We start from the raw sequence: 115,343 nt of genomic DNA, 5'->3' as shown, positions 1-115,343 counted from the left end.
CGCTCGATCTCGCAAGTCTCCGACAGCCACTTCGTCTCGCGCACGCTCGACACCACGTTCGATGCGAGCCTGGGCGCGGCCGGCTTCGAGCAGGTGCTCGACGATCTCTGCGGCCGCGCCGAGGCCGCGGTGCGCGAGGGCGTCAACATCATCATCCTGTCCGACCGCATGGTGTCGGCCGACCGGATTCCGATCCCGTCACTGCTGGCCTGCGCCGCCGTGCATCATCATCTGATCCGCACCGGCCTGCGCACCTCGGTCGGCCTCGTCGTGGAGAGCGGCGAGCCGCGCGAAGTACATCACTTCGCGTGCCTGGCCGGCTACGGCGCCGAGGCGATCAATCCGTATCTGGCATTCGAGACCATCATCGCGCTGAAGGACAAGCTGCCGGGCGCGCTGAGCGACTACGAGGTCGTCAAGCGCTACATCAAGTCGATCGGCAAGGGCCTGCTCAAGGTCATGTCGAAGATGGGCATCTCGACCTATCAGTCCTATTGCGGCGCGCAAATCTTCGACGCGGTCGGCCTGAAGGCCGAGTTCGTGCAGAAGTTCTTCTACGGCACGCACACCCCGATCGAAGGCGTCGGCCTGCCCGAGATCGCCGAGGAAACCGCGCGCCGCCACCGCGACGCGTTCGGTGACGCGCTGGTCTACAAGAGCGCGCTCGACGTCGGCGGCGAATATGCCTTCCGCAGCCGCGGCGAGGACCACGCCTGGACCGCGGAATCGGTCTCGACCCTGCAGCATGCGGTGCGCGGCAATTCGAAGGATCGCTACCAGGCCTTCGCCAAGCTGCTCAACGAGCAGTCCGAGCGGCTGCTGACCTTGCGCGGCCTGTTCCGGCTGAAGTCGGCCGAGGACGACAAGCGCAAGCCTGTCCCGCTCGACGAGGTCGAGCCGGCCAAGGACATCGTCAAGCGTTTCGCTACGGGTGCGATGTCGTTCGGCTCGATCTCGCGCGAGGCGCACACGACGCTCGCGATCGCGATGAACCGGATCGGCGGCAAGTCGAACACCGGCGAAGGCGGCGAGGAAGCCGACCGCTTCAAGCCGCTGCCGAACGGCGATTCCATGCGCTCGGCGATCAAGCAGGTCGCCTCGGGACGGTTCGGCGTGACGACGGAGTACCTCGTCAACTCCGACATGATGCAGATCAAGATGGCGCAGGGTGCCAAGCCCGGCGAAGGCGGCCAATTGCCCGGCCACAAGGTCGACGCCACCATCGCCAAGGTCCGCCACTCGACCCCGGGCGTCGGCCTGATCTCGCCGCCGCCGCATCACGACATCTACTCGATCGAAGACCTCGCGCAGCTGATCTACGACCTGAAGAACGTCAATCCCGACGGTCACGTCTCGGTCAAGCTGGTCTCCGAAGTCGGCGTCGGGACCGTCGCGGCCGGCGTCGCCAAGGCACGCGCCGACCATGTGACGATCGCAGGCTTCGAGGGCGGCACCGGTGCCTCCCCGCTCACCTCGATCAAGCATGCCGGCTCGCCGTGGGAGATCGGCCTTGCCGAAACCCACCAGACGCTGGTGCGCGAGCGGCTGCGCAGCCGCATCGTGGTCCAGGTCGACGGCGGCTTCCGTACCGGCCGTGACGTCGTGATCGGCGCGCTGCTCGGGGCCGACGAGTTCGGCTTCGCCACCGCGCCCTTGATCGCGGCCGGCTGCATCATGATGCGCAAGTGCCATCTCAACACCTGCCCGGTCGGCGTCGCGACCCAGGACCCAGTCCTGCGCAAGCGCTTCACCGGCCAGCCCGAGCACGTGATCAACTACTTCTTCTTCGTCGCCGAGGAAGTCCGTGAGATCATGGCCGCCCTCGGCTATCGCAGCTTCAACGAGATGGTCGGCCAGACCCAGATGCTCGACCAGTCCAGGCTGGTGGCGCATTGGAAGGCCAAGGGCCTCGACTTCTCCAAGCTGTTCGTGAAGCAGAAGGAGGCGCCGGGCCAGAAGATCTACCGCGCGGAAGCGCAGGATCATCATCTGGAGGCCGTGCTCGACCGCAAGCTGATCGAGCAGGCGCGACCCGCGCTCGACCGCGGCGCGCCTGTCAAGATCGAGGCCGAGATCAACAACACCAACCGTTCGGCGGGCGCGATGCTCTCCGGCGCGGTGGCCAAGATCTACGGCCATGCCGGGCTGCCGCACGACACCATCCATGTCAGCCTCAAGGGCACCGCCGGCCAGGCCTTCGGCGCCTGGCTGGCGAATGGCGTCACCTTCGAGCTCGAAGGGGAAGGCAACGACTATGTCGGCAAGGGCCTGTCCGGCGGCCGCATCATCGTCAAGCCGCCGCGCATCTCCGGCATCGTGCCGGAGGAATCGATCATCGTCGGCAACACCGTGATGTACGGCGCGATCGCGGGCGAGTGCTACTTCCGCGGCATCGCCGGCGAGCGCTTCGCGGTGCGCAACTCCGGCGCCATCGCGGTGGTCGAGGGCGCCGGCGATCATTGCTGCGAATACATGACCGGCGGCATCGTCGTCGTGCTCGGCAAGACCGGGCGCAACTTCGCCGCCGGCATGTCGGGCGGCGTGGCTTATGTGCTCGACGAGGCCGGCGACTTCGACAAGCTCTGCAACATGGCGATGGTCGAGCTGGAGCCGGTGCTGTCGGAGGAGATGATCGCCGAGGACACCTATCACCAGATGGGCGATCTCGAGGCGCATGGCCGGGTCGACGTGTTCAAGAACCTGCTGGCCTCCGACGTCGAGCGGCTGCACGTCCTGATCTCGCGCCATGCCAAGGCGACGGACTCCAAGCGCGCCGCCGACATCCTGGCGAACTGGAAGGACTACGCGCCGAAGTTCCGCAAGGTGATGCCGGTGGAGTACCGCCGCGCGCTGAGGGAGCTCGCGGTCAAGGCCGACGCCGAGCCGAAGATCGCGATCGGGGCTTGAGGCACGGCAGTAGACAAGGACGTCATTGCGAGCGCAGCGACTTGTCCGCCGAAGCCCCTAGGGGCGTAGGCGGAAGCAATCCAGGGTCAAGAAGAAAGTCTGGATTGCTTCGTCGCCTTCGGCTCCTCGCAATGACGAAGTGAGTCGGGCCTCATCCTTCGAGGCGGCGGAGACGCCGCCCACGGGATGAGGAACAAGAGGCACAATGTTGATCCCTCATGGTGAGGAGGTGCGAAAGCAACCGTCCCGAGCCATGAGGCCCGAGCAATCAGGGACGTCGTAGGTCATGGGCAAGGTCACAGGTTTTCTCGAAATCGAGCGGCACGATCGCAAGTACGCGCCCGTTGCCGAGCGGCTGAAGAACTTCCAGGAATTCGTGGTGCCGCTCTCCGAGAAGGAGCTGCGCGACCAGGCGGCGCGCTGCATGAATTGCGGCATCCCGTTCTGCCACGGCACCGGCTCGGCTGCGCCGGGCACGCCCGGCTGTCCGGTCAACAACCAGATCCCCGACTGGAACGACCTGATCTACAACGGCAACTGGGAAGAGGCAGCGCGCAACCTGCACTCGACCAACAACTTCCCGGAGTTCACGGGCCGCATCTGCCCTGCCCCGTGCGAGGCCTCCTGCACGCTCAACATCGACGACAATCCGGTGACCATCAAGACGATCGAATGCGCCATCGTCGACAAGGCGTTTGAGCAGGGCTGGATCAAGCCCGAGCCAGCTGCGGTGAAGACCGGCAAGAAGATCGCGGTCGTCGGCGCCGGCCCGGCTGGCCTCGCCTGCGCCCAGCAGCTCGCGCGCGCCGGGCACGATGTCCATGTCTATGAGAAGCACGCCAAGGCCGGCGGCCTGCTGCGCTATGGCATTCCCGACTTCAAGATGGAGAAGGACATCATCGACCGCCGCATCGGGCAGATGGAAGGCGAAGGCATCACCTTCCACTATGGCGTCCATGTCGGCGGTGCCGATGGCCTCGATGCCAAGACGCTGCTGAAGGATCACGACGCGGTGGCGCTGACCGGCGGCGCGGAAGCGCCGCGCGACCTGCCGATCCCCGGCCGCGATCTCACCGGCATCCATTACGCGATGGACTTCCTGCCACAGCAGAACCGCCGCGTCGGCAATGAGCCGGTCAATGCCACCGAGATCCTCGCCACGGGCAAGCATGTCGTCGTGATCGGCGGCGGAGATACCGGCTCGGACTGCATCGGCACCTCGCTGCGCCAGGGCGCTGCCTCGGTGACCCAGCTCGAGATCATGGCTGCCCCGCCCGAGCGCGAGAACAAGGCGCTGACCTGGCCGAACTGGCCGCTGAAGATGCGGACATCGTCGAGCCAGGCCGAAGGCGCGGTGCGCGAGTTCGCCGTGCTGACGCAGAAGTTCGAAGGCGAGAACGGCGCGGTCAAGACGCTGCATTGCGTGCGCGTCGATGGCCAGTTCAAGCCGATCCCGGGCACGGAGTTCGCGCTGTCAGCCGATCTGGTGCTGCTCGCAATGGGCTTCGTGCATCCAGTGCATGAAGGTCTGCTCAAGAGCCTCGGCGTCGACCTCGACCCGCGCGGCAACGTCAAGGCCAATCTGACCGACTACCAGACCTCGCTGCCGAAGGTGTTCGCAGCCGGCGACATGCGCCGCGGTCAGTCGCTGGTGGTGTGGGCGATCCGCGAGGGCCGGCTGTGCGCGCAGGCGGTCGACAAGTTCCTGATGGGCAAGACCGAGCTGCCGCGCTGAGTGCGTCGTCGATTTATTAGACACCTCCCTCACGCCACGACGGTGGTCGCCTCCCCTCTCCCTTGCGGGCAGGGGTCGGGGGGGTGGGGGTCTCCCGGCGCTGAATGTCGTTGAGTTCGCCGGCGCGTCAAACGCGCTTGGTGCGGTTGCAGCTCTCGCCGACGCTCTTCGTCCAAACGCCCCCGTCACTGCGAGGAGCGAAGCGACGAAGCAATCCAGGACCGAGGAAAAGACTCTGGATTGCTTCGCTTCTGTTCAGCCCGGGGACATGGCTGACAGGTGTTCGGAGACATGGTTGACACGTCAAAATCGGCTCGATTCGTCAAGCAAAGGGGCGAGCGATGCCGTGGCGAGAGGTGTCTGTCATGGACCAACGACGAGAGTTTGTGATGCTTGCCAAGCAGGAGGGAGTGAACCGGCGGAAGCTGTGCCGGCAGTTCGGCATCAGCGCTCAGACCGGCTACAAGTGGATCCAGCGGCATGATGCCGGCGATACAACGCTGGCGGATCGGTCGCGGCGGCCTCATCGCAGTCCGGAGCGCACCGCAGCTGCGACTGAGCAGCAGATTGTCGCATTGCGCGATGCTCACCCAGCCTGGGGAGCGCGCAAGCTCGCGCGTCGTCTCGATCGCGACGGGCAAGCCGTTCCCGCGATATCGACGGTGCACAATATCCTGTGCCGTTACGATCGGGTGACGGAGCCTGCGGGCACGCCTGGGCAGCCCTACAAACGGTTCGAGAAGGATGCGCCCAATCAGCTTTGGCAAATGGACTTCAAGGGGCACAGCGCGCTGGAGAACGGCGTGTCCTGTCATCCGCTGACGGCGTTGGACGACCACTCGCGCTTTTCCTTGTGCCTGGCAGCTTGTGACAACGAACGAGGCTCGACGGTACGAGGACATCTGGAGACGACGTTCCACCGCTACGGACTGCCGGATGCGATGTTCGTCGACAACGGCGGCCCCTGGGGCTTCACCCTTGAAGATCCCTGGACCACGCTGACAGTATGGCTTCTGAAGCTCGGTATCCGAACGATCCACAGCCGCCCCTACCATCCCCAGAGCCGGGGCAAGAACGAACGCTTCCATCGCACCCTGAAGGCCGAGGTCTTTGCCTTCAGGCGCTACCGCGACCTTGACGATGTCCAGCGGGCACTCGACGAATGGCGAGCCGTCTACAATCTCGACCGGCCGCACGAGGCGTTGGACTTCGATGTGCCGGCAAGCCGCTATCGACCCAGCCAGCGCACGATGCCGGATCGCCTTCCAACGGTGGAGTACGACGAGGGCGAGGTCGTCCGTTCCGTTTCTACGACGAAGGCCTACGTCAGCTTCAAGGGACGTCTCTGGAAAGTGCCGCAAGCCTTTCGTGGCGAGCGGCTCGCCATTCGCCCGCTCAGTAGCGACGGGAAGTTCGGAATATTCTTTGCCGCAAATCAGATCGCAGCCATCGATTTGCGCGACCCGAAAAGTGTCAACTATGTCTCCGAACAGGTGTAAGCTATGTGCCCGGTCTGAACACTTCGCTCGCAATGACGCGGTGAGGCCGTCGACTCAAGCAGGTAACCCGCACGCGGACCGATCGCTCAGCTTTCATGCAGAGCGCGACTCGTGGACCCTCAACCCTTCCCGCAAGGGCAGGGCTATCGCATATGAAGATCTGAGACGTTTCGCTACGCTGCCTCCACGTCGTCATGCCCGGGCTCCGTCCCGGGCATCCACGTCCTTCCCAGGATGCCGAACGACGTGGATGGCCGGGACGGAGCCCGGCCATGACGGTGTGGAGGGAGCCGAACTCAAAGTTGGACCGTCATATGCGATAGCCCTGCCGGTAAGGGGGAAGGGGAGCGCACCGTCTTCGGGGTTGGAGATCGAATCCATCTGGCAAAAAAGGGGTGGGGGCTTCCTCGACATGGGATGCGCACGGCCTGAAGTGGCAGGTCAGGCCGCCGTTCCATGATCGATCGGATGAGCGTCGAAGCGTCAGAGACGACGATCTACCGTGAAGCCCCCACCCGTCCTGGCGATCAGGCCAGCTCGGATGAGCCGCGCACACGCGCGGCTCTGATGTCAGGAGGGGTGCGGCCGCGTGCGGCGACGGCTGCCCGGCTCCGCGGCTGACGTCCCAGGCCGGATTGCAGGCGCCGCGAGCTTCACGATGTCAGTCATGTTGGGCGGTCCCCACGGTTCGACGGCAGGACGCCGCGAACCCCCTTATTTACCGCAACTTAGGCGTGCGATTCTTAAGATAAACACAATGGCCGCGCCGGCATTCCATTCAAATGCGATTCGAGCTTGATGAGTCCGCACTCATCACGCGAAGAGAAGCGTCAACTCGCGTCATCGATGAATGATCAGGCCTTGGTCCGCGCCCAGATGTCTTCGACCGGCACCGGTGGCGTCACCTGGAAGATCTCATCGATGAGGCGGCCGAGCTCGGCGGCGCTCTCGATCATGCGCTCCTCGACGACTTCGCCATCGCGCGCTTCCACGACAGAGCGGCGGTTGACCAGCTTGTAGCGCGCGCTGCGCGACACACGTTCCATCGTCAGCGTGGTCGTGGCCGGCACGTTCGGGCTGGTCGAGGTGTACCAGCTGCCGAGCACGTAGTCGGCATGGATCTGCGGCACGAGGTCGAACGCATACATCATGCGCCAGCCGGTCGGCTGCTTCGCGCTCACCGTGTAGAGCCCGTTCCACGTGCCGATGCGGAAGGTGCCCATCGCGGTTTGCTGTTCGGGCCCGACCTCGAGACGGATGGGCGCATCCATCATGCAGATGCCGAAGCCGACATCGACGAGATAGGGAGAGCTGTCGACCTCGACCAGCAGCATCATGTGCTGGCGCGGCCCGAGTGGATCGTCCGGCGCGGAGCGCCAGCGTACGCGCCCCGTGAGGCCAGCAACCTTGAAGCCGACCGCTTCAAGCGCCGCCTGGAACAGCACGTTCTGCTCGAAACAGTAGCCGCCGCGCCGACCGAGCACGAGCTTCTGCTGGACCGAGGGCAGATCCACGTGGACCGGACGTCCCATGAGCGGATCGAGCGCCTCGAACGGAATCACGTCCACATGCGCGGCCTGCAACGCCGTGAGCGTCGACATATCGGGCGCCAGCGACCCGCGATGACCGATGCGGGCGAGATATCTGTCCAGTTGAAACGCATCCCGCATGTTAATCAGCTCTCGGTCCGCGCCCAGACGTCATCGACGGGCACCGGAAGCGTGACGCCGAACAATTCGTCGATCACGCTGCGCAACGCCTCGGGCGACTCGATGACGCGCTCGCTCGTCAGCTCGCCATCGCGCGACTCGATGACGAGGCGGCGGTTGACCAGCCGGTAGCGGGCGTCGCGCGTCAGCCGCTCCAGGATCAGCACCGAGGTGAATGGCGTCAACGGGCTGGTCGAGGTGAACCAGTTGCCGAGCACATAGTCGGCATGAATCTGCGGCACGAGGTCGAACACATACATCATGCGCCAGCCGGCCGGCTGCTTCGCCGCGAGCCAATAAAGTCCATCCGACTGCGTCAGACGGAACGTGCCCATCGCCGTCGGCTGCTCGATGTCGGGCACCATCTGCAGCGGCGAATCGAGCAGGCAGGAGCCGAAGCCGACATCGGCGAGATGAGGCCCCTCAGGCAGGTCGACCTTGAGCATCATGTGCGTGCGCGGCGTCAACGGCGCGTCCGCGTCGAGCCGCCAGCGCACCCGCGCCGAGAGCGGCGTCACCGCGAAGCCGATCGCCTTCAGCGCCGCCTTCAACAGCGCATTCTGCTCGAAGCAGTAGCCGCCGCGGCGGCCGTCGACGATCTTGGCCTGCACCGACGCAAGATCGATGTTCACGGGACGGCCGAGCAGCGGATCCAGCCCTTCGAACGCGATCGCATCGACATGCGCCGCTTGCAATCCGGCGAGCGTCTCCAAGGTCGGCGTCAGCGGCCCGCGATAGCCGATGCGCGCGAGATATTTGTCTAGATCGAATGCGCCCGGCATCGGCTCGGCTCCCTGTCTCGGGCGAGCCCATAGCACGCCGCCGCCGTGCCCGGCCAGACCGGGACCGCGCGCGTGCCTCGGCCCGGCTCATCCCATCTGTCGGCTCCAGCGTTCGGCAAAACGATGCAGCGGCAGGAAAGTCTCCAACAACTCGCGCCCCAAGGGCGTCAGCTGGTAGCCACTGTCGCCCAGCGCGATGAAGCCCGCCTCGCGCAGCTCATCCAGCCGCGCCTGCAACACGGTCGGCGAGGCCTCATCGCACGCCGCGCGGAGCGCGCGGGAGGTCAGGGCGCCGTCGCGCAGCTCCCAGACGATGCGCAGGCACCAGCGCCGGCCCAACAGATCGAGCAGCGCCATGACCGGGCGGCCCGAGCGCGAGCCGCGCACCCGGCGCGGTTGAACGTCTTTCGACACGAAAAGCCTCCGACAGCTTGCCATTCGCTACGGAAAGCGTAGCATCTCGCTACAGTAAGTGTAGCGCCCGACAGGAGGAACCACCATGCCCCGGATCGCCCCGCTGCAGCCGCCCTACCCGGCCGACATCCAGGCGCAATTCGACCAGATCATGCGCGGGGCGCCGCCCTTGATGCTGTTCCGGGTGATGGCCGGCCATGCGCGCGCCTGGGCCAAATTTCGCGGCGGCAGCCTGCTCGACCGCGGCCCGCTGTCCCTGCGTCAGCGCGAAATCGTCATCGATCGGACCTGCGCGCTCAATGCGTGCGAGTACGAATGGGGGGTGCATGTCCGCATCTTTGGCACAGACGCCGGCCTGACTCCGCAGCAGATCGACGCCACCGTGAATGCGCCGGCCGACGCGGCGTGCTGGTCGGCCGCTGAACAGGCCCTGATCGCCGCGGTCGATGCCCTGCACGACCGATCGACCTTGAGCGATGACGAATTCGCCCGCCTCCGCCTGCATCACGATGAGGATCAGGTGCTGGAGATCATCCTGCTGTGCGGCTTCTATCGCACCGTGTCGTATGTGGCCAACGCACTACAGCTACCGCTGGAGGACAATGCGGCACGATTCGGTGCGGGCTGACCGGTCTTCCGAAGCGCGCGAGAGCCGAGCGCGCGGGAACGACGCTTCGAGCTAGGCCACCCCTGCCCGCAACAGATCATGCATGTGCAGGATGCCGACCGGCTTGGCGCCGTCGGTCACGATCAGCGTCGTGATCTTGGCAGAGTTGAGAATCTCCAGCGCCTCGGAGGCGAGCGCCTCGCGGCGGACGGTGCGCGGGTTCGCGGTCATGATCTCGTCGACCGAAGCCGACAGCAGATCGGCGCGCATTTTCCGCCGGAGATCGCCGTCGGTGACGATGCCGGCGACATGGCCGCGGGCGTCGACGATGACGACGCAGCCGAGCCCCTTCGCCGACATCTCGACCAGCGCATCCGACATGCCGGTGCCGAGCGGCTTCAACGGCACCGCGTCGCCCGAGCGCATCAGATCAGAGATGTGCTTGAGCATCGCGCCGAGCTTGCCGCCCGGATGGAAATTGGCGAACTCGAGCGCGGTGAAGCCGCGGCCTTCGAGCAGTGCGATCGCGAGCGCGTCGCCGATCGCCGCCTGCATCAGGGTCGAGGTGGTCGGCGCCAGATTGTGCGGACAGGCCTCGCGTGCTTTCGGCAGCTCGAGCACGGTCCGCGCCGCCTGCCCGAGCGAGGATTGCGCGTTGGAGGTGATTGCGATCAGCGGAATCGCGAAACGCTTGGCGTAATTGACCAGCGTCTTCATCTCCGGCTGCTCGCCGGACCACGACAGCGCGATGATGACGTCGTCCGAGGTGATCATGCCGAGATCGCCGTGACCGGCCTCGGCGGAATGGACGAAGAAGGCAGGCGTCCCGGTCGAGGCCAGGGTCGCGGCCATCTTGCGCGCGACATGGCCGGACTTGCCGAGACCCGTCAGGATGGCGCGGCCCTTGGCCTGCCGGATCAGCTCGACCGCGGCCGCAAACGCCGCGCCCAGCGGGCCGCGCAGCGCCGCCGCGATCGCAGCAATGCCGTTGCTGCCGGCATCCAGGGTACGCAGCGCCGACTGGATATCCGCGTTGGCGGGAGGGGCTTCGGTCAACGGCTTCGATCTCGGCATGCGTCCGTCCAAGGCAGTCACAGTGAGGCGCAGCTCTTTAGCATGGGTAAGGCGGCAAGGCGTCATCAACAGCCCATTAACCATATTTGTTTTTACTCCCTTAACGACACGGTTTGCCGGCGGCGCGGGGCTGCCCGACGACGCAATTGATTTTGTTGGAGTATTTTCATCGTGGGGTGGAGGCCTGACAGCGGCCGCGCAGGACGCGCGATAAGGCGCGCGATGTGGCGCGGCGCCTCCGCCGCATGCCTGCTGCTCGGCGCTATCGGCACTGAGGCGGCCCGCTCCCAGACCATCGACGCATTCCGGCCGGTCCGCGACGGCTTCCTGGCGCCGCAGGAGTCCCCCTTGCGACGGACCGCGGTCAGCGGACTGTCCGATGCCGCTCCGACGCCCGGGCTGCCCGCTGCGCCTGCTCCGATCAGCTCAGCGGCGCGTCGCACGCAGGTGCCGCTGCCCGGCGTGCCCGCGGCCAGCGGCGCGGCCGACGTCGGCTATGATTCGCTGAACCGCAACCGCAGGAAGCCGAAATACTATCCTGCTCAGGCGCGGCCCAAGCCGCCGGCAGGACCGGGCACGCCGCCGGCGGGCGAACTCACAGGCCAGCTCCGCCCGACCTTGCCGCCCTCGGCGAGCGCCAGCAGGCCGCCGGTCGCGGCTGCGATCGCGGGGACCGTCCCCGGCCAGCCGCCGAGGAAGCGACTCAGGATCGACGACGACCCGTTCGGCGCCGTCGGTGACTATGCCGGCCCGTTCCTGGTCAAGGCCGCGGTCGAACTCTCGGCCGGCTATGACAGCAATCCGGCGCGCCTCGCCAACGCGCGCGGCATGCCGGTTTGGATGGTCGCGCCGGAATTCCTGGCGGTGTCGAACTGGGAGCGCCATGCCATGGTCGCCGACCTGCGCGGATCGTTCACCGGCTACGGCAGCACGCTGCCGGCCATCATGGACGGCGGCATCAATTCGGCGCCGACGACGCTCGACCGTCCCGATTTCACCGGCCATGTCGACGGCCGCCTCGACGTCAGCCGCGACACCTCGGTCGGCGCCCAGCTGCGGCTGCGCGCTGCGACCGACAATCCCGGCAGCCCCAGCGTGCAGGCCGGCCTCGCGCGCTATCCGGTCTACACAACGCTCGGCACCACCGTCGGCGTCGACCAGCGCTTCAACCGGCTGCAGCTGTCGGCCGGCGCCACCGCCGACCGCACCAGCTATCAGCAGAGCAAGCTGACCGACGGGACGATGACCTCGAACGACGACCGCAACTTCAACCAGTATGGCGGCATCGGTCGCGCGTCCTACGAGATCATGCCCGGCCTGAAGCCGTTCGCGGAGATCCAGGGCGACACCCGCGTGCACGATGAGCAGTTCGACCGCTCCCGTTATCAGCGCGATTCATCCGGCGGCTACGCCAAGGCCGGCACGTCGTTCGAGTTCACCCGGCTTTTGACCGGCGAAGTCTCGATCGGCTATGCCGCGCGCAATTATGTCGACCCGCGGCTGAACCGGCTGCAGGGCTTTCTGACCACGGCCTCCCTGGTGTGGTCGGCGACGCCGCTGACCACGGCCCGTTTCCTGTCCGACACGCAGCTTGCGGAGACCACCGTCGCCGGCGCCTCCGGCGTGCTGGTGCGCACCTACACGGTGCAGGTCGACCATGATTTCCGCCGCTGGCTGACCGGCATCGGCAAATTCACCTTCGGCACGCTCGACTATCAGGGCTATGGCCGCAGCGACCGCACCTATTCGGCGGAAGGCAACCTCGTCTACAAGATGACACGCAATCTCTGGGTCAAGGGCTCGCTGCGCTACGACAAGCTCGACTCGAACATCACCGGCGCCGGGTCGTCGGGCACGGTGGTGATGCTCGGGGTGAGGCTGCAAAATTAGCCCGACTCCATCAGCCGTCATTGCGAGCGTAGCGAAGCAATCCAGACTGTCTCCGCAGGAACGATTCTGGATTGCTTCGCTGCGCTCGCAATGACGGGGTGAGGCCGCGGGCTCAAACATACAGCATCACCCGCAGGACTACGCCGCCGCCACCGTGAGATGCGCGCCGTCGGCCTGCACGATGCGGACGCGGCTACCGGCGGGCGCATCGGGGCCGGCGACGCGCCACACCGTGTCGTCGATGCGCACGGTGCCGTTGCCGTCGATGATCGGCTTCTCGAGCGTGAACTCGCGGCCGACGAGCCCTGCCGCACGCCGGTTGAGGAAGGGATTGTCGCGGCTCGGCGCAGCGCTCGCGCGGGCGAGCCGGCGCCAGATCGGCACGGCGGCAATCGCAAACAGCGCGAACAGCAGGATCTGCAGCTGCCATCCCGGCGCAAACGCGAACGAAATCAATCCGACCAGCAGCGCGGCGAGCCCGAGCCAGAACAGGAAGATGCCCGGCGCGAGCAGCTCCAGCGCCATCAGCAGGACGCCGAAGATCAGCCAGTTCCAGGTGCCGAGCGTGACGAACATGTCGCTCATGACAAGGGTCTCCTTCGCTCACGTCCGCGGCGGTACGGGCGGCACCGGCGGTGTCCCCGCTGACGGCACCGAGCCGGCGCGGCGTGCCGCCGCCACAGCAGACGCCGAGCTCTCGCCAAAGGTCGCCTTGGCGATCTCGCCGATGCCGGCGAGCGAGCCGAGCATGCCCATCGCCTCGATAGGGAGCATGATGACCTTCTGGTTCGGCGACTCGGCGAGCTGGCCGAACGCCTTGATGTATTTGTCGGCGATGAAGTAGTTCAGCGCAGCGACATCGCCTTGCGAGATCGCCTCCGACACCATCTGCGTCGCCTTGGCCTCGGCCTGCGCGGCGCGCTCGCGCGCCTCGGCGTCGAGGAACGCGGACGTCCTGCGGCCTTCCGCCTGCAGGATCTGGCTCTGCTTGGCGCCTTCCGCACGCAGGATCTCCGACTGCCGCTGGCCTTCGGCCTGCAGGATGTCGGCGCGCTTGACGCGCTCGGCCTTCATCTGCCGGCCCATCGCCTCGACCAGATCGGCCGGCGGCACGATGTCCTTGATCTCGATGCGGTTGACCTTGAGACCCCACGGCGACACCGCGGCGTCGACGACGCGCAGCAGCCGCTCGTTGATCTCGTCGCGATGCGACAACACCTGGTCGAGGTCCATCGCACCCATCACCGAGCGGATGTTGGTCATGGTCAAGGTGATGATCGCCTGGTTGAGGTTCGATACCTCGTAGCTCGCCTTGGCGGCGTCGAACACCTGGTAGAAGGCGACGCCGTCGACCGTGACGGTGGCGTTGTCCTTGGTGATCACCTCCTGCTCGGGGATGTCGATCACCTGCTCCATCATGTTGATCTTGCGCCCGATGCGATCGAAATAGGGGACGATGATGTTCAGGCCCGGCGACAAGGTGCTGGTGTATTTGCCGAACCGCTCGACGGTCCAGTCGAAGCCCTGCGGCACCGTCTTCACGCCGGAATAGAGTGTGAAGATGACCAGCAGCACCAGCGCAATGGCGAAAATGTCGAAACCGCTCATGGACCCTCCAAGGGAGAAGATGGACGTCTTCTCACCAACCTCTGCAGCAAACACAATTTAGGGATTGCCGCGTGAATATGTCGGGGGTCCGATCGGCGCGGTTCAGGAAAGTATTTTCGTCGGGCGGACGGGCCTCAACCTTGCGCAACGGCGCAGCTGACCTAGCGGGCGGCAAAACGCCGCCGTCAACGTTCCCGCCTCAGATCCAGCCCTGCAGCTCGCGCAGCACCAGCTGGCGCAGCACGGTCATCCCCGGCGCGCTGTCGTTGAGGCAGGGCACGGCGGAGAATTCCTCGCCGCCATTGTGCTTGAATATCTCGGCGTTCTCCCCGGAGATCTCTTCCAGGGTTTCCAGGCAGTCGGCCGAAAAGCCCGGCATCACCACGGCGATGCGCTTGACGCCGTCCTTGGCGAGCTTCTCGATGGTCTTGTCGGTATAGGGCTGCAGCCACTCGGAGAAGCCGAAGCGCGACTGGAACGTGAGCAGCAGCTTGCTGTCGTCCATGCCGAGCCGCTTGCGCAGCAGCTCGGTGGTGGCAACGCACTGCTCGCGGTAGGGGTCGCCCTTGTCGACATATTCCTTTGGCATGCCGTGGAACGAGGCCACGATCAGCTCGGGCTTGTACGGCAGCGTCTTAAGGTGATCCTCGATCGAGACCGCCAGCGCATCGATGTAGAAATCGTCGTTGTAATAGGGCGGCGTCACCCGCAGCGTGGGCTGCGCGCGCAGCTCGGTCAGCACGCGGAAGGCCTCGTCGCACACCGTCGCCGAGGTCGCCGCGGAATATTGCGGATAGAGCGGCACGACCAGGATGCGGTCACAGCCTTTGGCCATCAGGGCGTCGACACCCGACTTGATCGAGGGATTGCCGTAGCGCATCGCCCAGTCGACGATGACGTGGCTGCGATCGGCGATATCAGCGGCGAGCTTCTCGCTCTGCGCGCGCGTGATGGTCTTGAGCGGCGATTCATTCTTCTCGGTATTCCAGATCGACTGGTAATCCCTAGCCTTCTTGCGCGGCCGCACGTTGAGGATGATCCCGTTGAGGATGATCTTCCACAACAGGCCCTGGTCCTCGATGACGCGCGGGTCGGAGAGGAATTCCTTCAGATAGACCCGCACGCCGGCCGCATCAGCGGTATCGGGCGTGCCGAGATTGACCAGCAGCACGCCGACACGCGTCGTGCTCGCGACCGGCAACGGCTTGATATCAAGAGGCCTGGCATTGTCGAGGGAGATGGCGGCGGTCATGATGCCCGGGACTGGTGAAGGACGTGGCTTGGCGGCTTGTTTCAACATTGTCAAGATAAGGGCCATTTCACCGATGTCATCGGGCCGGAGGAGCCATGACGATTGCCGAATTATGCATTTTCGCCAGCGTGATGCTGTACCTGCTAACGATCGTGCCGGTGAAATGGATCAGCGTCGGCCGGGCCGGGCGCTACGACAATGCCAGACCGCGTGATCCCGCCTTCTACGATGAAGGCATCCGCGAGCGGGCGTTGGGCGCCCATCAGAACGGCATCGAGGCCTTCCCGTTCTTTGCCGCGGCCGTGTTGCTGGCCGAGTTCCGCACGGCCCCGCAGAACCTGATCAACGAGCTGTCGGTGCTGTTCCTGATCGTGCGCACGGCCTACGTGCTCACCTATGTCGGCGACCGGCCGTCGCTGCGCTCGATCCTGTGGGTGATCGGCTTTCTGATCACGGTCGCGATCTTCTTCCTCCCAGTGCTCCGCAATTACCTGTCGCTTTGACCCCTCTGGCCCTCCCAGCCGCGTGAGCCGCGTCACACCGCCGCCGCGGCGGCTGCGCTATACGGACAGCGCCGAATAGACGCCCTGCGTACCCGTTTTATTCTCTGTCTGATCTCGTCCGTTACGGCCAGTTGATTGGATTTGGCGGCGAAATTCCCTATAGGGCGGGGTGAATTGGACTGCTGCAGCGGCGCTCCGACGGCCGCCAGAGGGATTGTGATGACGTTGAACGGCCCCGCCTCCGCGCGCGCCACGACCGACCCGGGCAATTACGACACGGCCCTGCAATCGACGGTGCGGGCGGCTGCGGACTGGCTGATCGCAAACCAGAAGCCGGACGGCCATTGGGTCGGACGGGCGGAGTCGAACGCCTGCATGGAGGCGCAGTGGTGCCTCGCGCTGTGGTTCATGGGGCTCGAGGACCATCCCTTGCGCAAGCGCCTCGGCCAGTCCCTGCTCGACAGCCAGCGGCCCGACGGCGCCTGGCAGGTCTATTTCGGCGCCCCCAATGGCGACATCAACGCGACCGTCGAGGCCTACGCCGCGCTGCGCTCGCTCGGCCATCGCGACGACGAGCCGCCCGTGCGCCGCGCCCGCGAATGGATCGAGGCCAAGGGTGGCCTGCGCAACATCCGCGTCTTCACCCGCTATTGGCTGGCCCTGCTCGGCGAATGGCCGTGGGAGAAGACGCCGAACATCCCGCCCGAGGTGATCTGGTTTCCGGTCTGGTTTCCGTTCTCGATCTACAATTTTGCGCAATGGGCCCGCGCCACGCTGATGCCGATCGCGGTGCTGTCGGCGCGGCGGCCGAGCCGGCCGCTGCCGCCCGAGAACCGGCTCGATGCGCTGTTCCCGCGCGGACGCGCCGCGTTCGACTACGAGCTGCCGGTGAAGGCCAGCGCCGGCGCCTGGGACAAGTTCTTCCGCGGCGCCGACAAGGTGCTGCACGCCCTGCAGAACCTTGGCAACCGGCTCAATCTCGGCCTGTTCCGTCCCGCCGCCACCAGCCGCGTGCTGGAATGGATGATCCGCCATCAGGATTTCGACGGCGCCTGGGGCGGCATCCAGCCGCCCTGGATCTACGGCCTGATGGCGCTCACCGCCGAGGGCTATCCGCTCAATCACCCCGTCGTCGCCAAGGGCCTCGACGCGCTGAACGATCCCGGCTGGCGGGTCGATGTCGGTGAGGCCACCTACATCCAGGCCACCAACAGCCCGGTGTGGGACACGATCCTGACCCTGCTCGCCTTCGAGGATGCCGGCGTGCTCGGTGATCATCCGGAAGCCGTCGACAAGGCCGTCAACTGGGTGCTGGAGCGCCAGGTGCGCGTGCCCGGCGACTGGTCGGTGAAGCTGCCGCACGTCGAGCCGGGCGGCTGGGCGTTCGAATACGCCAACGCCTTCTATCCCGACACCGACGACACCGCGGTGGCGCTGATCGCACTGGCGCCGCTGCGCCATGATCCCAAGTGGCAGGCGAAGGGGATCGACGAGGCCATTCGGCTGGGCGTCGACTGGCTGATCGGCATGCAGAGCGAAGGCGGCGGCTGGGGCGCCTTCGACAAGGACAATAACCAGAAGATCCTGACCAAGATTCCGTTCTGCGACTACGGCGAGGCGCTCGATCCGCCCTCGGTCGACGTCACCGCCCACGTCGTCGAAGCGTTCGGCAAGCTCGGCATCTCGCGCAACCATCCATCCATCGTGCGCGCACTCGACTACATCCGTCGCGAGCAGGAGACGAGCGGTCCGTGGTTCGGCCGCTGGGGCGTCAACTACGTCTACGGCACCGGCGCGGTGCTGCCGGCGCTGGCCGCGATCGGTGAGGACATGACCCAGCCCTATGTCGGCCGCGCCTGCGACTGGCTGGTTCAGCAGCAGCAGGCCGATGGCGGCTGGGGCGAGAGCTGCGCCTCCTACATGGACATCAGCGCGGTCGGCCGCGGCACCACCACGGCGTCGCAGACGGCGTGGGCGCTGATGGCGCTGCTCGCCGCCAACCGTCCTGATGACAAGGAGGCGATCGAGCGCGGCTGCACGTGGCTCGTCGAGCGCCAGTCGGCCGGCACCTGGGACGAGCCGGAGTTCACCGGCACCGGCTTTCCTGGTTACGGCGTCGGCCAGACCATCAAGCTCAACGATCCCGCGCTGTCGGAGCGGCTGATGCAGGGGCCGGAGCTGTCCCGCGCCTTCATGCTCCGCTACGGCATGTACCGCCATTACTTCCCGCTGATGGCGCTCGGCCGCGCGCTGCGGCCGCAGGGCCATGGCTAGGGTCAGGTGATGGCACGGCAGAGTCGCAACTAACAACTAACCGCCTCCGCGCGGTGCCCATGAATGCGCCCTCTCCCCCTGTGGGAGAGGGCATGCAGGACGGTTCGGCAAGCTCGGTTGGGTGAGGGGTCTCTCTCCGCAAGTTGCGCCCGTTGAGAGAGACCCCTCACCCAACCACGTTCGCGGATGGGCCGTACATGCCCTCTCCCACAAGGGCAGAGGGCGCTGTATCGCGCAGCATATAATGATGCGGGAGCGACGGAGCGCGGCTCGATATGAAATTGAGGCGCCGAGACAGGAAAAGCTATCGTTCCGGGCTTGACCCGGGACGACATTGGGGAGAGACCGGCTTCACATCTCGAGCAGCGTTGGATCAAACAGCACCGCCTCAATCGAATGGACATAACGACGCGTTCTCGCGGCGGATGACGCCCGAGGTTTGCGATCACGATGCCCCTCGACAATGCAAAGGGCGCAGGGAAGGCCAGGCGTCGGCTGACGCCTGCGGCCCGCCTGCGAAAAAAATGCAGGCGGCAGGTACCACAGGTGCAGCCGGAAACGCCCGGCCTTCCCTGCGCGATGGTCTTCACGCTTATACGCAGTCTCCCTGGTGCGCCGGGCTTGTTGGCCACCATCACCACGCGGCGCTTCGAGCGCCATCGCGGCTTGATACCAGCATCGGGGTATCAGGACGCTGCGACTTCACGTCCGCGCCAAGCCGTTCGTCCGCGCATCCGAAGACACGCTGCGACCTCTCGCGGCCATCGCCTCCCCGCCTCGCGTGTCGTGACGATCGCGCGCAACGCCCCTTGCAGTGAGGCGGGATGCCGCAAGACAACCACAATTTCCGAAAAAACGCAAGTGGTTTATTTTTTTCAGAAGTCAGCATCGAGCGGAACAGACGACCCTCGCCCGCCCGGTGCGGTCCGTATTTCCCTATCGGCGTCCTATAGGCCGTAGACGATGCGGCGGACGTGTGTCAGCCCAGGAAACGAACGGCCCGATCCGATGGCTTGGCGATTGTCCGCGCCGTGACAACATCGCAAGATCGGTCGAGCGCATCATGTCGGCATGCCCTTAGCTGCAGCTGCCACGGAGCACAGAATGATGAAGGCAGCGGCGCTGCAAGACTACCATGCCCGGATGCAGCGGGTGCTGGATCACATCGACCGGCATCTGGACGACGATCTGGATCTGGACGCGCTGAGCAGCATCGCAGCCTACTCGAAGTATCATTTCCACCGGCAGTTCACGGCGACCTTCGGGCTGTCGGTGCATCGCTATGTCCAGCTCGCCCGCATGAAGCGCGCGTCATACCGGCTCGCCTACGAGGATGCCAAGAGCGTCACGGACATCGCGATGGACGCCGGCTACGACGCACCGGACGCCTTTGCTCGCGCCTTTCGGCAAAGGTTCAGGCAATCGCCGTCATCGTTCCGGAAATCTCCCGACTGGGAGCCGTGGCTTGCGGCCTTCGGGCCTCTCGACGACGCAAGGAGCAAGCTGATGCAGAAGACCTTTACGATTGACGCCGTGACGATTCGCGATGTGCCCGCCACGCCCGTGGCGATCATGGAGCATCGCGGCGACCCGACGACGCTCGGCGCCACCATCCAGCGCTTCATCGCATGGCGCAAGGCCGCCGGCCTGCACCCGAAGACAAATCCCACCTTTACTGTCTGGCGTTCCGAGCGGCGCCCTGCCTCGCCTGCCGACTACAGCGTGGACCTTTGCGTCGGGACCGATCGGCCGATCGAGGCGGACAGCGAGCAGATCAAGGCCGGCGTGATCCCAGGCGGACGATGCGCGGTGCTCCGCGTCGTCGGCCATACCGACAATCTGGAGCCCGCCGCGCTCTACCTCTATCGCGACTGGCTTCCGGCCAGCGGCGAGGAAACCCGCGACTTTCCGATCTATTGCCAGCGGCTGAGCTTCTTCCCGGAGGTGCCGGAGCACGAGACGGTCGCGGACGTGTTCCTGCCGCTGAAGTAGCGCGCGCTGGCGGCAAAGCGCGATGAGATGAGCGAGGCAATTCAAAGTTAGATGCACGACTCTGGATTGCTTCGCCGCGCTCGCAATGACGATGTGGCAATGGTTCGCACACTCACAGCCACCTGGTGTTGCGGGAGCACCATCAACGAGCACCGCTGTCGTCCCGGCCTCAAGCCGGGACCCATACCCCCAGGGAGCCGTTTGAGGCAGGCTAGCCGTGAGCGCCGCGCACATCACCACTGCTGCAGCGTATGGGTCCCGGGTCGGCGCCACGATCGCGCTGACGCGCGCTCGTGGCTTGCCCGGGACGACACTGTTGTTGTTGCGCGATCGGGGGCAACCTCCACCGCTGTCATGCCCCGCGTAGGCGGGGCAGGGACGGTCGTGGGGGCCGACAGGCGCCCGCTCAGCTCGCGCCGGTCAGAAGCAGGTCGTCCGCTCCGCCGCCATGTAGCCGAGCAGCAGGCCGGCGCCGAACAGCAGCACGAGGCCGGCGGCGGCGAATTCGAGGCCGCGCATGATCAGCACGCCGCCGCCCTCGCGGCCGGCGCTCAAGCGTCGCGCGACGTCCTTGGCGGCGACGGCGAGCACCGCGATGGTCGCGACCGTGACCGCGGTGCCCAATCCCATGACGAAGGTCGCGGCGACGCCGGCCCAGAACAGGCCCTGCGCCAGGGCGAACACCAGCACCAGGATCGCGCCCGAGCAGGGTCGGATGCCGGCGGCGAAGATCGCCTGGAAGCCACGCTGCCAGCCGCCGGGGCCGGCGAGCTCGCTCGGCGCCGGGCCGTGGGAATGGCCGCAGCCGCAATCGTCGCCATGAACGTGATCAAGGTGGACGTGGTCGTGATGGACGTGATCATGCGTCACCGCATGCGCATGAGCATGGTGATGATGATCATGGCCGTGATGGTCGTGGCCACGATGGTCGTGACCGTGGTGATCATGACCATCATGATGCGCGCGATGCTCGTGGTCATGGCCATGACCATGGGCTGACTGCGGCACCGCGGTCGCGGGCGCGCCGGCCAGCGCCAGCGCCGGCGCGGCCGGCTGGAGGGTGCGCAGGAACGCCGCGCCCTTGACCCAGACCAGGCGGGCGCCGAGCAGCGCGATCAGGCCGTAGCTTGCGATCTCCACCACCTTCTCGGCGCTGCACATCGTCGCCGCCGTGGCGTTGAGCACCACGGCGCCAATGCCGACGATGACGACCGCGACCAGCGCCTGCATCAGGCCCGACGCGAACGACAGCACGATGCCGCGCTTCGCCGTCTCCTGGTTGGCGACCAGATAGGACGCGATCACAGCCTTGCCGTGGCCGGGCCCGGCGGCATGGAAGATGCCGTAGGCGAACGAGATCGCGAGCAGCCACCACACCGCCGAGCCGTCGTCCTTGGCCGCGCGGATCGCTGACGACATCTGGCGATAGAACTCCGACTGCTTGGCGAGCAGCCAGCCGACGATGCCGCCAACCTGCGGCTCGGCCGGCGCACCGAACGGCGATTTGGCGAGCAGCACGTGTGAGGCGGCGTCCGCGGCCAGCAGCGCTGCGAGGATGGCTGCGCAGGTCAGGAGTGGGCGAGCGACGTTGGGGCGAAGTTGCATCATGGGCATTCCACCGAGATCTTGTTGGCAAAATTCATCCCGAAATTGGCGTTCGCCCCGCCGCTCAGGAATGTCTGTTCGTTCATCGTCTGCGCGACGGAACCGCCGTCGTTCGGTCTGACCAGGCCGAATTTGCAGCCCGAGGGTGCGCTGACCAGCTTGACGGGATCCTTCTCCGCCATCTGGAAGTCGATGAAATAGCTGGGATCGTAGACCTCGACCTGGAGCTGCTTCGGCTTCACCGGCGCCTTCAATGGCAGGGTGAAATGCAAGGTCAGCTTGGTGTCCTTGTATTCGAGGTAATAGTCGACGGGATCCTCGAGCTTCTGCTTCCGCCCATCGGACTTGATGAAGGTGAAATAGGCATATTCCTTCAGCGACTCGGCGTTGGTCTGCGCCAGCGGCGCCAGCTCCTCGCGCGTGTAGACGCCCTTCTGCTTGGTCTCCAGGCCCTGTAGCGCATAGGTCGCGAACATGTCGTCGAAGGTCCAGGCGTGCCGCACACCGGTCACCGAGCCGTCGGCCGCATAGAGCAGCTCGCTGGTCGCGGTGACCCAGACATGCGGATGGGCGTGGGCCGCGCTCGCGCCCAGCACGAGCGCCAGCGTGGCGAGGAGAGTGCGCAGCATCGTGATCACCTCAGGCCGCCTTCTCATGCCGCGGTCTCACGCCGCCTTGGGGACGTCGAGCAGGCCGCGCCGGCGCAGCAGCGCATCGGGTTCGGGCTCGCGGCCGCGGAAGGCGACATAGGCCGCTTCCGGATCGACCGAGCCGCCCGAGGAGTAGACATTGTCGTGAAGCCGCTTGGCCACAGCCGGATCGAAGATGTTGCCGGCCTCCTCGAAGGCGCCGAAGGCATCCGCATCCATCACCTCCGACCACATGTAGCTGTAATAGCCCGCCGCATAATGGTCTCCCGAGAAGATGTGGCCGAATTGGGTCGGCCGGTGGCGCAGCGCGATCTCCCTGGGCATGCCGATCTTCTCCATCTCCGCCCGCTCGAACGCGCGGATGTCCTTGGACGCTGCTGCCGGCTGGGTGTGGAACTCGAGATCGATCAGCGCCGACGAGACGAACTCGACGGTGGCAAAGCCCTGGTTGAAGCGGCGCGCCGCCAGGAAGCGCTCGAGCAGGTCCTGCGGCAGCGGCTCGCCGGTCTGGGCGTGGCGCGCGAATTTCTGCAGCACCTCGGGGCGCTCCTGCCAGTGCTCGTAGAGCTGCGACGGCAGCTCGACGAAATCGGTGAACACCGAGGTGCCCGACAGCGACGGATAGGTCACGTTGGACAGGATGCCGTGCAGGCCGTGGCCGAACTCGTGGAACAGGGTGCGGGCATCGTCCGGCGACAGCAGCGAGGGCTGGCCGTCGGCGCCCTTGGCGAAGTTGCAGACATTGATGATCAGCGGCGCGGTGTCGCCGTCGAGCTTCTGCTGGTCGCGCAGCGAGGTCATCCAGGCGCCGGAGCGCTTCGAGGAGCGGGCGAAGTAGTCGCCATAGAACAGCGCCTTGTGGCGCCCCTCGGCGTCCTTGATCTCCCAGACCCGGACGTCCGGGTGCCAGACCGGGATGTCCTTGCGCTCGGCAAAGGTGATGCCGAACAGACGCGTGGCGCAGTCGAAGGCGGCTGCGATCATGTTGTCGAGCGCCAGATACGGCTTGATCGCGGCATCGTCGAAGTTCGCCTTCGCCTGGCGCAGCTTCTCGGCGTAATAGCGCCAGTCCCAGGCCTCGAGCTTGAAGTTGCCGCCCTCTTCCGTGATCAGCGCCTGCAGCTGATCGCGATCGGCCAGCGCCTTGGCGCGGGCAGGCTTCCACACCCGCTCCAGCAGCCCGCGCACCGCCTCGGGCGTCTTCGCCATGGAGTCCTCCAGGCGATAGGCGGCGAAATTCGCAAAGCCCATGATGACGGCCGCCTGCTCGCGCAGACTGAGGATCTCGCCGATGACGGCGTTGTTGTCGTTGGCGTTGCCATTGTCGCCGCGCGCGGTGAAGGCCTTGAACACCTTCTCGCGCAGGTCGCGGCGCGCCGAGCTCTTCAGGAACGGCTCGACCGAGGAGCGCGACAGCGTCACGATCGCCTTGCCGGGCATGCCGCGCTCGTCCGCCGCGGCCTTGGCGGCGGCAACGAAGCTGTCGGAGAGGCCGGCGCGGTCGTCCTCGCCGAGCTCCAGGAACCAGTCCTGCTCCTCGCCGAGCAGATGATGGCTGAAGGTGGTGCCGAGCTGGGCGAGCTGCTCGTTGATCACCGCCATCCGCGCCTTGTCGTCGTCGGACAGGCCGGCGCCGGCGCGGCGGAAGCGCGTATAGGTGCGCTCCAGCAGCCGCTGCTCCTCGCTCGTGAGCGCCAGGCTCTTGCGCTTGTCGTAGAGCAGCGCGATGCGGCCAAACAGCACGGCGTTCATCATGATCGGGTTCCAGTGCCGCGCCATGCGCAGCGAGACGTCCTTGTCGATCTCCAGAATGGCCGGGTTGGAATGCGCCGAGACCAGGTCGTAGAACACCGCGGCGACCTTGGAGAGCAGCTTGCCCGAGCGCTCCAGCGCCGTGATCGTGTTGGCGAAGTCCGGCTCCGCCGGATCGTGGCTGATCGCGGTGATTTCCGCGGTGTGATCGGCAAAGGCGCGCTCGAAGGCCGGCAGGAAGTGCTCGGGCCTGATCGCGTCGAAGGGCGGTGTCTGGTGCGGGGTCTCCCAGGCCATGAGCAGCGGATTGCGCTGGGCGTCGATCGTGGCGGTCGTGTCGGACATCGGCTCATGCTCCCCGGATAGCGAGGCGCCCCTCATATCACGGAGCCGGTCCTTTTTGGGTCATTTCCCCTTGAAGGGCGGGGCCATTTCGGAGAGATTGCGGCCACTTGAGAGGACCAGGACCATGAGCGCAGACACCACGTCCAAAGCCGCCCGCCAGATCGCCTGGCAGAGCGTGATCACCGTCCTCTCGGCGGCGATCCTGATCGGCGCCGAAGTGTTCGGCGCGGCGTTCGCCGGCGGCTGGGCGCTCGCGATTCTGTTCGGGCTCGGCGACACCGGCGCGCACATCCTGCAGGCGGTGCTGTTCGCGATCGGCGTGTTCGTGATGATCGGCTTCATCCGCGGCGCACAGCGCATCGAGCCGTTCACCAGGCGCGCGTGACGCGTCGCGCAAACGCTGTCCTGCAAGCGCGAACGCGTTACGAAAGTTTAAGCCGGCTTAACGTTCGTTCAGACAAGTGACGCGCCGCTGTGCCTCGTAAGCACAGATGAGGGAAATCTTTCGCGGCGCTCAAAAATTCCTTGCGAACGAAATTCAAAACGCTTATTTCCGCTTCTGCCCAATTTCGCACGTGCCTGTGGTCGTGTGTCAGTCGGTAGGTATCCGGACAAGAGGCCGGACAGCCGCCAAGGGATGAGGAACCGAGGGGCGCTCGGACCGTTGCGATCAAGATCAGTTCGATCGAGATCGTCATGCTCCAGAGCCCAGCATCTCTCTCAAGAGATGCCGCTGAAGGTCACCTCATCTTTTGCAACCGTGACTGGCAGCCGGAGGCGAACCGGCGCACCCCGCTCTCAACGGGGGACGCGACTTAAAGCAACGACGGATCGGGCTTTTTTGGTCTCTACCGGCAGTCCAAAGCCGGCGCGGGCTACTGAAAAGGCTTGTCCTTCATTGCCAGGTGTGCGGGCGGGAAATTCCCAACCAATCCACGGCAGCACAATTCGGCTACGGGTTCGAGGTTTTGGCGCCTTTCCATCGGGCGGCAACGCCAAGGCATCCGTGTCGAGATCATTTTGAACGGGTCTCCGTCGCTGGGGCCGTTTGGAGGGTGCTATGACCGAACGTATCCGGGAATTCCTGCGCAACCGCCGCGAGGAAGGTCTGGACCACGAGCCCTGTCTCGTCGTCGACCTCGACATCGTGCGCGACAACTTCATGAGCTTCGCCAAGGCGCTGCCGGACAGCCGCGTGTTCTACGCGGTGAAGGCCAATCCGGCGCCTGAAGTGCTGTCGCTGCTGGCCTCGCTGGGCTCGTCCTTCGACACCGCAACGGTGGCGGAGATCGAGATGGCGCTGGCGGCCGGCGCGACGCCGGACCGCATCTCCTACGGCAACACCATCAAGAAGGAGCGGGACATCGCGCGCGCCTACACGCTGGGCATCCGGCTGTTCGCGGTCGACTGCGCCGCCGAGGTGGAGAAGATCGCGCGCGCCGCGCCCGGCGCGAAGGTATTCTGCCGCATCCTGTACGATTGCGCCGGCGCCGAGTGGCCGCTGTCGCGCAAGTTCGGCTGTGATCCGGAGATGGCGGTCGACGTGCTGGACCTGGCCAAGCGGCTCGGCCTGGAGCCGTGCGGCATCTCGTTCCATGTCGGCTCGCAGCAGCGCAAGGTGAAGGCGTGGGACCGCGCGCTGGCGATGGCCTCGACGGTGTTCCGCGACTGTGCCGAGCGCGGCATCAACCTGACCATGGTGAACATGGGCGGGGGCTTCCCGACCAAGTACCTGAAGGACGTGCCGCCGGTCGTGCAGTACGGCCGCTCGATCTTCCGGGCGCTGCGCAAGCATTTCGGCAACCAGATCCCGGAGACGATCATCGAGCCGGGCCGCGGCATGGTCGGGAACGCCGGGATCATCGAGTCGGAAGTGGTGCTGATCTCGAAGAAGAGCGACGAGGACGAGCTGCGCTGGGTCTATCTCGACATCGGCAAGTTCGGCGGTCTCGCCGAGACGATGGACGAGTCGATCCGCTACGCCATCCGCACGCCGCATGAAGGCGCGGACATGACCCCGTGCGTGCTCGCCGGCCCGACCTGCGATTCGGCCGACGTGATGTACGAGAAGCTGCCGTATCCGCTGCCGGTGACGCTCTCGATCGGCGACAAGGTGCTGATCGAGGGGACCGGGGCCTATACGTCGACCTACTCGTCGGTGGCCTTCAACGGCATCCCCCCGCTGAAGACCTATCACATCTGATCCGGCTTGCTTCACCTCTCCCGCTTGCGGGAGAGGTTGACGCGAAGCGTCGGGTGAGGGCAGCCCCACCCCACCTCTCTCCCGGTCGCGGGAGCGAGAACGACAGAGCTTCCTCATCAACTGACATGACGTGCTTGCGCGCGGGCTGAAGGCCTGTCGGCGCGAGCCGGGGACTGACGTGCCATGACCGCTTTCCGCTCGCGTACCACTGCGCCTCTCCGGACCGCCGCTCCGTTCGTGATCCGAGCTGAGCGTGCTTCTGACGTGCCGGCGCGCGAGGCGCTGCTCGATGCCTGCTTCGGCGACAACCGCCATGAGCGCACCTGCCAGCGCCTGCGCGACGGACGCGCGCCCGCCGCAGGCCTGGCCCTGTCGGCGGTGCGCAGCGGTACCCTCGTGGGAACGCTGCGGTTGTGGCACGTCAGCGCCGGCGGACGCGACGCGCTGATGCTGGGGCCGCTGGCGGTCGCCGCTGACGCCCGCAGCCTCGGCGTTGGAGCTGCGCTGATGAACGCCGCGCTGATGATCGCGGCGTCGCGCGGCCATGGCGCCGTGATCCTGCTCGGTGATGCGCCGTATTACGCGCGTTTCGGCTTCTCGGTGGAGACGACAAGCGAGCTGGAGCTGCCGGGCGCGTTCGAACACGCGCGGCTGCTCGGCCTCGAGCTGGTCGCGGGCGCACTCGACGGCGCCTGCGGCATGATCCTCGCCACCGGTGCCCGGGAGCGCAAAGCCCGCCGCAGCCGCAAGGAGCGGATGGTATCATGCGCGGCGTGACGGGGCGCGATGCGCCGGCGCCGCGGCGGCGGACGTTGCTACCGACGCTCGTCCTGATCCTGCTCGGGATCATGATCGTCCGCGACATCGTGGTCCGCCGCTGGAGCAGCGCTCCGCCCGCCGGACCCGACGTCACGCGGCTGCGTTAGGCATTCTGGCAACGGGCGCCCGGCCCGCCCCGCCAGGGGTTGCGCAGGTGCAGCAAAAGCTCTTTAACCCCGGCAAATCCCCCGACGACGAGGTGCGCCATGTCCCGCCGTTTGATCTCTACCGGATCACCGTTCGAAAAGACCGCCGGCTACAGCCGGGCGGTGGTTGACGGCGATTTCGCCTTCGTCGCCGGCACCACCGGCTATGACTACAGCACCATGACGATGCCGGCCGATGTCACGAGCCAGTCACGCAACTGCTTCAAGACCATCGCGGCGGCCCTGCAGGAGGGCGGCTTCGAGATGGCCGACATCGTTCGCGCGACCTACTACCTCACCGACGTCAACGACGCCGACGCGCATTTTGCCGTCTGTGGCGAAGTCCTCGGCGACATCCGCCCGGCGGCCACGCTGCTCGTCGTCGCGGGCCTCTACAAGCCCGAGATGAAGGTCGAGATCGAAGTCACCGCCAAGCGCCGCAGCCCCAGCACCTGAAAGCGGCGCAGCGCCTGATCAATCCCCGCACGCGACAGCGGAATCGTATTTCGGAGAACGTTACCTCATGAGCTCGCAGATCCACGCCAAGATTTCCGGCCCCATCGTGATGATCGGCTTCGGCTCGATCGGCAAGGGCACCCTGCCCCTGATCGAGCGGCATTTCGCCTATGACAAGGACCGCTTCGTCATCATCGATCCGCATGACGACGGTGCGCTGGCCAAGAAACACGGCGTGCGCTTCATCCAGCAGGGCGTGACCCGCGACAATTACCGCGAGTTGCTGGTGCCGCTGCTCACCGAAGGCGGCGGCCAGGGCTTCTGCGTGAACCTGTCGGTCGACACCTCCTCGGTCGACCTCATGACGATGTGCCGGGAGATCGGCGCGCTCTACATCGACACGGTGGTAGAGCCCTGGGCCGGCTTCTATTTCGACAAGAACATGGGCGTCGAGCAGCGCTCCAACTACGCGCTGCGCGAGACCCTGCTGGCGGCACGCCGCAACAGCCCGGGCGGCACCACCGCCGTCTCCACCTGCGGCGCCAATCCCGGCATGGTGTCGTGGTTCGTCAAGCAGGCGCTGCTCGACATCGCCAGGGACACCAAGACCGAGATCGTCGAGCCGAAAAGCCGCGAGGGCTGGGCGCAGCTGATGCAGAAGCTCGGCGTCAAGGGCGTCCACATCGCCGAGCGCGACACCCAGCGCTCCAAGAACCCGAAGCCGATGGATGTGTTCGTCAACACCTGGTCGGTCGAGGGCTTCGTCTCCGAGGGCATGCAGCCGGCCGAGCTCGGCTGGGGCACGCATGAGACGTGGATGCCGGACAACGGCCGCTGCCACACCGAAGGCTGCGGCGCTGCGATCTATCTGCTGCAGCCCGGCGCCAACACCCGCGTCCGCTCGTGGTGCCCGACCCCCGGCGCGCAATACGGCTTCCTGGTGACCCACAACGAGTCGATCTCGATCGCCGACTACTTCACGGTGCGCGACGGCGACAAGGTGGTGTACCGGCCGACCTGCCATTACGCCTATCACCCGGCCAATGACGCGGTGCTGTCGCTGCACGAGATCTTCGGCGCCACCGGCAAGATGCAGGAGAAGTGGCACATCCTCGACGAGAACGAGATCGTCGACGGCATCGACGAGCTCGGCGTGCTGCTCTACGGCCACGGCAAGAACGCCTATTGGTACGGCTCGCAGCTGTCGATCGAGGAGACCCGCCGCATCGCGCCGTATCAGAACGCCACCGGCATGCAGGTGTCGTCGGCGGTGCTCGCCGGCATGGTGTGGGCGCTGGAGAATCCGACCGCCGGCATCGTCGAGGCCGACGAACTGGACTTCCGCCGCTGCCTCGAGATCCAGACGCCCTATCTCGGGCCGGTGAAGGGCTACTACACCGACTGGACCCCGCTCACCGATCGCCCCGGCCTGTTCCCGGAGGATATCGACACCAACGATCCGTGGCAGTTCCGGAACATCCTGGTGCGGTGATTAGCTAGACGACCGTTTTCTTGAAATCGGCCCTCGTGGATGGGTTGAGCTCTCGCCATTCCCAATGCTGTCATGCTCCGCCCCCGGGTCTCGCCTTCGGCGAGCCCGAGGGCAGGCTCCGGGCGAGCATGCAGTACGCCGCGGCAGAAGAGGTCGAACACAGACGTCACGGCGTACTGGATCGTCCGCCTTCGCGGACGATGACAGTGAGGGCTTAGATATAGCGCCGTGACTTTAGCATCGGTCGTCTAGTCCGCGCTCTCTCCTGCGTCATGGCCGGGCTTGACCCGGCCATCCACGAAGCCGCACAGTTGAAAGACGTGGATGCCCGGGACGAGCCCGGGCATGACGATGTGGAGGCAGCGTGCGAACTCTCTCGCTCTGATGCCGTCGCAGAGAGCTACTTCTTCTCCATCGGAGGCGCGACCTTCTCGGCCGGGGCCGGCGGCAGCGCTGGCTTGACGCCTTCCTTCTGAGCTTCGACGTCGGGCCGTGCGGGCTCAGGCGCCGGCGTGGTCGGGCGAGTGCCGCCGGGCTTGGATTCGGCCGGCGTAGCCGAGGGCTCAGGCGTCGCCTGCGCCACATGATCGACATGATTGGCCCTGATCTCGGCCAGCGAGATGATCGCCACCAGGGCGCCGATGCCGAGCAGGCCACCTGCCAGCAGCAGGTCCCTGCGCAACGTCTGTTTGCTGTTGATCGAGGCCATGGACGGTCATCCGCAACAATTGATGTGCGGAACAACGGTTTGGGCAGCGCGCGGTTCCCTGCCAGGCGCTGCGCCGCTATGCCACCATCAAAGCGGAAGCAGCCCCGCCTCGCCGCTTTCATCCGAGAAGGCGAGCCAGGTTCCGGCGGCATTCCAGCCGATCGCCGCGATCGGCGGTGTCTCGTTCCGCCGCACCAGGATCTCGGCGCCATCCTGCATGCGCACCATCAGCACGGTGCCGTCCTCATAGCCGCAGGCCAGGATGTCCTGCTTGGGGTGGCAGGCGACCGCCGTGACCTTGGCCTTCATCGGTGCCAGCATCGCCGGCTCCTTGCCCATCGGACCATCCTTGCCGACGAACGGCCAGAGGATGACCATGTCGGCCCCTGACGTCGCCAGGAAGCGGCCGCCGCTGCCCCACGACATCGACTTCACCCGCGACGGATAGCCGGTCATGCGCATGTGGCGGCTGTCGGCGAGGCGCCAGCCGTGCAGCGCCGGCTCGTGCATCGCGGTGACCAGGAACTTGTTGTCGGGGCTGAAGGTGACGGCGTGATGCGAGCCGGCCCAGCCGAGGAATTCGGGCTCGCCCGCCATGTTCGGAAACCACAGCGTGGCGCCGTTGTAGTGCGCGATCGCCAACCGCAGGCCCTTCGGCGCGAACGCTAATCCGCCGGCGGTCGACGGCACCTCGAGCGACTTCTCCTCGCCCTTGGGCTGACGCACAAAGGCGGTCTTGCCGACCGACCAGGCGATCGCGCCGTCGGGATGGAGAGCGACGTTGTCGATCCAGCGCCGCTTCGGATCGGTCACGAGCACCGACACCGCGCCCGCCTTGTCGAGCGCGGTGACCTTGCCGTCATCGCCTCCGAACACGAGCCGCGCCCCGTCCGACACTGCCGCCAGGATGCCGCCGCCGGTGACGTCGACTTTGCTGATCTCGCCCTCGCCGTCGACGACCGCGACGCTCTCCTCGGTGCCGACGAAGGCCGCGCGGTCGCCGAGATAGTGCACGGCCGTGACGGCCATGCCGAGCGAGACCGGCTTCACCTTGTCGGTGACGGAGACGATGGACGCGGCCTCGCCGCCCTGATCAAACGACGTCATCAGGTCACGATGCAGCGTTCGAAGCCTTCACGGATAGCGTCTTCCGGCAGCTCGCGGCCGATGAAGACGACGCGGCTCTGGCGCGCCTCGTCGGGCTTCCACTTCCGCTGGTGATCGCCTTCCAACATCATGTGCACGCCCTGGAAGACGTAGCGGTCGTCATCGTCCTGGAACGAAAGGATGCCCTTGGAGCGCAGGATCTTGCCGCCCTCGGTCTGCACCAGGTTCTGCAGCCACGGCATGAACCGCGATGGATCGAGCGGCTTGTCGGAGCGCAGCGACAGCGACTGCATGTCCTCGTCGTGATAGTGCTTCAGGCCGTGGGCGTGATCATGGTGGTGATCATGGCCATGGTCGTGATCATGATGATGATCGTGGTCATCGCCGGCGTTCAGGAATTCCGGCTCGATCTCGAGGATGCGATCGAGATCGAACGCGCCGCGCTCCAGCACGTCTGATATCGCGATCTGGCAGCGCTCGGTGCGATGCAGCCTCGCATAGGGGTTGATGGCGCGGATGCGCGCCTCGACCTCGGCGAGCTCCGGGGGGCTGACGAGATCGGTCTTGTTGAGCACGATGACGTCGGCGAAGGCGATCTGGTTCTTGGCCTCGGGCGCATCCTTGAGCCGGTCCGACAGCCATTTGGCGTCGGCCACCGTGACGACGGCGTCGAGCCGCGCATTCTTCTGCACGTCCTCGTCGACGAAGAAGGTCTGCGCCACCGGCGCCGGATCGGCGAGCCCGGTGGTCTCGACGATGATGGCGTCGAACTTGCCCTTGCGCCGCATCAGGCCAGAGATGATGCGCACGAGGTCGCCGCGCACGGTGCAGCAGATGCAGCCGTTGTTCATCTCGAACACTTCTTCATCGGCGCCGACGATGAGGTCGTTGTCGATGCCGATCTCGCCGAATTCATTGACGATGACGGCGTACTTCTTGCCGTGGTCTTCGGAGAGGATGCGGTTCAGAAGCGTGGTCTTGCCGGCCCCGAGATAGCCGGTCAGGACCGTCACTGGAATCTTGCTCGCGTCGGACATGCTCACTCCGAAAAAACTCGATCGCATCGAACTCGATCGCGTCGAAAACGGCTCATGGCGCGCCGACCGCCTGGGCTTTAGAAGCCCTGGCGGACAAGCGCGCTCGTCAGGGCCCTTATATTGTGCCTGACCATGGCAATGTAAGTGGGAACAGGACCCTTTTCCTCGCTCAAAGCGTCCGAATACAGCGTGCCGCCGATCTTCGCGCCGGTCTCGGCCGCGATCCGGCCGACCAGCCGGTCGTCGTTGAAATTTTCCAGGAAAACCGCCGGAATCTTGGCTTTCCTGACCTGGCCGATGATCTCGGCGACGTCGCGGGCCGACGGCTCGGTCTCGGTGGAGACGCCCAGCGGGGCGATGAAGGCGATGCCGTAGGCATCGGCGAAATAGCCGAAGGCATCATGGGTCGAGATCACCTTGCGCCGCTCCGGTGGTATCTTCTCGATCTCGGCGCGGACCTCGCGGTCGAGTGCGGTGAGCTCGGCGAGATAGCGCTCGGCATTGGCCTTGAAGATGTCGGCATCGGCGGGATCGGCGGCGATCAGCGCATCGCGGATATTGCGCACATAGACCATGGCATTGCCGACCGACTGCCAGGCGTGCGGATCGGCATCCGACCCGCGCTTGCGCGCGGTGATGCCCTGCGTGGCCACGACGATCGGCGCCTTGCTGCCGGAGGCCTGCTGCAGGCGCGGCAGCCAGCCCTCGAGGCCGAGGCCGTTGACGATCAGGAGCCGCGCCGCGCCGACATCCTTCGCATCATGCGGCGTCGGCGTATAGACGTGCACGTCGCTGTCCGGCCCGACCAGCGAGGCGACACTGACCTTGTCGCCGCCGACCTGGCGGGCGAAATCGGCCAGGATCGAGAAGCTGGTCACGACGTTCAGCCGCGTCTCGGCTGAAGCGGGGACAACCATAAGAAAGCTGAAGAGCAGGCTCAGGACGGACGACAGGCGTTGCATGGACATGGACTTCAAGCTTCGAGATGGCGCCCGGGAAACAGCTGTGGAAGCACGCCGCCCACGCGTCCGAACAAGACCGAGCCGAGATAGAGCAGCGAAGCGACCAGGATGATCGCAGGCCCCGAGGGAATGCGGGTCTGGAACGACAGCACCAATCCGGCATAGCCGGAGACGATGGCGGATGCGACCGCGATGCAGATCATCGGCGTGACGTCGCGCGACCAGAACCGCGCGATTCCGGCCGGCAGGATCATCAGCCCGACCGCGAGCAAGGTGCCGAGCGCCTGAAAACCGTTGACGAGATTGACCACGATCAGGCCGAGGAAGATCAGATGCGCCGGCGCGCCGGCTCGGCTCACGGTGCGCAGGAATAGCGGATCGACGCTCTCGACCACCAGCGGGCGGTAGATCACGGCGAGCACGACGAGCGTGATGGTGGCGTTGGTCGCGACCATCAAGAGCGTCGGATCATCCATGGCCAGGATGTTGCCGAACAGCACGTGCAGCAGGTCGACATTGGTGCCCTTGACGGAGACGATGGTGACGCCGATCGCGAGCGAGGCAAGATAGAAGGTCGCCAGCGAGGCGTCCTCCTTGAGCCCGGTCGAGCGCGACACAAGGCCCGACAACAGCGCCACCGCAAAGCCCGCGATCAGGCCACCGGTCGTCATCGCAAACAGATTGAGCCCCGACAGCAGGAAGCCGATCGCTGCACCGGGCAGGATCGCATGCGCCATCGCGTCGCCGACCAGGCTCATCCGCCGCAGCATCAGGAAAACGCCGATCGGGCCCGAGCCGAGCGACAGTGCGATCACTGCGGCGAGCGCGCGGCGCATGAACTCGAAATCCGAGAACGGAGCGATCAGAACCTCACGCAGCATCACGCCGCCTTCGAGGCTTGCGCGGGCACGCAGGGCGCCGCCGCGTCGTCGAAGGCCTCGCACATGCGACGCGCGGCCAGGAGATTGTCCGCCGTCAGCACCTCCGCGGTCGGCCCCCAGGCCACCGCCTCGCGCGCCAGCAGCAGGGTCTGCGGGAAATGCGCGCGCACCATATCCATGTCGTGCAGCGCCGCCAGCACGGTGCGCTGCTCGCCGTGCCAGTGCTCGATCAGTTGCAGCAGGTCGGCCGAGGTCTTGGAATCCATCGCATTGAACGGCTCGTCGAGCACGATCACGCGGGCATCCTGCAGCAGCACGCGGGCGAACAGCATGCGCTGCATCTGGCCGCCCGACAGCGTGCCGATGCCGCGGCCCTCGAAGCCGGTGAGGCCGACGGCGGCGATCGCCCGCGCGATCTTGTCGCGCGCCGCAACGCCGATGCCGCCGAAGATGCCGACGCTGCGCCACAACCCGGTGCTGACGAAGTCGAACACCGAGATCGGGAAGCTGCGGTCGATGTCGGCGATCTGCGGCAGATAGGCGATCTCGCGCGGCTTCAGATCGGCGGCCGCAATGGTGCCGGCGAGCGGCTTCAGAAGGCCGACGATGCCGCGGAACAGGGTCGATTTGCCGGCGCCGTTAGGGCCGACGACCGCGAGCAGCGCGCCCGGTGCGACCTCGCCGGAGAGATGATGCACCGCCGGATGACGGTCATAGCCGAGCGTGACGTCGCGGAATTGCAGCTGAACCATCGCCGTCATCACCGCATGGCTAGCCAGACGATCAGCCACAGGCCGGCGCTCGCCGCCAGCGCGGCGCCGAGCCGGGTGGTCACCGGCATGCGCAGGATCGACCATGGCGCAGGCTGGGCCGGATGCGGCGCGGCGGGTCCGTGGCTGTGGGCATGGCCGTGGCTATGCCCGTGCGCATGGGAATGGGTGTGACTATGGGCGACGGACTGGGTCATTTCGTCATGATGTTACATTATAACATCACCTCTGTCCACCGGAGGCGTGACCTGCCAAGCCGTCCCCTTGCCCGCCGAACGCAGGCCTCGCCCTTCGAGACGCCCGCCTGCGGCGGGCTCCTCAGGGTGAGGAGCGAAAGTCGTACCCTGAACACGAACCGTGCAGATCGAAGCCGGCACTCTCGGCCCCTCTCCGGGAAAACGCTGCTCACGGTCAATGTGCAGCGCCGACTTCAGAACTCACCCTCATGGTGAGGAGCGCCGAAAGGCGCGTCTCGAACCATGAGGCCCGGAATGTCTCCGTGCCATATGCGCGAGCGGGAGCCGTGGAGCCTCAGCTCAAGACCCGCACCAGCGCGAGGCCGGCGAATAGGCCGGCGATCGAGATCCCCACCGATCCCAGCACATACAGCGCAGCAAGCCCCAGCGCGCCCCGCTCATAGAGCAGCGCGGTGTCGAGCGAGAAGGCCGAGAAGGTCGTATAGCCGCCGAGGATGCCGGTCATCAGGAACAGCCGCCAGTGCTGGGTCGCGCCGCCTTTGAAGGCGAGATAGCCGGCGATCAGGCCCATCACCGTCGAGCCGGTGATGTTGATGATGAAGGTGCCGTACGGGAAGTCCGTTCCGAGCGCCCTGGCGCTCGCCATGTTGATCGCGTGCCGCAGCGAGGCGCCGCAGCCGCCGCCGAAAAAGACGAGAAAATATCCGACCAGCTGATTCACGGGATCTTACCTGCAGACCGCATCGAGAGAAGGAACGCCCTGCACTCGTCGCAAATGGAGCAAAACTCTTGCCGCAAGGGGACCGCTCTTGCAAGGATCGCCCTCATCAAAAGTCCTTACCACGAAAAAGGGCGGCGAGCCGAAGCTCACCGCCCTCGCATCTCGCTCGGCAGCGATCAGATCGCCTTGCCGTAGAGCTCGTCCACGTAGTCCCAGTTGATGAGGCTGTCGACGAACGCCTTCAGATAGTCGGGACGGCGGTTGCGATAGTCGATGTAGTAGGAGTGCTCCCAGACGTCGCAGCCGAGGATCGGGGTCGCACCGTGCACCAGCGGGTTCTCGCCGTTCGGGGTCTTGGAGATTTCAAGCTTGCCGTTCTTGACCGAGAGCCAGCACCAGCCCGAGCCGAACTGGCCGACACCGGCCGCAGCGAAGTCGGCCTTGAACTTCTCGAAGCCACCGAGGTCCTCGTCGATCTTCTTCTCGAGGCGGCCGGGCAGCTTCGAGCCGCCGCCGTTCGGCTTCATCCACGACCAGAAATGGATATGGTTGAAGTGCTGGCCGGCGTTGTTGAACACCGCGGGGTTCTTGCCGAACGAGCCCTTGACGATCTCCTCGAGGGACTTGCCTTCGAATTCAGTCCCCTTGATCGCGTTGTTGCCGTTGGTCACATAGGCCTGATGATGCTTGTCGTGATGGTACTCGAGCGTCTCCTTGGACATGTAGGGTCCGAGGGCTTCATAGGCGTAAGGCAGGGGGGGAAGGGTAAAGGTCATGGGGGCGGTTCCGCAACTTGTGGGAAGACGGGATTTAACGGGACCTCCTTATAGAAGGTTCCGAACTCCTAAACACTGTGATTTTGGAAAAAGCGAGCCGTTTTGATGAGCATCGAGATCGACGTACTGAACGGGGACGCCTCCTGGACGCTGGTCAAGCCGCTCTATGATGCGGTCTGGCCGCCCGAGGTGGTGGCCGGATTACCCTGGGCCGGTATCACCTTTGCGCATGCCGACCTGCGGGTGCTGGTGCAGGACGAGACCGGCGATGTGCTCTGCCATGTCGGGATCTATCGCCGCATCGTGACGTGGAACGGGCAGAAGATCAATGTCGGCGGCATCGGCGGCGTATTGACGCGCGCAGAGAGCCGCAATCGGGGTCTCGCCACCGTCGCGCTGAACGCCGCGATCCAGACGCTGAAACACGAGGACTCCGTCAATTTCGCGATGCTGTTCTGCGCGCGCGATCGCATTCCCTTCTACACGGCGCGCGGCTTCGAAGCGTTCGACGGCGATGTCTATGCCGAGCAGCCGGACAAAGGGCGGATCCGCTTCGATGAACTTGCTGCGCTCGTACACGACGTCAAGCGTACCGCACCGACGCGCGGGACCATCGACCTGTGTGGCCTGCCCTGGTGACCGGATGTTGGCGCGTCCGGCGAGACAATCGAACAAGAGATTGAGACAGGACGTCGGCGATGCACCTGATCGTGATGAGGACGTTTTGGACAAACCCACCTCCCCTGATTGCATCGGCGCCATTTGCTGTTATGGAAGCGCGGTTTCAACGGGGGGTAAGATGATTTGGAAATTGCGCCTGGCTGGTCTTGCACTCGCAGCTTTCGTGATCACGCAGCCGGCTCTGGCCGCCGATGATCCAACCGGCACTTGGCTGACGCAGGCGGCCGACGCCAGGATCAAGGTAACGAAATGCGGCGCCAATCTGTGCGGCACGGTCGTATGGCTGAAGCAGCCGATGGATACCGACACCGGAAAGCCCGCCGTCGACAACAAGAATCCCAATCGCGCCCTTGCCAACCGCCCGATCATTGGCCTGCAGCTATTTGAAGGCATCCGCGCCGATGGGCCCAATAAATGGTCCGGCAAGATCTACAACGCCGACGATGGCCAGAGCTATGTCAGCCATATCTCGGTGTCCGGCCCGGACACGCTGAAGGTCGACGGCTGTGTCGGATCGCTGTGCGGCGGCGAGACCTGGACCCGCTCGCAGTGAGCGCTCTCAGGCGACCGCGGACTTGAGCGCGGTCGCAGCCGACGCGTATCCGCCCCGTGCACCATCGATGAAGTGAACGTGGTCGGGGCGGATCGCAGACGGCGTAAAGCAGGTCATCATCGCCGCATCCTGCCGATGTAGCCCATAGCGAACGATGCCGCGTGAGGCCGCCGCGCTCAGGCGCCGCTCCAGCTCCCGCGCGAGCTCCTCGGTACAGTCGAGGATCATGCGCAACGCATCGTCATATTTTCGAAAGTCGGAATTCTCGACCAGCTGCTGCTTGTAGAGCTCCGGCACGAAGCCGCCGATGCTGATGCCGAAACGCAGTATGGCGTAGACGAACAGCGTGCGTCCGAGCACGCGGGCCCAGCGCGCAACCCGCGGGCCGCCACGCGCTGCGCGAACCTCATAGCTGAAGCCCTGCGGCGGCCACCGCAACGCGGGGCCGCCGGCCGGCACCGGCCGTCCGGCATCGGGGCTGCGCTCCGTCAGCGTAATGATCTCCTCGATCACTTTTCGATAGGCCGAAGCATCCGCCTCCGAGGCAGGCAGCACCAGCACCGACAGGATGAGACCGCGCGCCGACGGCATCTCCTCGAAGCGGCAGGACAATCCCGACAGATCCGGCTGTGCGCCGGACGGAGCCGGGGCCACCGCGAACTCGCCACGCTTCATCGCAGATTCAGCCCAGCCCAAGCCGCCGCCGGCGAACATCGCGTAGGAGAGGTTGGCCGACGGACCATAACGCGCCACGCGCACGTCGAGCCCCTGCCCGCGAATGGCATGCAGCGGCACCAGGGCGACCCGCATCGAGAGTCCGAGATCCTCCCTGACCCAGGTCGCGGTGGCCGCCAAAGCCTCGCGCGCCGCCGTCTCGTCGTCCGGTCCGACCGCGAAGCTCGCGCCGTCGCCGCCGAACACGAACGGGAATTCGCGCCCTTCCAGCGCATTCGTGACCGCCGCGATGACTGCCGCCCCCGCCATGTTGACCGCCTTGTAGCGCTTGTCGGCGATCGCCTTCGTGGACTCGACGATATCGGCAGTGCCGATCATCCAATCGTCGGGCACGGGCTTGTACAGCTGTGGCTCCATCAGCCGCGAAAAGCCGCGAAACACGGGGATCGAGGCGTAGTAGTCCGCAGCGCCGGTCTTCGACATGACAGCTGATCCGTTCGGTGTGCTCCTTCAATTGGCGAGCTACGATCATCCGTGTCAAGCGGGTTCAAACCGGGCATTGCGGCGATGATCCACTGCTTGCCGGGTGTTATCGAATTGTCCGCATCGGCATGGTAGGCTCGTTGAATGAATACGGAAGCCCCGCATATCCCACAACTCGCCGCCCATGCGCTGCAGATCGCCGACCGCATCAATACCGCAGGCTTCGGCGGCCAGGTGCTGTCGGCAACGCCGCTCGCCGTTCGCATCGGCGAGACCGGGATCGCCGTGGTGTTTCGCTACGGCGTGGTGGTGTTCATCGGGATGTCGCCGGCCGAGGAGACCGCCTTTCTCGACCTGCTGAGCGCACGGCTGTTCGGCCCGATTGCGCCCCACGAGGAGGAAACCGCCAAGGTCCAGGTCGCGCGCGAGTCCGAGGAGCCGATCCCGGTCGGCGGTCCGATCCTGGTCCGGGAATTGTCGCTGGAGCGTTTGCTGATCGTCGCCGACGCACTCGCCAAGAGCGTCATCCTCGGCCGCAGCGAGCGCGAGATCGCCAATGTCTTCGATACGATCGAGCCGTTTGCGCGCGAACTGGCCTCGCTTGGGCGGACGTCGAAGAGCCGGGTCGCCATGCTCAAACTCCTTGGCGCAGCGCTCCTGGTGCAGCACCGCGTCTCCGGCCGTGTCGCCGTCGGCGAGAAGCCGGACGTGTTGTGGGACCGGCCGGATCTCGAACGGCTCTATGCGAGGCTCGAAGACGAGTATGAGCTGAAGGAGCGCGAGGAAATGCTCAACCGAAAGCTCGCCGTGATCGCTGAGACGGCGACGACGCTCGCCGATATCATCGACACCAAGCGCTCGCTGCGGCTGGAAGTCATCGTCGTGATCCTGATCGCCTGCGAGATCGTGCTCGGCTTCTACGAGATCTTCGCCCGCGGCCGGCATTGATCCAGCTTTACCGCCACCGGAACCAAATATATCCCTGGTTGTATTTTCCACCCAGCTCAATATCATCCGTCGGGCCCGCCGGCCATAGGGGGAAGGAGGTCGTATGAGGAAGGCTGGACGTTCATGCGATCGCTCTTGGGCGCCTTTGGCAGCCGCGATCGCAGCCGCAGCCCTGTTTGCGACCACCCCTGGCCCGCCGGCACGCGCCGCGTCAGATCCGGTCACCGCCTGTACCGCGCTCGACATCTGCTACTGCGTCCATCCGGAATTCCAGACCACGATCGCGGCCAACGTGGCGCGGGTGCGCAAGCTCATTGCCGACCAGCGCGCGCAAGGACAGGCGATCGGCTATCTCAGTATCCCGCTGTCGCCGGCCGGCGGCGGCTCGTTCGCGGTCAACACCGACATCGCGGCAAAGATCACGGAGCGCGTGACCGAGCGCTTCGGCCCACGCGCGGTGTTCGTGCTGAATCCGGGGGCCGAGGGTGGCGACGGAATGCAGGGTGCCAGCGGCGCCGACTACATGTACATGTGGACCCAGATCCTGGAAGGCGAGAAGGGCCTCGGCGACGCCTTCGACTTCATCTACTTTTCCGGACCGAACGACTTCGGTCGGTATTTCGAGCTCTCCGGAAAAGGTGACCTCGAGAAGCTCGAGTCCTGGTTCGACGAGAAGATCGTCCCGGACCCGAAGTTCAAGGATGCGATCGCCAATGGCAGCCTGACCCGGGCCGGCTTTCGCAACTACTACGGCCTGCGGGCCTCCGTCGCATTCAGCTATGGTTCACACGACGAATGGAACATTGCGCGCATGATCAACGATCGGCGCCGGGGGGCGACGGACTATGGCATCGCCAATCAGCTTGCGGTGTTCTTCGACGGCCAACCGATGTCCCCGGGGACCTATGAGACACCGACGGCGGCAGGCGATGTTGGCCGTTGCATCAAGTAGCGACGATCACGGCAACCTGTCAGGCGTCTCACTGCAGCGCGCTGACGTTCCAGGTCGCATGACGGACGCCGGTCCGCTTCGCCAACTCCGCGGTCACACGTTCGAGATCTGCCGCATCCACCACAAGCGGCACGAGGGTCGCGATGATTTCGACGATGTCTTCGGACCGATAGACAACCTCGGTTTCCCGCACCGGATATTTGGCGGCCTCCAGCCGCTCGTCGAGCGCCTCGCGCAGTTCGGCCGCATGCAGCGCGTCCGTGGTCACGACGATTTCATAATGGGCCTCGGAGGCCGCGGCATTGAGCGGGATGCGATCGATGGCATTGACCAATGGTCGCAGCAGCGTGTTGCCGGCCAGCACGAACAGGGTGAGGGCCACCGACTGGGCGATCAGGTCGGCGCCGGCGCAGGCCCCGACTGCGGCGGACGCCCACAAGGTCGCGGCGGTGTTGAGCCCGCGGACGTTCATGCCCTCCTTCATGATCGTGCCGGCGCCGAGAAAGCCGATGCCCGACACCACATAGGCGATGATCCGTACCGCGCCGTCCGCGCCGGTCAGGCGATTGCCGATATCGACGAAGGCGGCGGCTCCGACCGCGACCAGAACGTTGGTGCGCAGGCCGGCGCTGCGCTGCCGATACTGCCGTTCGGCGCCGATCAGCGTGCCGAGCACGAAGGCCGCGAACAGGCTGACGAGCGTGTCGAGAAAATCAAAGAGCTGGAAGGTGTGGAGGAATCGCATGGGCGACTGGCTGTGTCCGGTATCGCGCTCCGAGGCCTGCCTGGCGGCAGACACGCGCTTCGCTTCCGGCGGCCGGATCGCCGCGAGAAGGTCGCTTTCTTAGGACGTCTTTGATCCGAATCAAACCCCATCCCCCCGAGCATATTTTAGGTTGATATGATCAACAGGCAGATGACGCCATTGTCCGATACGCGAAGGGATCATAGTCCCGCAGTCCGGCTGGGACATGACGCCGTGAGTGCGGTGAAGCTGTCACAGGAGCTCACCGCAGAGATCGACGCGTGGGCCGAGGCGCAGGAAACCACGCGCTCCGATGCCATCGGCCGGCTGCTCGCGCTCGGCCTGCACGCGTCCCGGCCGGCGGTAACTCCACAGCCCAAGCCGACGGAGCGGATCGTGATCGAGCAGAATGCGATCCGGCTGATCGACCAGATGCTGGACCCGAACCTGCCTGCGGACGAGCGCGAACGGCGGATCCGCCGCCTGATCGACGGTCCGCCCGAATTCGCGGACGAGCGGATCGACCTGCCGAAACATCCTGAATAATTTACGCGGCCGACCGCGCCGCCACCGCCTCATAGATGTCGTCCTCCTGCGCGGTGTGCATGCGCACCAGCGTCTCGATCGCCTCGATCACCCGCTGGGCGTCGCGGATCATGTAGCGATCCACGTGCTCCGACGGGAGTTCCTCCGCGAGCCGGCCGAGCAGCCGCGCCAGATGCAGGATCTCCCGATGCGCCCGGCTCATGGCCGAGAGGCCGTGGCTGTCCTGCAGCAGCCGCGCGAGCCGCGGATAGACCGAGCCCTCGTCGTCGCGCTCGTGCGCGACGACCTGATCCTGGACCACCGCGTTGGCTTGCCCGATCAGGCTGATGGCCTGTTCAGGCGAGGCCTCGTCGAGGGCATCGACGATGGAACGCAGGCGATCGAGGCCGCGCAGCAGCGCCTGATGATCATGCCGGAGCCCGCGACCGTCTTCGGCCGTGATGCGGCCAGCCTTGCCGCGGCCGGCCGGCAGCAGCGCGCGCAGCGCATTGAGGATGACGGCGACGTCGATGGCCTCCTGCACCAGCGCCGCCGGCACCGGCTGCAGCAGGCCGAACGCGGCCGCGCCCATGGCGAGAAACGACAGCGCCATGCCGGCGATGATGCTCTCCAAAGCGATGCGGCGGGCGCGCTGCGCGATCACGATCGCCTCGCCGACGCGGTCGAGCCGATCCGCGAGGATCACGACGTCGGCCGCTTCCGACGAGGCACTGGCGCCGCGGGCACCGAGCGCAATGCCGACATCGGCGGACGCCAGCGCCGGCGCGTCGTTGATGCCGTCGCCCACCATGATCGTCGGATGCAGCCGCTGCTCGCTCCTGACCGCGTCGACCTTGTCGGACGGCACGCGGTCGGCCAGCACCGCATCGAGATCGAGGGCGGCACCGATCGCCTGGGCGGCTGCGGCGCGGTCGCCGGTCACCATCACCATGCGCGCGATGCCGGCCTCGCGCAGCCAGCGGATGGCACGCGGGGTGTCCGCGCGCAACTCGTCTGCCAACAACAATGCGCCGATGGGCTGCCCCTCGACGGCGACGAACACGATGAGCGCCGAGCGCCAGGAGGCGCGGCGGATCGCCCGGGCCGCCCACGGCGCCGGCGTACGGTTACCCAGCACGAGGTCGCGCGAGCCGGCGACGATGCGGCGGCCATCGATGACGCCTTCGAGGCCGGAGCCCATGGTCTCTCTCACCGCTTCGGGCACTTTCAGCTTCAGCCCGCGGCCAAGGCCGGCCTGGACGATCGCATGCGCCACCACGTGATGCGAGGCCTGTTCCAGCGATGCGCCGAGCAGCAGCACCGTGTCCGCGTCCTCCCCTGCTGCGACCTCGACCGACAGCAGGCGCGCCCCACCCACGGTGAGCGTACCGGTCTTGTCGAACAGCACGGTGTGAGCGCGGGCGAGCGCTTCCAGCTTGCCGCCGCCTTTGACCAGGATGCCGTTGCGCGCCGCCTGTGCCACGCCGGCGATGAACGCGACAGGGGCGGCCAGGATCAACGGACACGGCGTCGCCGCGACCATCACCGCCAGGCTCCGGATGACGTCGCCCGAAGCGAGATAGGCCGCAGCCGCAATGGCGAGGCTCACCGGCAGGAAGATCAGCGCATAGCGGTCGGCGAGCCGCACGAACGGCGCCTTCGCCGTCTGGGCCGCCGTCACCAGCTTGACGATCCCCGCATAGGTGCTCTCGCCGGCGGTGGCCGTGACCGAGAGTTCGAAAGTCTCGCCGGCATTCAATGATCCGGACAGGATCGCCATGCCACGTGTTTTCGAGACCGGGATCGGCTCGCCCGTGAGCGCCGACTCGTCGACGACGGCGATGGCCGATTCGACCACACCATCGACCGGGACGATCTCGCCGGCGCGGACCATGAGGCGGTCGCCGACGGCCACGCCGGCGATGGGAACGTCTTCGATCTCGTCGCCGCGGCGGCGGTGCGCCTCGCGTGGCGCGCGATCGACCAGCGCGCGCAGATCATGCTCGGCGCGCGCGACGGCGATGTCCTCGAGCACGTTGCCGCCGGAATACATCAGCGCGACGACGGCGCCGGCCAGCGGCTCGCCAAGGATGATCGCCGCGCTCATCGACACCAGCGCGATCGCATCGACGCCGATGCGCCCGGCCAGGACATCCCTGACGATCGAGGCGACCAGCCCGACGATGACCGGCACCGTCGAGGCCGTAAAGGCGACGCCGGCGAGGTCGGCGCGACCTGCCGCATGCGCGAGACCGCCGGCGGCGAGGCCGGCGACCGCGATTGCAACGAGGGTCCACCGCAGAATGCGTTCGAACATGGCAGGAAGGTTCCGGATTACGCCCGCAGTATCGCCGCAGCGGCCCCGCCGGCGCTTGAGCGAAATCAACCGCAAGCAGGGTCGCGGGGACTGCGATCCGGACGCAATGGCTTCACGCCGTGTTGCCGGCGTCCACCGTCAGCACCGTGCCGGTGACGTTGCGCCCGCCGTCACCGAGCAGGTATTCGACCATGGCCGCCACGTCGTCCGTCTCGGGCAGCCGGCGCAAGGCGCTGCGGCCGGCGATGCGCTTCTGCTGCTCGTCGTCCATGCTCTGTGTCAGCTCGGTCGCGATGAAGCCGGGCGCGATCGCATTCACGGTGATGCCGACCTTGCCGACCTCGCGCGCCAGCGAGCGGCTGAAGCCGTTCGCGGCAGCCTTGGTGGCGCCGTAGACGGACAGTCCATTATAGCCGGTGCTGGCGATGATCGAGGAGATGTTGACGATGCGGCCCTCGCCCGCCGCCATCATGTGGCGGACGACGTATTTGGTCAGGACCATCGGCGCCAGCACGTTGAGCCGCACCAATGCCTCGATCTCGGAATTGTGCATCGTGGCCAACAGGCCCTCGGTCCCGACGCCCGCATTGTTGACGAGCCCGTAGAGTGGACCGAACTCATCGCGCACCGATTTCACGAAGCTCGGGAGTGCATCGATCACGCTGAGGTCGCAGGCGCGGAAATGGATGCCGCCGCTGCTGGCGCCGAACTCGGCGATCGCTGCGCGCAACTCCGCGCTCTCGCGACGGGCGACAGCAATCACGTCGTAGCCTGCGCCCGCGAGCCTGCGCGCGATGGACAGCCCGATGCCGCGGCTGCCGCCGGTGACGAGGACGTTACGCATCGGTGCGCGCCAGCTTGCCGGCCGGGGTGACGTCGAGCGCCGCCACGAACCGGATCATCGCCGGCACCTTGTGGGCGGCCAGCCGCGTGCGGCACTCGGCGAGGATCTGGTTACGCACCATATCCGCCCGCATCGGATCAGCATCCGCCGTCAGCACCACCTCGGCCACGACGATACCGCCCGTGATCGGGCTGCGGCGCGACTTGGCGCGCGACATCCGCACCTCGGGATGACCATTGATGACGGCCTCGATCTCCTCGGGATGGACCTTGAGCCCGCCGACATTGATGATGCCGTTGCGACGTCCAACGAAGTAGTAGCGGCCGCCGCGCAGCTCCACCATGTCGCCGGTGTCGACATAGCCGTCGCCATCGGTGAGCTCGGCCGCGGCGCGCCCGACATAGGCATGGGCGGCGCGCTTGGAGCGGATGCGCAGGGAGCCGTCGACGACCTTCATGTCGACGGCGCCACGGCCTTCGCCGAGCAGGGTCGCCGGGAAACCTTCCAGCCCGTCATTGACGGCGAAACCGACGCCTGCCTCGGTCGAGGCGTAGGCATGACCGATCGAAGCGTCGGGAAACGCCCGCTTCAATCCGTCGAGCACGGCCTGGTCCGCGATCTCGCCGGAGAGCCGGACATAGCGCGGCCTAAAGCCCTCGATCGAGCCGCTCATCAGCAGCTTGCGCCAATGCGACGGCGTTCCGGAGATGTGGGTCACGCCGCGCGCCGCGAGGCGCGCGATGTGGTCGGCCAGCGCCTCGCCCGGATCGGACAGCACCATGGAGCCGCCGCCGACGATCGCCCGGAGGAAAATCTGCAGTCCGCCATAGCGGCGGATATCATAGAAGGTGGCCCACACCGGGATCGCCTCGCCGGGAGCCGGACTGTCGCCGACGATGGCGCCGCACAGGCCGTCCAGCGTATGGCCGACGATCTTCGGCACGCCCGACGTCCCCGAGGTCAGCATCAGCCATTCGGTGGCGCGCACGGTCTGCCCGGTCGCCGTCGAGGGCTGCGGCAGGCCGACCGTGATGACGAGATCCACGCCGCACTCTGCGAAGCGCTGGGGCTCGTCGGTGACGACGGCATCGATCCCGGCATCGGCGATGATGCTGGCGAGATGCTCAGGCTTCAGATCAGGCGGGCACAGCAGCATGCGCCGGGCGACGCCGTCGATCTCGATCAGCGCAAGGCCGGCCAGCAATTGCCCGGAGGTTGCGAGCAGCACCGAACGTCCGTCGAGCTCACCGCTTCGTCCGCCCAGGCAGCTGTCAGTCGCGAGCTGCGCGAGCGACACCACGTGACGCGGATCGGAGATCGACCGCTCGGTCAGAGCGGTCCCGAGATGATCGCGCAGCGCGAAGACCTCACGCGGGGACATTCTCATAGGCCCCGATGAAATCACCTATCGTGTTGGGGAAGGTCACTTCCTCGGACAGCGTGAACGGATCCACGCCGAGATCATCCTCCAGGCGGGCGACCAGGATGGCGAAAGCGAGCGAGTCGAAGCCGGTCTCGTGCAGCGTCAATTCGTCCGTGAGCGGCGGCAGCTTGACCTTCTGCTCCTCCGCGATCTGCTTGATCGCCGCAATGATTCTTAACCGTACCGACATGGCCCAATCCGTCACTGTTCAAACGATGCGACCGACCATAGAGCGGGAAGGTGAAGGAACCCGGACCTGCGCGGGATCTTTCGGGGCCGTTGGTAAATGCCCGTCATGGCCTATGATTAAAATCATCTACAAACGGACCTCGCCAGCCGCGATCCGCGCATAGAGATCACGATCGAGCGCGCGGTAGGCGCCGGTCGCATCTCGCATGTAGAGCGGCTCGCACACGACCGACGGATCGAAGCCGTCACGCATCAATTCCTGCTTCTTCTGCTTGAAGGTCTCCGTGGCCTGCAGCGACGACGTAATGCGCAGCGCCACCGGCTGTGCATAGACCGGCAGGCGGCGGGCAAGCTCGGCCGACAGCACATCACGATCGAACTCCTCATCGACCACCAGCGCGGCCATGCCGGCGCGCCCGTCTGCACCGGGCACGGCCACGCCGTAAGTCGAGGCTTCCACAACGCCCGGACATTGCAGGATCGCTTCATTCACTTCGCTGGTCGCAACGTTCTCGCCCTTCCAGCGGAAGGTGTCGCCGACGCGATCGACGAAGTAGAAGAAGCCCTGCTCGTCCCTGCGCATCAGGTCGCCGGTGCGGAACCAGGCATCGCCCTTGGCGAAGACGTCGCGCAGGATCTTCTTCTCGGTCTCGGCCCCGTCAGTATAGCCCTCGAAGCGGCCGCCGCCTTCGTCCGCCTTTCCGATCCGTCCCACCGCCTCGCCGATCTCGCCACGCGCGCATGGCAGGCAGAGGCCGTCGGGCCCACGCAGCGGCGCACACCGGTCGGCATCGAGCCTGATGATATCAGCCGGAAACCGGTGCGCGAGCAGCGACGGCACGCGGCCGATCGAGCCGACGCGTCCCTCGACGTTGTAGAGCGAGAAATTGCCTTCCGTCGCGGCGTAGAATTCCAGCACCTGCGGGATGGCAAAACGCGACTGGAATGCGTCCCATATGTCGCCGCGCAGGCCGTTGCCGCAGGCGAGCCGCAGCCGATGCGCGCGGTCGAAGTCGGACGGCGGAGCCGCCAGCAGATAGCGGCAGAGCTCGCCGATATACTGGACCAGCGTGCAGTCGTGACGGGTGATGTCGCGCCAGAAATTCCGGGCCGAGAACTTTTCCGCCAGCACCGCCGCGCCACCGGCGCGCAGCATGCTGCAGGGCGCGACGATACCGCCGACGGAATGATAGACCGGCAGGCAGTCGTAAAGGCGATCATCGGGACCGGCGGCGGTGAGCCCGGCGAACCAGCCGCCCCAGTTCAGGATGCGGCGATGGCTGATGCTGGCGGCCTTCGGCAGGCCCGTGGTGCCGGACGTGTAGATCAGCAAGGCGCGGTCGTTGATGGTGATCGCGGGACGCTCGGCCGGCGTGAGTGCATGCGTGTCCGTCGCAGCGAGCGCCGCCTCCAGTTCGCCACCGTCGTGGGTCCATACGCGCGGAGCGCCTGAGATCGGCGGATCTGCACTCGCATAGGCTTCGCGGAATTCTCCCGAGACGATGAGGTGGGACGGCCGTGCGACATTGATGCAATGGGCGAGCGATGAACCTACCAGGTTGGTGTTGATGAGCGCCACGACGCCGCCGACGCGGCTGATCCCGAGCCACGCCGCGAGATAGTCGGGCCGGCTCGGCACCATCAGGGCCACCGTATCGCCGCGACCGATGCCGCCCGCCAGCGCCCAGCGGGCATATTGGTTGATGCGGGCCGCAAGCTCGCGATAGGTGAAGGTCTCGCGATCGGAGATCAGCGCCGGCCGTTCGGGCTGCCGCACGGCCCACTCGTCCACGATGTCGGCAAACAACCTTGCGGGCTCCGCCTCGATGCCCGAGGTCAGCTCGATCGCCTTCAGCCAGATCTTCGCCGTCGACGGCCTGGGACCGGGCGTGATGGGTTCCGCAGATCGGTCCGCGCGCTCGGAGTTCATGGCTGCCACCGCTTCAAAGTCCGGCGCTCTTATAGGTGCGGCCGCCTGCCCAGGCGTTAACCGGCACGGTTAACCGGCCAGAAGTCCGTCGCTGTTGATACGAATGCCATCCTTTACGAAGTACTCGCAAATACCCGTTAGGGTGGCGATCCCAGAACATGCCAACGCGAAGGCCGGCATGACCAAGGACACGACGATCACACGACGTGCGCTGCTGCAATGCGCCGCCTTGAGCAGCGTTGCGGCGATATCTCCAGCCGCGGCGTTCGCCGCGGCCGATGCGCCCTACCCGTCCAGGCCCGTGACCTGGGTCATTCCGTTTGCCCCGGGCGGCGCCACCGGCCGCCTGTCGCTCCTGATCTGCGAGCGGCTCTCGCTGCGGCTGGGCCAGCCTTTCGTGCTCGAACACCGGCCCGGCGCCGGCGGCAATGTCGCCACAAGGAGCGTCGCGAGCGCCGCACCGGACGGCTACACGATCCTCGCCACCTCGACCGCCAACGTCATCAACGCCTCGCGCGATCCGGCGCCGACCACCGCAGAGGGCAACGACGATCTGGTCCCGGTCGCCGGGCTTGCGCGCATGCCGTTGCTGCTCCTGGTCAGCAGGCAATTGCCGGTCAAGACGCTGCCCGAGTTCCTGGCCCATGCCAGGGCCAATCCGGGCAAGCTCACCGTCGGCTCGGCCGGACCGGGCACGGTCCAGCTGCTGTCGGCCGACCTGTTCCGGACCCTCGGCGGGATCACCTGGTCCGTGGTGCACTATCGCGGCTCGGGTCCGGCCCTCACCGACCTCGCGTCGGGCCACATCCACGCCATGTTCGACAACACGGCCGCCGCGGTCGACCTCATTCGCAGCGGCAAGGTTCGGGCGCTCGCCGTCTCGACCCGCGAGCGCGCTGCGGCCTTCCCCGAGCTGCCGCCGGTCGCCGACGTCCTGCCGAGCTTCGAGACGTCCGGCTTCTACGGCGTCGCCGCGCCGCACGGCACGCCACAGGCGATCGTCGATCTGCTCAACCGCGAGATCAACGCGGCACTGGCCGATGCCGAGATCAACAGGCACTTCGCCGAACTCGGCGCCACGCCGATCACCGGAGACAGCGGCGTCTACGCGGCGACCTACCGGGCCGAGGTCATGCACTGGCGCAAGCTCGTCGCCGCGCAGGCGAGCCCGACCAGATAGGCCTTAGCGCCCGCACCGGTCCCGCCTCACGCCCCCGCCACGCCCTGCAGCACGAGCCGGTTGAGCCGCGCCGCGAACGCCGCGGGATCCTCCGGCAATTCACCATCCAGGATCTGCGCCTGCTCGAGCAGCAGGAACGACAGATCGTCGACCTTGGCCTTGTCGGCCGCGGCCTTGGCGACCGCCACGACCAGCGGATGGCGCAGGTTGATCTCCAGGATTGGCTTGGTGCGGGCGCCGCGCGCCTGCTGCGACAGGATGCGCTCCAGCTCACGGTCGGGACCGTGGCTGCCGGCCACCAGACACGAGGCACTGGTGGTGAGCCGGGTCGAGACCTTCACGTCGGTGACGTGCTCGCCGAGGCTCGCCTTGATCAGCGCGATCGTGCTGGCCTCGTCGGCCGCGGGCTGCGCCTCGTCCTCGGCCTTCTCGGTCACCGGGATCGGATCGAAATTGATGTCGCCCTGGCTCAGCGACTTCAGCGGCTTGCCGTCATATTCGAGCCTTGCCGAGGTCCAGAACGCATCGACCGCATCGGTCAGCAGCAGCACCTCGACGCCACGCGCCTTGGCCGCCTCGAGCCGCGGATTGGACTTCAGCCGCTCGATGCTGTCGCCGACCAGGAAGTAGATCTCGGTCTGGTTCTCCTTGAGGCCTTCGACATATTGCTTCAGCGAACGCTTCTCGCCGGTCGTGGTGGTGAAGCGCGCCAGCGCCAGCAGCTTGTCGCGACGCTCGAAATCCTCGTACAGGCCTTCCTTGATGACGGCGCCAAAGGAATCCCAGATTTTGTCGAAGTTCTCGGCGTCCTTGTCGGCGAGCTGCTCCAGCTCGCTGATCACCCGCGTCGTCACCGCCTTGCGGATCTGCACCAGCTGCGGATTGTTCTGCAGCATCTCGCGCGACAGATTGAGCGGCAGATCCTCGCTGTCGATCACGCCACGGATGAAGCGCAAGTATGCCGGCATCAGGTCGGCGTCGTCGGTGATGAAGACGCGGCGGACATAGAGCTTGACCTTGCCCTTGCGCGCCGGCTCGAACAGGTCGAACGGCTTGGTCGCGGGCGCGAACAGCAGGACCGCGTAGGAATAGCGGCCTTCCGCGCGATAGTGCAGCGTCATCGCCGGCTCGTCGAAGGCATTGGCGATCGACTTGTACGCCTTGGCATAGTCCTCCGGCGTCAGCTCGGACTTGGAGCGCTGCCACAGCGCGCTGGCCGAGTTGATCTGGCGCGGCTCGCCCTCCTCCGGCACCAGCATGATCGGGAACTGGATGTTGTCGGAATAGGCGGTGACGATGCGCTCGATCTCGAAAGCTTCGAGATATTTCTTGGCGTCGTCCTTCAGATGCAGCACGATCTCGGTGCCGCGCGCCACCCGCTTGGCCTCCTCCTCGGACGCGGCAGCGACCTCGAAGCCGGCGCCGCCCGACGACGTCCAGGTCCACACCTCATCGCCGCCGGCGCGCCGGCTGATGACGACGATGCGGTCGGCGACCATGAAGGCCGAGTAGAAGCCGACGCCGAACTGGCCGATCAGGCCGGTGCCGTCCTTGGCCTCGGTCAGCTTCTGCACGAAGGCCTTGGTGCCGGAGCGGGCGATGGTGCCGAGATGGTCGATCAGTTCCTGGCGGTCCATGCCGATGCCGCTGTCGGCAATGGTCAGGGTATCAGCAGCCTTGTTCGGGATGATGCGGATCTGCGGCGCCTCGCCGTCGCCGATCAGGTCGGGCTTTGCGATCGCCTCGTAGCGCAGCTTGTCACAGGCGTCGGAGGCGTTCGAAATCAACTCGCGCAAGAAAATGTCGGTCTCGGAGTAGACGGAGTGCACCATCAGATGGAGCAACTCGGAGACTTCGGCCTGGAAGGAATGGCTAACGGTCGCGGTGTCTGTCATCGTCGTGCGTCGGCCCATGCTGGCAATGAGGGAGAGACCGTCGATATAGCGTGGCGGCGGCGCCGATCAAGCCTCTGATCAAGCATTGCGAGCACCCATCCGGACCCGTGGCAGTTGTTCATGCCGACCGGTCCGTCGCGCTCAGGAGCTTGTCGATGACCGTATTGAGGGTGGCGACCTCCTCCCGCGTGAGCACGTCGAGCAGGTCGGCCTCGCGCGCCAGCGCATAGGGCACGATTTTGCGATACAGCGCCCGCCCGGCGGCCGAAAGCGTCACGATCCGTTCGCGCCCGTCCTCCGGATCGCGGCTCCGGGTGACAATGCCGCGCACCTCCAGGCTCTGCATGGCGCGGCTGACATTCATCTTGTCGAGCGTCGTCAGGCGGCCGATCTCCTTGGTCGGCAACCGCGGCTGCTCGCCCAGCGCCGCCAGGATCCGCCACTCCTGCCGCGACAGCGCAAACCGGTCGGCATAGACCTCCGCCACCGCCAGCGACACCTGCTCGGCGAGGCGGGCCAGCCGATAGGGAAAGTAGCGCTGCAGTCTGAGCTCGTGCTCGGTGGTCCCCTCGCCGTCTGTCCGGTCTCGGGTCTCATTGACCGCCTTCGTCATCGCATCCCCTGCCCTCGTTCGTTCCAGGCGCTCGCCCCTGGCGACCTCAATCCGATCCCGATCGGGTTGATCTGGATCAAAGCCACCAGATCGTATCATCCGTTACTATCATGCCAACCACGAACACGGGAGGAGAAGACATGCAGATCGAGAAGATCCATCACGTCGCCTATCGCTGCGTCGACGCCAAGGCGACCGTCGAGTTCTACAAGAAGGTCCTCAACATGGACCTGCTCGGCGCGATCGCCGAGGACCGCGTGCCCTCGACCAAGGCGCCCGATCCCTACATGCACATCTTCCTCGATGCCGGGAACGGCAACATCCTGGCCTTCTTCGAGCTGCCGAACTCGCCGCCGATGGGCCGCGATCCCAATACGCCGGAATGGACCCAGCACATCGCCTTCCAGGTCAAGGACATGGATGAGCTGGAGGAAGCCAAGGCGCGCGCCGAAGCCGCCGGCCTCGACGTCGTCGGCATCACCGACCACACCATCTTCAAGTCGATCTATTTCCATGATCCCAGCGGCCATCGGCTGGAGATCGCGGCCTGGACCGCAACGCCCGAGCAAATCGGCCGGATGAAGTCGGTCGCCCACGCCATGGTCGACGAATGGGCCACCACCAAGAAGCCGCCGCGGCACACCGCCTGGATGCACGAGAAGGAATTCGCCGGCGTCGACTGAGCGATCGCTCGATCCGACAACTCCGACCGCAACGCGCCAGGCGAGGCAGCCATGAGCAATTATGTCTATCCGCGATTTCCTTACGTCTGCTCGGCGGAGCAGCGCAGCGGCACGATCCGCCGCCACCCGGTCGTCGTGATCGGCGCCGGGCCCATTGGGCTTACGGCCGCGCTCGATCTTGCCGCCCACGGCCAGCCGGTCGTCGTGCTCGACGACAACGACACGGTCAGCATCGGCTCGCGCGCCGTCTGCTATGCCAAGCGCCCGCTCGAGATCTGGGACCGGCTCGGCTGCGCCGCACCGATGGTCGACAAGGGCGTCAGCTGGAACATCGGCAAAGTGTTCTTCCGCGACCAGCTTTCCTACCAGTTCGACCTGCTGCCCGAGCCCGACCATCGCTGGCCGGCGATGATCAACCTGCAGCAATACTATCTGGAGGAGATCCTGGTCGACGCCTGCGACCGGAGCCCGCTGGTCGATCTGCGCTGGAAGCATCGGCTGGTCAGCCTGAAGCATACCGACGACTGCGCTGACCTCGCGGTGGAGACGCCCGACGGCATCTTCACCATGGAGGCGCAATGGGTGGTCGCCTGTGACGGCGCCAATTCGGACACGCGGCGCATGGTCGGCGCCGAGTTCAAGGGCCAGTTCTTCCAGGACCGCTTTCTCATCGCTGATGTGAGAATGAAGGCGGAGTTCCCGACCGAACGCTGGTTCTGGTTCGATCCGCCGTTCCATCCGGGGCAGTCGGTGCTGCTGCATCGCCAGTCCGACAACATCTGGCGCATCGATTTCCAGCTCGGCTGGGACGCCAATCCGGACGAGGAGAAGACACCCGAGCGCGTGATCCCGCGCATCCGGGCGATGCTGGGCGAGACCACCGAATTCGAGCTGGAATGGGTGTCGATCTATCAGTTCGCCTGCCGGCGCATCGACAATTTCCGCCACGGCCGCGTGCTGTTCGCCGGCGATGCCGCGCATCAGGTGTCGCCGTTCGGCGCCCGCGGCGCCAACACCGGAGTCCAGGACATCGACAACCTCGCCTGGAAGCTGGCGCTGGTGCTGCGCGGCGAGGCGCCCGAGCGCCTGCTCGACAGCTACCACGAGGAGCGTGCCTTTGCCGCCGACGACAACATCCTGAACTCGACACGGGCGACCGACTTCATCACGCCGAAGACGCAAGCGAGCCGCACCTTCCGTGACGCCGTGCTCGACCTTGCGCAGCATCACGCTTTCGCGCGGCCGCTGGTCAACAGCGGGCGACTGTCGACGCCGACGCCCTACGTCGCCTCCTCCTTGAACACGCCGGACAGCGCAAGCTTCCCCAGCGCCATGACGCCCGGCACCAATGCGGCCGACGCGCCGGTCACGATCGCGGGCCAGCCCGGCTGGTTCCTGAACTGCCTCGGCGCCGGCTTCACCGTGGTTACTTTCGACGGCACGGTGACGGCCGAGGAGCTCAGCATCGACGGCATCGCGGCCAGAGCCATCGTCGTCGGCCGCGACATTGCCGATGCCAAAGGGCTGCTCACGGAGCGCTACGGCGCCTCGCCGGGCACGACCTATCTGTTCCGGCCCGATCACTACGTCACCGCCCGTTGGACACGCTTCGACGAGGCCGCAATCGCCGATGCCATCCGGCGCGCCTGCGGCCAGCGCAGCGCGTCAAAGCAGGAGCTTGCCGCATGAGCCTGACCCTTGCTCCGAACATCAGCGATCCCGACGACTTCTATGCCGAGCTGATCGGCGGCCAGCGCGAGCTCAGCGAGGACGAGGCCTTGCGCATGAACGCAAGGCTGGTGCTGCTGCTCGCCAACCATATCGGCGACCGCGCGATCCTCAGCGAGGCGATCCGGCTGGCGCGCTCGCCCGGCGGCTGAGGCAGACAGCAACACACCGCATCGGCGTGCGGTTTTGATCCCGATCAATGCCGCACGCTGGCCTGTTACGGCAGAGACAGCGATCACCCGGAGATTCGCCTGCCACGGGCGTGGCCGTTCGTCGGCGCTGTGGGCGGGCTCCAATCCGCGACCGGTCGGTTTCATTGTGACAACATCATAATGTCACGCCACCTTCACTGAAGCGCTCTACGCCTCCGTCTCGTTCCACAACCGCACGGGGATTCGCATGCCGCGCTACTACAAGACCCTGCAGACGCAGCGCTTCGACGACTACCGCTACTATCATCAGAGCCGGATCAATCAGACGCTGCACCTGATCAGCGCCGTGATCTTCCTCGTCTGCTACGCGCTGCTGTTCAAGGATCCGGCGATGGCCGGCCTGGTCGGCTGGCTCGCGATGCTGACGCGGCAGACCGGGCACTTCTTCTTCGAGCCGAACGGCTACGATCACGTCAACGACGTCACCAACGACTACAAGGAATCGGTCAAGGTCGGCTACAATCAGACCCGCAAGATCGTCCTGCTCACGGTGTGGGGCCTGGTGCCGGTCGCGCTGTTCGCGTTTCCGACGCTGTTCGGCCTGTTCGCCGAACCGGCTGGCCGGATGGACTTCGTCCGTCACGTCGGCGTGCTGTGGCTCGGCGTCGGCATCGGCGGCGGCCTGTTCCGCGTCATCCAGCTGTTTGCGACGCAGGATGTTTCCACCGGCCTGATCTGGGCGTTCAAGGTGCTGACCGACCCGTTCCACAACATCGCGCTGTATTGGAAGTCGCCGCTCGCCTTGCTGCGCGGCGAGCTGATCGACCCGACCATCAAGCACGCATCGCATTGGGGTGCCGAGGCCGAGGACGCGGAGGCCGAGGAGGCTACGCACCTCACCTGACACACGGCGCGAGTTCCCACCGCCTGTCGCCCGGGCGGTGGGAACGAGCTTCGACGCCCGCCACATGGAACGACTTTCCTGCTGCGCAGTTGCGGCCTCAGTGCTGGTGGTCTTCAGGAGCTCCCCATGTGTGACTACAGTCTGCATACCGTTGCCTCCCGTGATGCCCAAGTCTCCGACGTGCTGGTCTCCTGTCGCTTTCCGAGCACGGAGACGCGCGGCTTCTGCACCAAGGACGATCCCTTGACCGCGGTATGCCTGCGTCCGGGCACCGAACTCGCCTTCGACGACGACGTCCGCATCAAGGGCTTTTTCTTCCGCCGCAAGGTTGGCGCCCATCTCGCCCGCTTCCGCCAGGTCGACACGGACAAGCTGACCGAGCATCACGACGCGCTCGAATTTTCCAACGGCCGCATCGTCAAGGTCACCGACCTCGCCGCCGGCCAGCGCGCCCGCGTGTTGCAGATGCCGGCCGATCCGGCCACCAGGCGCACCCCGGTGCCGCTCACGATCGAGCTGCGCGCGACCCAGCTCTGAGCAGTTCGGCATGGATGACGGCAGCCAGCTGAGTGCGCTGCCGTCCCCCATGATGGGATGACGCGTCGGTCCTTGGTACGTGTGGGTGCGCTGACATCGTGCCCATGCGTGATCGCGATCTCGCGGCCCATCGGGCCCGAGTGATGCGGCAGTGATGTCCCTCTCGAAAAACGAGAGGGCGCAGGGAAGGCCGGACCTCGGCTGAGGCCCGTGGCCCCCGTGCGAAAGAAATGCACGGGGCAGGAACCACAGGTACAGCCGGATGACCCGGCCCTCCCTGCGCGATCGGTTTTAACGGTGTCCTTCGTGCTCTCCCTGGGGATCGGCTTTCTTGCCCCCATCGCCCGCGCGAGCCGTCACAGCATCACTCGCGAACTTGACCTCAGCGTCGAGAGGCCAGGACCACACGACTTCGCCGTCCGTGACGCCTGCGCTCGTCTGGCGCCGCGTTCACGTCCATCGCAGCCCACCTCCACGTTCGTGACGACGCGTACGTCCCTCTGCACGAGGCGGGATGGGCGGAGATAATCACGATTTCGGAAAAATAGCAATAAGAATCTTGCTCCGTCGGACAAGCCAAACGCCGTGGCTCTCGCGCGCGCTGCCGGCTATGGTGGTACGGTATGACCGTCTCCTCCGACAGATTGCCCACCGGTGGCTTCGCTCCTCTCGTCCCCGAGCTGGACGTCAGCGATCTCGGTGCGAGCAAGAGCTTCTGGTGCGACCTGCTGGGCTTTCGGATCGCCTATCAGCGTCCCGAAGACCGCTTCATGTATATCGAGTTGCAGGGCGCGCAGGTGATGCTGATGCAGCACAACGGTAATTGGGAGACCGGCCCCCTCGAACGACCGTTCGGACGGGGTATCAATTTCCAGATCGTCGTTGATGACGTCGATCCAATGCTGGCGGCACTTGCGCAAGCGAACTGGCCGCTATTCGAGAAATGCCGCGAGGCCTGGTATCGTGTCGGCGAACGTGCTCGCGGCCAACGCCAGTTTCTGGTTCAGGATCCCGACGGTTACCTGCTCCGGTTCGCGCAGGACCTGGGATTGAGATAGGCGCCTTGCTCTCTCAATCCGGCAGGTTCGTGAACCGCGGGCGCCAGACGCCCAGAATGACGTTGACGGTAGCGACGCCGAGCATGACCCAGATGGCGCCCTGCTCGGTGCCGAAGGACGGCGCGAGCGTGGCCGGATCGATCTGGCCGGCGACGGCGCGCGCGGCCTCCTCCGCCGCCTCCTGCATCGGCCCCTGCACCGCGGCAAAGCCCCATTCGAAAACCAAGATGCCCGAGGCCAGCTTGGCGAGCGCCCAGCCGGCGCTGTGCAGCGCGCGATTGATGGCGATGGCGAGCAGGCCGGCGATCAGGGTCAGGCCGAGCGAGGGGAAGAACACGTAGCGGACGATGGCGCCCATCGCCGCGCGCATCTCGGCGTAGTGCGACAGCGACTCGGAAGGCTGCGGAATCATGCCGAGCAGCACGACCAGGCAGGCCATCGCGCCCATCATGCCGATCGCGCCCATCGTGTGCAGGAACTTCATCAACCGTCGCATGGCATTTCCCCCGGCGTCGTGAAGATGAGATCAGTGATGGCAAGGGGTCGTGTCCTCGCCACGCCCAAGACCGGCCGCGCTGCGCGAGCAGCCGGCTGGGACCGATATCCTATACGATCAGGCTCGGCGGTTGGATCAGCTACCAGTGCCGCGTGCCGGGCGCGCCCTTGAACGGGCCGACCACGGCCGAGGTGATCCAGCCGCCGTAGAAGTCGCCCTGTTGCGCTGCGACGCGCTCATCGCCGACGAAGCAGGACTCGACGCGCGAGGCGTAGAAAGCAAGATGTCCGGCGATCGCTGCGAAGGACAGCGTCGGCTGCTCGTAGCTCCAGGCCGCCTGCTCGGATACGCGGCCGTCGGCCTCGACCGTCCAGTAGCTCGCGACGCCCTTGAACTCGCAGAACGAACGGCCAGGCGCGCGCCGCAGCAATTGCATCGCAACGTGCTGCGGCGGGAGGTAGTAGACCGGCGGATGGCTGGTCTCGAGCACGCGGTAGCCATCCTGTGTGTCGGCGATCGTGACGCCGGCGAACACGACGCGCAGCCGCGCCTCGCAGCGCTCCAGCCGCGGCGGCCGCGGATAGTCCCAGACGGATTCCTGCCCGGGCCCGGGCGGCACACGCTGCATGGCGATGTCTCCAGCAAGCTCAGGCGATCGCCGCGAGATAGCGCGCGACCGAGCGCTCGAACGCCGGTTTCGCACCGGTCGCGATGTTCTTCTGCCACCACGCGCCGTAGATGCGGTCGAAGGCCAGCGGCGCGACGGCGGCGGCGATCCGGCGCACGGCGGCGGCGCCGAGCGGGATGTAGTTCGGATAGGAGTACATGAAGCTCACATGGCGGCGATCCATGGCGACCATGGCGATGTCGCCGGTGAACAGCGCGCCCTTGCCATCAGCGCCTTTGCGCCAATGCAGCACGGTGGCGCCGGCGAAATGCCCGCCGGTCCGCAGCAGCACGACATCATCCGAGATGGCCAGACGGTCGCCGGTCCACGGCACGATGGCGGGATGCGGCCGGGTGACGAAGTCCCGGTCGTCGCCATGGAGATAGATGGGCACAGCGCCGAAGGCCTCGCTCCAGTCGGCCACCGCGCCATAGAAATGCGGGTGGGACACCGCGATGGCCTTCAGCCCGCCGAGCGAACGCACCTGGGCGACGGCCGCCTCCGTCGCCAGCGGAATGCAATCCCACATCACGCAGCCGTCGGGCTCTGGAATCAGCAGCGCGCGCTGGCCGATCGCGAAGCTCGGGTCGAGGCCAAGGCCGGTCACGCCGTCGTCCTCGCGCCAGACGACCTGACGGCGGGCGGAGAGCTCGTCGCGGCTGAGAAAGCTCTGCCCGCTCCAGTTCACGAACTGGCGCTCCTCGTCGCAGATCTTGCACGCGGCCGGCGGCGAGGCCGTATCGGGAAACTGCGCGCCGCATTGAAAGCAGGTCCAGAGAGGCATGGTCACCGCCATCCGACTTCGGGAAGCGGCGACCTTAGCATGCCGGCCATCCCGCAACACGGTCGCGCGCAGCTTCGTGATTGCCTACTGTTCCGAGACTGCACACAGGAGTTTGAAACATGCCGACCGCCTCGCGCTGCGCTCACGTCCACCGCCTGCCGATGCGGAGCCCGGATGACGTCAGCGCGCTGGAAGCTGCGATCGCGGAGGGCGGCATCGACCCGGCCGGCATCGTCGCCATTCTCGGCAAGACGGAGGGCAATGGCTGCGTCAACGACTTCACCCGCGCCTTCGCCGTGCGGTCGCTCGAAGCGCTGCTCGAAAAACATCTCCCGACCGAGGCCTTGCGCCGGATCGCCATGGTGATGTCGGGCGGCACCGAGGGCGCGCTGTCGCCGCACATGATCGTGTTCGAGGCACGCGAGGCCCGCGATGACACGCCGCGCGCGTTCGTCAAATCGCTGGCGCTCGGCCGGGCGCAGACACCCCCGCTTGCGGGGGAGCATCTCGGCCGCATGCAGCAGGTCGAGCAGGTCGCGGCCGGCGTAACGGCCGCCATCAAGGATGCCGGCATCAGCGATCCCGCCGACGTCCACTACGTCCAGGTGAAATGCCCGCTGCTGACGATGGAGCGGATCGAGGCCGTGGACGCGCGCGGGCTACGCACGGCCGTGCGCGACACGTTGAAGTCGATGGGATTTTCGCGCGGCGCCTCCGCGCTCGGGGTGGCGGTCGCGCTCGGCGAGCTGACGCTGTCCGATCTGTCCGACGCGATGATCTGTTCGGACTATGCGCGCTACAGCGAGCGCGCCGCGACGTCGGGCGGAGTCGAGCTACTCGACCATGAGATCATGGTGGCCGGCATGTCCGCGGCCTGGACCGGGCCACTCGCCATCGATCATGCCGTCATGCGCGACGCCATCGACATCGAGCCCGCGCGTGCCGCCCTCGCCCGGCTCGGGCTGGCTGTGCCTGGCCAGGTGCCGGAGGCCGGCCGCGGCCGCATCGCCGCCGTGCTCGCCAAGGCCGAGGCGGCGCAGAGCGGCAAGGTGCGCGGCCGAAGGCACACGATGCTGGACGACAGCGACATCTCCTCGACCCGCCATGCCCGGGCCTTCGTCGCCGGCGCGCTGGCCGGGCTGTTCGGCTTCACCGACCTGTTCGTCTCCGGAGGTGCCGAGCATCAGGGACCGGACGGCGGCGGGCCGATCGCGATCATCGTCGACAGGACCTGAACGAGAGCCGCCGAACGACGTCGTTCCGGACGAGCGCCCTCGGGTCGATGCGCACGGTAATATTGAACCGTTTAGTGCCACCAACGCACTAGATGCGACTGATTATCACATGCATTAGGTAACATCGTCCCAGTGCTGCCACCGGCGGAACCAGCTTTAGTCGAGTTTCGAGCCACTGTTGAGAACCATTCGCATTTGGCGGATCCAACCGCCGAACATGCGAACCGAGGTTCAGTTCTGTGTAACCAGTGGGGTGGTCGATTATGGCTAAAGCCGTCTTTCCAGCAAGCTTGCGCGGGGGCCTCGCGCACCAATGGGAGCCCGCTTCCGATAGATCGGGGATGAAAGTGTCGGCGGTCGCGGGCCTGATTGTCGTGGCGTCGTTCTCGGGTGCCGAGGCGCAGCAGGCGCCGCTGCCATCCGTCACTGTCGACGCCCCGGCAGCGCGGGCCAAGCCGGCGGCCTCGCGACCCACTGCCGACCAGGTGCGCGCCCGCAGCGCGCTGCGCCGGGCGGCCCGCCAGCCGCAGCAGCAGCCGGCGCCTGCCGGCCCGCAGACCCCGCCCGACGCCAACCCCTATGCGGATGCGGCCGCGCCCTACAAGGTCGACCGCGTGGCGTCCGGCAAATTCACCGAGAAGCTGGTCAACACGCCGAAGACCATCACCGTGATGAGCAAGGAGGTGCTGGAGGACAAGCACGTCACGACCTTGAAGGAGATCGGCCGCTCGACCGCGGGCGTGACGCTCGGCTCCGGCGAAGGCGGCAACGCCTTCGGCGACCGCTTCTTCATCCGCGGCTTCGACGCACGCAACGACATCTTCATCGACGGCATCCGCGATCCCGCCGTCTCGGTGCGCGAGAACTTCTTCACCGAGCAGGTCGAGATCCTGCGCGGACCGGCCTCGGCCTATGCCGGACGCGGCACCGCCGGCGGCGCCATCAACATCATCACCAAGCAGGCCGGCGACCGCAATTTCTACAACGCGGAGTCGACGCTCGGCACCGACCAGACCAAGCGCGTGACGCTCGACGTCAACCAGACGATCTCGCCGACCTTCTCGGTGCGCACCGGCGGCCTGTTCCAGGACGCCAACGTCGCCGGCCGCGATCACGTCACCGACGACCGCTGGGGCGGCTTCGTCTCGACGAAGTGGACACCGACCGATTCGCTGAAGGTCACGACCAACTACGTCCACACCGATCTCAGCGGCTATCCGGATTTCGGCGTGCCGTTCTACAAGCAGGGCAACATCCCGGTGACCTCGGCCGGCATCCCGCGCGAGACCTGGTACGGCTTCCTCAACCGCGACTTCCAGGCGGCGCGGCAGGATTTCGGCACACTGGCGGCCGAGCTGAAACTCAACGACGCGATCACGCTCAGCAGCAAGCTGCGTGGCGAGCATTCGGAGCTCAACTACATCGGCACGCTGCCCAATACGACGGTGGCGGGAACGGCGAGCCCCGACCCGACCAAATGGTTCTTCAACGCGAGTCCGCAGAGCCGCTTCCAGACCGTCGACAACTGGGCCAACCAGAACGATGCGACGATCAAGTTCAACACCGGTCCGGTCAAGCACACGACGGTGGTCGGCACCGAATTCTCCAAGGAGAACATCTCGATCGACCGCTACGCCGGGCTGACCTCGGAGGCGTTCGGCAACCAGGGCACCGCAGGTGGCGCGCTGCAGAACCAGAGCATCTTCAGCCCCGGCTACACCAACCTGCCGTTCGCGACCGTGCCGTTCCTGACCGGAAATCCGACGCGCTACGACGTCGACAGCAAGAGCGCCTATGTCATCGACACCGCGAACTGGCGCGACGTGATCATCCTCACCGGCGGGCTGCGCTACGACGGCTATGCGATGCGCTCGTCAAACAACACGAGCTCGACCACGGTCGATTCCGACCTGATCAACTACAATGTCGGCCTGGTCTACAAGCCGATGCCGATCGGCAGCCTGTACGCGGCCTATGCGACCTCGGCCAATCCGTTCGGCTCGGAGCTCGACGGCACCGCGACGGATTACGGCGGCATCCCGCCGAACAGCACCATCATCCTCGGCCCCGAACGCAACAAGGGCGCCGAGATCGGCACCAAATGGGAGCTGGTCGACCGTCATCTGCTGGTGACCGGCGCGCTGTTCCAGACCGTCAAGGAGAATGCGCGCGAGACCGTCAACGGCCTGCTGACATCAGGCGCGGCCTATCGCATCCAGGGCATCGACATCGAGGCGGAGGGCAGGCTCACCGACCGCTGGAGCATCTTCGGCGGCCTGGTGCTGATGCAGTCGAAGGTGACGCAGAGCGGCGTCGCCTCCAACACCGGTCTGCAGCTCGCCAATATCGCGCACCAGTCGCTGAGCGTGCTCACGAAATACAAGTTCGACGACGGCTGGGAGATCGGCGGCCAGGCGGTGTACCGCTCGAAGGTGTTCGGCGGCACCTTCGCGGCCAACACCGGCAACGAGCTGCCGAGCTACTGGCGCTTCGATGCGTTCGTGGAGAAGCAGATCGACAAGAACTGGAGCATGAAGGTCTACGCCCAGAACCTCACCAACCAGCTCTATTACGATACCTTCTATCGCAGCAACGTTCCCTTCACTGCGGTCGCGCCCGGACGGGCTTTCTACCTGATCACGACCGCAAAGTTCTGAATCGGGGCCGCGCCTCCGTCAGGAAACAATACCGCCGGATTCCCGCCGCATCCCTCGATGCGGCGGGAGAAGAGACCCCACGGGCCATCGTCGGCTGAGACATTACGACGCACGGTAGCGGCCCTGGAGACGGTATCGTGGTCAGGCTTTCTCCCATCAGCAATTGAACAACGGATCAGAGCTCAACCAGGAGGTTTCGAGTGTTGCTGTGACGCGACATTTTGCGATCAATTGTTATTCTCAGACATCGATCGAAACCTTTCTCATTCTAGCCACCTGCGGAACCCACTTTTGGTCCGATTGCCTTTGAGTTTGCCACTCGTTCGCAATTGGATCAGGCCGATTGCGCGCAAACCAACGAACCCAAGAACAAGTATTGCGTAGCGAGTGGGGTAGTCGAATATGGGTAAGGCAGTCTTTCCAAGAAGCTTGCGCGGGACGATCGCGCCCGAGGGATATCCATCTTCGGACGTTTCCGGCGTCACGGTATCGGCGGTGGCCGGCCTGATCGCGGTCGCTTCCTTCACCAGCGCCGAAGCCCAGCAGGCGCCTCTGCCGTCCGTCAACGTCGAAGCTCCGGCCGCCCGTCCCAAGCCGGCGGCGTCGCGGCCCACGGCCGACCAGATCCGGGCACGAGATGCGCTGCGCCGCGCGGCCCGTCAGCAGCAGCAGCAACAGGCAGCGGCGCCGAAGCCCACTCTGCCGGCCGACCGCAATCCCTATTCGAGCCCGGCGTCGCCCTACAAGGGCGAGCGCCTGCAGGCCTCCGGCAAGTTTCCGGAGCCGCTGCTCAACACGCCGAAGACGGTGACGGTGCTGAGCAAGGAAATCCTGGCGGACAAGAACTCCACCAGCCTCCGGTCCGCCGTGCTCTCAACCGCCGGCGTGACGCTCGGAACCGGCGAAGGCGGCAACGCGTTCGGCGACCGCTTCTTCATCCGCGGCTTCGACGCCCGCAACGACGTCTTCATCGACGGCGTCCGCGACGGCGGCGTCAGCGTGCGCGAAAACTTCTTCACCGAGCAGGTCGAGATCCTGCGCGGCCCGGCCTCGTCCTTCGCCGGACGCGGCACGACCGGCGGCGCGATCAACATCGTGACCAAGCAGGCCACGACCGAGAACAGCTTCTACAACATGGACAGCACGCTCGGCACCGACAAGACCAAGCGCATCGTCATCGACGTCAACCAGAAGATCACGCCCACCTTCGCCGCGCGCGTCGGCGGGATGTTCCAGGATGCCGGCGTGGCGGGGCGCGACTACGTCACCGACAATCGCAATGGCGGCTTCATCTCGACCAAGTGGACGCCGCTGGACACCGTGACCCTGTCCACCAACTACGTCCACAGCGAGGTGACCGGTCGTCCGGACTTCGGCGTGCCGTACTACCGGCCGAGCACGCTCGCTGCCGGCGCGCCGTTCCCCGAGGTTGGCTCCTCCCGCAACAACTGGTACGGCTTCGTCAACCGCGACTTCTCGCGCATCGGCCAGGACATCGGCTCGTTCAATGCCGAGGTGAAGGTCACGCCCGACCTGACGATCTCCGACAAGGTCCGGGTGTCGCGCTCGACCCTGAACTACATCGGCACGCTGCCTGAAGGCGCCACGCTCACCGACCCGCTGTCCAACTCGGTCATTAGGGCCAACCCGCAGAGCCGCTTCCAGCAGACCGACGTGCTCGCCAACCAGCTCGAGGCGACGTACAAGTTCGACACCGGCGCCTTCAAGCACACGCTGCTCGCGGGCCTCGAAGTCTCGCAGGAAAAGGCACTCATCAACAGCTACACCGGCCTGACCTCCGAGCAGCAGGGCCTGCCGTTCTCGGGGACCGGATCGCTCTCCACCGTGAGCGTGTTCAATCCGCAGTTCACCAACCTGCCGTTCGGCATCCCGTCGCTGAGCCAGTTCCCGACCAACATCAAGATCGATACGGCGAGCGTCTATGCGCTCGACAGCGTCAACTACCGGGATCTGGTGATCCTCAACGGCGGCATCCGCTACGACAAGTACGACGTCCGGGTCGACGGCTTCGGCACCGTCAACGGCGTCGCCAACGTGCCGGGCTCGACGTCGGCGGACAGCGGCATGCCGAACTTCAACCTCGGCATCGTGTTGAAGCCGGTGCCCTATGCCAGCTTCTATGCGGCCTATGCCACCTCGTCCAACCCGGTCGGCGCGGAATTCGACGGCCTCAGCACGCAATATGGCGGCCTCTCTGCGGTCACCAATGGCGGTGCCAGCCAGATCTTCGGGCCTGAGAAGAACACCTCCATCGAGATCGGAACCAAGTGGGAGCTGCTCGACCGACGGCTGCTGGTCACCGCGGCGCTGTTCCAGACCGAGAAGGAGAATGCCCGCGAGTCGCGCAACATCACCGCGACCACGGCGACGGCGGATTGCCCCTATCCGGCGGGCACCACCGGTACCGTGCCGTGTCTCTCGGCCGGCGCCGCGTACCGTATCCGCGGCATCGACCTGCAGGCAGGCGGCAAGCTGACCGACAAATGGAGCATCTTCGGCGGCCTCGTGCTGATGCAGTCCGAGGTGACCAAGTCGAACGTCCCGCCGGCCAACACGGCGCTGTTCACCAGCAATGTCGGCCTGCAGCTCGCCAACACCGCGCACCAGTCGTTCAGCCTGCTGACCAAGTACCAGATCAACGACACCTGGGAGATCGGCGGCCAGGCCGTGTACCGCTCGAAGATCTTCGGCGGCACCTTCCTCGCGGCCAACCAGGGCACCGAGCTGCCAAGCTACTGGCGCTTCGATGCCTTCGCGGAAGCCAAGATCGACAAGAACTGGACCGCCAAGGTGTTTGTTGCCAACATCTTCGACAAGCTCTACTACGACGCGCTCTATCAGAGTGCCACGCCATTCGTGCTCGTCGGTCCGGGAAGAAGCGCATCGGTCGTCCTGTCAGGACACTTCTGATCGCAGACCACCCAGCCGGGGCACACATCGAGTTCATGAGTTCATGCTGATCTGTGTCCCCGGAATTTTGAGCAAAGACGATGTGGCGGAGTTCCGCCGCATCATGGATTCAAGCAACTGGGAGGACGGCCGCTCGACCGCCGGCGCCCAGTCGGCCATGGTCAAGCGCAACGAACAGTTGCCGCCCGACAGCGAGGTGGCGCGCAAGCTTGGCCACCGCATCATTTCGGCGATGACCGCCAGCCCGCGCTTTCTCGCCGCCGCCATTCCGCAGCAGATCTTTCCGCCGCTGTTCAACCGCTACGCCGCGGACGGAGGCCATCATTTCGGCATTCACGTCGACAACGCCGTGCGTGGCGACAAGCTCACCGGCCTGCGCATCCGCACCGATCTCTCGGTCACGCTGTTTCTCTCCGAACCCGACGAGTATGACGGCGGCGAGCTCGTCGTTGAGGACCTCTACGGCTCGCACGAGGTGAAGCTGCCGGCGGGCGACCTCGTGCTCTATCCCGCCTCGAGCCTGCACATGGTCACGCCGGTGACGCGCGGCGTCCGCGTCGCCTCGTTCTTCTGGCTGCAGAGCATGATCCGCGATCCCTTGGCGCGCAGCATGATCTTCGATCTCGACACGACGATCCAGGGATTGTCGCAGCGGCTCGGACGCGATGATCCGGAAATGGTGCGGCTGACGGGCCTCTATCATAACCTGATCCGGTACTGGGCCGAGACCTGAGCCGCCGCTTCGATCGGGCCTGCGGCACCGGCGCTCCGGCCTGAGCCCATCTCCCGGCTTCTTCCTCTCGCTCTCCAGGACCTCGCTCACTTCACGTCATTCACCTCCGTCGGCCACGAGCCGGATTGCACCCGCAGATGCAATCCGGCTCGTTTCGTTTGCAGAGTTCTCTCTTGCCGTATCGGCGACAAGAGGCGGCAGTTGCGGAAGCCGACAGCCACAGGTCACGATCGGAATTTAGTTCGGCGCTTTCCACCTCGCTCCGCCCATCCACGCCTTTGGAGGACTGGGAACGAGACCTGGATGGCCGGGACGAGCACGGGCACGACGATTAATCAATGAGCAGGTTTCCTTGTCACGACCTTGCATCGTCGTCACATGCGTCGCCGTGCCCTTCAATCAGCCGGCAGTCACACGGGGTCCAAGTTTGTGCTCGGCTCGTTCCACGCCGTCGTAGCTGCGCGCGTATTGGTCATCCACGTCGTTGAAGCCATTGGAAAAAATCTTGGCCCGTCCGGACCGCGGCTGGGCAATGACAAGCAAGCATCGACAACGGCATGATTCGTTCTCGCGCCTCTGCCTCGCCCCGCGTACGCTTCGCGAACCCGCGATCCCTATTGTTCGAGCCGTCTTGATGGATCGCCCGCGCGCGGCGATCGGATCGCGCGGCCTGCGCAGCTTTTCGAACGGTTGGATTCACGCGTGTCGGCTCGGATCTCGCCGCTCCTCCATCGCGCCGAACGACATCGTGATTCGAAAGCGGTTCGGGATGAGACCTGCGACAACCAAGCCGGAACACAATGCCGGCGCCGACTAATTAGAATTGATGGAAGGACGAACGGCGGCATTTGCGTGATCAGGCGGCCGCATTGCGGCGACCTCGTATCCCTCGAAGCGTTCCAGTTTAGATCTTTCAGGGAGTTACGAGGTGATGACGGGCTCCGACCGCCAATGTTCCGATCTCATGATTCGATTCGATGAGCGGCATCGCACGCATCGGCTTGCTCGCCGACATCGAGGTTCCTGCTTTGAGTCAAGGCGCCGTCTCAAAACAGCCCCGTTACGTCTGGAAACATGGCCGCAGCTTAACTATCAAGGGGTGTGCAGCAACATGTTCAGGATCGTTCTTCGTGTAGGAGCGGTGATCGCAGTCGTCTCGGCCGGCGCTGCGGCGCAGGCCGAGACGGCGACCACCACGCCGAGACCTGGCCAGGCTGCAGTCGCGCCACAGACTCCTGCAGCGAGTCCAACGACGACCTCCGCAACGAAAGTTGCGCAGACCCCGGCTGCGGCGGCGCCCGCTCAGCCTGCAGTCGCAGCTCAGACGCCGGCAGCAAAGCCTGCGAATGCCGTCCAGGCGGGGACCGCACCTGCCGTGGCTCAGGCCACAGCGTCACCGCAGATCGCTGCGCCGACGCCGGCGCCCACCACGCCTGTCGTCAACGGCGCCCAGATGAGCGCCCCCCCGGCGAATGCAGGCCAGACATCGAGCGCACCGGCAGCCGCTCAAGCTGCGACTGCACCTCAGACCTCCGCTGCAAGCCCGGCGACGACGGCCGCACCGAACGACGGCCAGACGTCAACCGCGACAGCCACGGAAGCGGTGACCGACGCGGCCGCAGCTGACAAGGCGAAGGATCAGGCCGAGAAGCCCGGGCAAGGCGGCGCTCAGGCAGCGTCTCACGTGCCGCACGATCTGTCGCCGTGGTCGATGTTCCTGGCGGCCGACATCCTGGTCAAGGCCGTCATGATGGGCCTCGCGCTCGCGTCGCTTGCGACCTGGACCGTGTTCATCGCCAAGACGATCGAGTTCGGAGTCCTGCGCCGCAAGCTGAGTGGTGCCTTGCGCAAGGTCGACGACGTGCGATGGCTGTCCGAAGCAAAGCTCGCGCTGGGCTCGCGGCAGACCGTGCTGTCGGCGCTGATCGATGCCGCCATGCACGAGATCAGGATGTCCTCCGAGTTGCCGTCTCACGGCGTGAACGAGCGCGCCGCTTCGAGCTTCTCCGAGATCGTGCGCGCCGAAGGCCGGCGCTGCCGGACCGGCATGGGCCTGCTCGCCACGATCGGCTCGATCTCGCCGTTCGTCGGCCTGTTCGGCACGGTCTGGGGCATCATGAACAGCTTCATCGGCATCTCGAAGTCGCAGACCACGAATCTGGCGGTCGTCGCGCCCGGCATCGCCGAAGCGCTGCTCGCAACCGCCATCGGTCTCGTGGCCGCGATCCCGGCGGTGATCATCTACAATCACTTCACCCGCGTGACCAAAGGCTACATGGAACTGGTCAACCGCTCCTCGGGTGCGACCGCCCGCATGTTGTCGCGCGATCTCGATCGGGGCCAGGGCCACGCTCAACGCTTCGAGCCGATCCACGTCCACTCCGCGCCTCCGATGGCGCTGGCAGCGGAGTAAGCCATGGCCGTTTCTGTTTCGGAGGCCGACGGTGACGATGATCTCAGCGAATCCGCCGACATCAACGTCACCCCCTTCATCGACGTGATCCTGGTGCTGCTGATCATCTTCATGGTGGCCGCACCACTCTCGACAGTCGACGTGCCGGTCGATCTTCCAACCTCGACCGCCACGCCACAGAAGAAGCCGGACAAGCCGATCTATGTCAGCATCAAGCCGGACCTGACGCTGTTCGTCGGAGAGGATCCGGTGAAGCGAACCAGCCTGGTGAGCACGCTCGAGCACATTCCCGAGGCGGCCAAGGACCGCTTCATCTTCCTGCGCGCCGACCGCGGCGTGCCGTACGGCGAGCTGATGGACGTGATGGAGCTGCTGCGGACCGGAGGCTATCCGAAGATCAAGCTCGTGACCGTCGAAGGTGTTTCGCAGGCTGCCGCGACCGCTCAGCCTGCGCATTGAAACCAATCAGAGATGGAAGTGTAGAATGGTCGAACACAAGTATCAGGGAGCGTCGCGCCGCTTGTGGATTTCAGCGGCGATCGGGGCGCTGATGTTGCATGGCGGCGGCGCCGCTCTCGCCGTCGTTCATCTCAACGCCAATGATGCCGACGGAGGCCTTGGCGCCAACGGCGCCGAGTTCGCGCTCGAGATGGCCTCACCCCAGGTCGAGGACAACGACCTTCCTGCCGGACCGGACAGCGACGCGGCCGAGGCCGCGCCGGAGCAGATGCAGCAGACCGCCGAGGTCAAGGAGTCCGATGCGGTCAAGGACAAGCCGACCGAGACCGAGGAGGAAGCAGATCGCGTCGTCACGATGAACGACCCGAAGAAGCCGGAAAAGGAGGAGCAGCAGCTCGCGACCGAGCAGGCCGAGGCCTCGGTCGCATCCGCCGCCCAGGACGAATCGGCCCGTAAGGCCTTGGACGAGGCTGCGCCGCCGGCAGAGACCGCCAAGGCTCCCAACCCGGGAATGGGCAAGGACAAGCAGAAGCTGACCAACAACTGGGGACGCAAGATCAGCGCCTATTTCGAGTTGCACAAGCGCTATCCGGAAGGCAAGAAGCACAACGGCACGGTCAAGGTCGCGCTGGTGCTGAGCCGAGCCGGCAAGGTGATGTCGGCCTCCGTCATGCAGTCCTCCGGCGACTCGATTTTCGACGAGGCGGCGCTGTCGATGATCCATCGCTCGGATCCGGTGCCGGCGCCGCCCTCCGGACTGACGGACGATCAGTTCAGCTTCAGCATCGACGTGAACTTCAACCAGAAGAAGTAGCAGCACGCCGATTGCCGATGGCAGTCCATCTCAGCAGCGTTCGCGGAGCCGCGGACGCTGCCTTTTCGTTTTGAAGGTGGGTCGGTGTCACCTACCTCGGCAAGGCAAGACGATCGCATGTGACAATAGGAGCTCTTTCGTCTGTCTCCGCATCGTCATGGCCGGGCTTCGTCCCGGCCATCCACGTCATCAGAGGACTTGGAAAGAAGAGGTGGATGCGATGCTCAAGCCATGCGACGCAGCCATGCGATCTGGCCGAGCGGTGCAACAGGAATCAACGTGAACTACCCGAAGGACCAAGCTCTGAACAGATCGGCCGGGATGGAGGTCTTGTCAGAGTTGCTCGGCGTCAAGCCATCGTCCGAGGTGCGGGGACCGGAACCGGACTCGCTCCAAATGAAATGGCGGCGAGACGCGCCGCGGGCGTCCTCCGGGCGATTCTCCGCTTCGCCTGGAGAACCACGAGGCGAGAAAAGGTCGACCCTACGCACCAGTCATATGCCACAGCCGTGCCTTGCAAGGGGAGATGACACGACGCTTCAGTACTGCACCCTGGCGCCGACCTGCACGACCGTCGCCGAGAGATTGTTCTCCTTGACGTTGGAGCGCGTCTCTTCGCGCCGAACGCTGGTCCTGAGCTGCAGCAGGCGGGAGAACTTGTAGAGCATGCCGAGCTCGACGACGTAGCGGTCGTCAACCCGCGTCGTGCCCGTGAAGGCGTCCTGGCCATAGCCGGCGAGAAACGTGCCGACGAGCCACGGCTGAAACTGGTGCTCAACGCCGACGGTGACGTCGCGCTTGAGCACGCCGGAGATTCCGGGCTCGGTGATCTCCACGACCTGCGACTTGGCGCCGAGCGCAATCGCGGTCTCCTTGGCGAACTGCCAGGTGAGATTGGCGTCGGCGATGAAGCCGCTGACCGGCTTCAGCATCGGATCCTGATAGCGACGCGTCAGATAGCCGACGGCGACGTCGCCGGTCAGTTTGTCGGCGTATGCGAAGGTCACGCCCGCCTCGACCGCCGTGCCGGTGGAGTCACGGCGGAAGCCTTCGGCATCGACCGCGATGTCGTGAACGCGCCGGTCGACGGTCACGTCGACGAAGGGCCGGATCTCCGGGGTCAGATTGTAGGTCACGCGGCTCTGCGAGGCGTACTGATTGAAGTTGCGGTCGGCGTTGCTGACGATCTGGCCGTTGACGAGCGGCGCGTTCTGAAAGGCGACACGGTCGATGGCCGCCTTGGTCGAGACCTCGAAATCCTCGAATCGCTTGGTGACGCCCGCCGAGCCGCCGACGGTGCTGGCCAGCGGAATCCTGGCGAACCGGCCTGCGAAGCGCGGCGTGCCGGGATCATCGGCATCGACGGCGACGTGGCCCTCGCCATTGAGCGCAAACGTATCGGTAATGTCGTAGCGCCCGTTGACCTTGGCATCGACGGTCGGACGGCTCAGCTGCCGCAGCTTGGCATAGTCGATGTAGCTGACGCGCACATCGGCATTGAGCAGGTGCTGGTCGAACTGGGAGCGCACGAGCAGCACAGGCGCAACGCTGACGAAACCCGAGCCGGCCCCTCTCGGCACGCGCCCCGGATTGCTGTCGAAGCCGGAGGTCATCTCGAACGCGGGCTTCAGGATGAAGTTTCCCACCTTGATGCCCTTGGGCTCGTAGGGATCTTCCTCCATCATCGGCGGTGCCGGCTGCTGCGGCTGCGCTTTCGCAGTCTCCTGCATCGGCTGGCGCATGCGCGGCTTGTCCGCCAGAACGGGCGGGATCGGCTGCGCATCCTGCCGCGGGATCGGCGGCAGATTGCGCGGCAGCACGCCGCGCGTCGCCGGCGGCGGACTGACAGCGAAGGCCAGCGCGTCGAGACAGCGATCAGGGACGTTCGTCGTCGACAGCCGGCCCGGTGTCGACAAGCAGCCGCCGACCACCAGACCGGCAGACGGCGCACCGAAGAAGCCATTGCGAACGGGAGCAAGACGCGGCGCAGGCTCGCGGCGCGCCGCCTGGGGAAGTGCACCAGCGCCCGGATCGATCGGGGAGCGCGGCCGCGGCGGCGGACGTTCCTCCACCTGCGTGGGCGTCTTCGCCTCCGGCTCGCCTCCGCCAGGAGAGACGATCACCTGTGGAATGACCACGGGACCATTGCCGTTCGCGGGCCGCACGGCCTGACGGCGGCGATTAGGAACGACGATGACGGGACCGCTGTCGTTCGGATCCGCGTAGGCCCGGACCTGCGGGACCCGCTCGGCATCCTGGCCGTAGGACGGCGCAGCACCGAACAGCGTCAGCAGCAGGGCGGTGATCGCAGCCGGCTCCTTCTGGCGCCGCGAGACGTCGTGGCCAATGCGACGTCTGGGAGCGACCATTTCACCTCCTGCCTGTTCCAAAAGCGATCGTTCCCGTCGATCCCGGCATTGAACGACGCGTTGCGACCGGCGCGCGTCGAAGGCTTGACAGCTCGCGGCCCGCAAGCCGCCGTCGTCGGGTGCAAGGTTTCGGACCCGGTTCGAGCTGTCGCCGGGCGACCGGACTCGGCAGCGCCGGCAGACGGAGCGTCGTGGCACGCCCGACATTCACGCCGGCCTTGGCGGGCCGACCCTCGGCTACTCCACGACCAGCGTGCCTTTGTTGCCCTGGTGGAAGTCGTCGAAGAACTCGTAGCGGCCGGGCTTCTGCGCCTTGACCTTGATCACGCCTTCCATGTTCGGCTTGATCACCGTCTCGAACTCCAGCGGCTCGCTCTCGAACTCGACCGGCGAGCCATCGAGATTCTTGACCTTGAACACGATCGGCGTGCCGGCTGGCGCCTTCATCTCGGCCGGCTGAAACTTGTTGTCCTTGACCGAGATCTCGATGGTGGTCTCGGCCGCGCTTGCCAGCGGCGCAAATGCCGTCATCAGCAAAGCGATCGCTCCCCCGACCTGTGCCTTCTGAATGAGTGTCATGATGTCCGTCCTGTCCCCAGTTCACCGTCTGCCGAATGTTGCCGTCGCCCGCGCGGCTCGGCGAACCGCCGTGCTTCGTAGAATGACTTTAAGTTTCCGAATGCGGCAATTTGCCGTATCGAAATTTGACAAACTCGCTGTGTGCGACAAAGCGCGCGAATTTATTAGTTTCGTCGTGTCGATGTGCTGCGTCGATCGTCTCACAAAGGACGCTGCATCGAAGAACAGCTCGAGCAAGCGGCTTCCAGCCGCGCAAAGCGACTTCGACAATTCGCTGCAATTAGTTCGCCTAGCGGCCGCAATGATACGAGATACCGCAGACATCGCAGCTTCATCGTGCCGCCTGATCCAGCGTCGTTCGTGATCGGCATTGGCCGGGCGCGTCGAGCTCGCGACAGACGCCTGCTGACGCTCAGGTCCGATCTTCCAGGCGCTCGCCGCGACGCTGTCGCTCGACTCATACCGTCGCGGGTCCCGCGCGCGCCGGGGACGAATCAGTCCGGTGTTTGCCCGCCCATATCGCCGACGAGCGCACGCGACCGGTGCGGACCGTCTCATCGACTCACTCCGAGCCGCTTGTCGTGAATGCTGAGGGATCGCGGCATGCGGGCCGGCCCGGCCGGCCTCGCGCCGACGACCGGGGTGTCCGCCCGCAACGGCGGAAAATCGGGCACGACGGATATGCGCTCTTCGGGCGCCACGGGTTCGGGCTCCCTGCTGCCGTTCGCGCTCGCGACAACGCGCGGATCCACCGGCGCGGCGCGCGCGCTTCCAGGCACGCGCTTGCGCCCCGTGAACATGGCACGTACGAGATTTTCCCGCTGCAGCACGCTCATCCACAACGTTCCGAGCACGTGCACGGCGATCAGGGCGATGATGGCGTTGGACGACAGGGCATGCGTCTGTTCGATCCACCCCACGCCGAAGAACCGGACCGAGACCTGCATCACGCCGCTGATCGTCGAGACGATCAGAAGCCCGAGCATCACGACGAGCATCGCGGCCCCCGCCGGGTTCAGCCCGAGATACCGCCCCGTCTCTCCCCGCAGCATGCCCACGATGTATCGAGGCGCCGCGCGCAGCTTGAGGCTGATGCGCGCGAACAGCGAATGGCGGCCGCCGATGAGTCCCCAGATCAGTCTGAATGCAAGAAGTCCGATGACGGCATAGCCCGCCAGCCGATGCAGCGGATCGAACGTGTTGGGCGTGACGCAGGCGACGAGCACGAAGGCCGCGAGAGCCCAGTGCCAGACGCGAAGCGGAAAGTCCCAGACCGCGACGGTGTCCGAACGTGAGTTCGCCGGCGTCTCGGACGAGACGTTCCGGCGTGCCTGCCCTGCGTCACGCATGATGGTCAGATCACTTCGCGATGGTGTGCTTCAGCGCGAGGTTTTCCGGGCTGTAGAACAGCTCGAAGAGCTTGCCGCCCTTGACGCCGTAGACTTCGTAGCAGGTGCCCTCGATCTTGGTCTGGCGAACCTCATAGCCCGCCGCTTTTGCCTTGGCCTCGGCATCAGCGACGGTCTTCCACGACGCCTTGTCGAGCTTGGTGCAATCCTTGTAGCCGTCGGCGAGTGCAGCGGAGCCCGATGCGATACCCGCCGCCAATGCAACGACCAAGATCCTGATGACCTTCATAATCAAATCCCTCCTTCAACGACTGCGCTATCCGGCGCGTTCAGCGCTCACTGCGCGAGGTGACAAAGGGGAGGGAGATTTCAACGAAACTTGGACATCGCTCGCGGCCGTCGCCGGCCTCGAATGCGCATGCGCAGCCCAAGTCGTCCCGCATGCGGCCGCATTGTCGCTGGCGCACGGACTTAAGTGCGTTCCAGTTGCGATCGAACCATGTCCGCAGACCACTGATGTTTTCTGAGGTCACGAATTGGGTGCGGTTCCCGCGCACTGCAAGTGACATTGATTCGCAAGGACGTATCGCCGTCGTGACATGCCGACCGGGTTCAACTCCCGCCGCGGACGCTACCGCGGACACCGTCGGAGACCACACTCCCGCCCGATTGGAGCTGTGACGACGATGAGGCGAGAACCGAACCGCCGACGACGAGCTGCGACCTTAAGCCTCAGAAAAAAATTTTTATCTCACCGATCTCTCACGCATCGGATGGTCGAGGACGCCCGATCACGACCGACGTGGCCTCATTCGCGCGCGATCAGCCGCCGCCAAGCGCACATTCGTGCGAACCGCGACGAGCCCCGCACGGAGCAGCAGGAGCCCATCTCACGTGTGATCGATGCTCTCACCGACGCGGAGTGCCGACCATGGGGGCGGGTCGCTGCACGGGAAGGATTGGTCGGACGCTTCGGCGACGATATCCCACGACGGATCCCGCTCTGCCATCCACGTGGGACCAGACCTGCGCCCGCCATCCGGCAAACCGCTGTCGTTGCCGGCGGCGCTGCGCAGCGCGGCGTGACTGGCAGGCTGTAACGCGCGTTTCGACATGGTCCACCCATCGATTGCTGCTGGCCGCAGGCGGGCATGGCCTGCATCGGCCGCGCGCTGCGGATGGACAAGCGTCGCCGCGCACGATGGTTCCTGAAGATGGTACGCGCCTGAGCGCGCGATCGGGACCGACGCATGCCGGCCCAGAGCATCACGATCACATGCAGGATGTTCGGCCGCGACACGGCCCCGATGCCGGGCCTGCGGCGACCGCCATGGGGCGACGATCCAAGCCGTGTTCTACTTTGTCCCGGACAGGACGCGGCTGAGGAAGTTCGAGCTCTCAGGAGACTTCGTCATCTCTGGCGTCGGATCAGCTTGAGTCTGCTGCGGCTCTGCAGGCGCGACTCGCTCCAGGAGCTTTCTCCGCTCACTGGTCTTCCTCGCCGCGCGGGCCTGCTCCTCCGACGCATTCGGGCGGCCGACGGTGATCATGATCTTCTCGGAGACCACCGGCGGGTCGAAGTTGAGATGCTTCGAATCGCCCAGCACGAGCTGCAGCGTATGCTTGCCCGGCGACAGCTCGACCCGCGCCTCGGTCTCGCCGGCGGCATAGTGGATATGCTTCTTGTCGCGCGGGATCGGCTGGCCGGCCTCCATCGTTTCATCGACATCGACCAGGAGATGGTGGTGGCCGCTGCCGGCGAAATCGTCCCCCGCATGCGTGACGCTCATGTTGCGCAGGCCGAAGCGGCAGACGAACGGCCCGGTCACCGTCTCGCCGTCTGCCGGCGCGATGAAGTAGACGCGTGCGTCCTTCTGCGACTTCGTCCCCTTGGCGGACGCCAGCGAGGGCGCGAGCGCGAGCGACATCGTCAGGAAGAGGCAAAGTCGCGCGGATGTCGTTCGCCACATGCAGCTCTCCTCGCGCTATGGTGAGAGGGCGACGCGGAAGCCCAGCGTCGGATGTCTGATGCGGCCGTCATAGCGATCGCGACTGCCCGCACGCGCATCGGCCGGCCCGTTCGTCCACGACCCCGAGCGGATGACACGGGCGTAGTTGCCCTCCTCCAGCCATGCCGCGCCGTCGGCCGGTGCCCCCTTGTAGTTCTTGTGCCAGTTGTCCGCGACCCATTGGCCGACCCCGCCTCCCATGTCGAACAGGCCGAAGGAATTCGGCTGGAAGCTGCCGACCTTCAGCGGCTGCGCCGCCTCCGCAGCATCATTGTTGTTGTTGCATCCCTTGCAATTGGCCATGCCGGAGCGCATGCGATCGCCCCACCAATATTTGCTGCGCTGTCCGCCGCGCGCGGCATATTCCCACTCCGCCTCGCTGGGCAACCGGAACGGCTTGCCGGTGACCTTGGCGAGCCATGCGAGATAGGCCTGCGCGTCGTCGTAGCTCACATTGGCGACCGGGCGATCGTCGGCGCCCGCTGCGATGTCGGCGCAGCTTGCGGCGGCGACACACTGCTTCCACTCCCCGACCGTCACCGGATATTTACCGAGGGCGAAGGACCGGATGCTGACCTGGTGGACCGGCTGCTCGGAATCGTCATCGCCGCCCATGGCAAACGTGCCGCCGGCGATCTGGACCATCTCGGGTGCGCGCAGCTTCGGCGCCGGTCCCGCAGCGGACTGGGCCGCCATCGCCGTCTGTAACGATGCGGTGGCCTCAGCCAAGAGCTTCGACGGTGCCGTCTCCATTGCCGGTGGCTGGCGCGGCACGGCAGCGGAGTTGGACACCGACCTTGCGCCGAGCGGCATCTCCTGCGTCGAGGCAGCACTGCTCGCGGTTTCCGTCGCGATCCGTCGAGGCGAGGTGACGGGAAGTGCATCCCTCTGCAGATTGGAAGCCCCCGCCGGCCCCGGCTGAGACTGGATCAGGAGCTTCATTTCGCGGAATGGCAGCACCAGGCCACCGAGGACTACGATGATGAGCGAAACGACGCCAATGGCGGTGCGGACATGGCGCTTTCCTGGACGACCGATCCTTGCGAACAGCCCATGCAGCCAACCGATGCGGCCCGCATCATCCTGCTCGTCCCCCTGATCGTCGTTCCACGACTCTGCATCCGCGCGCTCGGGCGCGGAGCGTGGATGCAAGGGGGGAACGACCGGCGCCGGAGCGTGCCTTGCCGCGACCGCGGCTTCCTCGGCCTCCCAATCGGCGTCGAGCGACCGCTCCAACGCGCCGCACATCATCAGCAGGAGCCCGCCGTCGCCGTTCCCGGTCCAGCGCTCCTGGACTTCGGGACACTCGACCTGATCGTCGACGTGCAGGAAGCATGACGGACGCATCGGGCTGAGGGAAACCTGCACCGAGCGGCCGCACCGCTTGCAGTCGACCGTGACCGCGTCGTTCGGCAGAGTATCCTCGGCAAGCCTGGGGGCTCGCAGCCACTGCAACGCTGAACTCTCGCTCATGCTGTCCTCATCTCGCGACGCTGCCAATCCGCTCACTGACCCCAGGCGGCGACTGCGTTGTTGAATACACGCTCGCCGTCGCCCCCCTTCTCGATCGACAACAGTGCCCGGTTGCCGGTCTCGTACACGATCGGAATATCGAACCACTTCTTGCTCGTCAGAAGCATCATGTTTCGCTTCGTATCGACGTCGTTGGCCGACAGCGCGATCATGAAGAACTTCGGTGTCACCCTCGCGGTCTGAGTGGCCAGCGCGATGCCACGCTCCGTCTCCTCGCCTTTCAGTCCGACGCCTCTCAGGCTCGACAGCCCGCCCGCAGCCTGATCCGGCAAGTTGAACGCCAGCTCCATGACGTGGCTCGCCGGCAGCTCCAGATCGCCGTTCCGCCGCAGCGTCATCGATACTTTCATGCCATTCTCGATCTCGATGTCTCCCTTGATCACGGGCGATGAATCGAGGCGGGGACCCTTGCTCTGTTCGAGCGACCAGGTCACCTTGCCGGAGAAGCGCTTGCCTTTCGGATCCTGCGGATCCTCGTGATAGAGGAACGCCTGCGCTGGAGCTGCCACGGCCGCCGCAGCCTGTCCGACGGTGGCGTGATCGTCGCTGGCGACGACCTGCTTGCCGTCAGGCATGATCCGTTCGGCGCCGACCGTGCGCGGCGCTGGCTCGCTGGGCTGTGCCGAGGCCGGCGTGGCACTGCTCACCAACACCTGGCCCCACTCGGGGGCCCGCTCCCAATAGGCGGCCGCGACGCCTGCGATCGCCAACAGGCCAACCGCTGCAACGGCCATCACGCGCCGGCGGGACAAATAACGGCGTGGTTTCGCGGTGTCCTCGACCGCCTTGAACGCCATCTCGAGCAGCGACGGATGAATCTTGCTCTCTGCCGGGGCCGCACTCGGCTCCGGCTGCTTCGCCGGCTCCGTGCTCGCCGGCACCTCCTTGACGACCGCTTCGACCGCCACCTCGATGACGGGACTGGGTCCCTTCTGATCCGGCTGATCGGCTATCACCTGCGGATCGACCACGATGTTTGGGCGAGCGGCGGCAGGATCAGGCTTGGCCGGCACGACCGCCGCCGGCGGGAGCACCGCGAGCGGACGTTCGGGCTGCGCTGGGAGGATGACGGCCTCCGTCGCCGCAACGCGCGGCGGGCGCCGGCGCAGCACACGGACCTCCGGCGATGCCTTGGGCATGGCCGGGCGGGCCTCGGGCCGTTGCGCGGTTGGGCCATCGATCACCGCGCCCGCCTTGGCGACGAGCTCGGTTCCGGACCGGCGGGCGAGCGACAAATACTTCGCCAACGTCGCGATCTCATCCTCGAGTGTATGCGCTGCATTGGCCTTCGGCAGTGGGGGGGCCCGACGCTTCGTTGCGACCGCGTCGGTCCGCTTCGGCTTCGGCGCCTCCCGTGTCAGGGCGTCGACCGTCTCGGACCGTTCAGGCTGCAGCGAAGCACCGATCGCGGCGGCTTCGACGTCGCCGCTGCGCGGGCGAATCTCGACGATGCGCTCCGGGAACAGGATTTCGGCGAAATCACGCAATGAGGCATCCGGCAGCAGCAATCGACGAAGCGCGGGAGGAATGCCACGCAGGTTCTTCGGTTCGATGCCGACTTCGTTGCGGACGAGCTCGCTGCGGCCGGTATCGCGACGCTCGTCGCTGATCAGCACTTTGCGGGCCCGCAGCATGGCCGTCAGTTCGCGCAGATCCGAGCGTGACGCATGATCGACGACCAGCAGATCGAAAGTGCCGATCCGAGCCGGCAGCAGCTCGGCGACGCGCCATGCAGGCATGACGTGACACGGGACGTCCTCGAGCCAGCCGTCCAGAGAGCTGCGGGCAGCGACACGAAGCCGGCGCGCGGTCGGGCCGGAGCACGCCGACGCCATTTTTTGCATCGTGTCCTTGAACCGCTTGAGCGACTGCCTGACCGGGCCACTCGCGTTCTGCGCGATGCCGAGCGTCATCCGCGCGCTGATCACGGTTTCGAACAGCGCCAGCGATCGCTTCTCCAGGCGATGACGCTGAGCCGAGAGGTCGTACAGCAGCTGCCGCTCATCGGGATTTTCGATCCGCATCAGCACGGCCCAGTTCCAGGCTGTCACCCAGTCCGAGCGCGGCACCGTGTCCTCGGCGCCGCGAATTGCCGGCTCGGTGCGGAGCCGATGGGCGAGATCCGGCGCCCCCGCCTCGATCGCCATCCGGCACGCCGTTCTGACGAGCTCGTAGTCACCGCGGGCCTGCGCGATCGAGTCCATGGTTGCGAGAACGCCCGCCCAGCGCGCCTCGAGCCGCTGTGGATCAACCTCGGGATCGCCGATCTGCGAGAGAACATCGGCCTGAACGGAAGCAGCCAGCTCGCCTGCTCCGGCGAACAATTCGCCCAGCCGCGCGAGCTCGACCAGCGGCCCCGACACGCGCTTCATGACGCTCCGGATGGCCGCGCCGAACGCCGTCGGCCGCTGCACGTCCGCGAGCATCGCGTCGATCTCGCTATCCGGCATCGACAGCTTGCGGCAGGCATCGACGACGTTGCGGACAGCGAGTGCGGCCGTCACGATCGCGGCCTCGACACCCCTGACAACGCGCTCCAGGTCGTCGAACGCCCGCGCCGATTCCAGCTGAACCGCCGGCGCGTCGATCCTCGTCGCAATCGATGTCCATCGCGTCCGCAGCGAATGTAGGTCATGACGCCAGAGCAGGAAGCGGCCGACATACCGCCAGTCGGCCGGCGTCGACGGTGCAACGCGGTCCACCGTGATCGCCTCTATGGCGGCCTTCAGGCCGCGCCGCGATGGGGAGAATCGCGCAAATGCCTTCTCGCCGGCCGCGAGCCGCTCGACGACACGGATCGCGTCTCGCTTGGTGAACAGTTCGACCGGCGCCTGCACCTGTCGCTTGGCGAATTCGGCGCTTCTGGACAGCTGGAAGGAGGCGTCGCGCGCCCAACCCACGACCTTGTCGAGACCCGGGGAAACGTCAGTCTTGCCGGTACCGAGCGGCGACAGCCGTGCGAGCCAGGCCTGGTCGGCGATGGCGCGATGAGCCGAGACCAGCGCATCGAGATCGGCCGCCAACCTGCTGGTTGCGTCCAGTCCGAACATCGCGATGGCGTCGAGCGCAAGGTCTTCGTCGCGGCCTTCGTCGGACGACAGCCCGGCCTGCTGCCGCAACTCCTCGTGCAGGGCGAGAATCGCCGCTGCGTCGGGAAGCGTCGCGATCTCAGGCAAGTCGTCGTCGATGTGCTTGAGACGCCCGGCGAGCCGACGTCGCGCCTCGCCCGCCTCGTCCACCGCGGCAACCAGAGGCGCCGTGTTGGCGAGCAGACATATCGGACGGTCGGTGAACCAGGAATACACGTCCTGGCCGGTGACCAGCCCCTCGATCAGTTCGAACGACAGCTCCGGCACGCTGCCGGCCAGCCGCAGATTGCGCCGGACGATGTCGGCGATTTCATCGTCGAGCGATGCAATCTGCGAGCGTTTGGAGATGATGTCGCGTTCCAGCCGGCCGATCTGACCGGCATGGTCGCGCAGGTTGGTCGTGTCCAGGAGCGGCTGCAAGCGGCTCGCCAGCGCTTCGGCTTTCCTGAGCACGTCCTTGTCTGAGCCGGTCGAACTGACCGTCAGCTCGCGGATGCTCGACGGCAGCTTCTGATGCAGGAGCGAAAGCGCGGTCTCGTCGCGCGACACGACGAGGATGCGCGAGCCGAGCGCGAGATGATGGCAGACGATGTTGACGAGCGTCGTGATCCGCTCGTCGCGTCCGGCGGACTGGACCACGAGGCCATCCGATCGCGAGAGCTCGCGCACGACCTCGACGTCCTCGATGCTGGCCGGCAGCGGGAAGAACAGATCGCCTTGATCGGCCAGGTCGGGCTTGGGTGCAGGCGCAATGTCGATCGGGCCGCCGACGATGCTGGACAGGTGCCGGCGGGCACTGGCGTGCCCCCTGCCGTTCGGCTGCGCCAGCAGCCCCTCCACTGCGTCCGACAGGCAGCACTCGCTCTGCGGCGCATGCTCGATCGCGTTCTTCAGGCAATCGATGTCGCGCAAGGCCAGGCTCTCCGGCCGCCGCCGCGCTGATATCACCCAGCGTCCCGCCGCGACCGAGGGGTCGCCGGCGTCCGAAGGTGGCGCGTCTTCCGATGCCGCAAGGCCCCGGATCGCCTTCTGCCCGGGCTGCGCACCAACCGCGTTCAGGATCTGCTCGAGGCCGATCGGCGTGAACGGCGACAGTTCACCACGCTGCTCGAGCGCCTCGATCAAGCGTTCGGACTTGTGGCACAAGGCAAGCGCCGCGTCCGGTGCCAATGCCTCGAGCGCCCTGAGATTGACGGCCGCTCCGACGAAGCGCGGCCGGATTCTGATCTCAGCATCGGGACGTTCGATGATCTCGATCTCGACGGGGCGCTCGAACAACGGCAGTTCGAATTGGCGCCCGCCGTACCGCCATGACGACAGCGCGATGCCCCACATGATCTCCTTGGTCAGATCGGCATCGAGCGCAGTGGCCATCTCAGACAGGCGCTGGTGGATTGCCATGGTGCGGCGACGCGCGCGTTCGGTTTCGGCCCACGCGGTCCACGGCCCGGCAACGTAGCGCTCGATCCGATGGACGAGGTCCGTGCGCTGCTCCAGCCGCAGCCGTCCGGACCAGGCGCCAGCGCCGGCGTCGTGCGACGCAGCCGGCGAAAAATCTTCGGGCCGCGCATGGCGGGCAAAGGTGAGGCGGTTCTTCTCGATCTCGTCGACCGTGACCACCACGTTGTCGCGCGGCATCGGACGCCGATCCGGATCGGAGGACAGCTCGACCCACATCTCGAGATCGGAATCGATCGCCGGGGGCTCCGTCGCGGTGAGCGCCTCGACCGCGAGCCACACCGGACCGTCGACGTCGAAGGTGTTGAGCACCACGCCCGGCAGGCTCTCGAGCTCCTCCTGGTGCAGAGCGAGGCCATGATCGTCAGCGAACGGATGATCCGACGGGCGTTCGGCCGGAGACCGCTCGGAGCGAATGATTTCGGTCAGGCAGCCGAGGACGTTCTGCAGGGGATCGACGACCGGTCCCGCGTTGAACGATGCGGCCACAGCTGATTCCCAATGGTCCGCGGACGACTCGGTCTCCGCCGCCGGCGCCCCACCGGCCCCGATGGGTCCAAGCAGGCGCACGCCGTGGTCGGCGCCGCCGATCGGCGAGATGCGATCGATGGAGTTGGCCTCGCTGGGCCGCATGATCACCGGATGGCTCATTGCACTGATCCCCCTCTGAGCTGGGCTGCAAGACCGGCCTGAGGGCGGCGCGAGGCTGACCAACGAGGATCGCCGTGCTCGTGATCACGGCACACCGGGCCATCGGGGAGTGGGTTCAGTCTGGACAAGCTTTCCTCGCTGCAACGTCGCTGGAACGTCCAAGTCGTTGCGGAGGCGTATGGCGAAGGTAGGTCACATCAATGACCCGACAGGTAGATGAATGTGACGATTGTCGCGCCTTGCCAGGAATCGGGAAAAAATCCCGGGTCATTCGGGAGCAGGTATCTTGCGTAACGCGCGCTAGTCTTGCGCTTTTTCTGTAACCACCGCCATGACAGCCGTGATGCGAACTTGTCGCACGCGAATACGCTTAGAAGATGTCTAAGAATACTTCTAACGACAAACAGAAACGCCCGGGCGCATAGTGAGCCGCCTCGTCTCCACATAAGGGCGCGCGTACGGTCAACGTTCGGCCACAGCGAGACCTCGTATGCGGCTCGACATGGATGGGCCGCCACGAGTCGTGCGCCGCGTTGCCCGAATATTCGCTCGCCTTGACGGCCGATCCGGAGTGTCCCACCTCGCACGGATCGCCGCATGGCCGGTGCCGTGATGCGGCAGGCGGTCGTGACGCAACCTCCTGTTCGGGGTGCATGCGCCTCGCTGAGCGCTCATGTCGTCATGCCGGATGGCGCGCCTTGAATCGCCTGGGAACCTGAAGTAGCAGTTATGGCCGTCATATCAACGTCGTCCCGACGTCCCCGGCTGGTGGTCCATCACTGCATGTCTTGGCAACGGATCAGAGCTGCGGCCGCATGCGGTGCAACACTGCTGACGCTGATCACGCTTCCCTGGAGCGATCAGGCGCCGGCACAGGCCGCCGGCGCGGCGGGCCGTGAACCGGCGACGGTCAAGCTTTCCGCGACGCAGCAGAAGCAGATCGGACTCCAGACCGCGGTGTTGGCCGCGGAATCCCATCCCGAACAGTTTCGTGCCTACGGCGCCGTGCTGGACGTCGCCAGGCTGACCGAGCTCACCAACAACTACGCCAACGCCCAGGCTCAGCTGCAGACCGCGCAGGCGAAGCTCGACGTCGCGAAGCTCGCATTCGAGCGCGCCCGCGATCTATTCCAGTCCGCAGCGATGCCCAAGAAGGACGCCGAGGCGGCCGAAGGCACGTTCCGCACCGACCAGGCTGCGCTCGCCGCCGCGGAATCGCAGGTCAAGACCTTGATGGCCACCGCACGGCAGGAATGGGGGCCGGTGATCGGAAAAGGCATCATCGAGCGCTCGCCCCAGGTCGTGCAGCTGATCGAACGCGAGCTGCTGCTCGTTCAGGTCACCCTGCCGCCGGGCGTGACGCTGGCCGCGCCGCCGCGCACCGCGCTTGCCCAGGCGCCGACCCGCACGGCCAACATCGACCTCCAATACCTGTCGCCCGCGCCGCGAACGGACCCGCGCATCCAGGGCGTGAGCTACTTCTTCGTCGGCGCCGGCGACAGCGGGCTGTTGCCTGGGATGAACACCACCGCCTACGTGCCCTCCGGCAGATCGTTCGACGGTGTCTTCGTCGAGGATACCGCCATCGTGCAATGGCAGGGCCGCTCCTGGGTCTATCTGCGCGCCGGACCCGAGACCTTCAGGCGCCATCCGATCCGCACCGATCAGCCCGTCTCCGACGATGACTATGTCGTGCAGGACATTCCGTCGGGCTCCGAGATCGTCCTTCGCGGCGCCCAGGTCCTGCTGTCGGAAGAGGCCAGGAGCGAGCTTCGCGGCAACGGCGGCGACGATGACTAACGGCGTTCGCGTCGCCGCCACGGGTCCGCAGGCCGCGCTGGTCTCGTTCGCCATCCGCTTTCGCGGCATGATGCTGGCGCTCGCCTGCACCATCCTTGGTCACGGCATCTTCTCGCTGGGCAGCGCCAAATACGCCGTCTTCCCCGAATTTGCGCCGCCGCAGGTTTCGATCCAGACCGAGGCCCCCGGCCTCAGTCCGGAGCAGGTCGAAGTGCTGGTCACGCAGCCGATCGAGACCTCGATCAATGGCCTCGCCGGCGTCGAGAGCATGCGCTCGTCGTCGATTCAGGGCCTGTCCGTCGTCTCGGTGATCTTCCAGCCCGGCACCGACGTGTTCAGGGCGCGGCAGTTGGTGACGGAGCGGCTCACCGTGGTCGCGAGCGGTCTGCCGCAGGGCGTGCGGGCCCCCGCGATGACGCCGCTGGTGCCGGCGGCGGGCACGGTGCTGGTGATCGGGCTGACCTCCGAGCAGCGCTCGCTGATGGATCTGCGCACCATCGCCGACTGGACCGTGAGCCGGCGCCTGCTCGCCGTCGCCGGCGTGGCGCAGATCACGACCTATGGCCGCGACATCAGGTCGCTGCAGGTGCAGGTCCGATCCGACGACCTGGTCCGGTTCGGCGTCGGCATCAACGACGTCCTGGCCGCCGCGCGCAAGGCCACCGGGGTCCGCGGCGCGGGCTTCGTCGACACCGCCAATCAGCGGGTCATCCTGCAGACGCAGGGCCAGTCGCTGACGCCGGAGCAGCTCGCGCGAACGGTCCTGCTGCACCAGGGTGGCGCCAGCGTCGTGCTCGGCGACGTCGCAACGATCGCGAACGCGCCCGAGCCGCCGATCGGCGGCGCGCTGATCAATGGCAAGCCCGGCATCATGATGATGATCAGCCAGCAATACGGCGCCAATACGCGCAATGTCGCGGCGCGCGTCGAGGCTGCGCTGCAGGAGCTGCGCCCGGCGCTGGAGAGCGAAAAGGTCGATCTGCATGCCGACCTGTTTCGGCCCGCGACCTTCATCGATGCCGCGACCCAGAACGTGCTGTCCGCGCTTTTGATCGGTGGCGCGCTGGTCATCGTCGTGCTGTTCCTGTTCCTCTACGACTGGCGCACCTCGCTGATCAGTTGCACCGCGATCCCGCTGTCGCTGTTCTCGGCGGTGCTGGCCCTGCAATGGATGGGGCAGAGCCTGGACACGATGACTCTCGGGGGCCTTGCGATCGCGATCGGGGAGGTCGTCGACGATGCCGTGATCGGGGTCGAGAACGTGGTGCGCCGGCTGCGTGAGAACCGAAGCCTGCCCTTACCGCGCAGCGAAGCCCGCGTCGTCTATGACGCCATGCTCGAGGTCCGCAGCGCCGTCGCCTACGCGACGTTCGCGGTGCTGCTGGTGTTCGTGCCGATCCTGGCGCTACCGGGCCTCGCCGGCCGGCTGTTCGGTCCGCTGGGCATCGCCTACATCCTGGCCGTGCTGGCGTCGCTGATCGTCGCTCTGACGGTGACGCCCGCACTGTCGATAATGCTGCTGACCGGCAGGAAGCCGCGCGGCGAGGCGCGCGAGCCGCCGCTGGTGCGCTGGTCGCGCCGCCGTTACGAGCGGCTGCTGGGCCGGCTCGGCCGGTTTCCGAGGCTCGTCACCGCGATGGCGATCCTGCTCACGCTGGCCGGGGCTGCCATCGTGCCATTCTTCGGCGGCACGTTCCTGCCCGATCTGCGGGAAGGCCACCTCATCCTGCACGTCTCGACGCTTCCCGGCACGTCGCTCGATGAATCGCTGCGCCTCGGCACGCTGATCGCCGATGCCCTGCGCAGTGTTCCGGAGGTGCGCAGCATCGCGCAGCATACCGGCCGCGCCGAAGCCGGCGTCGACACGGCCGGCACCCATTCCAGCGAGATCGAGGTCGATCTGCAGCCGGGCCTGTCCGGCGAGGCGCAGGAACGCGCCGAGCAGCGCATCCGCGCTGCGCTCGCCAATTTTGCCGGCATCAGCCTGTCGATCAAGACCTACCTCACCGAGCGCATCGAGGAGACGGTCTCCGGCTTCAACGCCGCCGTCGTCATCAACGTGTTCGGTCCCGATCTCGACGACCTCGAGCGTGCGGCGCGCGACATCGCGCGCGAGCTCGGCGAAGTCTGGGGCGCGATCGACATCCAACAGCAATCGCCGCCGGGTATGCCGCAGGTCAACGTGACGCTGCGGCCGACCGATCTGCAGGCCTGGGGCCTCGACGCGGTCGAAGTGCTGGAGCTGATCCGCACCGCCTATCAGGGCGACGTGGTCGGCCAGGCCTATGAAGGCAACATCGTCTTCAACGTCATCGTGAAGCTCGACCCCGAGGCCAGCGCCCGCCCGAGCCAGATCGGCGACATGCCGATCCGCACGCCGAGCGGTGCCTACATTCTCCTGAAGCAGGTTGCGGACGTCTACGGCACGTCCGGGCGCTACGTCGTGCTCCATCGCAATGCGCAGCGCGTTCAGACGGTCACCGCCAACGTCGCCGAGCGCGACCTTGAATCCTTCGTCGCCGCAGCCAGGAAGAAGATCGCCAAGGAGGTCGAGCTACCGCCCGGCGCGCACGTCGAGTTCACCGGCGCGGCCGAGGCGCAGGCGCGGTCACGGCGCGACCTGCTGGTGAATTCGCTGCTGGCGACGATCGGCATCGTGCTCCTGCTGTCGTTCGTCACCGGCCATTGGCGCAACCTCGCGCTGGTGCTGATCAACCTGCCTTTCGCCTTCGTGGGCGGCGTGTTCGCGGTCGCCCTGACGGGCGGCGTGCTGTCGCTGGGCTCGATGGTCGGCTTCGTCACGCTGTTCGGAATTGCGCTCCGCAACTCGATCCTGATGATCTCGCACTACGAGCATCTGGTCGTGGCCGAGGGTCGTGCGTGGGGTCTGGAAACGGCGATCGCCGGCGCGGCCGACCGCCTCGTGCCGATCCTGATGACGTCGCTGGTGACCGGTCTCGGCCTCCTGCCGCTCGCGCTCGGCGCCGGCGAGCCGGGCCGCGAGATCGAGGGCCCGATGGCCATCGTCATCCTCGGCGGACTGCTGACCTCGATGGCACTCAATCTCCTCGTGCTGCCGACGCTGGCCCTGCGCTTCGCACGGTTCGCGTACGAGGCGCAGGACGCGCACCGTGAAAGCAATGTGAGGTCGTGACGAAGACAGGCGCCGCGTCACCCTGGATCGACGCCGGGCACAACGATCAGGTGGACGAAAGCGCAAACAAGAACTCCCGCGAGCCGAGGCCAGCGCGGCATGAGGGCCATGATCGTTAGACTAGCGCGCGAAGGCAGGAAACCGTCGGGGCTCGAAGCCCGCTCAGCGGCGCCCGAAGCCCGAAGGAAACACCGCCGTGGGCCGATAGGGCACGACCGAGCGCCCGAAATTATCACCGTATTGCTGCCGAACCGCGGGGACGTTCGCGGTGCCGACCTTGAGATCGGATGATCTCGCGTCGATCGGCGCCTGGTTGCCGAGGGGATTGACGGCGTCCACCTTGCGCCTGAGGCTTTCGTTGATGCAACTGAGCGTGCGAGGCTGGGCGGAGGCGCCGTCCGCACAGCGCTCGGGTTTGTCGCCGGACGTCGCCACGCGGCCACCCAGCACCGGGGTCGCAGCCGTGTCCCCTGGTCCTGGCAACAGCGGACTCGCCGGCGGGCGATCCGGCAGGTCCACGGTCACCGGCGGAAGGAGTTGCGGCTCGGCGGCGATGGAAGGCACGCTGATGAGGAGCAGCATGGCGGCGGGAACGAGCGCCGTTGTCGGTAAGGGCCATGTTGGTAAAGGCCATCGGCTCGAGCACAGCATCGGCGTCACCTCCCCGCGCGCGCCTGCACGACCAGTGTGCTCAGCTTCGCATTGAGGGATGCCAGATCGACGCGGCCGAGCGTCGCCGGTGCGATCAGGCAGCGGCGGCCGCAGGCGCCGCCGGCCCGCGCAACGCTGCTCGCAGCGGCGCTGCCGGGCGCCCCGAACGTCGGCGTCGGAACCTCGCCGGTCACGGCGAAGCCGCGCGCGGCGAGCTTGGCCCGCACCGCCAGGCAGTAGTTGACCGACAGATAGGAGAACCGCGTCTCGCCATGGCCGGCACGATATTTCATCGTCGCCGTACAGAGATCGCCGCCGGCCAGACGCCAAGCCTGGGCCAGGTACAGCACACCATAATGAATGTTGGTCTCGGGCACCGCGAGTTCGGCATTGCTCCCGATAAACCCCAGCATCCGCGCCGTCGACGGCATGATCTGCATCAGGCCGATCTCACCGGAGCCGCCGATCGCGTCGGGGTTGTAGCCGCTCTCCACGGCCATGACCGCCTCGGCAATCTCCGGCGCAAGCGCCGAGTTCCGAGCCTCCTTGGCGATCAACGCCCGATAGGTGCCGAGTGCGTCTGACTGACCTGCGGTCGAGGACGGGCCGACGGATGGAGCCGAGGATGATCCCGGCCTTGAGAGTGCAGAAACCGCCGGCGGCTTGGCGACAACGCTCAGCGTCGACTCGGAGCCTGCATCACTCTCGCGAGCGGCGCGATCCTCAGCGGCCGGCTCCGCGTGCAGCGGGGCGACCGAAACGGCAGCCGCAAGTGCGATCGCGACGGCTGCGAGCACGACCATGCGGCGGCCGCACGGTATGGCTGCGCTTTGCCTGTCGGGATCGATGCTCGCGGTGTTACCCATGCGCGCGCTACTGCACCGGATGAGCCGGACCCGCATCGGCGATGTGGCCGTTTGCAGACGCGGGCGTCGTCGCGGTCTGGGCATCGTCGGCCTGCTTCGGCTTGGCAAGGGCTGCGATCTCCTCACGGAGGAAAGACACCAGCTGCTGCACGAGCTGGTCCCAGATCTCGATCTGTCCGCGCACATGGGTTGGAGAAACACCGCCGGCCACGGAGATGTCCAGCGACAAGGCCAGGAAGGGCGGGCTGAACTGCAGGCGGGCGAAGCGGCGCGTTGCGTTCCAGCGATTGACGAGATCCAGCGGCATCTCACCCTGCACGTGCAGGACCGCGATCAGCGCGACGTCGACGAAGACCTGCTCGTCGCCGGGCAGCATGTTGCCGGGACGAATATCGAATGCGATCCCGTTGGTCGCAGAGCGCAGATAGGAGAGGTTCGCGGCGGGATCGGTCAGCGCTTCGACGCGGTAGCCCGCGTGCTGGAACTGCTCGCGCAGCCGATCGAGAGACAGCCTGTCGATGATGGTGTCGGACATCAGAAGCTCCGTATCAGAAACGAGAGGACGGCCGGCGCGCCGGCAACGCGAGCAGACATCGCGGCGCTATCTCGCCGCCGAGACCTGCTCGCTGAGCAGATTGGACAGCGCGAGCTCGTTGATGACCGGCGGATGCTGCTTCACGAGATCGGCGAGATAGGCGCGCCGCAGCGCGCCCGCGCGCTCGTTGCGGATCTGCTGCACGAGCGCATCACGAACCTCGGGCAGGGTCCGCGTGTAGGACGCCTTGGTGTCGACCAGCTTGAGGATGTGCCAGCCATCGTCGAGCTTGATCGGCTCCGACACGGCGCTCTTGGCAAGCTCCATCACGGTGGCGCGGATCTCCGGGCGGATCTGGCTTTCGACGATCCAGCCGAGGTCGCCGCCGTTCTTGACCTCGCTGTTGTCGTTGGCGAGGGCAGCGAAATCGGCTCCCGGCGCCTTCAGCTTGCGCTGGATGTCTTCGACCGTCTTCCTGCTCTTGTCCTCGGCCGCCTTGTCGGCGTCCTTGGACAAGGGCACGAAGATCTGCGCCAGCTGGAACTGACGCGGCATCAGCAATGCCGCGCGGTTGGCGTCGTAGACCTTCTGCAGCTCGTCATCGCTGGGGAAGCCGGCCGGAGGCGTCGACACCGATTGCAGATACAACTCCACCACGGCATTCTCACGCACGCGGTCGAGCTGCTCGGCGATGCTCGGCTGCTGATCCCACTTTTTGGCGACGACCTCCTGCAGCACGATGCGGTTGGCGAGCATCATGCGAACGGCCTGGCTGAGCAGGCCCGGATCCTGTCCGAACGCCGCGCGCTCGCGCGGTCCGAGCGCAGCGACATAACTGCGGATCTCGTCAGCGGAGACGTTGGTGCCGCCGACGCGGGCGATGACGTCATCGCCTCCCGTGCTCTTGCCGGATGCGACGCTCTGCACCGGCGTCGCGGCCGGAGGTTGCGCGGCCGTGGCAGCCACCGGCGCTGACGGCTTCGGCTTGACGGCCGGGGCGGCAGGACGCGGCGGGGCGGTCTGCGCCGAAACCGCCAAGGGGGCGCAGGCCAGCGCCGCGGCGAGCATGGAAACCTGGAACGATCGCATCCGGACTGCGCTGCCGAAGAATGGAGAACTCATGGTGCCGCCTTCTGGTCGAGGATCTTGTCCCGGAGGTCTTGGATCGCGTTCTGGATTTCGACACGCCGCAAGCCGAGCACGGGCTCACGCGCCACGATTGTGTCGCCGATGGTGACACTTTGATAACGCCGCAGGAGATCCTGGCCATGTGTGATCAGCTGCGTGTTCTTGGCAACACAGCTGTCGGTCGAAGCCTTGTACGCCTTGGCTTCGGCCTCGAACTTCGCACGCGCCGCATCGCGATCGCGGGCGACACTGGCCGCCTCCTCATAGGCGGCCTTCCATTTGTCGAGCGTCTCGTCGCGTTCCGCGAGACGGCGGTTGAACTCCTCCGTCGTCTCGCGCTCCCGCTTCTCGACCCTGCGGGTCTCGGCCTTCGCGCCCTCGATCTGGGCCTTGGCGACGGCCTTCTCCTTCTCGGCGTCGGCGAGCTTCGCCTGCAGCGCGGCCCGCTGGTCCTCCAACTGGCGCGTCTGCATGGTCGCGGCGCGCAGCGCCTCGCGCAGCTTGTCGGCGTCGCTGTCGGCGGCCCGCGCGAGTCCAACCGGTATCCAAGCAGCCGCTGCGATCACGAGGAATGACGAACGTATGCGCATGGCTCAGAACTTCGCGTTGAGATCGACGAGCAGGACGTCGACCGCGTAAGGCGCACCGCCGATACTATTGGCGCTCATCCAGCGCAGCGAGGCCCAGACATTCGGGCTGAGACCGTAGCTGCCGCCAACGAAGTAGCCCTTGAGGTTGGTGCCGCCGAGGCCGAAGTCGGAATCGACGAAGGAGTCGAGCGTGGCGTCGGACTCGAGATATTTGTAGCCGGCGTGGACGTTCCAGTCGCCGAGCTGCTTGATCTCCTTGTTGCCGACCGTGACCCGTGTCATCCAGCCTTTGTCGCCGCCATTGAACGGGCCGATGGTCTGTCCGTCCGACGTCGCGGCGCGATTGTTGAGCGCCATGCCTGGCGCCGTGATGCCGGTGCTTGCCGCGAGGCCGGTGCCGCCGGCAGTGAGCGCCCGATTAAAGGCCGTATTCCAGACGAACTCGCCGTCAATCACGATATGATAGGGATGAAAATCGCCGAGATCGACCGATGCACTCACCGTCAGTGGCCGGTATTTCTGCAGCAGACCGAAATACTGATAGAGGCTTGTCGTGCCGTTATTGTTCCAGGAGCCAACCTGGAAGTTGCGCAGCAGCATGTAGGTGTTGCCCTTTTGGGCAAACAACGGCCGCGTCTGGTCCGTGTTGCAGACGTCCGAACTCGACTGTACGTAGCACGGCTCGGAAGCCTGGCCCTGCACGTTTTCGAAATCATAGAAAGCGGCGGCGACGCGGAATTCGTGAAGTGGATCGAAACGCGACGCGAAGCCGCCTTGCGCGCCGAACAGCCATTTGTCGTGGCTTGCAAACTTGGAGTCCAGCTGCGTCAGATTGGTGCCAGCGTTGAAGTCGGTGTTGAAGATCGGAAAGGCGCCGATCACGCCGAACGGCGTGAAGCCCTCGGACACGCGATATTTGCCTTGAAGCGCAAAGCCGTCGAACCCGAGATCGCGGTTCCAGACGAGATCGGTCGGCGACCAGAACGGGTTGTCGAAACGTCCGACCGATGCCACCAGATCCCGGTCCCATGCCTGATAGGTCAGGTACCCCCGATCGAGCCACAGCCCGAACTTGGAAAAATTCGAACCACCACCGCCCATGGTCTGGTTTGTCGAAACTGGTGAGTTCGACTCACCTGTCGCGATACGGATTCCTGCAAGAAAGCCGCTGGTGAGATCCGCTTCCATTCCGAGGCGCGCGCGAAGCTTGGCTTGATTGCGGTTCTTGGAGGCGTTGTAAGTCGGCAGATTGTATGAACTCGCCATGTCGTAAGGCGAGCCAGTATTGACCGTGTTGAAGTTGAATGCATCGAGCTGATCGTTGCCAGTCGGAAAGAAGCTGCCCTGATAGCGGGCGCGAATGTCCCCGTAGAAGCGAATGCGCTGCGCCCACTCCGGGTATTTGCCCGGCGACGCCCAGTTCTCATGCTCCGCCCTCGCCATCACCTCGCGCTTGATGTCCTCGCGCAGCTGCCGCTTGACCACCTCAGGCACGTAGGTGACGTGCCGCGTGCCATTCGGTTCGGTCGCCGCCGCCGCGGCGTTGGCAGCCTTGGCGGCCTCCTCCGCTCTGGTCGAAGCGTTCTTCGCTGCCTGGCGCGCGATGTAGGCCTCATCGTCGGCCTGCTTGATCAGCCCCGCCGCCTGGTCCTCGGTGAGGACGCCCTGCTTGACGAGGAGATGGACGAGATTGATCGTGGCGTTCGGCGAGGTCGGTCTGGCATCCGACAATTTCGGTTTGCTCGAGCCCGACTTCTTCTCGGATGCTGCGGCTTGATCGGAAGTCTGGCCAAATGCCGGGGCGGCACAGCCGACCGCCGCGAGCGAGGCGGCGATCAGGAGCGCACATCTGCGTGCATTTGGAAAAGTCTCGAACATCGTCCCCAGTCCTTTTAGCTCGTCGTGTTTGACGGAAATCAGCTCGGCCGGCTCGCCGTGACGCGAGTCACGATCGGCATCGGCATGTCCTTCGGCGGCGGCTGACGCAGCATCAGACTGCCGAGAACGTCGTCACGCAGCGCCTGATCCAGCGCAGCGTCCCCCGTTGATGAGAGCAGCTGGACGCGGCTGACACGTCCAGAGCTGTCGGCCCAAAGGCTGATCTGCACTCTGATGACCGCCTTCTTGGTCTTGTCGTTGGCGCGCAGCGCCGCCTCGATCTGCTGCTGGATCATCGAGGCGTACCAGCCCCAGCGGCTGCCACCGCCGCCTGCGCCGCCGTAGGGACTGCCGCCGGGCTTGCCACCGAGGCCGAACAGATCGCCGGGGCCGGTCGCCTTGGCGTCGAGCGACAGCGGGCCCGGCGGCTGATCAGCCTTGGCGTCCTTGATCGGCTTGTCCTGCGGCTTGTCGACCGGCTTGTCCTCTTTGAATTCGGGCTCCGCCATCTTCGGCTGCTCGACCATCTTCTGCTCGACCGGCGGCGCTACCTTCGGGGGCGGAGGCGGTGGAGGCGGCGGCGTGATGGTCAGCAGCGTAATCTCGTGAACCTGACGCGGCGGGGGCGGCTGATCGCGCTGCGCGAAAACCCAATAGGCGACGCTCCCCAACGGCAACGCGATCACAATGATCGTCACGGCAAAACGCAGCGAAGAGCCCAACCGGCTGGGTTGCGTGCCAGCCCCTACCGATTCGGCCGCGACGCGAGTGCCGCTCTCGAGCTCGCTCACGACAAGCTCCCGTCCGACCGGGGCTCGCCATGCCGCTCGGCCATGTACTGCAGCACGAACTTCACCAGCGTGGCAAAATCCGGCGTCTCGAACGTGATCTTCGAATCCGGCGCCGCGGCGATCTTCAGAAGGAACGCCTCGGGCTGGTGCCTGACCTCGACATAGGCGTCACGATCGATCGACAATCGCGGCCGTGGACCATGCAACATGGTCATCAGGAACGGGTCGCTCTCGTCCTCACCACGGACATAGAGGTCGCGAAGCGTCGGCACCAGACTGGCGAGCAACGCTTCACTCCGGACGGGAAACGGCAACACCGCCGCAGACTCGTCGCACTCAACCAGCGACACCGTCTCCCCTTCAGATCGTGCCGACAGCAATTGCATCCGCCGCCGCAGGATGAGCTCACGCAGCTGCACGAGCACGCCGTCCTGAGGGCGGTGCGAACCAGGCGGTCGAGGGGGAGGCAATTTGCGCATGTGATCCGGTCCGGCTCGATCACTTCACCAGCGGCTTGGTTGCAAGCCCGACCTGGGTCAGGCCGATACGGCCCAACAGGTCGAGCACGTCCATCACGCTCTGATATTGCGCCTGCGCATCGCCGCGCAGCACCACCGGAAATTCCGGTGTCAACGCCTTCTGCTGGATCAGGCGCTGCTCGAGCTCCGGCAGGGTCACCGGAATGGTGTCGAGGAAGATCTTGCCGTCGTTGGCCACCGTGATCGCCTTGGTCGTCTGCGTCGCGAGGCTCGGCGCCGCCGACGCCTTGGGCAGGTTGACCTTCTGCCCCTGTACCGTCGCGGTCGTCATGATGATGAAGATGACCAGCAGCACATAGGCGAGGTCCAACATCGGCGTGATGTTGATGTCGTCGTAGGGTTTGGAGTCGGCATTGATCTGCATGACGCTACTCCGCTGCCATGCGGCGCTCGACCGGATCCGGCTGATCTGCGGAATGCAGCTCCGCGAGCCGCGTCACCAGCTCGTCGACGAAGACCTGGATGTCGCCGGTGAGATCCTTGATCCGTGAGATGAGATAGTTGTAGCCGAACAGGGCCGGTATCGCGACGCCGAGACCCGCGACGGTGGCGACCAGCGCCGCGGCGATGCCGGGCGCGATGGCGTTGACATTGACGTCGCCGCTCGCTGCGATCGCAGCGAAAGTGATCATGACGCCGACGACGGTCCCGAGCAGTCCCAGGAACGGTCCTCCCGAGATCGCGATCGTGAGGATCACCATGAGCCTGTTCAGGCGCTGGATCTCCCGGACGACACCGCCGTCGAGAGCGGCGCGGATCGCAGCCATGGATGTCGCGGAGAGGTAAGGCAAGGCGTTCCGAGCCGAACGGCGCCGGACCTCGTCAGCTGCAATGCGGTAGATGCGATAGAGCGACGACGACCGCAGCACGATCGCATCGCGCTTGCCGATGCCGCCAGCGAGCGATGCGACGGCCTCGGCATCGCCGCTGCCGAAAACCGTCAGGTCGAACTTCGGATCACGATAGACCTTCAGGAAGCGCGCGTTGGCCTTGGCTTGACTGCGCAGATAAGAGGCGCGGTCGAACATCACCATCCAGCTGACAGCGGCCATGACCATCAGAACACCGATCACCACCCATCCGTCGAGCGTGACCGATTTCAGGATCACGGCAAAATAGCCGGACAGCCAGCTCGCAGTCTCCTCGTCCACGCTGAACGTGACGAGCTTGCCTTGATCCAGCCCCTGACCGATCGCAGCGAGCCGAATGAAACCTGCCGGGCGAGCGACCTTGCTGATCTGGAGCTCGTCGACGTCGCCGACGAATCCCGCGAACGTCGGGCTCGCCGCGACGGCCGCATCGTTGGTGCCTGCCGGCGCGCCATTCGTATCCGCCGAGGCCGCATCACCGGATGCCGCAGCAGGAGTTGGTTGAGTGGGAGCCGGAGCGGCCGCCACGGCATCGCTGCCACCGATCTGCGCGGTGGTGTCGAGCGTCGGCAGACCGGCATCGAGAGCCGCATAGGCATTGCCGTCGAGGTAGAGCGAGATCCTGCCGCTGCCTACAACAACGGCCAGATGATGCCAGCTCGCCGCAGCGATCGCCGCGCCTGCCGAAGTCCGCTGCGCGGAGCCGGCATTGGTCACTTCCACGAAAGGCGCGCCATTGTCGAGACCGATCACGATGCCGCTGTCGCCGTTGCGGCGGCTGAACAGCGCAGCATTCGGCTGCAGCGCCGACGGCTTGATCCACAGCGAGAACGTCCAGCCGGCATCGGCGGCCATCGCCAGCGACGATGATGACGGCAGGGTCAGCGGCGTCCGCCCATCGAGCCGAAGGCCCGTGCCGATCAGCGAGCCCTCGGCCGGCTGTCCGACGCTCTGCGCGTTGTTTCCCCAAACCGTGGAGTCCAATGCAGGCGTGCCCCGCTCCGCAAGATGGTACACGAGGGCAAAATCGGGATCGTAGCTGCCCTTGGCGTCTGCGACCGGTATCGCTTTCTTGTTGCCGTAATAGAGCCAGATCTCCGACTTGGCGCCCGACGGCAGGCTCGGCACCGAGACCCAGACCAACGCTTCACCCAGCAGCGCGTCATATTTTTCGATGTGGTGCTTCAGCGGCGTCTTGTCGTCGCCGGCGACGAAGCGGAGATCGCTGCCGTCATCCTTGGTGGCGCTGAAGCGGAAGTTGCCGGGATGCAGCCTGATCAGGACAGGTGTCGTGCCGATCGGATCGGTGATATTGGCGCCGGCGGCACTCGCATCGATGCTGATCTTCTTGCGCAGCTGCCATTCGTCGTTCCACCAGGCGCTTGCCGGTGACGACAGAACCGCCAATGTCGCGATCACACCGAACAGCCGCGCGGCGACGCGCTTCGCAACTCCTGCGCGGCAGCTCGTTCGCTGGTCCTTGCGTTCCATGATCATCAGAATTCGCCCCAGAGTCGGACATTGAGGCGCGGATTGCCCGCGCGGGTATAGGTTTGGTTCATCATCGGCACCGAGAGCGCGAACAGGCCGTTGAAGGCGTTGAACATCTTGAAGCGGGTCCCGACGCCATAGCTCCAGAGGTCCGCTTGCGACGTCTGATCCGTGAGAGCGCGCTGGGTGTGAACCAGACCGGCATCGGCAAACAGGAACAGCCGCGTCTCGTTGAAGGTCGTGAAGCGCGGTGCGCCCTGCCCGGTCTCATCCTTCATCTGCTTCTGCAGCATCGCGCCGATGTCGGGGCTGCGCAGTTCGATGTTACCGATGACACCGTCGTCGCCCAGCGTTTCCGACTCCAGATAGCCACGCACCGTGTCGAGGCCGCCCGCGCTGATCTGCTCGCTCGAGACCAGAGGCCCGTCCGCCTTCTGTCCCTGCAGCCTGCCCCAGAGCTGGTAGCCTTCCGGCAGCTCCTGGGTGTGCGAGACATCGACGTTCACATGCGTGAAGCTCGCCGATGCCGCATAGCGCTTGTTGTCGAATGCGACATGGTCACTCGACAGCGGGCGCAGATTCGACGTCAGCGACGCATTGAACTGCGTCGTGAACTTCTCGCCCTGGAAGGTTCCCGTATAGCTGGCCACGGCAGGGAAATACGTGACCGGGGACGCGAAACCGCCGCCGTTCAGGGAGACGAGCTGGAAGAAATGCTTGTAGTCGACGCCGGCCGACAGCGTCTGCGTGAATCCATCGCGGCCCGGCAGCGTCATCACGGCGCGCGTGCCCACGATCTGGCCCGGACCGACGATGTTGGTACCGCCGACCGTGGCCACATCGCTGTTCGACTTCACCGCGTAAGCCAGCAGCGCCAGCCAATCGACCGGCAGGCGCGCCAGATAGGATGCCGAGAACACTTCCGTGTCCTTCGGCCGCTGCGGCGCGACCTGATAGCTGAGCGTCAGCGAATGTCCGAGCTGCCAGAGATTGTCATAATGGACAGTGGCGATGGCCCTGGTCGCGGTCGTGTCGCCGGAACGTCGGTTGTTGAATTCGAGGCTGCCGTGAATCGGCGCCTTGTCCTCGACAGCGAGGTCGACGTCGACGGTTCCCGGAGTGACGCCGGCGCGCAATGCCGGCGTGACGCGGCGATCCGGCCACTGGTTGAGTGCGTAGATGTCCTTGGTCAGGTCGTTGAAGTTCGGGACGGTGCCCTCCTTGAGCGAGGGCGCCCCGTCCTTGATCTTGTCAGTATCGAAGTAGCGGGAATTCTTGACGCGGAGCCGGCCGACCTTGAGCTCTCTCACCTTGAGGATGACGACCTTGTTCGACGGGTTCTGCGGAGGAACCTCCACCGAGACGGCCTGAAACCCCTTGTCGTGATAGGCCTTCTCGAGTGCCGCGCGCGCCTTCTCGACATCCTCGGCCGTCTTGTTGGGGCCAAGAAAGGGGTAAATGGCCTCTTCGAGGTCCACATCCGCCAGTTTCTCGGCGCCTTGAACCGCAAAGTCATCGATATCGAAACGCTGCAGCGGGCCAGCTGCCGGCTTCGCCGCACCAGCCGACGGCTGCTGTCCCGCCGCAGCCTCGGCCCGCACCGGAGCGACGCTGCCGCTGACCATGACGCTCACGGAAACAAGCATAGCCGAACCGATCAGTGTCGGCCGCGCCGACCAACGCCCGCCCCGCTCGTACCCAATTCTGACCCGCACGGACTTCCGCTCGCCTTCGGGCACACACAGGGCGCCGCGGCAGGAAGCCGCAAGCATGGTGCCTCTGCAGGACAGACGACCGATACCCGGAGAGACTGAATCGGAATTTTAACGAATGCCTGGTTTGTACAACCCGATTCGCAGATCGCGTTTCGCCGTTTGCAAAGCATCCGCAGCGGATCGCGGGGCGAGCGCTCCGCCTGATCCGACGAGATCCGCGGCTCTTCGTCTGCAGCCCTGAATCTAAGGTGGCACAGCGACCGGCCGTATCCGGTGAGCGAGGCGCGTCAGCTCAGCAGAACGAGGCCGCCCGGCAAGGAGCGCGCCTTGGCTCCGAACAGATTCTCGGCCTGACTGATGAAGTCGTCCAAGTGATCAAGATGGAACGTACCCGAGATCATGCGTCGCCCCAGCTGCTCGTCCAGGACCACGATCTTGCCGGGGCGATAGCGGTTGATCTCGCCCACCAGGCGATTGACGGGCCAGTCGCGCACGATCAGAAGGCCATTCTGCCACGCCTTGGCCGAGTCCAGATCCAGGCGCGACGTCGACCCGAGTCCCGCTTCGACTGAGTAGGAAACTTGCTGAGCCTTGACGATCCTGACGACGCGGCCCTTGCACGCAACATCGACGCTGCCGTCAAGACAGGAGACGGTCACAAGACCACCGAGGCACCTCAGGTTGAAGTCGGCCTGCAACGCGGTGATCTGACCACCCGCAGCATCGATGATCACCGGATCCTGCGCGGTCGGCCCGCACTGCACTGCGGCCTCTCCCGAGATGAGCTCGAAGCGCCGAGGCCCATCTGCCGGCCGCAGCGCGATGCTGGTCTGGGTGTTGAGTACCACGGAGGCGTCGCCCGCGAACGCAACGCTGCGCCGCTCGCCCTTGGCCGTCCGCATGTCGGCCGATAGTTCCTGCAGCGACGGCCAGAGCTCCAGCGGCGGACGGAGCGCCAGATAGCCGCCGGCCACCGATGCTGCAGCCGCCATCGCTCCTCCGATCAGCGCGCGGCGGCCGAGACCAGCGCGAGGCATCGGCTCCGGGCGGCGTGAAGCGGCTTTGACGAACGCAGCATCACCCGCGAGCTTGCGGGTGGCGTCACCAAAGCCGTGCCATAGCGTCACCGCCTGCCGAAACGCGGCTTCATGCTCAGGGCTTCGCTCTCGCCACGACGTCAACGCAGCAGCATCGTCCGAGGTTGCCTCCCCGGAATTAAGCCGTATCACCCATGCCAAGGCCTGACGAAGAGTCTGATCCATGTCCGAGTGGCTGTCGTCGCCTGCGATCAAGATGACGTCGCTCGCTTGTTTCGGCGGCTGAGGGACGGTTCCCTCACGGCAACGCCCCGCGGTCATCTGATAGACGATTCGTACAGCGTTGGACCGAAATGGAAACCCGAATACTTCGCACGCTTCAATCCCGATATCGGCGGAGCCTCAATTCCATTCCGGCGCTCGTTCACCGCTGAATAGCGTACAAAGCCGGAATGCGGCAAGCTCCCTTCTCGCAGGATTGCGCCGCGCTAGCTGCGGTCGCTGGATTGGGCGGTCGCACGGGGACCGAATCTGCGGACGACCTTGCGCCCGAGCCGGCGGCTGAGATGCTCCATGGCGTGCTGCAGATCGAACTCGACGGTGCGCACGTTGATGCCGAAACGTTTGGCAATCTCGCGATGCGGCACGAGCTCGAGATGGGCGCTGATGAAGACGTCGCGCTTGCGCGGCGGCAACTCCGCAAGCGCCCTTTCGAATTGTTCGAGCTCGAAGCGAGACTCGACCTCAGCAGCAGGCCCCGGACGCTCGTCGGGCAAAGCCATGATCGCCTCGATTTCGGAGGCGTTCAGAAGCCGGCGCTCGCTCTTGCGATGATCCTTTGCCAAATTGAGCGCCATCCGGAACAGATAGTCCACGGGACTGCGGACAGGAATGGCCTCGGAGACGCGATCCGCTCGAACAAAAGCCTCGTGAAGCGCCTCGCGCGCGATGTCCGGCGAGCCGAGGCAGCGCGTCAGGCGGCGAGCCAGACTTTCATAATCCGCCGCGAGCACATCACGCAGCGATTTGCTGTTCGAATACGACACCAACGCAGCCCCGTGACGCCGCCCGCATTTGCAGGCAGTTCTCAACCCCACTCGTTTACCTATCGGCGGAGAATGACAGTGACGTGACGACCAGAAATGGTGGCGCCGTTGGCCAACTACTGTGGCAGATCGAACGCGATCGTGTAGTCCAGGCTAAGCTGCCCCGGCAATTCCACCGGAATGCTCGGCAGCGGCTGCGCCCTTCTCACCGTGTCGACGGCGGCCGCGTCGAGAGCGGCGAAGCCGGAACTCGATGCGATCCGGACGTTCGTGACCGTGCCGTCACGCCGCAGCGTGAGCACGAGACCGACCTGGCCCTGGTTGCGCTCGCGCTGGGCGCGCTCAGGATAATACTGAAAACGGGCGATATGCGACTTGACCGTGCGGACGAAGGTCATCGTCTTCTGATCAGGCATCGCCCGCGTCACGGTAAGCGGCGAGCCGGGAACGGGCGCGTCCCACGCCGGCGCGGCCGGCAGATGCGACAACGCCAACCCAGGCGCCGTCGAGTCCCGAGCCGTCACGCTCTCGGACCCGGCCACGGCTGCAGCCGCAGCGACTTTCGGATCCTGAGCCGGGGCGCTGGCCGGAGACAGGGCCGGCGTGTTCGCTGTAACGACCGGCCGCGCGGCATCGGTCGCCGGCGACGCGACGAGCCGCACCTGCATCACGTTGTCGCTCGAGGGCATCCCGGTGCCGGTCGGCGTGTGACGCAGCCAGTAGACACCGACGGCCAGAAGGGCCGGCACGGTCATTGCAACGGCTGCGAGCGAGCGCAGACCGATTGCCGGAGCTGCCGCACGCCAGTCGTGGTGTTGCAACTCCTCATCAATGTGCTTGGACCGCCACGCGCTCTGCGCCATCGAATTCAATCCATTCAAGCACGCATGCCGAAATCATGAACCGGCCGGCTGAGGGACGCCGAGCGCCACATGGTTCTTCCCGTGAACATCTTCCCAGGCACAGCCAAGCTGGTATCGCGTTATTGATCCGATGTCGAGGCGCCGCGCGATCGTTTCGGCCGCTCGCGGTGAGTCCCTGTCACAGGCGTTCAGCAATTTGGAGTCTGCAACTACAAAACGAAACCGGGCGCCATGACGGCGCCCGGCCCGGGATTGTGACTGGGCAATCTGCGCGGGACCTGCGGCCCCTGCAACTGCCTTACTGAGCGCCGGCGCCGGCGGCGACGGTGCTGCAACCGTCGGCCTGGGTCGAGCTGGCGGCGATGGCAACGCCGCTGCCGGAGGTCAGGTAGCTCGTCTTGATCTGGGTCGCAAACGAGGCGTTGAGCGCATTGAAGCCGTTGTTCTGAAGAACGCTGGCCGCATCCTGGCTCGAATAGAACCAAGTCAGGAAGTTGGTGATGTCGGCCACGCGGGTCGGGGCCGACGTCGTGTTGTAGCAGCTATAGAGATAGGCGAAGGTCGTGCCGGTGATCGGATAGGCCCCCGCGGTGATCGGCAGGCCGAGCTGCGACTTGCCGTCGACCGTGACGCCGGCGTTCTGACCGACACCAGCATAGGTCTGGTTGTAGAGGTTCCAGGACGCGTAATCCGTGCCAGTGGGCACAGTCACGCTCTGGAAGGCGAGATCCGCAGACGCCGGGGTCGGCGCGATGAAGTTCTCCCCCTGGTCACCCGGGTGATAGACACCACGAGCGCGCTGATCGTCGTTCTGGACGCTGGCCGAGAGCGGCCCGCTGGCGGCAGGGTTGTAGGGCTTGGCAAAGTCGTTGCTGACATAGCCGATGCGACCGCCCAGGTAATTGCCGTTGGCATTCTGCGCGTTGCTGTTGACGGTGTCGGCGACTTCGCCGGTACCGTTGCCCGCGAGCCAGCCGCCGGCGCCGGTCGAGACGTCGACACCCTTCACGGCCTTGATGTTGGCGATCAGGTTGGCGAAGGTCGTCGACGGCAGGTTGACAGCCGACGCGTTGGTCTTGGCGGCGATCGTGGTGGTCGTGGTCGTTCCGGTCACCTGGTCGTTGAGCGTCACGACCGTGCTGGCGAAGGTGACGCCCACGCCGGTGAAGATCTTCGCGTAGTTGTGCGAACCATCGGCATCGAGCTGAGGACAGCTGTTGGCGAGGAAGTTCGTGAGGATGAAGCTGGTGCCGGAGCCGTCGGAACGGAACGCGACTTGGATCGGCAGCGAATTCGAAACGTAGGCCTGGGCCGCACCGCCGTTGCCGGTGTTGTCGTCCATGAAGGTCTGGACGCGGGCCTGGCCGACGTTGTCGAGCGCCGCGATTGCAGCGGTGGAGCTCCAGTCACGCACCTCGCCCGAGAAGATGGCGCAGAGCTGAGCGGTCGAGAGCTGGATCGCCGAACCGGGCGTGCCCGCTGTGCCGGCCGAGTTGATGGTCCAGGTGGCCGTCGGGGTGCTGTTGGTGTTGACGACGATCGCCACCGGAGCCTCGATCATCGGCAGCTGGACTGCTGGGCCGAAGGCGGCAGCGTTATAGGCCGTGGCAGAGGACGCGTTGCTGGCCGTGATGTTGGTCTGGTTCTGCCAGTTGCTGACCGAGGAGAAATTGGTCAGGGCCGTCACGCTCGGCGTGTTCGTCGGCGAGCTCGGAAGCGGCGAGTCGCCGGCGCCGAAGTCGACGCGCGCATAGGGATAGGTCGCAAGCGCCGGAACGCCGCTCTCGAGGAACACCGGCGGCACGGCCGGCAGCGACAGCGTCGGCGCGCTGCCACGGAGCAGCTGCTTCGGATCGTTGGTGATGAAGGCGCGCTGACCGGCGCCGGAGCCGACGGCGGCGTAGAGGCCGACCGTTCCGAGCGCACCGAGCTGGCTGCAATTGGCGCCGTCCGCCGTCTGGGGCAGAAGCCCGGGCGTCGGGGCCGTCGCATCGAAGCCGGTCGAGAAGCTGTAGCCGTCGCTGGTCACGGTCTGCGCGTTATAGCAGTCCATGGCCTGGCGCATGGCGAGCGACACCAGCGTGCTGCCGCCGCCGTAGACGGCGGTCTGGGCAGCGGCAGGCTGCACCGCTGCGGCAAAGGTCGCGGCAGTCGACAGCACCAGCACCGAAGCGGTGCAGCGCAGGCGGCTGATCGAAGAACGAGTCGTCATCGGAAATCTCCGTGGGGTTGCAGTCAGATTGCGAGCCTTCGATGCGCAACGATGCGGGTCGTCGTCGGTGGGGAGGGTGAGGACCCATCATGATGCAACGATCAGTCGGATAAGCGATCCACTCTCCGGCACGACCGGTGCGATCATTGGGGACGGATTGATGATCCCACAAAGCTCGCCCGCGTCATTGCGATCGATGGCTTGCATTGGAGAGACAATCGACGCGGCGTCTCGGCGAATCTCTTTCTCTGAAAAATCTCGCGCAGCTGTTCGATGATCGCGCAGTGCGTCGTGCCCTGGCTGCGAGCGAGCACAACGTTGTGTTTGAGACACGTGCTGCAACACATGTCATGGGTCAGTCATCGTGAACCGGTACCTTGTTAGTGACGAGACCTTCGCGGCCGCGTGTTCCGAAAGGTCACCCAGGGGCGGGCGTTTCAGAGATGCGGGATTCGGGCCGAGCGGCGTTGCTGAGCGCGCTGATCGATGGCTATGACGAACTGAAGCGGCGGCTCGCGCGCCGATTGGGTTCGACCGAGCTTGCGGGCGAAGCGCTTCAGGATACGTTCCTACGCATCGAGTGCGGCAACGACGTCGGTGCTGTGCAGAGTCCGCGCGCCTATCTGTTCCGGACCGCGCTCAATCTCGCAACCAACCGACGGGTGGCCGAGAGTCGCAGGCTCACGACATCGGAGATCGATGCGCTGCTGGAGATCCCCGACGAGTCGCCTGATCCCGCCCGCATCGCGGAGTCTCGGTCCGAGATGGCCGCGCTGAGTCGCGTCCTGGGGCAACTCTCCGAGCGTCAGCGCGACATCATCTTTGCCACGTTCGTCGATGAGCTGTCGGTGCACGAGATCGCGCGACGCCATCGGGTGTCCGTGCGCCGGATCCAGGTCGAATTGCGCGAGGCGTTGCTCCATTGCGCTGGTCAGCTCAAGCGTCCGCTGGAGCGGCGGGCGCCGTCGCGGGTAGACGCCCGCCTATTGCCTTGCCCTCCCGTGCGGGCCTGGACGCCGGCGCTGGAAGACACTGGTAGTTAGGACTGCGGCGATGACGGCCGTCCGCGCCATCGCCGCGGACCTTTCCCGAGCTGGACTCGCTTGCGAGGGCCTTCCGACCCCGTCTATCCTCTTGTGTCAGCGCAGCAGCAACAACGGCGACCGTCCGGCTCCCGCCGTCGGTCTCATGGAAGGCACAGCTCACCGTGCGACGAAACGACGTGACGCTACGCGCCCGCTCGCGCGAAGCCACATGATGTCGGCTCACGGCTGCGGCCGACACTCCGCTGCGCCATCCTTGCAGGCGTCGGGCTTGGTTCCGCTGCCCTGAGGCGCCGCGGCGCCGTTGTTGTTGCCGCCGATCTGGCCCGCACCACTGCGTGCAGGCGTGTCGGTGCCGGAACCGCCCTGGCCGCTGCCGCCATAGCCGAGCACTTCGACGATGATCACCGACGGCCGCGCATCAGTGGACGGCTGCTGCGACGGCGCGAGCTTCTGCGGCGCGGCCACCGTGTTGTTGCCGAGGGTCAAGGCCGCCAATGGCGGCGGCGCGACGGTCGGAAGACCCGTCGTCGAGCCCTGGACGTTGATGTTGAAGGCGTTGAGAATGTGCGCGGCACCGAGGCTGAGGTTGCCGGCGACGCGAATGCCGGCCGCGCCCGCGTCGATCGTGCCGGTCGGTGCGTACAGGTTGACGTCGCTCTTGCTCGGGTCCTGCCCCTTCAGCGTGACCAGTGCCGCGATGCCGGCGCCGGTCACCAGCCCGGTCGGATTGAGGTAGCAATAGCCGTTGGCGTCGCAGATGGTCTGCTGCGGCGGACTGGCCGCATAAGTCTTGGAGCCCTGCCCGGCGTTGATGTCGCCATTGGCGGAGAACATGTCGATGTCGCCGCCCTGCATGGTCATGACCCGGCTCTGCGCGAGCTGGATCGTGCCGTCGCTGTAGCCGCGAATCGTCCCGCCGGCGAGCGTGAGAATTCCTTCCTGGATGGGAGACAGCAGGTCTTTCCCATTGCGGCCGACATTGATGTTGCCGCCGGGCACCAGGATGTTGATGTCGCTGCCCATCTGTGTCTCGAGCACCGAGCCGCCGAGCGCGATCGTGCCGGTCACGACGCGGCTGGCTGCGCCGTTGACGCCGTTGACGGGGCGGTTGTCGGTATAGCCGAGCGCCGCCGGGAACAGCGTCGAGATCGCGGCATAGGCGCGGCCATACTCGCCGGCATACGCGCTGGTTGGATCGTTGCGATCCTTGCCGACCCGGATGAGGAAGTCGTTGAAGCTGCTGTTGATCGCGAGCTTCTCGCGCAAGGTGGGCGTATCCTGTCCGGCGGCGATGGTGGCGAACCTCGCACTCGCGGCGTCTCTGGAAATACCGAGAACTCCGGCGATATCGCCGAGGAAATCGAAGCCGACATCCGGCGCGGTCGGCGCGATGTAGTTGTTGATGAAGGCGATGTAGTTGGCGCGCGCGCCGGTTCCGAAATAGCCGCTCAGCGCCTGATCGACCAGGCCGTGCTGCTTGTCGACGGCAAGCGCATTGAAGTCGCTCCATGCCTTGGCGCGGGTGGCGGCGTCCCACGACTTGGCCGGATCGATCCCGTCGTTGAGCTTGGCGGCGATGAGCCGCAGCAGATCGATCCCGCTGGTGCCTGACCGGGCCGGGTCGACATATTCGGCGATCACCGCTGCGTAATCGACGCGCTGCGGCTTGACGCCGGCCATCACGTAGATGTCGGCGCTCTGGTTTGGCAGGTATTTGACCAGCTTTCCCGGAACGTCCGTATTGGTGCCGTAGTTGGTGCCGTTGCCCGCCGCAACCAGGCCCGCATAGCCGTTCTGGTTCTGGCTCTGGCGGAGCGGACCAATGTTGCGCCCAGCCTGGATCAGCCACGAGCCGGGACCGTAGAGAACATAGGAGCCACCGATGATCGAGTTTCCCGCCACCATCGAGGTGACATCGCTGACATTATTGTTCTGGAAGGTAATGGTCGCAAGTCCGGCATTGGACTGCGGGACACCGTCGACAGCCGACGTGATCGCTAATTCAGACAGAATGTTGTTACCCGCGGTCATGTCGGCCAGCTTGATCAGCGTGATGGTGGCGGTGCTCGCCATCGTGATATCCTGTCCCGCGGCGATGATGACGGGCACCGGGTCATTGGCGTGCAGCGCCTGGGTCAGATCGGCAAAGGTTTGCCCGAGCGGATTGATGTAGCTCGTGACGGAACTGGCGGCGCTATGCACGTATTTGCTGGACGCTCCGGTCGCCAGATCCTGCATGATGATCCCTGAGCCGGCGCCGATATTGATCGACTGGGCCGCCATCAACGACAGCGTTCCTGTAGCCGTACCAGAAGAACTCGGGATTGGGACGATATTGATGATCTGCGCCACAGCACCAATGACGATGGATCCGCTCAGGGCCGTGGCGTCAAGGTTGGCGGGATAGAGCCCCGGGACGGAGGTGCCCGTGATGACGGATCCTCCCTTCGCCACGACCGCACTCGCGGTCGCGGTTGCTATCGTGACGTCGCCGGAAACGGCGGTCAGGGAAACCCCGCTCTGGGCTCCGTAGCTGGTGAACGGCGTACCCATCCAGGACGATGTAGAAACTGTGGCTCCGCCCGGCAGGTTGGTGGATGTGACGGAGCTTACCGCGAGCTGAGCTGGATCGTACACGGACAGGAGATTGATGCTGCCACCCGCCATCGCGCTGATGAAGCCGTTCTGAACGCCGAGGATCAAGTCCAGGGGTTTGCCGGTCGGCGACGTATTGGCCGACTTGGCAGTCGCATTGGAATTTCCGGTCACCAGCGCCGCCGAAGCCGACGAGTTGGGATCCGCGCTGATCGTGCCGCCGACCTTGATCCGGCCACTGCCGAGACCAACCAGGAAGTCGCTGCTCAGCAAATTGCCGCCGGCCTGCACCAGCAGATTGCCGCCGCCATAGGTGATCATGTGCGCCGGATCACTGGCGGTGAGGCCGCCGGCGACGATCAGGGTCTCCGGAAGCGAGACCCCGATCTGCTTGATGTCGCTCCCCGCCAACAGGGTCGCGTTCCCGCCACCGAGGGCGCCGATGCCCTGGAAGAACGATGCGTAGTTGATCCAGGCTGCGGTCTGGCAGCTGTTGAACGCGGTGCAATTGGCGAATGGCGTCGCCGTGCCGTTGCCCCAGCCGCCATGGAAGTACCAGTTGCTCCACAGCTGCATGGAACTCGAATAAGTTGCCGACGCATCGTTGATCGTGGTCTCGACGCCTACGATCGACTGCCCGGCGGTGATGGTCACGGAGCCGCCGCCAGTTCCCCAGGTCGGTGTGTTAACGGATCCGTTCGTACAGGCGCTGCCCCCGCAATTGTCGCTGAACGGGACCGTCACAGCGGTGAAATCGGCGGGTGTGGATGTCGCCGCGCCCGCAGTATAGACGGCGCCCGGCACGGACTTGTCGAGGAGCTGAAAGTTGCCGGCGGCCGCGATGGTGATGCTGCCGGTGCCCGTGCGCACCAGAGTGGGAACCTTCGTGACGGTCGATACGCGACCGCTGATGTTGACGTTGCCGGTCAAGGCGCCCGTGAGCGCCGACACCGGTGTGACCGCGTATGGGTTCACCGTCGTGTCGCGGTTGGGCGTGAATGCCGCGCCCGCGACCAGGTTGATCGAGAACGAGCCGTTGTTGACGCCTTGGACGCGCGACATCAGGTCCGCTGCGGCCGTCGTATTGTAATCGGCCACTTTGCCCGACAGCGCCGGATTGTTGGCGATCAGGTCGGCCACGGCAACGGATCCACCGAAGTAGTCCCGTGTCTCGTAGAAGCCATCACTGATGGTCGCCTTGACCGCGACGTCGTTGGCCGCACGCACGGTCAGGACGCCGGGCTCCCCACCGGCGGTTCGATAGGCCAGGGGCGTATTGGCCGTGGCGACGAGCTGGCCGGTGTAGTTCGTGTAGTTGGCGAGAAGCTTGCCGGCGACGTCGGTGATCACGCTATTCGCGGCGACCGACGTGCCGTTCACGGCCGTGAATGCCGTGGCGTTCGTCAGGCCCTTCACGCCGCCGAGGTTCCAGTTGCTGGCGACGGTGACGTTGCCGCCATTGATCGAGGATGACGGGTTCGACAGCACGATCTCGGGACGCACGTGCAGGATGGCGCCGAGCCCGCTGGCGAAATCGAACGCGTCGCCGTCCCCCGCGCTGACGGAGTTCGCGAACGACTTCTGAACCAATCCGGTCAGCGTGGTCTGATAGAAATTGACGTGATCGGCGTTCGCCGTGGTCGGCACGAAGATGCCGATGCCTTGCGCGACGTTGGTCGTCTGCGACAGCGAATAGGATTGCTGGACCGTATATTTGGCGGTCAGGGCCACACCGTTCGCCGTAACGGCTGGAGCATTGGCGTAGGTCGTGTTCGGATTGGTGGGGACGAGGCCGGCGATGAGCAGGTTGGCTGTCACGGTTGCCGCCGTCGTGCCTCCGGTCACGGTTAACGTGACCGAGCTGGTATAGCCGATGGCGGCGGTGTTATCCACGGTGACCGCGGTGACGGCCCCCGAACTGAAGGTCACCTTGCTGACGACCAGTCCGCTGCCGCTGCCGCCGCCCGTCAGTGTCACGAGGACCGGATTGAGCGTCATGGCAGCGTCGGAATAGCAGGTCCATGTCGCACCACCCCCCTTGCAGGTACGAGTCAGCGGTGTGCCGAAGCCCGATCCCTTGTTGGCTGTTGTCGGCGCTAGATTCCCCGTCTGGGTGGTCATGATCGCCGTGGCCACGCCGCTGGCGCCGCCGACCAGGATCGTCGGCACCGCGGTGAAGGTCGTCGTCGTGCTGTAGCTGATCGTATCGCCGGCGATCACGGTGCCGGCGACCCGCGTGCCCGTGCCGTCGAACCAGCCGGCAGGATCGATGATGCCGTCGAAATGACGGCCGGCCGTCGTGCTGTCCGTGGTGCTCCAGGTCGCATAGGCATTCAGCGCCAGTCCGCCGCCGGATGTCGCGCCATTGGTCACGACGTTGCCCTTGAAGCGCACGTTCACCGTGGAGTCGCTGAGCAGTGGCGCGCGCACGATGACCTGGCCGGCGGGCGCCGTGGGCCCGCCGCTCACGTCGAGAATCGCGCCGGCGTCGACCTTGATCCAGCCGGAATTGGCGCTCGTCACCTGCTCGAAGCCGTAGGTGGGATCATAGGCGTTCGGCGTCGGCGTTCCCGTCGTGGCGAGGGTGATGGTGCCGCCATTGGGATTGGTGGCGCCATTGTCGAGCGTGGAATAGCGGCTGAAGGCGGCATCACCCTGGGTAACGGCGCTCGCAAGCAGCCGCGCGGACGATTGGATCCACACGCCACAAGAGCTCGTGCAGCCGGATGACGACGGCAACGTTCCTGTTCCAAACAGCGAGATCTGGCCGCCGCTGAGACCGCGCGCATCGATGGTACCGCCGACATTGACGCTGCCACCATTGGCGGTGAGCTGGACGTTGCGCGACGTCAGGGTCGCGCCGGCCGGAAGCTCGATGTTGCCGGTCTGCAAGGTCACCGTGAAACTGCTCGAGAAGTTCGGCGTCGCGCCGTCGAGCGGCAGCGTGCCGTTCAGGTTGCCCGCGAGCAGGCTGAAAGTGCCGCCGAGATCGTTGAACTGCGCCGCCCCGTTCAGCGTGCCGGCCAGCGTGGCCGTGCCGGTCGTGCCGTTGTTGCCGGTCTGGATGGCGAGCGAGCCGGCATAACCGGCATAGGGATTGGAGACGTCGATCGTCGCGCCGACGATGCTGACATTGCCGAGGCTGGAGATCAGCTGCACGCTGCCGCCCGGCGCATCCATGAACTGATCGTTCACCGGCAGGCGCACGCCCTGGGCGTTGATCGCGGCGCCGGACGTGACCGCGACGTCACCCGCCGCCGCAGTCAGGCTGACCTTGCCGCCGGCGGCATCGATATGCACGCCGTTGCGGGCCGTGACCGATGCCCCGGTCAGCGCCAGCGTGCCGCTGATGCTGTTGTCGGCGGCGAACACGCTCGCGCCATTGCCCTGCACCACGAGATTGCCGCGCGCCGTGACCGTCTGATTGGCGCCGGCTTTCACCACGACGTCAGGCGCCGACAGCGTGAGATCGGAGCCGCCCCAGATCGAGATGGTCGGCGCGCTGGTGTAGCCGGTTCCGCCGTTGGTCAAAGTCAGCCCGGAAATGCCCGTGCCGCCGAGCGTAGCCGTCGCCGCCGCACCGGTGCCGCCGCCTCCGGTGATGGTGACGAGCGGCGCGTTCGTGTAACCGGTGCCGCCATTGGCGACCGTCAGCGAGCTCACCGTGGCGACCGCCTGCACGGAGACACCGGAGCCGCCGCCGCCAGAAATCGTGACCGTCGGAATGCCCGTGTAGCCGGTGCCCCCCGTCACGTTCACGCCGACCACACCGAACTGCGGTTGAAGCCCCACGGTGGGTGCGGCTGCCGTGCCGATGGCGACGCCCGAGCCTGAGCCGGCGGTCACGGTCACTGTCAAATTGGCGAGGACGCCGCTGAAGCCCGACCCGCTCGAGATGATGTTGACGCCGCTGATGGCGCCGGTGGAGGTGACAACGGCCGTGCCGGTGGCGGTCGCTCCGGTGACCGAGTCCTTGATCGTGACCAGGTCGCCGTTGCGATAGCTCAATCCGCTGCCACCCGCAGGCACGTTGAAAGACACGATGCCGAGCAGCGCGGTGCCGGTCGCCGTCGTTCCACCGGCGCCGGAGATCGTCACCGTCGGCACGCTGGTATATCCCGTGCCGGCGTTGTTGATCTTGACCGAGCTGAGGTTGAACTTTGCCGTCGCGGTGGCGGCAGCCGCATCGATGCTGCCCGTCCCGGTGAAGGTGATGCTCTCGGCGGCGTTCCAATTGACCTTGCTGAATCCGCCGAAGCTCTTGGCGCCGGCGTCCGCGGTGATCACCTTGGCAGCATTGAGGATGAGTGTGCCGCCCGCGCCGGCGGCGACGGTCGGATCGGCGCTGACACCGGACACGCCGCGGCTGTTGACGAGGGTGATGTTGGTGGCCGCGATGGTGGCGCAATAGGCAGAGCAATCCGCGGCACCAGCCCCGCTCGTGTTGCTGCCGATGCTATAGAAGCCGGAGCCGTCGAAGGTCAGCGTGCCGATCGGATTGGCGGCGTCGCCAAGCGTCAGACCTGCCTGGTCATAGAAGTCGAATCCGGTGTTGCTGCGCAAGGTCACCGACGTGGCCCCGGCAAACAGGCTGTTGAACTGATCGGGCGTCAGATTGAGGCCGCTTGCCGCCAGACCTTCGGGACCGAAATTGATCGTGTTCGCGGCGATCGACAGGTTCGGCGCCTTGAGCGTGACGCCGGTCGTGGACGCACCATTGCTGTTCGCCAAATCGGGCGCGAACGCACCGGAGCCGCTGGTATCGACCATGAGCGAGTTGCCGGCCATGATCACGACGCCGGCGCCGGCGACGAGCTGCGCCGTTCCGACGGCCGTGCCGATGGCGAAGCTCCCGGTGCCGGTGGCGCCGCTGCGGGTGACGGACACCATGCGGCCGTTCGATACCCGCAGCAGTGCGCCATCGCCGGTCAGCGTGATGTTCCGGCTGGTCCCGGATACGGTTCCCTTGGTGGTGACCACACTGCCGGCGTCGACCGTAAGCCCCCGGGCGCCGCCTGCCTGGGTGACCAGGATCAGCTCAGGGCTGCCGAGCGCATGCTGCGCATCGGATGCGACCTCGAGATTCGTGGCGACCGCGGTGACCGAGCCCGGCGAGGTGACGGACGCGGTACCGCCGATCAGCACGCTGCCCGCGCCGAGATTGCTGATCTGGTCGGCATCCAGGAACAGATAATTGCTGAACGCCGTGCTCGCAGTGAAGCTGCCATCGGCGGCGACGGTGCCGAACTGGCCCAGCCGATCGCTGGCGACGATCGCGATGTTGGCGGCCGCGATGTCGATCTGTCCGGTCGCCCCCTGGACCGCCGGCGCAAGATCGCTGCTGCCTGCCGCGAAATTGTTGTTGCCGCCGAGGGTCAGCTTGCTCGTGGCCCCGATCACGAGCAGTCCGCCATCGACCGGCAAAGCGGTCGGTGCGAGGCCGTTGTTTGCCGCGTAGCTCGAGAAATAGCTGGTGCCGCTGGTGATGTTGATCTTCGAGGACTGTCCCCAGACCGCCTGCGATTGCAGCTGGAACAGCACCGTTTGCGACGAGCGGGTCCCCGTGATCGCATTGCCGAAAGAGCCGGTCACATAGACCGAGCCGTCGGCCCCGGTGAAGCTGCCGGTCGATGCTGCAGCACTGGCTGCGTATTGCACCACACGGTAGGCGCCGGGCAAGGTCGCGTACATGCCGGGGAGCAGCACGTAGGTGCCGGCCGCGATTCCGTTGCCACCGCTCAAGGTGACGGAGGTCCCCGGCGCGATCCCGGCAGCATTGTTCATGGCTGAAGCAGGGAAGCTCGACAGCTTGCTCCCGCTTGCGGCCAGACCGCCGGACGTGACGCTCTTCCCGGAATAATAAGGATAGGTCGTGAAGACCGGGTCGTAGGCGGCCACCTGGGCCTCGTAGGCCGGCACCAGCGCGTAGACCTGGCGTCCGTCGGCATATGTCGGCGTATAGCTGGTGCTCGTGCTGCTCGAGGTGACCGTTGAAACCTGCTGATAGTTGAGCAGGACGTTGCGGGTCCCGCCGGTACCCGGGACGTATTCGACCGCATACACGTCGCCGCCGCCGCTGGCATCGATGCTGCCGCCCAGCTTGACTGAGGAGCCGAAGACGCTGATCGATTTTGCCGGCGCTGCGGTTTGTTGGGGAACTGCCTTGGTGCCTGCGCTGTTCGTCACGTTCGCGTTCAGATCGATACCGTAATACCAGGTCGCGCCATCGACCGTCGTTCCATAGGGGATGTCGAGCCCGCCGGTCGAGACCGCAGTCAGTCCGCCGGCGCCGAGAGCCACCGATTGGGTCTGCACCAACGCCCCCGAATAGGCCGTTGCTGATGGCGACACGACCGACTGAGTCACCGCCAGCGGCATGTCGGCCGCCGAGCGCAGCCCGATGACGATATTGCCGAGCGGCG

At 65.8% G+C, this 115,343-nt stretch carries 91 protein-coding genes (2 of these 91 only partly in view); 37 read left to right on the top strand and 54 right to left on the bottom strand.

From position 1 onward, the window contains the following. The 3 genes from gltB to LQG66_RS29900 all read left to right on the top strand — a co-directional run. Positions 1-2,907, top strand: partial view of a glutamate synthase large subunit gene (gltB, locus tag LQG66_RS29910; RefSeq protein ID WP_231319424.1) — the 3' portion only. It extends 1,830 nt beyond the left edge of the window; only the last 2,907 of its 4,737 coding nucleotides appear in the window; its start codon lies beyond the left edge, outside the window; the stop codon is at positions 2,905-2,907. Positions 2,908-3,193: 286 nt separating this feature from the next. Beyond that, positions 3,194-4,642 carry a glutamate synthase subunit beta gene (locus LQG66_RS29905; RefSeq protein WP_231319423.1) on the top strand — a complete coding sequence of 483 codons (1,449 nt, stop codon included), beginning with the start codon at positions 3,194-3,196 and terminating at the stop codon, positions 4,640-4,642. 341 nt (positions 4,643-4,983) lie between these two features. Continuing rightward, the gene (locus tag LQG66_RS29900; RefSeq protein WP_256460584.1) at positions 4,984-6,141 is read left to right on the top strand and encodes an IS481 family transposase; all 1,158 of its coding nucleotides are present in this window, start codon (positions 4,984-4,986) and stop codon (positions 6,139-6,141) included. 854 nt (positions 6,142-6,995) lie between these two features. On the opposite strand, the gene LQG66_RS29895 is transcribed toward LQG66_RS29900, so the two are convergent. From LQG66_RS29895 to LQG66_RS29885, 3 genes are all read right to left on the bottom strand, one after another. Then, on the bottom strand, positions 6,996-7,811 hold the full coding sequence (locus tag LQG66_RS29895; RefSeq protein WP_231319422.1) for an arylamine N-acetyltransferase family protein: 816 nt from the start codon (positions 7,809-7,811) through the stop codon (positions 6,996-6,998). A 5-nt stretch (positions 7,812-7,816) separates the two neighbouring features. Further along, on the bottom strand, positions 7,817-8,632 hold the full coding sequence (locus LQG66_RS29890) for an arylamine N-acetyltransferase family protein (RefSeq protein WP_231319421.1): 816 nt from the start codon (positions 8,630-8,632) through the stop codon (positions 7,817-7,819). Positions 8,633-8,719: 87 nt separating this feature from the next. After that, a complete protein-coding gene (locus LQG66_RS29885) occupies positions 8,720-8,989 on the bottom strand; it encodes a winged helix-turn-helix transcriptional regulator (RefSeq protein ID WP_231328001.1) in 270 nt (89 codons plus the stop codon). 142 nt (positions 8,990-9,131) lie between these two features. Between LQG66_RS29885 and LQG66_RS29880 the strand changes: the two genes are divergently transcribed. Beyond that, on the top strand, positions 9,132-9,674 hold the full coding sequence (locus LQG66_RS29880) for a carboxymuconolactone decarboxylase family protein (RefSeq protein ID WP_231319420.1): 543 nt from the start codon (positions 9,132-9,134) through the stop codon (positions 9,672-9,674). Between the two features lie 51 nt (positions 9,675-9,725). Here the strand turns inward: LQG66_RS29880 and LQG66_RS29875 are convergent, their stop codons facing one another. Beyond that, positions 9,726-10,727 carry a KpsF/GutQ family sugar-phosphate isomerase gene (locus LQG66_RS29875; RefSeq protein ID WP_231319419.1) on the bottom strand — a complete coding sequence of 334 codons (1,002 nt, stop codon included), beginning with the start codon at positions 10,725-10,727 and terminating at the stop codon, positions 9,726-9,728. Positions 10,728-10,898: 171 nt separating this feature from the next. On the opposite strand from LQG66_RS29875, the gene LQG66_RS29870 reads away from it, so the two are divergent. Further along, on the top strand, positions 10,899-12,617 hold the full coding sequence (locus tag LQG66_RS29870; protein WP_425601261.1) for an outer membrane beta-barrel protein: 1,719 nt from the start codon (positions 10,899-10,901) through the stop codon (positions 12,615-12,617). A gap of 138 nt (positions 12,618-12,755) precedes the next feature. On the opposite strand, the gene LQG66_RS29865 is transcribed toward LQG66_RS29870, so the two are convergent. The 3 genes from LQG66_RS29865 to hemH form a co-directional block, all read right to left on the bottom strand. Beyond that, positions 12,756-13,202 (bottom strand): NfeD family protein, encoded by a 447-nt coding sequence (locus LQG66_RS29865; RefSeq protein WP_231319417.1) that lies wholly within the window; start codon positions 13,200-13,202, stop codon positions 12,756-12,758. An 18-nt stretch (positions 13,203-13,220) separates the two neighbouring features. Beyond that, positions 13,221-14,225, bottom strand: a complete 1,005-nt coding sequence (locus tag LQG66_RS29860) for an SPFH domain-containing protein (RefSeq protein ID WP_231319416.1) — start codon at positions 14,223-14,225, stop codon at positions 13,221-13,223. 199 nt (positions 14,226-14,424) lie between these two features. Further along, entirely contained in the window at positions 14,425-15,477 is a 1,053-nt protein-coding gene (gene hemH, locus LQG66_RS29855; protein WP_231319415.1) for a ferrochelatase, read from the bottom strand. A gap of 95 nt (positions 15,478-15,572) precedes the next feature. Here hemH and LQG66_RS29850 point away from each other — a divergent pair, with 95 nt between their 5' ends. The 3 genes from LQG66_RS29850 (at position 15,573) to LQG66_RS29840 (ending at position 20,246) form a co-directional block, all read left to right on the top strand. Beyond that, the gene (locus LQG66_RS29850; RefSeq protein WP_231319414.1) at positions 15,573-15,980 is read left to right on the top strand and encodes an MAPEG family protein; all 408 of its coding nucleotides are present in this window, start codon (positions 15,573-15,575) and stop codon (positions 15,978-15,980) included. Between the two features lie 219 nt (positions 15,981-16,199). Further along, positions 16,200-18,254 (top strand): squalene--hopene cyclase, encoded by a 2,055-nt coding sequence (gene shc / locus LQG66_RS29845; RefSeq protein ID WP_231319413.1) that lies wholly within the window; start codon positions 16,200-16,202, stop codon positions 18,252-18,254. Positions 18,255-19,361: 1,107 nt separating this feature from the next. Further along, positions 19,362-20,246: an AraC family transcriptional regulator gene (locus tag LQG66_RS29840; RefSeq protein ID WP_231328000.1), complete on the top strand. Its 885-nt coding sequence runs from the start codon at positions 19,362-19,364 to the stop codon at positions 20,244-20,246. Between the two features lie 420 nt (positions 20,247-20,666). Here the strand turns inward: LQG66_RS29840 and LQG66_RS29835 are convergent, their stop codons facing one another. Genes LQG66_RS29835 through LQG66_RS29825 form a run of 3 tightly spaced genes read right to left on the bottom strand, consistent with a single transcriptional unit; the run spans position 20,667 to position 24,598 of the window. Then, complete coding sequence (locus LQG66_RS29835) at positions 20,667-21,851, bottom strand: nickel/cobalt transporter (RefSeq protein ID WP_231327999.1); 1,185 nt, start codon at positions 21,849-21,851, stop codon at positions 20,667-20,669. Next, positions 21,851-22,480 carry a DUF1007 family protein gene (locus LQG66_RS29830; protein ID WP_231319412.1) on the bottom strand — a complete coding sequence of 210 codons (630 nt, stop codon included), beginning with the start codon at positions 22,478-22,480 and terminating at the stop codon, positions 21,851-21,853. Before LQG66_RS29830 ends, LQG66_RS29835 begins: the two co-directional genes overlap by 1 nt. 36 nt (positions 22,481-22,516) lie before the next feature. Further along, complete coding sequence (locus tag LQG66_RS29825) at positions 22,517-24,598, bottom strand: M3 family metallopeptidase (RefSeq protein ID WP_231319411.1); 2,082 nt, start codon at positions 24,596-24,598, stop codon at positions 22,517-22,519. A gap of 124 nt (positions 24,599-24,722) precedes the next feature. Between LQG66_RS29825 and LQG66_RS29820 the strand changes: the two genes are divergently transcribed. The 6 genes from LQG66_RS29820 to LQG66_RS29795 all read left to right on the top strand — a co-directional run bounded on the left by LQG66_RS29820 (position 24,723) and on the right by LQG66_RS29795 (position 29,714). Next, the gene (locus tag LQG66_RS29820; protein ID WP_231319410.1) at positions 24,723-24,983 is read left to right on the top strand and encodes a hypothetical protein; all 261 of its coding nucleotides are present in this window, start codon (positions 24,723-24,725) and stop codon (positions 24,981-24,983) included. Positions 24,984-25,658: 675 nt separating this feature from the next. Next, positions 25,659-26,801 carry a type III PLP-dependent enzyme gene (locus LQG66_RS29815; RefSeq protein WP_231319409.1) on the top strand — a complete coding sequence of 381 codons (1,143 nt, stop codon included), beginning with the start codon at positions 25,659-25,661 and terminating at the stop codon, positions 26,799-26,801. 183 nt (positions 26,802-26,984) lie between these two features. Beyond that, the gene (locus LQG66_RS29810) at positions 26,985-27,578 is read left to right on the top strand and encodes a GNAT family N-acetyltransferase (RefSeq protein WP_231319408.1); all 594 of its coding nucleotides are present in this window, start codon (positions 26,985-26,987) and stop codon (positions 27,576-27,578) included. Continuing rightward, positions 27,566-27,727: a hypothetical protein gene (locus LQG66_RS29805; RefSeq protein ID WP_231319407.1), complete on the top strand. Its 162-nt coding sequence runs from the start codon at positions 27,566-27,568 to the stop codon at positions 27,725-27,727. The genes LQG66_RS29810 and LQG66_RS29805 overlap by 13 nt, the downstream gene beginning before the upstream one ends. A gap of 99 nt (positions 27,728-27,826) precedes the next feature. Next, positions 27,827-28,222 (top strand): RidA family protein, encoded by a 396-nt coding sequence (locus tag LQG66_RS29800; protein WP_231319406.1) that lies wholly within the window; start codon positions 27,827-27,829, stop codon positions 28,220-28,222. A 67-nt stretch (positions 28,223-28,289) separates the two neighbouring features. Then, a complete protein-coding gene (locus LQG66_RS29795; protein ID WP_231319405.1) occupies positions 28,290-29,714 on the top strand; it encodes a homospermidine synthase in 1,425 nt (474 codons plus the stop codon). 400 nt (positions 29,715-30,114) lie between these two features. Here LQG66_RS29795 and LQG66_RS29790 read toward each other — a convergent pair whose 3' ends face one another. The 9 genes from LQG66_RS29790 to LQG66_RS29750 form a co-directional block, all read right to left on the bottom strand. Continuing rightward, complete coding sequence (locus LQG66_RS29790) at positions 30,115-30,423, bottom strand: hypothetical protein (protein ID WP_231319404.1); 309 nt, start codon at positions 30,421-30,423, stop codon at positions 30,115-30,117. A gap of 87 nt (positions 30,424-30,510) precedes the next feature. Then, positions 30,511-31,530 carry a WD40 repeat domain-containing protein gene (locus LQG66_RS29785; RefSeq protein ID WP_231319403.1) on the bottom strand — a complete coding sequence of 340 codons (1,020 nt, stop codon included), beginning with the start codon at positions 31,528-31,530 and terminating at the stop codon, positions 30,511-30,513. After that, positions 31,530-32,567 (bottom strand): CobW family GTP-binding protein, encoded by a 1,038-nt coding sequence (locus tag LQG66_RS29780; protein WP_425601260.1) that lies wholly within the window; start codon positions 32,565-32,567, stop codon positions 31,530-31,532. The genes LQG66_RS29785 and LQG66_RS29780 overlap by 1 nt, the downstream gene beginning before the upstream one ends. A 77-nt stretch (positions 32,568-32,644) precedes the next feature. Further along, positions 32,645-33,529, bottom strand: a complete 885-nt coding sequence (locus tag LQG66_RS29775; protein ID WP_231327998.1) for a metal ABC transporter substrate-binding protein — start codon at positions 33,527-33,529, stop codon at positions 32,645-32,647. A gap of 11 nt (positions 33,530-33,540) precedes the next feature. Then, on the bottom strand, positions 33,541-34,410 hold the full coding sequence (locus LQG66_RS29770) for a metal ABC transporter permease (RefSeq protein WP_231319401.1): 870 nt from the start codon (positions 34,408-34,410) through the stop codon (positions 33,541-33,543). Further along, positions 34,410-35,171, bottom strand: coding sequence for a metal ABC transporter ATP-binding protein (locus LQG66_RS29765; RefSeq protein ID WP_231319400.1), 762 nt, complete (start codon positions 35,169-35,171; stop codon positions 34,410-34,412). The genes LQG66_RS29770 and LQG66_RS29765 overlap by 1 nt, the downstream gene beginning before the upstream one ends. Next, a complete protein-coding gene (locus LQG66_RS29760) occupies positions 35,171-35,377 on the bottom strand; it encodes a hypothetical protein (protein WP_231319399.1) in 207 nt (68 codons plus the stop codon). Before LQG66_RS29760 ends, LQG66_RS29765 begins: the two co-directional genes overlap by 1 nt. 334 nt (positions 35,378-35,711) lie before the next feature. Beyond that, positions 35,712-36,098: a fluoride efflux transporter CrcB gene (gene crcB, locus LQG66_RS29755; protein WP_231319398.1), complete on the bottom strand. Its 387-nt coding sequence runs from the start codon at positions 36,096-36,098 to the stop codon at positions 35,712-35,714. Between the two features lie 176 nt (positions 36,099-36,274). Further along, positions 36,275-36,874, bottom strand: coding sequence for a superoxide dismutase (locus tag LQG66_RS29750; RefSeq protein ID WP_015669496.1), 600 nt, complete (start codon positions 36,872-36,874; stop codon positions 36,275-36,277). Between the two features lie 105 nt (positions 36,875-36,979). Here LQG66_RS29750 and LQG66_RS29745 point away from each other — a divergent pair, with 105 nt between their 5' ends. Both LQG66_RS29745 and LQG66_RS29740 read left to right on the top strand, forming a co-directional pair. Continuing rightward, positions 36,980-37,513, top strand: a complete 534-nt coding sequence (locus LQG66_RS29745) for a GNAT family N-acetyltransferase (RefSeq protein ID WP_231319397.1) — start codon at positions 36,980-36,982, stop codon at positions 37,511-37,513. A 160-nt stretch (positions 37,514-37,673) separates the two neighbouring features. Continuing rightward, positions 37,674-38,108 (top strand): DUF2147 domain-containing protein, encoded by a 435-nt coding sequence (locus LQG66_RS29740; protein WP_231327997.1) that lies wholly within the window; start codon positions 37,674-37,676, stop codon positions 38,106-38,108. A gap of 6 nt (positions 38,109-38,114) precedes the next feature. On the opposite strand, the gene LQG66_RS29735 is transcribed toward LQG66_RS29740, so the two are convergent. Next, positions 38,115-39,266, bottom strand: a complete 1,152-nt coding sequence (locus LQG66_RS29735) for a DUF3095 domain-containing protein (protein ID WP_231319396.1) — start codon at positions 39,264-39,266, stop codon at positions 38,115-38,117. Between the two features lie 144 nt (positions 39,267-39,410). On the opposite strand from LQG66_RS29735, the gene LQG66_RS29730 reads away from it, so the two are divergent. Further along, on the top strand, positions 39,411-40,214 hold the full coding sequence (locus tag LQG66_RS29730) for an RMD1 family protein (protein ID WP_231319395.1): 804 nt from the start codon (positions 39,411-39,413) through the stop codon (positions 40,212-40,214). A 145-nt stretch (positions 40,215-40,359) separates the two neighbouring features. Beyond that, on the top strand, positions 40,360-41,166 hold the full coding sequence (locus tag LQG66_RS29725) for a hypothetical protein (protein ID WP_231319394.1): 807 nt from the start codon (positions 40,360-40,362) through the stop codon (positions 41,164-41,166). A gap of 28 nt (positions 41,167-41,194) precedes the next feature. Here the strand turns inward: LQG66_RS29725 and LQG66_RS29720 are convergent, their stop codons facing one another. Further along, positions 41,195-41,911, bottom strand: a complete 717-nt coding sequence (locus LQG66_RS29720; protein ID WP_231327996.1) for an MgtC/SapB family protein — start codon at positions 41,909-41,911, stop codon at positions 41,195-41,197. 156 nt (positions 41,912-42,067) lie between these two features. Between LQG66_RS29720 and LQG66_RS29715 the strand changes: the two genes are divergently transcribed. Next, entirely contained in the window at positions 42,068-42,457 is a 390-nt protein-coding gene (locus LQG66_RS29715; protein WP_231319393.1) for a hypothetical protein, read from the top strand. Position 42,458: 1 nt separating this feature from the next. Here the strand turns inward: LQG66_RS29715 and LQG66_RS29710 are convergent, their stop codons facing one another. The 5 genes from LQG66_RS29710 to LQG66_RS29690 form a co-directional block, all read right to left on the bottom strand. After that, on the bottom strand, positions 42,459-44,753 hold the full coding sequence (locus tag LQG66_RS29710; protein WP_231319392.1) for a heavy metal translocating P-type ATPase: 2,295 nt from the start codon (positions 44,751-44,753) through the stop codon (positions 42,459-42,461). A 112-nt stretch (positions 44,754-44,865) separates the two neighbouring features. Next, positions 44,866-45,597, bottom strand: coding sequence for an SDR family NAD(P)-dependent oxidoreductase (locus LQG66_RS29705; RefSeq protein WP_231319391.1), 732 nt, complete (start codon positions 45,595-45,597; stop codon positions 44,866-44,868). Next, positions 45,590-46,978, bottom strand: a complete 1,389-nt coding sequence (locus LQG66_RS29700) for a class I adenylate-forming enzyme family protein (protein ID WP_231319390.1) — start codon at positions 46,976-46,978, stop codon at positions 45,590-45,592. The genes LQG66_RS29705 and LQG66_RS29700 overlap by 8 nt, the downstream gene beginning before the upstream one ends. Further along, positions 46,965-47,210, bottom strand: coding sequence for an acyl carrier protein (locus LQG66_RS29695; RefSeq protein ID WP_231319389.1), 246 nt, complete (start codon positions 47,208-47,210; stop codon positions 46,965-46,967). The genes LQG66_RS29700 and LQG66_RS29695 overlap by 14 nt, the downstream gene beginning before the upstream one ends. A gap of 126 nt (positions 47,211-47,336) precedes the next feature. Further along, entirely contained in the window at positions 47,337-49,139 is a 1,803-nt protein-coding gene (locus LQG66_RS29690) for a long-chain-acyl-CoA synthetase (RefSeq protein WP_231319388.1), read from the bottom strand. 178 nt (positions 49,140-49,317) lie between these two features. On the opposite strand from LQG66_RS29690, the gene LQG66_RS29685 reads away from it, so the two are divergent. After that, the gene (locus LQG66_RS29685) at positions 49,318-50,319 is read left to right on the top strand and encodes a Bug family tripartite tricarboxylate transporter substrate binding protein (RefSeq protein ID WP_231319387.1); all 1,002 of its coding nucleotides are present in this window, start codon (positions 49,318-49,320) and stop codon (positions 50,317-50,319) included. Between the two features lie 26 nt (positions 50,320-50,345). Here LQG66_RS29685 and htpG read toward each other — a convergent pair whose 3' ends face one another. Both htpG and LQG66_RS29675 read right to left on the bottom strand, forming a co-directional pair. Further along, positions 50,346-52,214 carry a molecular chaperone HtpG gene (gene htpG / locus LQG66_RS29680; protein ID WP_231319386.1) on the bottom strand — a complete coding sequence of 623 codons (1,869 nt, stop codon included), beginning with the start codon at positions 52,212-52,214 and terminating at the stop codon, positions 50,346-50,348. Positions 52,215-52,332: 118 nt separating this feature from the next. Continuing rightward, complete coding sequence (locus tag LQG66_RS29675) at positions 52,333-52,827, bottom strand: MarR family winged helix-turn-helix transcriptional regulator (protein ID WP_231319385.1); 495 nt, start codon at positions 52,825-52,827, stop codon at positions 52,333-52,335. Positions 52,828-52,967: 140 nt separating this feature from the next. Here LQG66_RS29675 and LQG66_RS29670 point away from each other — a divergent pair, with 140 nt between their 5' ends. The 6 genes from LQG66_RS29670 (at position 52,968) to LQG66_RS29645 (ending at position 57,889) form a co-directional block, all read left to right on the top strand. Further along, complete coding sequence (locus LQG66_RS29670) at positions 52,968-53,510, top strand: VOC family protein (RefSeq protein WP_231319384.1); 543 nt, start codon at positions 52,968-52,970, stop codon at positions 53,508-53,510. A 51-nt stretch (positions 53,511-53,561) separates the two neighbouring features. Continuing rightward, entirely contained in the window at positions 53,562-55,199 is a 1,638-nt protein-coding gene (locus tag LQG66_RS29665; protein WP_231319383.1) for an FAD-dependent oxidoreductase, read from the top strand. After that, the gene (locus LQG66_RS29660) at positions 55,196-55,390 is read left to right on the top strand and encodes a DUF2783 domain-containing protein (RefSeq protein WP_231319382.1); all 195 of its coding nucleotides are present in this window, start codon (positions 55,196-55,198) and stop codon (positions 55,388-55,390) included. Before LQG66_RS29665 ends, LQG66_RS29660 begins: the two co-directional genes overlap by 4 nt. A 247-nt stretch (positions 55,391-55,637) precedes the next feature. Continuing rightward, positions 55,638-56,294, top strand: a complete 657-nt coding sequence (locus LQG66_RS29655; protein WP_231319381.1) for an Mpo1-like protein — start codon at positions 55,638-55,640, stop codon at positions 56,292-56,294. A gap of 126 nt (positions 56,295-56,420) precedes the next feature. Then, the gene (locus LQG66_RS29650; protein WP_231319380.1) at positions 56,421-56,831 is read left to right on the top strand and encodes a hypothetical protein; all 411 of its coding nucleotides are present in this window, start codon (positions 56,421-56,423) and stop codon (positions 56,829-56,831) included. A 623-nt stretch (positions 56,832-57,454) separates the two neighbouring features. Continuing rightward, positions 57,455-57,889, top strand: a complete 435-nt coding sequence (locus tag LQG66_RS29645) for a bleomycin resistance protein (protein WP_231319379.1) — start codon at positions 57,455-57,457, stop codon at positions 57,887-57,889. 13 nt (positions 57,890-57,902) lie between these two features. On the opposite strand, the gene LQG66_RS29640 is transcribed toward LQG66_RS29645, so the two are convergent. The 3 genes from LQG66_RS29640 to LQG66_RS29630 form a co-directional block, all read right to left on the bottom strand. Further along, on the bottom strand, positions 57,903-58,385 hold the full coding sequence (locus LQG66_RS29640; protein WP_231319378.1) for a hypothetical protein: 483 nt from the start codon (positions 58,383-58,385) through the stop codon (positions 57,903-57,905). Positions 58,386-58,524: 139 nt separating this feature from the next. Beyond that, positions 58,525-59,013: a DUF427 domain-containing protein gene (locus LQG66_RS29635; protein WP_231319377.1), complete on the bottom strand. Its 489-nt coding sequence runs from the start codon at positions 59,011-59,013 to the stop codon at positions 58,525-58,527. A 19-nt stretch (positions 59,014-59,032) separates the two neighbouring features. Next, entirely contained in the window at positions 59,033-59,836 is an 804-nt protein-coding gene (locus tag LQG66_RS29630) for an MBL fold metallo-hydrolase (protein ID WP_231319376.1), read from the bottom strand. Positions 59,837-59,955: 119 nt separating this feature from the next. Here LQG66_RS29630 and atzD point away from each other — a divergent pair, with 119 nt between their 5' ends. The 7 genes from atzD (at position 59,956) to LQG66_RS29595 (ending at position 71,078) form a co-directional block, all read left to right on the top strand. Further along, on the top strand, positions 59,956-61,071 hold the full coding sequence (gene atzD / locus LQG66_RS29625) for a cyanuric acid amidohydrolase (RefSeq protein WP_231319375.1): 1,116 nt from the start codon (positions 59,956-59,958) through the stop codon (positions 61,069-61,071). Positions 61,072-61,334: 263 nt separating this feature from the next. After that, the gene (locus LQG66_RS29620; protein ID WP_231319374.1) at positions 61,335-63,728 is read left to right on the top strand and encodes a TonB-dependent receptor; all 2,394 of its coding nucleotides are present in this window, start codon (positions 61,335-61,337) and stop codon (positions 63,726-63,728) included. Positions 63,729-64,130: 402 nt separating this feature from the next. Continuing rightward, positions 64,131-66,659: a TonB-dependent receptor gene (locus LQG66_RS29615; RefSeq protein WP_231319373.1), complete on the top strand. Its 2,529-nt coding sequence runs from the start codon at positions 64,131-64,133 to the stop codon at positions 66,657-66,659. Positions 66,660-66,702: 43 nt separating this feature from the next. Then, complete coding sequence (locus LQG66_RS29610) at positions 66,703-67,392, top strand: Fe2+-dependent dioxygenase (RefSeq protein WP_231319372.1); 690 nt, start codon at positions 66,703-66,705, stop codon at positions 67,390-67,392. Positions 67,393-68,503: 1,111 nt separating this feature from the next. After that, complete coding sequence (gene exbB / locus LQG66_RS29605; RefSeq protein WP_345778922.1) at positions 68,504-69,805, top strand: tonB-system energizer ExbB; 1,302 nt, start codon at positions 68,504-68,506, stop codon at positions 69,803-69,805. Positions 69,806-69,808: 3 nt separating this feature from the next. Continuing rightward, positions 69,809-70,264 (top strand): TonB system transport protein ExbD, encoded by a 456-nt coding sequence (exbD, locus tag LQG66_RS29600; RefSeq protein WP_231319371.1) that lies wholly within the window; start codon positions 69,809-69,811, stop codon positions 70,262-70,264. A gap of 25 nt (positions 70,265-70,289) precedes the next feature. Then, positions 70,290-71,078, top strand: a complete 789-nt coding sequence (locus LQG66_RS29595) for an energy transducer TonB (protein WP_231319370.1) — start codon at positions 70,290-70,292, stop codon at positions 71,076-71,078. A 539-nt stretch (positions 71,079-71,617) separates the two neighbouring features. Here LQG66_RS29595 and LQG66_RS29590 read toward each other — a convergent pair. Then, complete coding sequence (locus LQG66_RS29590) at positions 71,618-73,447, bottom strand: outer membrane beta-barrel protein (protein WP_231319369.1); 1,830 nt, start codon at positions 73,445-73,447, stop codon at positions 71,618-71,620. Between the two features lie 237 nt (positions 73,448-73,684). After that, positions 73,685-74,026, bottom strand: a complete 342-nt coding sequence (locus LQG66_RS29585; protein WP_231319368.1) for a cupredoxin domain-containing protein — start codon at positions 74,024-74,026, stop codon at positions 73,685-73,687. Between the two features lies 1 nt (position 74,027). On the opposite strand from LQG66_RS29585, the gene LQG66_RS29580 reads away from it, so the two are divergent. Continuing rightward, positions 74,028-74,390, top strand: a complete 363-nt coding sequence (locus tag LQG66_RS29580; protein WP_231319367.1) for a hypothetical protein — start codon at positions 74,028-74,030, stop codon at positions 74,388-74,390. A gap of 190 nt (positions 74,391-74,580) precedes the next feature. On the opposite strand, the gene LQG66_RS29575 is transcribed toward LQG66_RS29580, so the two are convergent. From LQG66_RS29575 to LQG66_RS29555, 5 genes are all read right to left on the bottom strand, one after another. Beyond that, the gene (locus tag LQG66_RS29575; protein WP_231319366.1) at positions 74,581-75,375 is read right to left on the bottom strand and encodes a cytochrome b/b6 domain-containing protein; all 795 of its coding nucleotides are present in this window, start codon (positions 75,373-75,375) and stop codon (positions 74,581-74,583) included. Between the two features lie 10 nt (positions 75,376-75,385). Next, positions 75,386-75,664: a PepSY domain-containing protein gene (locus LQG66_RS29570; protein WP_231319365.1), complete on the bottom strand. Its 279-nt coding sequence runs from the start codon at positions 75,662-75,664 to the stop codon at positions 75,386-75,388. Positions 75,665-76,730: 1,066 nt separating this feature from the next. After that, positions 76,731-77,345 (bottom strand): DUF4399 domain-containing protein, encoded by a 615-nt coding sequence (locus LQG66_RS29565; RefSeq protein WP_231319364.1) that lies wholly within the window; start codon positions 77,343-77,345, stop codon positions 76,731-76,733. Between the two features lie 15 nt (positions 77,346-77,360). Beyond that, positions 77,361-78,857: a formylglycine-generating enzyme family protein gene (locus LQG66_RS29560; RefSeq protein WP_231319363.1), complete on the bottom strand. Its 1,497-nt coding sequence runs from the start codon at positions 78,855-78,857 to the stop codon at positions 77,361-77,363. Positions 78,858-78,889: 32 nt separating this feature from the next. Next, positions 78,890-84,115 carry an AAA family ATPase gene (locus LQG66_RS29555; protein ID WP_231319362.1) on the bottom strand — a complete coding sequence of 1,742 codons (5,226 nt, stop codon included), beginning with the start codon at positions 84,113-84,115 and terminating at the stop codon, positions 78,890-78,892. A gap of 783 nt (positions 84,116-84,898) precedes the next feature. Here LQG66_RS29555 and LQG66_RS29550 point away from each other — a divergent pair. Together LQG66_RS29550 and LQG66_RS29545 are read left to right on the top strand one after the other, a co-directional pair. After that, on the top strand, positions 84,899-85,915 hold the full coding sequence (locus tag LQG66_RS29550) for an efflux RND transporter periplasmic adaptor subunit (protein ID WP_231319361.1): 1,017 nt from the start codon (positions 84,899-84,901) through the stop codon (positions 85,913-85,915). Continuing rightward, positions 85,908-89,069: an efflux RND transporter permease subunit gene (locus tag LQG66_RS29545; RefSeq protein ID WP_231319360.1), complete on the top strand. Its 3,162-nt coding sequence runs from the start codon at positions 85,908-85,910 to the stop codon at positions 89,067-89,069. The genes LQG66_RS29550 and LQG66_RS29545 overlap by 8 nt, the downstream gene beginning before the upstream one ends. A gap of 162 nt (positions 89,070-89,231) precedes the next feature. Here the strand turns inward: LQG66_RS29545 and LQG66_RS29540 are convergent, their stop codons facing one another. The 15 genes from LQG66_RS29540 to LQG66_RS29470 all read right to left on the bottom strand — a co-directional run bounded on the left by LQG66_RS29540 (position 89,232) and on the right by LQG66_RS29470 (position 105,280). Then, positions 89,232-89,720 (bottom strand): hypothetical protein, encoded by a 489-nt coding sequence (locus LQG66_RS29540; RefSeq protein ID WP_231319359.1) that lies wholly within the window; start codon positions 89,718-89,720, stop codon positions 89,232-89,234. 5 nt (positions 89,721-89,725) lie between these two features. Continuing rightward, positions 89,726-90,586 carry a lytic transglycosylase domain-containing protein gene (locus LQG66_RS29535; RefSeq protein WP_231319358.1) on the bottom strand — a complete coding sequence of 287 codons (861 nt, stop codon included), beginning with the start codon at positions 90,584-90,586 and terminating at the stop codon, positions 89,726-89,728. A gap of 7 nt (positions 90,587-90,593) precedes the next feature. After that, positions 90,594-91,121, bottom strand: coding sequence for a YbjN domain-containing protein (locus LQG66_RS29530; protein ID WP_231319357.1), 528 nt, complete (start codon positions 91,119-91,121; stop codon positions 90,594-90,596). A gap of 66 nt (positions 91,122-91,187) precedes the next feature. Then, complete coding sequence (locus tag LQG66_RS29525) at positions 91,188-92,243, bottom strand: peptidylprolyl isomerase (protein ID WP_231319356.1); 1,056 nt, start codon at positions 92,241-92,243, stop codon at positions 91,188-91,190. Then, on the bottom strand, positions 92,240-92,839 hold the full coding sequence (locus LQG66_RS29520) for a hypothetical protein (RefSeq protein WP_231319355.1): 600 nt from the start codon (positions 92,837-92,839) through the stop codon (positions 92,240-92,242). The genes LQG66_RS29525 and LQG66_RS29520 overlap by 4 nt, the downstream gene beginning before the upstream one ends. Positions 92,840-92,842: 3 nt before the next feature. Further along, positions 92,843-94,717: a putative porin gene (locus LQG66_RS29515; protein WP_231319354.1), complete on the bottom strand. Its 1,875-nt coding sequence runs from the start codon at positions 94,715-94,717 to the stop codon at positions 92,843-92,845. A gap of 38 nt (positions 94,718-94,755) precedes the next feature. Continuing rightward, on the bottom strand, positions 94,756-95,508 hold the full coding sequence (locus LQG66_RS29510) for a TonB C-terminal domain-containing protein (RefSeq protein WP_231319353.1): 753 nt from the start codon (positions 95,506-95,508) through the stop codon (positions 94,756-94,758). Then, positions 95,505-95,795 carry a hypothetical protein gene (locus LQG66_RS29505; protein ID WP_231319352.1) on the bottom strand — a complete coding sequence of 97 codons (291 nt, stop codon included), beginning with the start codon at positions 95,793-95,795 and terminating at the stop codon, positions 95,505-95,507. The genes LQG66_RS29510 and LQG66_RS29505 overlap by 4 nt, the downstream gene beginning before the upstream one ends. 211 nt (positions 95,796-96,006) lie before the next feature. After that, positions 96,007-96,411 carry an ExbD/TolR family protein gene (locus LQG66_RS29500; protein ID WP_015669581.1) on the bottom strand — a complete coding sequence of 135 codons (405 nt, stop codon included), beginning with the start codon at positions 96,409-96,411 and terminating at the stop codon, positions 96,007-96,009. Positions 96,412-96,415: 4 nt separating this feature from the next. Continuing rightward, positions 96,416-98,413, bottom strand: a complete 1,998-nt coding sequence (locus LQG66_RS29495) for a DUF2341 domain-containing protein (protein WP_231319351.1) — start codon at positions 98,411-98,413, stop codon at positions 96,416-96,418. Continuing rightward, the gene (locus LQG66_RS29490; RefSeq protein ID WP_231319350.1) at positions 98,413-100,053 is read right to left on the bottom strand and encodes a ShlB/FhaC/HecB family hemolysin secretion/activation protein; all 1,641 of its coding nucleotides are present in this window, start codon (positions 100,051-100,053) and stop codon (positions 98,413-98,415) included. Before LQG66_RS29490 ends, LQG66_RS29495 begins: the two co-directional genes overlap by 1 nt. Before the next feature lie 356 nt (positions 100,054-100,409). Further along, positions 100,410-101,414 carry a FecR family protein gene (locus tag LQG66_RS29485; protein WP_231319349.1) on the bottom strand — a complete coding sequence of 335 codons (1,005 nt, stop codon included), beginning with the start codon at positions 101,412-101,414 and terminating at the stop codon, positions 100,410-100,412. A 233-nt stretch (positions 101,415-101,647) separates the two neighbouring features. Further along, a complete protein-coding gene (locus LQG66_RS29480) occupies positions 101,648-102,205 on the bottom strand; it encodes an RNA polymerase sigma factor (RefSeq protein ID WP_231319348.1) in 558 nt (185 codons plus the stop codon). 116 nt (positions 102,206-102,321) lie between these two features. Further along, positions 102,322-102,960 (bottom strand): energy transducer TonB, encoded by a 639-nt coding sequence (locus tag LQG66_RS29475; RefSeq protein ID WP_231319347.1) that lies wholly within the window; start codon positions 102,958-102,960, stop codon positions 102,322-102,324. Between the two features lie 406 nt (positions 102,961-103,366). Then, on the bottom strand, positions 103,367-105,280 hold the full coding sequence (locus LQG66_RS29470) for a substrate-binding domain-containing protein (RefSeq protein ID WP_231319346.1): 1,914 nt from the start codon (positions 105,278-105,280) through the stop codon (positions 103,367-103,369). Between the two features lie 467 nt (positions 105,281-105,747). Here LQG66_RS29470 and LQG66_RS29465 point away from each other — a divergent pair, with 467 nt between their 5' ends. Then, positions 105,748-106,323 carry an RNA polymerase sigma factor gene (locus LQG66_RS29465; RefSeq protein ID WP_231319345.1) on the top strand — a complete coding sequence of 192 codons (576 nt, stop codon included), beginning with the start codon at positions 105,748-105,750 and terminating at the stop codon, positions 106,321-106,323. 222 nt (positions 106,324-106,545) lie between these two features. On the opposite strand, the gene LQG66_RS29460 is transcribed toward LQG66_RS29465, so the two are convergent. Then, positions 106,546-115,343, bottom strand: partial view of a filamentous haemagglutinin family protein gene (locus LQG66_RS29460; RefSeq protein WP_231319344.1) — the 3' portion only. Its footprint extends 5,266 nt past the window's final position; only the last 8,798 of its 14,064 coding nucleotides appear in the window; its start codon lies beyond the right edge, outside the window; its stop codon occupies positions 106,546-106,548.

This window comes from Bradyrhizobium ontarionense, from assembly GCF_021088345.1.
GTDB lineage: Bacteria > Pseudomonadota > Alphaproteobacteria > Rhizobiales > Xanthobacteraceae > Bradyrhizobium > Bradyrhizobium ontarionense.
This window is presented reverse-complemented; position numbering and strand designations above follow the sequence as displayed.

What these genes read in the sequence shown, in the direction of transcription:
- LQG66_RS29905 (WP_231319423.1), top strand. Translation starts at nt 3,194, where the DNA reads ATGGGCAAGGTCACAGGTTTTCTCGAAATCGAGCGGCACGATCGCAAG.
- LQG66_RS29900 (WP_256460584.1), top strand. Translation starts at nt 4,984, where the DNA reads ATGCCGTGGCGAGAGGTGTCTGTCATGGACCAACGACGAGAGTTTGTG.
- LQG66_RS29895 (WP_231319422.1), bottom strand. Translation starts at nt 7,811, where the DNA reads ATGCGGGATGCGTTTCAACTGGACAGATATCTCGCCCGCATCGGTCAT.
- LQG66_RS29890 (WP_231319421.1), bottom strand. Translation starts at nt 8,632, where the DNA reads ATGCCGGGCGCATTCGATCTAGACAAATATCTCGCGCGCATCGGCTAT.
- LQG66_RS29885 (WP_231328001.1), bottom strand. Translation starts at nt 8,989, where the DNA reads ATGGCGCTGCTCGATCTGTTGGGCCGGCGCTGGTGCCTGCGCATCGTC.
- LQG66_RS29880 (WP_231319420.1), top strand. Translation starts at nt 9,132, where the DNA reads ATGCCCCGGATCGCCCCGCTGCAGCCGCCCTACCCGGCCGACATCCAG.
- LQG66_RS29875 (WP_231319419.1), bottom strand. Translation starts at nt 10,727, where the DNA reads ATGCCGAGATCGAAGCCGTTGACCGAAGCCCCTCCCGCCAACGCGGAT.
- LQG66_RS29865 (WP_231319417.1), bottom strand. Translation starts at nt 13,202, where the DNA reads ATGAGCGACATGTTCGTCACGCTCGGCACCTGGAACTGGCTGATCTTC.
- LQG66_RS29860 (WP_231319416.1), bottom strand. Translation starts at nt 14,225, where the DNA reads ATGAGCGGTTTCGACATTTTCGCCATTGCGCTGGTGCTGCTGGTCATC.
- hemH (WP_231319415.1), bottom strand. Translation starts at nt 15,477, where the DNA reads ATGACCGCCGCCATCTCCCTCGACAATGCCAGGCCTCTTGATATCAAG.
- LQG66_RS29850 (WP_231319414.1), top strand. Translation starts at nt 15,573, where the DNA reads ATGACGATTGCCGAATTATGCATTTTCGCCAGCGTGATGCTGTACCTG.
- shc (WP_231319413.1), top strand. Translation starts at nt 16,200, where the DNA reads ATGACGTTGAACGGCCCCGCCTCCGCGCGCGCCACGACCGACCCGGGC.
- LQG66_RS29840 (WP_231328000.1), top strand. Translation starts at nt 19,362, where the DNA reads ATGAAGGCAGCGGCGCTGCAAGACTACCATGCCCGGATGCAGCGGGTG.
- LQG66_RS29835 (WP_231327999.1), bottom strand. Translation starts at nt 21,851, where the DNA reads ATGCAACTTCGCCCCAACGTCGCTCGCCCACTCCTGACCTGCGCAGCC.
- LQG66_RS29830 (WP_231319412.1), bottom strand. Translation starts at nt 22,480, where the DNA reads ATGCTGCGCACTCTCCTCGCCACGCTGGCGCTCGTGCTGGGCGCGAGC.
- LQG66_RS29825 (WP_231319411.1), bottom strand. Translation starts at nt 24,598, where the DNA reads ATGTCCGACACGACCGCCACGATCGACGCCCAGCGCAATCCGCTGCTC.
- LQG66_RS29820 (WP_231319410.1), top strand. Translation starts at nt 24,723, where the DNA reads ATGAGCGCAGACACCACGTCCAAAGCCGCCCGCCAGATCGCCTGGCAG.
- LQG66_RS29815 (WP_231319409.1), top strand. Translation starts at nt 25,659, where the DNA reads ATGACCGAACGTATCCGGGAATTCCTGCGCAACCGCCGCGAGGAAGGT.
- LQG66_RS29810 (WP_231319408.1), top strand. Translation starts at nt 26,985, where the DNA reads ATGACCGCTTTCCGCTCGCGTACCACTGCGCCTCTCCGGACCGCCGCT.
- LQG66_RS29805 (WP_231319407.1), top strand. Translation starts at nt 27,566, where the DNA reads ATGCGCGGCGTGACGGGGCGCGATGCGCCGGCGCCGCGGCGGCGGACG.
- LQG66_RS29800 (WP_231319406.1), top strand. Translation starts at nt 27,827, where the DNA reads ATGTCCCGCCGTTTGATCTCTACCGGATCACCGTTCGAAAAGACCGCC.
- LQG66_RS29795 (WP_231319405.1), top strand. Translation starts at nt 28,290, where the DNA reads ATGAGCTCGCAGATCCACGCCAAGATTTCCGGCCCCATCGTGATGATC.
- LQG66_RS29790 (WP_231319404.1), bottom strand. Translation starts at nt 30,423, where the DNA reads ATGGCCTCGATCAACAGCAAACAGACGTTGCGCAGGGACCTGCTGCTG.
- LQG66_RS29785 (WP_231319403.1), bottom strand. Translation starts at nt 31,530, where the DNA reads ATGACGTCGTTTGATCAGGGCGGCGAGGCCGCGTCCATCGTCTCCGTC.
- LQG66_RS29780 (WP_425601260.1), bottom strand. Translation starts at nt 32,567, where the DNA reads ATGTCCGACGCGAGCAAGATTCCAGTGACGGTCCTGACCGGCTATCTC.
- LQG66_RS29775 (WP_231327998.1), bottom strand. Translation starts at nt 33,529, where the DNA reads ATGCAACGCCTGTCGTCCGTCCTGAGCCTGCTCTTCAGCTTTCTTATG.
- LQG66_RS29770 (WP_231319401.1), bottom strand. Translation starts at nt 34,410, where the DNA reads ATGCTGCGTGAGGTTCTGATCGCTCCGTTCTCGGATTTCGAGTTCATG.
- LQG66_RS29765 (WP_231319400.1), bottom strand. Translation starts at nt 35,171, where the DNA reads ATGACGGCGATGGTTCAGCTGCAATTCCGCGACGTCACGCTCGGCTAT.
- LQG66_RS29760 (WP_231319399.1), bottom strand. Translation starts at nt 35,377, where the DNA reads ATGACCCAGTCCGTCGCCCATAGTCACACCCATTCCCATGCGCACGGG.
- LQG66_RS29750 (WP_015669496.1), bottom strand. Translation starts at nt 36,874, where the DNA reads ATGACCTTTACCCTTCCCCCCCTGCCTTACGCCTATGAAGCCCTCGGA.
- LQG66_RS29745 (WP_231319397.1), top strand. Translation starts at nt 36,980, where the DNA reads ATGAGCATCGAGATCGACGTACTGAACGGGGACGCCTCCTGGACGCTG.
- LQG66_RS29740 (WP_231327997.1), top strand. Translation starts at nt 37,674, where the DNA reads ATGATTTGGAAATTGCGCCTGGCTGGTCTTGCACTCGCAGCTTTCGTG.
- LQG66_RS29735 (WP_231319396.1), bottom strand. Translation starts at nt 39,266, where the DNA reads ATGTCGAAGACCGGCGCTGCGGACTACTACGCCTCGATCCCCGTGTTT.
- LQG66_RS29730 (WP_231319395.1), top strand. Translation starts at nt 39,411, where the DNA reads ATGAATACGGAAGCCCCGCATATCCCACAACTCGCCGCCCATGCGCTG.
- LQG66_RS29720 (WP_231327996.1), bottom strand. Translation starts at nt 41,911, where the DNA reads ATGCGATTCCTCCACACCTTCCAGCTCTTTGATTTTCTCGACACGCTC.
- LQG66_RS29715 (WP_231319393.1), top strand. Translation starts at nt 42,068, where the DNA reads ATGATCAACAGGCAGATGACGCCATTGTCCGATACGCGAAGGGATCAT.
- LQG66_RS29710 (WP_231319392.1), bottom strand. Translation starts at nt 44,753, where the DNA reads ATGTTCGAACGCATTCTGCGGTGGACCCTCGTTGCAATCGCGGTCGCC.
- LQG66_RS29705 (WP_231319391.1), bottom strand. Translation starts at nt 45,597, where the DNA reads ATGCGTAACGTCCTCGTCACCGGCGGCAGCCGCGGCATCGGGCTGTCC.
- LQG66_RS29700 (WP_231319390.1), bottom strand. Translation starts at nt 46,978, where the DNA reads ATGTCCCCGCGTGAGGTCTTCGCGCTGCGCGATCATCTCGGGACCGCT.
- LQG66_RS29695 (WP_231319389.1), bottom strand. Translation starts at nt 47,210, where the DNA reads ATGTCGGTACGGTTAAGAATCATTGCGGCGATCAAGCAGATCGCGGAG.
- LQG66_RS29690 (WP_231319388.1), bottom strand. Translation starts at nt 49,139, where the DNA reads ATGAACTCCGAGCGCGCGGACCGATCTGCGGAACCCATCACGCCCGGT.
- LQG66_RS29685 (WP_231319387.1), top strand. Translation starts at nt 49,318, where the DNA reads ATGACCAAGGACACGACGATCACACGACGTGCGCTGCTGCAATGCGCC.
- htpG (WP_231319386.1), bottom strand. Translation starts at nt 52,214, where the DNA reads ATGACAGACACCGCGACCGTTAGCCATTCCTTCCAGGCCGAAGTCTCC.
- LQG66_RS29675 (WP_231319385.1), bottom strand. Translation starts at nt 52,827, where the DNA reads ATGACGAAGGCGGTCAATGAGACCCGAGACCGGACAGACGGCGAGGGG.
- LQG66_RS29670 (WP_231319384.1), top strand. Translation starts at nt 52,968, where the DNA reads ATGCAGATCGAGAAGATCCATCACGTCGCCTATCGCTGCGTCGACGCC.
- LQG66_RS29665 (WP_231319383.1), top strand. Translation starts at nt 53,562, where the DNA reads ATGAGCAATTATGTCTATCCGCGATTTCCTTACGTCTGCTCGGCGGAG.
- LQG66_RS29660 (WP_231319382.1), top strand. Translation starts at nt 55,196, where the DNA reads ATGAGCCTGACCCTTGCTCCGAACATCAGCGATCCCGACGACTTCTAT.
- LQG66_RS29655 (WP_231319381.1), top strand. Translation starts at nt 55,638, where the DNA reads ATGCCGCGCTACTACAAGACCCTGCAGACGCAGCGCTTCGACGACTAC.
- LQG66_RS29650 (WP_231319380.1), top strand. Translation starts at nt 56,421, where the DNA reads ATGTGTGACTACAGTCTGCATACCGTTGCCTCCCGTGATGCCCAAGTC.
- LQG66_RS29645 (WP_231319379.1), top strand. Translation starts at nt 57,455, where the DNA reads ATGACCGTCTCCTCCGACAGATTGCCCACCGGTGGCTTCGCTCCTCTC.
- LQG66_RS29640 (WP_231319378.1), bottom strand. Translation starts at nt 58,385, where the DNA reads ATGCGACGGTTGATGAAGTTCCTGCACACGATGGGCGCGATCGGCATG.
- LQG66_RS29635 (WP_231319377.1), bottom strand. Translation starts at nt 59,013, where the DNA reads ATGCAGCGTGTGCCGCCCGGGCCCGGGCAGGAATCCGTCTGGGACTAT.
- LQG66_RS29630 (WP_231319376.1), bottom strand. Translation starts at nt 59,836, where the DNA reads ATGCCTCTCTGGACCTGCTTTCAATGCGGCGCGCAGTTTCCCGATACG.
- atzD (WP_231319375.1), top strand. Translation starts at nt 59,956, where the DNA reads ATGCCGACCGCCTCGCGCTGCGCTCACGTCCACCGCCTGCCGATGCGG.
- LQG66_RS29620 (WP_231319374.1), top strand. Translation starts at nt 61,335, where the DNA reads ATGGCTAAAGCCGTCTTTCCAGCAAGCTTGCGCGGGGGCCTCGCGCAC.
- LQG66_RS29615 (WP_231319373.1), top strand. Translation starts at nt 64,131, where the DNA reads ATGGGTAAGGCAGTCTTTCCAAGAAGCTTGCGCGGGACGATCGCGCCC.
- LQG66_RS29610 (WP_231319372.1), top strand. Translation starts at nt 66,703, where the DNA reads ATGCTGATCTGTGTCCCCGGAATTTTGAGCAAAGACGATGTGGCGGAG.
- exbB (WP_345778922.1), top strand. Translation starts at nt 68,504, where the DNA reads ATGTTCAGGATCGTTCTTCGTGTAGGAGCGGTGATCGCAGTCGTCTCG.
- exbD (WP_231319371.1), top strand. Translation starts at nt 69,809, where the DNA reads ATGGCCGTTTCTGTTTCGGAGGCCGACGGTGACGATGATCTCAGCGAA.
- LQG66_RS29595 (WP_231319370.1), top strand. Translation starts at nt 70,290, where the DNA reads ATGGTCGAACACAAGTATCAGGGAGCGTCGCGCCGCTTGTGGATTTCA.
- LQG66_RS29590 (WP_231319369.1), bottom strand. Translation starts at nt 73,447, where the DNA reads ATGGTCGCTCCCAGACGTCGCATTGGCCACGACGTCTCGCGGCGCCAG.
- LQG66_RS29585 (WP_231319368.1), bottom strand. Translation starts at nt 74,026, where the DNA reads ATGACACTCATTCAGAAGGCACAGGTCGGGGGAGCGATCGCTTTGCTG.
- LQG66_RS29580 (WP_231319367.1), top strand. Translation starts at nt 74,028, where the DNA reads ATGTCCGTCCTGTCCCCAGTTCACCGTCTGCCGAATGTTGCCGTCGCC.
- LQG66_RS29575 (WP_231319366.1), bottom strand. Translation starts at nt 75,375, where the DNA reads ATGCGTGACGCAGGGCAGGCACGCCGGAACGTCTCGTCCGAGACGCCG.
- LQG66_RS29570 (WP_231319365.1), bottom strand. Translation starts at nt 75,664, where the DNA reads ATGAAGGTCATCAGGATCTTGGTCGTTGCATTGGCGGCGGGTATCGCA.
- LQG66_RS29565 (WP_231319364.1), bottom strand. Translation starts at nt 77,345, where the DNA reads ATGTGGCGAACGACATCCGCGCGACTTTGCCTCTTCCTGACGATGTCG.
- LQG66_RS29560 (WP_231319363.1), bottom strand. Translation starts at nt 78,857, where the DNA reads ATGAGCGAGAGTTCAGCGTTGCAGTGGCTGCGAGCCCCCAGGCTTGCC.
- LQG66_RS29555 (WP_231319362.1), bottom strand. Translation starts at nt 84,115, where the DNA reads ATGAGCCATCCGGTGATCATGCGGCCCAGCGAGGCCAACTCCATCGAT.
- LQG66_RS29550 (WP_231319361.1), top strand. Translation starts at nt 84,899, where the DNA reads ATGTCTTGGCAACGGATCAGAGCTGCGGCCGCATGCGGTGCAACACTG.
- LQG66_RS29545 (WP_231319360.1), top strand. Translation starts at nt 85,908, where the DNA reads ATGACTAACGGCGTTCGCGTCGCCGCCACGGGTCCGCAGGCCGCGCTG.
- LQG66_RS29540 (WP_231319359.1), bottom strand. Translation starts at nt 89,720, where the DNA reads ATGCTGTGCTCGAGCCGATGGCCTTTACCAACATGGCCCTTACCGACA.
- LQG66_RS29535 (WP_231319358.1), bottom strand. Translation starts at nt 90,586, where the DNA reads ATGGGTAACACCGCGAGCATCGATCCCGACAGGCAAAGCGCAGCCATA.
- LQG66_RS29530 (WP_231319357.1), bottom strand. Translation starts at nt 91,121, where the DNA reads ATGTCCGACACCATCATCGACAGGCTGTCTCTCGATCGGCTGCGCGAG.
- LQG66_RS29525 (WP_231319356.1), bottom strand. Translation starts at nt 92,243, where the DNA reads ATGAGTTCTCCATTCTTCGGCAGCGCAGTCCGGATGCGATCGTTCCAG.
- LQG66_RS29520 (WP_231319355.1), bottom strand. Translation starts at nt 92,839, where the DNA reads ATGCGCATACGTTCGTCATTCCTCGTGATCGCAGCGGCTGCTTGGATA.
- LQG66_RS29515 (WP_231319354.1), bottom strand. Translation starts at nt 94,717, where the DNA reads ATGTTCGAGACTTTTCCAAATGCACGCAGATGTGCGCTCCTGATCGCC.
- LQG66_RS29500 (WP_015669581.1), bottom strand. Translation starts at nt 96,411, where the DNA reads ATGCAGATCAATGCCGACTCCAAACCCTACGACGACATCAACATCACG.
- LQG66_RS29495 (WP_231319351.1), bottom strand. Translation starts at nt 98,413, where the DNA reads ATGATCATGGAACGCAAGGACCAGCGAACGAGCTGCCGCGCAGGAGTT.
- LQG66_RS29490 (WP_231319350.1), bottom strand. Translation starts at nt 100,053, where the DNA reads ATGCTTGTTTCCGTGAGCGTCATGGTCAGCGGCAGCGTCGCTCCGGTG.
- LQG66_RS29475 (WP_231319347.1), bottom strand. Translation starts at nt 102,960, where the DNA reads ATGACCGTGCCGGCCCTTCTGGCCGTCGGTGTCTACTGGCTGCGTCAC.
- LQG66_RS29470 (WP_231319346.1), bottom strand. Translation starts at nt 105,280, where the DNA reads ATGACGACTCGTTCTTCGATCAGCCGCCTGCGCTGCACCGCTTCGGTG.